General features: G+C 64.5%; 109 protein-coding genes, 2 tRNA genes and 1 other RNA gene (1 of these 112 cut by a window edge). 62 read left to right on the forward strand and 50 right to left on the reverse strand.

Annotation, left to right across the window (positions count from 1 at the left end; translation table 11 throughout):
* Nucleotides 1–503: 503 nt before the first annotated feature.
* The 5 genes from AB4Y32_RS23340 (at nt 504) to lepB (ending at nt 4,546) form a co-directional block, all read left to right on the forward strand.
* The gene (locus AB4Y32_RS23340; protein ID WP_368723617.1) at nt 504–1,262 is read left to right on the forward strand and encodes a hypothetical protein; all 759 of its coding nucleotides are present in this window, start codon (nt 504–506) and stop codon (nt 1,260–1,262) included.
* 74 nt (nt 1,263–1,336) lie between these two features.
* The gene (locus AB4Y32_RS23345) at nt 1,337–1,621 is read left to right on the forward strand and encodes a hypothetical protein (RefSeq protein WP_368723757.1); all 285 of its coding nucleotides are present in this window, start codon (nt 1,337–1,339) and stop codon (nt 1,619–1,621) included.
* Between the two features lie 307 nt (nt 1,622–1,928).
* The gene (locus tag AB4Y32_RS23350) at nt 1,929–2,642 is read left to right on the forward strand and encodes a FadR/GntR family transcriptional regulator (protein WP_368723748.1); all 714 of its coding nucleotides are present in this window, start codon (nt 1,929–1,931) and stop codon (nt 2,640–2,642) included.
* A gap of 108 nt (nt 2,643–2,750) precedes the next feature.
* On the forward strand, nt 2,751–3,755 hold the full coding sequence (locus tag AB4Y32_RS23355; RefSeq protein WP_368723618.1) for a Gfo/Idh/MocA family protein: 1,005 nt from the start codon (nt 2,751–2,753) through the stop codon (nt 3,753–3,755).
* Nucleotides 3,756–3,853: 98 nt separating this feature from the next.
* Complete coding sequence (lepB, locus tag AB4Y32_RS23360; RefSeq protein ID WP_368723619.1) at nt 3,854–4,546, forward strand: signal peptidase I; 693 nt, start codon at nt 3,854–3,856, stop codon at nt 4,544–4,546.
* A gap of 80 nt (nt 4,547–4,626) precedes the next feature.
* Here lepB and AB4Y32_RS23365 read toward each other — a convergent pair whose 3' ends face one another.
* From AB4Y32_RS23365 to AB4Y32_RS23385, 5 genes are all read right to left on the reverse strand, one after another.
* Entirely contained in the window at nt 4,627–5,661 is a 1,035-nt protein-coding gene (locus AB4Y32_RS23365) for a quinone-dependent dihydroorotate dehydrogenase (RefSeq protein WP_368723620.1), read from the reverse strand.
* Between the two features lie 207 nt (nt 5,662–5,868).
* Nucleotides 5,869–6,708 (reverse strand): arginyltransferase, encoded by an 840-nt coding sequence (locus tag AB4Y32_RS23370; RefSeq protein ID WP_368723621.1) that lies wholly within the window; start codon nt 6,706–6,708, stop codon nt 5,869–5,871.
* Between the two features lie 141 nt (nt 6,709–6,849).
* A complete protein-coding gene (gene aat, locus AB4Y32_RS23375) occupies nt 6,850–7,596 on the reverse strand; it encodes a leucyl/phenylalanyl-tRNA--protein transferase (RefSeq protein ID WP_368723622.1) in 747 nt (248 codons plus the stop codon).
* Between the two features lie 21 nt (nt 7,597–7,617).
* The gene (locus tag AB4Y32_RS23380) at nt 7,618–8,163 is read right to left on the reverse strand and encodes an NUDIX hydrolase (RefSeq protein ID WP_368723623.1); all 546 of its coding nucleotides are present in this window, start codon (nt 8,161–8,163) and stop codon (nt 7,618–7,620) included.
* A 185-nt stretch (nt 8,164–8,348) separates the two neighbouring features.
* A tRNA-Met gene (locus AB4Y32_RS23385) sits at nt 8,349–8,425 on the reverse strand.
* A gap of 248 nt (nt 8,426–8,673) precedes the next feature.
* On the opposite strand from AB4Y32_RS23385, the gene AB4Y32_RS23390 reads away from it, so the two are divergent.
* Nucleotides 8,674–9,171 carry a heme-degrading domain-containing protein gene (locus AB4Y32_RS23390; protein ID WP_368723624.1) on the forward strand — a complete coding sequence of 166 codons (498 nt, stop codon included), beginning with the start codon at nt 8,674–8,676 and terminating at the stop codon, nt 9,169–9,171.
* 9 nt (nt 9,172–9,180) lie between these two features.
* Nucleotides 9,181–9,513 carry a DMT family transporter gene (locus AB4Y32_RS23395; protein WP_439899832.1) on the forward strand — a complete coding sequence of 111 codons (333 nt, stop codon included), beginning with the start codon at nt 9,181–9,183 and terminating at the stop codon, nt 9,511–9,513.
* Between the two features lie 95 nt (nt 9,514–9,608).
* Here AB4Y32_RS23395 and AB4Y32_RS23400 read toward each other — a convergent pair whose 3' ends face one another.
* Nucleotides 9,609–9,968 carry a hypothetical protein gene (locus AB4Y32_RS23400; protein ID WP_368723626.1) on the reverse strand — a complete coding sequence of 120 codons (360 nt, stop codon included), beginning with the start codon at nt 9,966–9,968 and terminating at the stop codon, nt 9,609–9,611.
* A gap of 171 nt (nt 9,969–10,139) precedes the next feature.
* Nucleotides 10,140–10,364, reverse strand: a complete 225-nt coding sequence (locus AB4Y32_RS23405; RefSeq protein ID WP_368723627.1) for a hypothetical protein — start codon at nt 10,362–10,364, stop codon at nt 10,140–10,142.
* Between the two features lie 264 nt (nt 10,365–10,628).
* Here AB4Y32_RS23405 and AB4Y32_RS23410 point away from each other — a divergent pair, with 264 nt between their 5' ends.
* Entirely contained in the window at nt 10,629–10,904 is a 276-nt protein-coding gene (locus AB4Y32_RS23410) for a hypothetical protein (protein WP_368723628.1), read from the forward strand.
* Nucleotides 10,905–11,221: 317 nt separating this feature from the next.
* Nucleotides 11,222–11,509, forward strand: a complete 288-nt coding sequence (locus tag AB4Y32_RS23415) for a DUF1488 domain-containing protein (RefSeq protein ID WP_368723629.1) — start codon at nt 11,222–11,224, stop codon at nt 11,507–11,509.
* A 103-nt stretch (nt 11,510–11,612) separates the two neighbouring features.
* Here AB4Y32_RS23415 and AB4Y32_RS23420 read toward each other — a convergent pair whose 3' ends face one another.
* Nucleotides 11,613–12,596, reverse strand: coding sequence for an NAD-dependent epimerase/dehydratase family protein (locus AB4Y32_RS23420; protein WP_368723630.1), 984 nt, complete (start codon nt 12,594–12,596; stop codon nt 11,613–11,615).
* A gap of 144 nt (nt 12,597–12,740) precedes the next feature.
* Between AB4Y32_RS23420 and AB4Y32_RS23425 the strand changes: the two genes are divergently transcribed.
* Complete coding sequence (locus tag AB4Y32_RS23425; protein ID WP_368723631.1) at nt 12,741–13,475, forward strand: TetR/AcrR family transcriptional regulator; 735 nt, start codon at nt 12,741–12,743, stop codon at nt 13,473–13,475.
* A gap of 137 nt (nt 13,476–13,612) precedes the next feature.
* Nucleotides 13,613–14,743: an enoyl-CoA hydratase/isomerase family protein gene (locus tag AB4Y32_RS23430; protein WP_368723632.1), complete on the forward strand. Its 1,131-nt coding sequence runs from the start codon at nt 13,613–13,615 to the stop codon at nt 14,741–14,743.
* Nucleotides 14,744–14,793: 50 nt separating this feature from the next.
* Here the strand turns inward: AB4Y32_RS23430 and AB4Y32_RS23435 are convergent, their stop codons facing one another.
* Nucleotides 14,794–15,213: a hypothetical protein gene (locus AB4Y32_RS23435; protein WP_090861871.1), complete on the reverse strand. Its 420-nt coding sequence runs from the start codon at nt 15,211–15,213 to the stop codon at nt 14,794–14,796.
* 664 nt (nt 15,214–15,877) lie between these two features.
* Here AB4Y32_RS23435 and ssuD point away from each other — a divergent pair.
* From ssuD to AB4Y32_RS23455, 4 genes are all read left to right on the forward strand, one after another.
* On the forward strand, nt 15,878–17,035 hold the full coding sequence (ssuD, locus tag AB4Y32_RS23440; protein ID WP_368723633.1) for an FMNH2-dependent alkanesulfonate monooxygenase: 1,158 nt from the start codon (nt 15,878–15,880) through the stop codon (nt 17,033–17,035).
* 63 nt (nt 17,036–17,098) lie between these two features.
* Nucleotides 17,099–17,923: an aliphatic sulfonate ABC transporter permease SsuC gene (gene ssuC / locus AB4Y32_RS23445; protein WP_368723634.1), complete on the forward strand. Its 825-nt coding sequence runs from the start codon at nt 17,099–17,101 to the stop codon at nt 17,921–17,923.
* Nucleotides 17,920–18,930 carry an ATP-binding cassette domain-containing protein gene (locus AB4Y32_RS23450; protein ID WP_368723635.1) on the forward strand — a complete coding sequence of 337 codons (1,011 nt, stop codon included), beginning with the start codon at nt 17,920–17,922 and terminating at the stop codon, nt 18,928–18,930. The genes ssuC and AB4Y32_RS23450 overlap by 4 nt, the downstream gene beginning before the upstream one ends.
* A gap of 46 nt (nt 18,931–18,976) precedes the next feature.
* Nucleotides 18,977–19,192: a TOBE domain-containing protein gene (locus AB4Y32_RS23455; protein ID WP_087739191.1), complete on the forward strand. Its 216-nt coding sequence runs from the start codon at nt 18,977–18,979 to the stop codon at nt 19,190–19,192.
* 106 nt (nt 19,193–19,298) lie between these two features.
* On the opposite strand, the gene AB4Y32_RS23460 is transcribed toward AB4Y32_RS23455, so the two are convergent.
* Entirely contained in the window at nt 19,299–19,580 is a 282-nt protein-coding gene (locus AB4Y32_RS23460) for a hypothetical protein (protein WP_368723636.1), read from the reverse strand.
* A gap of 267 nt (nt 19,581–19,847) precedes the next feature.
* On the opposite strand from AB4Y32_RS23460, the gene AB4Y32_RS23465 reads away from it, so the two are divergent.
* On the forward strand, nt 19,848–20,048 hold the full coding sequence (locus tag AB4Y32_RS23465) for a hypothetical protein (protein ID WP_368723637.1): 201 nt from the start codon (nt 19,848–19,850) through the stop codon (nt 20,046–20,048).
* A 99-nt stretch (nt 20,049–20,147) separates the two neighbouring features.
* Nucleotides 20,148–20,399 (forward strand): hypothetical protein, encoded by a 252-nt coding sequence (locus AB4Y32_RS23470; RefSeq protein WP_368723638.1) that lies wholly within the window; start codon nt 20,148–20,150, stop codon nt 20,397–20,399.
* Between the two features lie 283 nt (nt 20,400–20,682).
* On the opposite strand, the gene AB4Y32_RS23475 is transcribed toward AB4Y32_RS23470, so the two are convergent.
* The gene (locus AB4Y32_RS23475) at nt 20,683–20,949 is read right to left on the reverse strand and encodes a hypothetical protein (RefSeq protein WP_087739188.1); all 267 of its coding nucleotides are present in this window, start codon (nt 20,947–20,949) and stop codon (nt 20,683–20,685) included.
* 371 nt (nt 20,950–21,320) lie between these two features.
* Between AB4Y32_RS23475 and dusA the strand changes: the two genes are divergently transcribed.
* On the forward strand, nt 21,321–22,322 hold the full coding sequence (gene dusA, locus AB4Y32_RS23480) for a tRNA dihydrouridine(20/20a) synthase DusA (RefSeq protein ID WP_368723639.1): 1,002 nt from the start codon (nt 21,321–21,323) through the stop codon (nt 22,320–22,322).
* A gap of 92 nt (nt 22,323–22,414) precedes the next feature.
* Nucleotides 22,415–22,490 (forward strand) — tRNA-His (locus tag AB4Y32_RS23485).
* 139 nt (nt 22,491–22,629) lie between these two features.
* Here AB4Y32_RS23485 and AB4Y32_RS23490 read toward each other — a convergent pair.
* On the reverse strand, nt 22,630–22,842 hold the full coding sequence (locus tag AB4Y32_RS23490) for a DUF3820 family protein (RefSeq protein WP_368723640.1): 213 nt from the start codon (nt 22,840–22,842) through the stop codon (nt 22,630–22,632).
* A gap of 55 nt (nt 22,843–22,897) precedes the next feature.
* Nucleotides 22,898–24,340, reverse strand: a complete 1,443-nt coding sequence (locus tag AB4Y32_RS23495; protein WP_368723641.1) for an MFS transporter — start codon at nt 24,338–24,340, stop codon at nt 22,898–22,900.
* Between the two features lie 159 nt (nt 24,341–24,499).
* On the opposite strand from AB4Y32_RS23495, the gene AB4Y32_RS23500 reads away from it, so the two are divergent.
* From AB4Y32_RS23500 to AB4Y32_RS23510, 3 genes are all read left to right on the forward strand, one after another.
* Nucleotides 24,500–25,552 (forward strand): NADP(H)-dependent aldo-keto reductase, encoded by a 1,053-nt coding sequence (locus AB4Y32_RS23500; RefSeq protein ID WP_368723642.1) that lies wholly within the window; start codon nt 24,500–24,502, stop codon nt 25,550–25,552.
* Nucleotides 25,553–25,959: 407 nt separating this feature from the next.
* Entirely contained in the window at nt 25,960–27,018 is a 1,059-nt protein-coding gene (locus AB4Y32_RS23505; protein ID WP_368723643.1) for a permease, read from the forward strand.
* Nucleotides 27,019–27,343: 325 nt separating this feature from the next.
* Nucleotides 27,344–27,766, forward strand: a complete 423-nt coding sequence (locus AB4Y32_RS23510; RefSeq protein ID WP_152759728.1) for a hypothetical protein — start codon at nt 27,344–27,346, stop codon at nt 27,764–27,766.
* Nucleotides 27,767–27,823: 57 nt separating this feature from the next.
* Here the strand turns inward: AB4Y32_RS23510 and AB4Y32_RS23515 are convergent, their stop codons facing one another.
* Together AB4Y32_RS23515 and nodI are read right to left on the reverse strand one after the other, a co-directional pair.
* Nucleotides 27,824–28,651, reverse strand: coding sequence for an ABC transporter permease (locus AB4Y32_RS23515; RefSeq protein WP_368723644.1), 828 nt, complete (start codon nt 28,649–28,651; stop codon nt 27,824–27,826).
* Nucleotides 28,652–28,701: 50 nt separating this feature from the next.
* Nucleotides 28,702–29,688: a nodulation factor ABC transporter ATP-binding protein NodI gene (gene nodI / locus AB4Y32_RS23520; RefSeq protein WP_368723749.1), complete on the reverse strand. Its 987-nt coding sequence runs from the start codon at nt 29,686–29,688 to the stop codon at nt 28,702–28,704.
* A gap of 187 nt (nt 29,689–29,875) precedes the next feature.
* Here nodI and AB4Y32_RS23525 point away from each other — a divergent pair, with 187 nt between their 5' ends.
* A complete protein-coding gene (locus tag AB4Y32_RS23525; RefSeq protein ID WP_368723645.1) occupies nt 29,876–30,340 on the forward strand; it encodes a universal stress protein in 465 nt (154 codons plus the stop codon).
* Nucleotides 30,341–30,358: 18 nt separating this feature from the next.
* On the opposite strand, the gene AB4Y32_RS23530 is transcribed toward AB4Y32_RS23525, so the two are convergent.
* From AB4Y32_RS23530 to lexA, 3 genes are all read right to left on the reverse strand, one after another.
* Nucleotides 30,359–31,018 (reverse strand): DUF2939 domain-containing protein, encoded by a 660-nt coding sequence (locus tag AB4Y32_RS23530; protein WP_368723646.1) that lies wholly within the window; start codon nt 31,016–31,018, stop codon nt 30,359–30,361.
* A 184-nt stretch (nt 31,019–31,202) separates the two neighbouring features.
* Nucleotides 31,203–31,559: a hypothetical protein gene (locus tag AB4Y32_RS23535; protein ID WP_368723647.1), complete on the reverse strand. Its 357-nt coding sequence runs from the start codon at nt 31,557–31,559 to the stop codon at nt 31,203–31,205.
* A gap of 27 nt (nt 31,560–31,586) precedes the next feature.
* Nucleotides 31,587–32,237, reverse strand: coding sequence for a transcriptional repressor LexA (gene lexA / locus AB4Y32_RS23540; protein ID WP_087735852.1), 651 nt, complete (start codon nt 32,235–32,237; stop codon nt 31,587–31,589).
* Nucleotides 32,238–32,590: 353 nt separating this feature from the next.
* Between lexA and AB4Y32_RS23545 the strand changes: the two genes are divergently transcribed.
* The 7 genes from AB4Y32_RS23545 (at nt 32,591) to AB4Y32_RS23575 (ending at nt 40,490) form a co-directional block, all read left to right on the forward strand.
* Nucleotides 32,591–33,682 (forward strand): sulfate ABC transporter substrate-binding protein, encoded by a 1,092-nt coding sequence (locus AB4Y32_RS23545; RefSeq protein ID WP_368723648.1) that lies wholly within the window; start codon nt 32,591–32,593, stop codon nt 33,680–33,682.
* Between the two features lie 144 nt (nt 33,683–33,826).
* The gene (cysT, locus tag AB4Y32_RS23550; RefSeq protein WP_368723649.1) at nt 33,827–34,729 is read left to right on the forward strand and encodes a sulfate ABC transporter permease subunit CysT; all 903 of its coding nucleotides are present in this window, start codon (nt 33,827–33,829) and stop codon (nt 34,727–34,729) included.
* Entirely contained in the window at nt 34,726–35,694 is a 969-nt protein-coding gene (gene cysW / locus AB4Y32_RS23555) for a sulfate ABC transporter permease subunit CysW (RefSeq protein WP_368723650.1), read from the forward strand. The genes cysT and cysW overlap by 4 nt, the downstream gene beginning before the upstream one ends.
* A gap of 15 nt (nt 35,695–35,709) precedes the next feature.
* On the forward strand, nt 35,710–36,768 hold the full coding sequence (locus AB4Y32_RS23560; protein WP_368723651.1) for a sulfate/molybdate ABC transporter ATP-binding protein: 1,059 nt from the start codon (nt 35,710–35,712) through the stop codon (nt 36,766–36,768).
* A gap of 67 nt (nt 36,769–36,835) precedes the next feature.
* Nucleotides 36,836–37,762, forward strand: a complete 927-nt coding sequence (locus AB4Y32_RS23565; RefSeq protein ID WP_368723652.1) for a CysB family HTH-type transcriptional regulator — start codon at nt 36,836–36,838, stop codon at nt 37,760–37,762.
* 103 nt (nt 37,763–37,865) lie between these two features.
* A complete protein-coding gene (locus AB4Y32_RS23570; RefSeq protein ID WP_439899828.1) occupies nt 37,866–38,897 on the forward strand; it encodes an asparaginase in 1,032 nt (343 codons plus the stop codon).
* A gap of 330 nt (nt 38,898–39,227) precedes the next feature.
* Nucleotides 39,228–40,490, forward strand: a complete 1,263-nt coding sequence (locus tag AB4Y32_RS23575; protein ID WP_368723654.1) for a sorbosone dehydrogenase family protein — start codon at nt 39,228–39,230, stop codon at nt 40,488–40,490.
* A 397-nt stretch (nt 40,491–40,887) separates the two neighbouring features.
* Here the strand turns inward: AB4Y32_RS23575 and AB4Y32_RS23580 are convergent, their stop codons facing one another.
* The 3 genes from AB4Y32_RS23580 to gcl all read right to left on the reverse strand — a co-directional run bounded on the left by AB4Y32_RS23580 (nt 40,888) and on the right by gcl (nt 44,567).
* The gene (locus AB4Y32_RS23580; RefSeq protein ID WP_368723655.1) at nt 40,888–41,796 is read right to left on the reverse strand and encodes a 2-hydroxy-3-oxopropionate reductase; all 909 of its coding nucleotides are present in this window, start codon (nt 41,794–41,796) and stop codon (nt 40,888–40,890) included.
* Between the two features lie 79 nt (nt 41,797–41,875).
* The gene (gene hyi, locus AB4Y32_RS23585) at nt 41,876–42,676 is read right to left on the reverse strand and encodes a hydroxypyruvate isomerase (protein WP_368723656.1); all 801 of its coding nucleotides are present in this window, start codon (nt 42,674–42,676) and stop codon (nt 41,876–41,878) included.
* A gap of 115 nt (nt 42,677–42,791) precedes the next feature.
* On the reverse strand, nt 42,792–44,567 hold the full coding sequence (gene gcl, locus AB4Y32_RS23590; protein WP_368723657.1) for a glyoxylate carboligase: 1,776 nt from the start codon (nt 44,565–44,567) through the stop codon (nt 42,792–42,794).
* Between the two features lie 186 nt (nt 44,568–44,753).
* On the opposite strand from gcl, the gene AB4Y32_RS23595 reads away from it, so the two are divergent.
* On the forward strand, nt 44,754–45,662 hold the full coding sequence (locus tag AB4Y32_RS23595; RefSeq protein WP_368723658.1) for a LysR family transcriptional regulator: 909 nt from the start codon (nt 44,754–44,756) through the stop codon (nt 45,660–45,662).
* Nucleotides 45,663–45,692: 30 nt separating this feature from the next.
* On the opposite strand, the gene AB4Y32_RS23600 is transcribed toward AB4Y32_RS23595, so the two are convergent.
* The gene (locus tag AB4Y32_RS23600) at nt 45,693–46,016 is read right to left on the reverse strand and encodes a cupredoxin domain-containing protein (protein WP_368723750.1); all 324 of its coding nucleotides are present in this window, start codon (nt 46,014–46,016) and stop codon (nt 45,693–45,695) included.
* 67 nt (nt 46,017–46,083) lie between these two features.
* Nucleotides 46,084–46,995, reverse strand: coding sequence for a metallophosphoesterase (locus AB4Y32_RS23605; RefSeq protein ID WP_368723659.1), 912 nt, complete (start codon nt 46,993–46,995; stop codon nt 46,084–46,086).
* Nucleotides 46,996–47,151: 156 nt separating this feature from the next.
* Between AB4Y32_RS23605 and AB4Y32_RS23610 the strand changes: the two genes are divergently transcribed.
* The 9 genes from AB4Y32_RS23610 (at nt 47,152) to AB4Y32_RS23650 (ending at nt 54,112) form a co-directional block, all read left to right on the forward strand.
* Nucleotides 47,152–47,988 carry an RNA polymerase sigma factor gene (locus AB4Y32_RS23610; RefSeq protein WP_368723660.1) on the forward strand — a complete coding sequence of 279 codons (837 nt, stop codon included), beginning with the start codon at nt 47,152–47,154 and terminating at the stop codon, nt 47,986–47,988.
* Nucleotides 47,978–48,925: an anti-sigma factor gene (locus AB4Y32_RS23615; RefSeq protein WP_368723661.1), complete on the forward strand. Its 948-nt coding sequence runs from the start codon at nt 47,978–47,980 to the stop codon at nt 48,923–48,925. Before AB4Y32_RS23610 ends, AB4Y32_RS23615 begins: the two co-directional genes overlap by 11 nt.
* A 341-nt stretch (nt 48,926–49,266) precedes the next feature.
* Complete coding sequence (gene rpsF, locus AB4Y32_RS23620; protein ID WP_087735835.1) at nt 49,267–49,641, forward strand: 30S ribosomal protein S6; 375 nt, start codon at nt 49,267–49,269, stop codon at nt 49,639–49,641.
* Nucleotides 49,642–49,706: 65 nt separating this feature from the next.
* Complete coding sequence (gene priB / locus AB4Y32_RS23625; protein WP_152759767.1) at nt 49,707–50,006, forward strand: primosomal replication protein N; 300 nt, start codon at nt 49,707–49,709, stop codon at nt 50,004–50,006.
* A 2-nt stretch (nt 50,007–50,008) separates the two neighbouring features.
* On the forward strand, nt 50,009–50,284 hold the full coding sequence (gene rpsR / locus AB4Y32_RS23630) for a 30S ribosomal protein S18 (protein ID WP_087735833.1): 276 nt from the start codon (nt 50,009–50,011) through the stop codon (nt 50,282–50,284).
* Nucleotides 50,285–50,311: 27 nt separating this feature from the next.
* Nucleotides 50,312–50,764: a 50S ribosomal protein L9 gene (gene rplI, locus AB4Y32_RS23635; protein ID WP_087735832.1), complete on the forward strand. Its 453-nt coding sequence runs from the start codon at nt 50,312–50,314 to the stop codon at nt 50,762–50,764.
* 173 nt (nt 50,765–50,937) lie between these two features.
* Entirely contained in the window at nt 50,938–52,326 is a 1,389-nt protein-coding gene (locus tag AB4Y32_RS23640; protein ID WP_368723662.1) for a replicative DNA helicase, read from the forward strand.
* Nucleotides 52,327–52,475: 149 nt separating this feature from the next.
* The gene (locus AB4Y32_RS23645; protein ID WP_087735830.1) at nt 52,476–53,102 is read left to right on the forward strand and encodes a DUF47 domain-containing protein; all 627 of its coding nucleotides are present in this window, start codon (nt 52,476–52,478) and stop codon (nt 53,100–53,102) included.
* Complete coding sequence (locus tag AB4Y32_RS23650; protein WP_368723663.1) at nt 53,102–54,112, forward strand: anion permease; 1,011 nt, start codon at nt 53,102–53,104, stop codon at nt 54,110–54,112. Before AB4Y32_RS23645 ends, AB4Y32_RS23650 begins: the two co-directional genes overlap by 1 nt.
* A gap of 41 nt (nt 54,113–54,153) precedes the next feature.
* On the opposite strand, the gene AB4Y32_RS23655 is transcribed toward AB4Y32_RS23650, so the two are convergent.
* From AB4Y32_RS23655 to AB4Y32_RS23710, 12 genes are all read right to left on the reverse strand, one after another.
* The gene (locus tag AB4Y32_RS23655) at nt 54,154–54,960 is read right to left on the reverse strand and encodes an SDR family NAD(P)-dependent oxidoreductase (protein ID WP_368723664.1); all 807 of its coding nucleotides are present in this window, start codon (nt 54,958–54,960) and stop codon (nt 54,154–54,156) included.
* 161 nt (nt 54,961–55,121) lie between these two features.
* The gene (locus tag AB4Y32_RS23660) at nt 55,122–56,255 is read right to left on the reverse strand and encodes a C40 family peptidase (RefSeq protein ID WP_368723665.1); all 1,134 of its coding nucleotides are present in this window, start codon (nt 56,253–56,255) and stop codon (nt 55,122–55,124) included.
* 290 nt (nt 56,256–56,545) lie between these two features.
* The gene (locus AB4Y32_RS23665; protein ID WP_368723666.1) at nt 56,546–58,378 is read right to left on the reverse strand and encodes a PhoH family protein; all 1,833 of its coding nucleotides are present in this window, start codon (nt 58,376–58,378) and stop codon (nt 56,546–56,548) included.
* Between the two features lie 353 nt (nt 58,379–58,731).
* Complete coding sequence (locus tag AB4Y32_RS23670; RefSeq protein WP_368723667.1) at nt 58,732–59,193, reverse strand: peroxiredoxin; 462 nt, start codon at nt 59,191–59,193, stop codon at nt 58,732–58,734.
* Between the two features lie 212 nt (nt 59,194–59,405).
* Entirely contained in the window at nt 59,406–60,302 is an 897-nt protein-coding gene (locus AB4Y32_RS23675; RefSeq protein WP_368723668.1) for a polysaccharide deacetylase family protein, read from the reverse strand.
* Between the two features lie 12 nt (nt 60,303–60,314).
* Nucleotides 60,315–61,361 (reverse strand): bifunctional UDP-4-keto-pentose/UDP-xylose synthase, encoded by a 1,047-nt coding sequence (locus AB4Y32_RS23680; RefSeq protein ID WP_368723669.1) that lies wholly within the window; start codon nt 61,359–61,361, stop codon nt 60,315–60,317.
* Entirely contained in the window at nt 61,358–62,293 is a 936-nt protein-coding gene (locus AB4Y32_RS23685; RefSeq protein WP_368723670.1) for a formyltransferase, read from the reverse strand. The genes AB4Y32_RS23680 and AB4Y32_RS23685 overlap by 4 nt, the downstream gene beginning before the upstream one ends.
* Nucleotides 62,290–63,366 (reverse strand): glycosyltransferase, encoded by a 1,077-nt coding sequence (locus AB4Y32_RS23690; protein ID WP_368723671.1) that lies wholly within the window; start codon nt 63,364–63,366, stop codon nt 62,290–62,292. The genes AB4Y32_RS23685 and AB4Y32_RS23690 overlap by 4 nt, the downstream gene beginning before the upstream one ends.
* An 18-nt stretch (nt 63,367–63,384) precedes the next feature.
* The gene (locus AB4Y32_RS23695) at nt 63,385–64,536 is read right to left on the reverse strand and encodes a DegT/DnrJ/EryC1/StrS family aminotransferase (protein ID WP_368723672.1); all 1,152 of its coding nucleotides are present in this window, start codon (nt 64,534–64,536) and stop codon (nt 63,385–63,387) included.
* A gap of 310 nt (nt 64,537–64,846) precedes the next feature.
* On the reverse strand, nt 64,847–65,218 hold the full coding sequence (locus AB4Y32_RS23700) for an SMR family transporter (protein ID WP_368723751.1): 372 nt from the start codon (nt 65,216–65,218) through the stop codon (nt 64,847–64,849).
* Nucleotides 65,219–65,271: 53 nt separating this feature from the next.
* Entirely contained in the window at nt 65,272–67,113 is a 1,842-nt protein-coding gene (locus AB4Y32_RS23705; RefSeq protein WP_368723673.1) for a glycosyltransferase family 39 protein, read from the reverse strand.
* Nucleotides 67,114–67,543: 430 nt separating this feature from the next.
* Nucleotides 67,544–67,918 carry an Mth938-like domain-containing protein gene (locus tag AB4Y32_RS23710; RefSeq protein ID WP_087735818.1) on the reverse strand — a complete coding sequence of 125 codons (375 nt, stop codon included), beginning with the start codon at nt 67,916–67,918 and terminating at the stop codon, nt 67,544–67,546.
* A 660-nt stretch (nt 67,919–68,578) separates the two neighbouring features.
* On the opposite strand from AB4Y32_RS23710, the gene AB4Y32_RS23715 reads away from it, so the two are divergent.
* The 6 genes from AB4Y32_RS23715 (at nt 68,579) to moaE (ending at nt 75,017) form a co-directional block, all read left to right on the forward strand.
* Nucleotides 68,579–69,826, forward strand: a complete 1,248-nt coding sequence (locus AB4Y32_RS23715) for a pyridoxal phosphate-dependent aminotransferase (RefSeq protein ID WP_368723752.1) — start codon at nt 68,579–68,581, stop codon at nt 69,824–69,826.
* Between the two features lie 57 nt (nt 69,827–69,883).
* Entirely contained in the window at nt 69,884–71,215 is a 1,332-nt protein-coding gene (locus AB4Y32_RS23720) for a homoserine dehydrogenase (protein ID WP_368723674.1), read from the forward strand.
* A 50-nt stretch (nt 71,216–71,265) separates the two neighbouring features.
* Entirely contained in the window at nt 71,266–72,717 is a 1,452-nt protein-coding gene (thrC, locus tag AB4Y32_RS23725) for a threonine synthase (protein ID WP_368723675.1), read from the forward strand.
* Nucleotides 72,718–72,954: 237 nt separating this feature from the next.
* On the forward strand, nt 72,955–74,211 hold the full coding sequence (locus tag AB4Y32_RS23730) for a molybdopterin-binding protein (RefSeq protein ID WP_368723753.1): 1,257 nt from the start codon (nt 72,955–72,957) through the stop codon (nt 74,209–74,211).
* 29 nt (nt 74,212–74,240) lie between these two features.
* Nucleotides 74,241–74,498, forward strand: coding sequence for a molybdopterin converting factor subunit 1 (gene moaD, locus AB4Y32_RS23735; protein WP_368723676.1), 258 nt, complete (start codon nt 74,241–74,243; stop codon nt 74,496–74,498).
* 42 nt (nt 74,499–74,540) lie between these two features.
* Complete coding sequence (moaE, locus tag AB4Y32_RS23740; RefSeq protein WP_368723677.1) at nt 74,541–75,017, forward strand: molybdopterin synthase catalytic subunit MoaE; 477 nt, start codon at nt 74,541–74,543, stop codon at nt 75,015–75,017.
* 12 nt (nt 75,018–75,029) lie between these two features.
* Here the strand turns inward: moaE and AB4Y32_RS23745 are convergent, their stop codons facing one another.
* The gene (locus AB4Y32_RS23745; RefSeq protein ID WP_368723678.1) at nt 75,030–75,590 is read right to left on the reverse strand and encodes a group III truncated hemoglobin; all 561 of its coding nucleotides are present in this window, start codon (nt 75,588–75,590) and stop codon (nt 75,030–75,032) included.
* A gap of 258 nt (nt 75,591–75,848) precedes the next feature.
* Between AB4Y32_RS23745 and AB4Y32_RS23750 the strand changes: the two genes are divergently transcribed.
* Both AB4Y32_RS23750 and clpB read left to right on the forward strand, forming a co-directional pair.
* Entirely contained in the window at nt 75,849–76,352 is a 504-nt protein-coding gene (locus AB4Y32_RS23750) for an Rrf2 family transcriptional regulator (RefSeq protein ID WP_368723679.1), read from the forward strand.
* A 291-nt stretch (nt 76,353–76,643) separates the two neighbouring features.
* Complete coding sequence (clpB, locus tag AB4Y32_RS23755; RefSeq protein ID WP_368723680.1) at nt 76,644–79,241, forward strand: ATP-dependent chaperone ClpB; 2,598 nt, start codon at nt 76,644–76,646, stop codon at nt 79,239–79,241.
* A 164-nt stretch (nt 79,242–79,405) separates the two neighbouring features.
* Here the strand turns inward: clpB and AB4Y32_RS23760 are convergent, their stop codons facing one another.
* From AB4Y32_RS23760 to AB4Y32_RS23775, 4 genes are all read right to left on the reverse strand, one after another.
* Nucleotides 79,406–79,852, reverse strand: coding sequence for a YidB family protein (locus tag AB4Y32_RS23760; protein WP_368723681.1), 447 nt, complete (start codon nt 79,850–79,852; stop codon nt 79,406–79,408).
* A gap of 176 nt (nt 79,853–80,028) precedes the next feature.
* Nucleotides 80,029–80,577, reverse strand: a complete 549-nt coding sequence (locus AB4Y32_RS23765) for a ComEA family DNA-binding protein (protein WP_368723682.1) — start codon at nt 80,575–80,577, stop codon at nt 80,029–80,031.
* 180 nt (nt 80,578–80,757) lie between these two features.
* Entirely contained in the window at nt 80,758–83,223 is a 2,466-nt protein-coding gene (gene pbpC / locus AB4Y32_RS23770; RefSeq protein ID WP_439899833.1) for a penicillin-binding protein 1C, read from the reverse strand.
* 16 nt (nt 83,224–83,239) lie between these two features.
* Nucleotides 83,240–89,317, reverse strand: coding sequence for an alpha-2-macroglobulin (locus tag AB4Y32_RS23775; RefSeq protein WP_368723684.1), 6,078 nt, complete (start codon nt 89,315–89,317; stop codon nt 83,240–83,242).
* Between AB4Y32_RS23775 and AB4Y32_RS23780 the strand changes: the two genes are divergently transcribed.
* Together AB4Y32_RS23780 and AB4Y32_RS23785 are read left to right on the forward strand one after the other, a co-directional pair.
* Complete coding sequence (locus AB4Y32_RS23780; protein ID WP_439899834.1) at nt 89,301–89,891, forward strand: MerR family transcriptional regulator; 591 nt, start codon at nt 89,301–89,303, stop codon at nt 89,889–89,891. The two genes, AB4Y32_RS23775 and AB4Y32_RS23780, sit on opposite strands and share 17 nt — an antisense overlap.
* Before the next feature lie 9 nt (nt 89,892–89,900).
* A complete protein-coding gene (locus tag AB4Y32_RS23785) occupies nt 89,901–90,344 on the forward strand; it encodes a carboxymuconolactone decarboxylase family protein (protein WP_368723685.1) in 444 nt (147 codons plus the stop codon).
* A 267-nt stretch (nt 90,345–90,611) separates the two neighbouring features.
* On the opposite strand, the gene AB4Y32_RS23790 is transcribed toward AB4Y32_RS23785, so the two are convergent.
* The 9 genes from AB4Y32_RS23790 to trxA form a co-directional block, all read right to left on the reverse strand.
* Nucleotides 90,612–91,991 (reverse strand): MATE family efflux transporter, encoded by a 1,380-nt coding sequence (locus tag AB4Y32_RS23790; RefSeq protein WP_368723755.1) that lies wholly within the window; start codon nt 91,989–91,991, stop codon nt 90,612–90,614.
* A 2-nt stretch (nt 91,992–91,993) separates the two neighbouring features.
* Nucleotides 91,994–93,751, reverse strand: coding sequence for an ArnT family glycosyltransferase (locus tag AB4Y32_RS23795; RefSeq protein ID WP_368723686.1), 1,758 nt, complete (start codon nt 93,749–93,751; stop codon nt 91,994–91,996).
* Nucleotides 93,752–93,859: 108 nt separating this feature from the next.
* On the reverse strand, nt 93,860–94,165 hold the full coding sequence (locus AB4Y32_RS23800) for a hypothetical protein (RefSeq protein WP_368723687.1): 306 nt from the start codon (nt 94,163–94,165) through the stop codon (nt 93,860–93,862).
* Between the two features lie 58 nt (nt 94,166–94,223).
* Nucleotides 94,224–94,487, reverse strand: coding sequence for a type B 50S ribosomal protein L31 (locus AB4Y32_RS23805; RefSeq protein WP_008921611.1), 264 nt, complete (start codon nt 94,485–94,487; stop codon nt 94,224–94,226).
* Nucleotides 94,488–94,657: 170 nt separating this feature from the next.
* Nucleotides 94,658–95,494, reverse strand: coding sequence for a M90 family metallopeptidase (locus AB4Y32_RS23810; protein ID WP_368723688.1), 837 nt, complete (start codon nt 95,492–95,494; stop codon nt 94,658–94,660).
* A 51-nt stretch (nt 95,495–95,545) separates the two neighbouring features.
* Nucleotides 95,546–97,102: an MFS transporter gene (locus AB4Y32_RS23815; protein ID WP_368723689.1), complete on the reverse strand. Its 1,557-nt coding sequence runs from the start codon at nt 97,100–97,102 to the stop codon at nt 95,546–95,548.
* Entirely contained in the window at nt 97,099–97,605 is a 507-nt protein-coding gene (locus AB4Y32_RS23820) for a MerR family transcriptional regulator (protein WP_368723690.1), read from the reverse strand. Before AB4Y32_RS23820 ends, AB4Y32_RS23815 begins: the two co-directional genes overlap by 4 nt.
* Nucleotides 97,606–97,766: 161 nt before the next feature.
* On the reverse strand, nt 97,767–99,029 hold the full coding sequence (gene rho / locus AB4Y32_RS23825; protein WP_012400357.1) for a transcription termination factor Rho: 1,263 nt from the start codon (nt 99,027–99,029) through the stop codon (nt 97,767–97,769).
* 277 nt (nt 99,030–99,306) lie between these two features.
* A complete protein-coding gene (trxA, locus tag AB4Y32_RS23830; RefSeq protein ID WP_007586494.1) occupies nt 99,307–99,633 on the reverse strand; it encodes a thioredoxin TrxA in 327 nt (108 codons plus the stop codon).
* Between the two features lie 455 nt (nt 99,634–100,088).
* Between trxA and ffs the strand changes: the two genes are divergently transcribed.
* The 8 genes from ffs to AB4Y32_RS23870 all read left to right on the forward strand — a co-directional run bounded on the left by ffs (nt 100,089) and on the right by AB4Y32_RS23870 (nt 108,040).
* Nucleotides 100,089–100,187: signal recognition particle sRNA small type (gene ffs, locus AB4Y32_RS23835), an RNA gene on the forward strand.
* Nucleotides 100,188–100,370: 183 nt separating this feature from the next.
* Nucleotides 100,371–102,728: a DNA polymerase III subunit gamma/tau gene (dnaX, locus tag AB4Y32_RS23840; protein ID WP_368723691.1), complete on the forward strand. Its 2,358-nt coding sequence runs from the start codon at nt 100,371–100,373 to the stop codon at nt 102,726–102,728.
* A 62-nt stretch (nt 102,729–102,790) separates the two neighbouring features.
* Nucleotides 102,791–103,117: a YbaB/EbfC family nucleoid-associated protein gene (locus AB4Y32_RS23845; protein WP_006048866.1), complete on the forward strand. Its 327-nt coding sequence runs from the start codon at nt 102,791–102,793 to the stop codon at nt 103,115–103,117.
* A gap of 91 nt (nt 103,118–103,208) precedes the next feature.
* Nucleotides 103,209–103,805: a recombination mediator RecR gene (gene recR, locus AB4Y32_RS23850; RefSeq protein ID WP_087735801.1), complete on the forward strand. Its 597-nt coding sequence runs from the start codon at nt 103,209–103,211 to the stop codon at nt 103,803–103,805.
* An 87-nt stretch (nt 103,806–103,892) separates the two neighbouring features.
* Complete coding sequence (locus tag AB4Y32_RS23855; protein WP_368723692.1) at nt 103,893–105,134, forward strand: CaiB/BaiF CoA transferase family protein; 1,242 nt, start codon at nt 103,893–103,895, stop codon at nt 105,132–105,134.
* Between the two features lie 89 nt (nt 105,135–105,223).
* Complete coding sequence (locus tag AB4Y32_RS23860) at nt 105,224–106,261, forward strand: ABC transporter substrate-binding protein (RefSeq protein WP_368723693.1); 1,038 nt, start codon at nt 105,224–105,226, stop codon at nt 106,259–106,261.
* A gap of 128 nt (nt 106,262–106,389) precedes the next feature.
* Nucleotides 106,390–107,214 carry an ABC transporter ATP-binding protein gene (locus tag AB4Y32_RS23865; protein WP_368723694.1) on the forward strand — a complete coding sequence of 275 codons (825 nt, stop codon included), beginning with the start codon at nt 106,390–106,392 and terminating at the stop codon, nt 107,212–107,214.
* A 1-nt stretch (nt 107,215) separates the two neighbouring features.
* A complete protein-coding gene (locus tag AB4Y32_RS23870) occupies nt 107,216–108,040 on the forward strand; it encodes an ABC transporter permease (RefSeq protein ID WP_152759829.1) in 825 nt (274 codons plus the stop codon).
* Nucleotides 108,041–108,126: 86 nt separating this feature from the next.
* Here the strand turns inward: AB4Y32_RS23870 and AB4Y32_RS23875 are convergent, their stop codons facing one another.
* Nucleotides 108,127–109,101, reverse strand: a complete 975-nt coding sequence (locus AB4Y32_RS23875; RefSeq protein WP_368723695.1) for an NADPH:quinone oxidoreductase family protein — start codon at nt 109,099–109,101, stop codon at nt 108,127–108,129.
* A gap of 284 nt (nt 109,102–109,385) precedes the next feature.
* Here AB4Y32_RS23875 and surE point away from each other — a divergent pair, with 284 nt between their 5' ends.
* The 4 genes in view from surE to rpoS are tightly spaced (at most 16 nt apart) and all read left to right on the forward strand, a layout consistent with a single transcriptional unit that may run on beyond the window.
* Nucleotides 109,386–110,144: a 5'/3'-nucleotidase SurE gene (gene surE, locus AB4Y32_RS23880; protein WP_368723696.1), complete on the forward strand. Its 759-nt coding sequence runs from the start codon at nt 109,386–109,388 to the stop codon at nt 110,142–110,144.
* Entirely contained in the window at nt 110,141–111,238 is a 1,098-nt protein-coding gene (locus AB4Y32_RS23885; RefSeq protein WP_368723697.1) for a protein-L-isoaspartate(D-aspartate) O-methyltransferase, read from the forward strand. Before surE ends, AB4Y32_RS23885 begins: the two co-directional genes overlap by 4 nt.
* Before the next feature lie 5 nt (nt 111,239–111,243).
* A complete protein-coding gene (locus AB4Y32_RS23890) occupies nt 111,244–112,176 on the forward strand; it encodes a peptidoglycan DD-metalloendopeptidase family protein (RefSeq protein ID WP_368723698.1) in 933 nt (310 codons plus the stop codon).
* A gap of 16 nt (nt 112,177–112,192) precedes the next feature.
* A protein-coding gene (rpoS, locus tag AB4Y32_RS23895) for an RNA polymerase sigma factor RpoS (RefSeq protein WP_368723699.1) crosses the window boundary here: on the forward strand, nt 112,193–113,215 show its 5' portion. Its footprint extends 75 nt past the window's final position; the window shows 1,023 of its 1,098 coding nt (coding positions 1–1,023); the start codon lies at nt 112,193–112,195; the stop codon falls past the right edge of the window.

The raw sequence follows: 113,215 nt of genomic DNA on the forward strand, positions 1-113,215 counted from the left end.
GGGCGCCGGGTGGGGGGGGCGGGCTGCGGGCAAGCGCGGCAGCGTGTGGCTTGGTGCGGCACCGCACGGTGTGCCTGGGGCGGGCGGGGTTTGAGCGGGGATTTGCGGCGCGGCGCTGCCGTGCGGCGGCGCCGCGCCACAGATTTGTATCCGGACTGAACACACGAAGGGCAAGAGCGGCGAATCGCTGACAAGCGGCGCCAAGCCAAAACGAGGGGCCAAGCCGAAAGCGAGCTCGTGTCGTTGCGTCGATTGACGCTCTTGCCTTGCTTCAACCGCGTCGCCGGCATGCACCGGCGAACAATGTCATGGTCCAGCCACGCCTCGCTTGCCGGGAACCGACTCGCGCCCCCGGCTCCGTCGACGTCGCTCGACGCGAGAGACGGTACTCTGCTGTGTGATCTACCGAACAGCTATACCTTCCGTTCGCTGCGACTATCGTCATACATCGCGCGCTGCGCGCTCGCATCTGCGCAATCGACATGACGTAGTGGGGCAACAGCATGAAGGGCATCAAAAAGGTATCTCCGTACCTGATCCTGCCGGTCGTCGCTGCGTCGGTCATATGTGTGCGGGCGGTAATGCTGTCGCATCCGGCCGACCTCGACTGGAACGCGTGGGCCTATCCCGTGATCCGCGCGATTTCATCGTCCGGCTGGGGCGCGATCGCGCATGTCGCGGACGCGTTGCAGACCTTCGGCAGCGCGCAATCGTGGATAGGAACGTGCGCTGCAGCGGCCGTTGCGCGCGTGCTCCTTCTGAAGAAGGTCGTCAAGCGTTCGACGCCTGCATCGCCGATGGCAATGAAGGCGCGCGATACGCCGACGTGGCGGCAAAACCTGGCGGCGTCGTGGGTCCTGTCCGTTGCGACGTCACCGGCGTACCTGCTCGCTACCGACTGCGGACGTTGGACGCCCGCCGACGAAGATTTCCTGGCTCTTCCTGCCGTTGCGGGATCGCGGCGTCCAGCTTGTGCTGTTGGTGTTGCAGCGGCGCGCGACGTCCAGGCGGGCGTTTTCCCACGGCTCGGTGCGCGAGTCGCGGCGCGTCGTCGCGGGTCGCGTCATGCCTCCGGGATTCGCGCTCGTGCTCAGCATGACTCTCCGGTTGCCGGAATCCTGAAAGAGGGCGTCAGCTTCGATCTGTTCGATGAGTTGACGCCGGCTCGACCTGACACATCGGCTCGAACGCGCGGCAAGCGACACGGCGAACGGACTTTTTGTGTGTGCACGCACAGAAGGGGGCGATATAAGTCTGATTGAATGGCTGCACCTGGCACAGCGCGCGGCATGTCCGATCAGCGACGCTCGCCCGCACTCTGCGTGGAGTACCTCAAATGAACGACTTCGTATCGCCTGGATCCTTTCACATGCCTGATCGGGAGCACGCCTGCATGATCCAGCCCGTCGTCTTGACAGGCGGCGCCGGCGCGCGGCTGTGGCCGCTGTCTCGCGAAGAGAAACGCCGCTCGAAATCATCGAAGTGCAATCGGGCTGCTATCCCGGCGAAGAAGACATCGCGCGTTCTGACGATCAGTATGGACGCATCCGGGGAAATGGAAATGCCTGAGCGCGCGGACACTCGTCGCCGAAGCGAAATTTGCATGCGGACTGCTAATTGATGCGATCGGAAACGGTGTAATCAAAGTAACGGATGGATGGCGGACAAATGCTTGCCGGTCTTTCTTCAGTGCAATTTTTCCCCGTTGCGCACGCTGTTGCGATGTGCTGCTCGACGTCGCTTCACGACGCGTTACACGAAAGAAACAATTCATCGGAGGGAATACCCTGTCAAGGTGATTCCCGACTGGCGTATCAAGATAAAGCGACGCAACGTACTATTGACTATCTATCAGAAGAAGATGACACGAGGGCCCGTGATCAACACTTATTGCAGGCGAGAAACGCCGCATCGGGGAGAAGAGCATGATGGAACAAACCAATAAGGAACGGTCCTTGGTCAGCAAGGTCATGGACGGGCTCGTGACCGGGATCGTCGAAGAGAAGTATGGTGCGGTGCTTCCACCGCAAGACGTATTGTCGAAGGAATTCGACGTGAGCCGCACGGTGATGCGCGAGGCGCTGTCGATGCTGCTCGCGCGGCACATGCTCGACGTGCGGCCGAAGATCGGCACGCGTATACGTCCGATGCACGACTGGCGCATGATCGACGAGGACGTCGTGAACTGGCGCTTTCGCGCGAAGCCCGATCCGATGTTTCTGCGCGACGTGATCGAATTCCGCGTGCTGATCGAGCCGCGCGCCGCGGCGCAGGCGGCGACGCGCGGCAACCCGTCGGACATCTCCGCGATCCGCGATGCGTTCGAGGCCTTCCGCGCGAGCCCGCCCGGCGAGCCCGGCCATCAGACGGCGGACGAAGCGCTGCATACGCGCATCGTCATCGCGAGCGGCAACCAGTTCTTCCAGCAGATGGCGGCCATCATTCGCGGCGCGCTGTCGGCGCTCAAGCCGCTCGTCGAGCAGCCGCCGGGCGCATGGGAAGAGACGGTGAAGCTGCATTCGCGCGTCGTCGAGGCGATCGAGGCGCACGATGCGAAGGAAGCGGAAGCGGCATCGATGGCGGTGATCGACTATTCGATGAGCCGCCTGAGCCTGGCGATGCCCGACGCGCAAACGGAATAGAGCCGCAAGCAGAATTCCGCCAGGCCGCAAGCGCCTGTCGGCGAAGTGGGAGACGACATCGGCGACAATGTCGGCTGTCACTCACCGATCAGGATTTTCTTGCGACCGATGAACAACGCAGCTACGCACGATCCGTCCTCACATCACGCGACGACACGTTGGGGCATCGTGGGCGCAGGCCGCATCGCCCACCGTTTTGCGCAGAGCCTCGCGCACGTCCCGAACACGCGCCTCGCGGCCGTATGGTCGCGCCGCCACGCACCCGCCGACGCGTTTGCACAGCAGCATGGCGGCGAAGCGCCCGAGAGCTTCGACGCGCTGCTTCAGAGCGGAATCGACGCGCTCTATATTGCAACGATGCAGGACAGCCACGCGCATTACGCGTGCGCCGCGCTCGAAGCGGGCATCCACGTGCTGTGCGAAAAGCCCGCGACGGTGAACGCGGCGCAACTCGCGCGCGTGATCGACAGCGCGCGCACTTCGCAGCGGCTCTTCATGGAAGCGATGAAGCCGCCTTTCTATCCGCTTTACCGGAAACTGCGCGAGCATCTCTGCGCCGATCCCATCGGCGATATCGGCCTCGTGCGAGCGGGCTGCTCGGTGCCCAGCGTGCCCGACGATCACCCGTCGCTGTCGTTCGAACAGGCGGGCGGCGCGCTGCTCGATATCGGTATCTACGAGATGTTTCTCGCCGTCGACTGGCTCGGCGCGCCGCTCGACGTGCAGACGCTGGGACGGCTCGGCGCGACGGGCGTCGATACGTTTGCGAGCCTCAACAGCCGGCACGAAAAGGGCATCGCGCAGCTCTTTTGCGGGCTCGACCTGTTCGGCAAGGGCGATGCGTTCATCGCGGGTACGCGCGGCAACGTGACGATTCACGAGAACTGGTGGAATCCGTCGCGCGCGACGGTGCGTTATGTCGACGGACGCGTCGTCGAACTCGACGCGCCATTCGAAGGCGGCGGCCTGAACTACGAGACGTTGCATTTCTGCGATCTGATTCGCGCCGGGCAGCTCGAAAGCCCGATCATGACGCACGCGAAGTCACACCAGATGATCTCGATGGCCGATGCAGCGCGAGCGGCGCTGGGGCTGAGATTTCCCTGCGAGTGAAACTGCCGGCATCGCATGCGTGGTGGTAGGATCAGCGCGGACCGGATTCCCCGGTCCGCTTTCGTTTTCCTTCAGGTGTCGTGGAAAGGAGCGCGATCATGCGCATGCTGGTCCGGCTGTGGCGCGAGAACAAGAGTCTCGTCGCGTTTATCGTCCTGATGGTGCTGTTTCGCAGCGCGATCGCCGACTGGAACGTCGTGCCGAGCGGCTCGATGCTGCCGACGATACGCGAGGGCGACCGCATTCTCGTCGACAAGATGGCCTACGATCTGCGCATTCCGCTCACGCATATCGCGCTTGTGCATCTGCACGATCCGCAGCGCGGCGACATCGTGACGATCGATTCGTCGGCCGCGCACGAACTGATCGTGAAGCGCCTGATCGGCCTGCCCGGCGATACCGTCGAGATGCGCGACAACGTGCTGTATGTGAACGGCGCGCGCGCGAGCTATCAGCCGCTCGCGCTCGCGCCGCTGCCCGGCGACGCCATATCGCCCGGCGATTATCTGACCGAGCGCTTCGCGGGCTTCTCGCACGTCGTGCGGCTCTCGGAATTCGCGCCGAGCCCGCGCCGCTCGTTCGGCCCGGTGACGGTGCCGCTGGGCGAGTATCTGATGCTCGGCGACAATCGCGACGACAGCGCGGACTCGCGCTACTTTGGTTTTTTTCCGCGCGACGAGCTGATGGGGCGCACGCGCCGCGTCGCGTACTCGCTCGACGCCGCCCATTACTACAAGCCGCGTTTCGATCGCTTCGGCGCGCGGCTCGATGCGTTGGCGGCAGTGCGGTGATGCTCCGTCAGACTTTCCGCTTCAGGGCGTGATGCCATTCGCGCGCGTGGATGCGCCCACGCGCGACGCGGCCTCGATGACTACGCCGGGCGCTTTGCCAGCGCCTGCGCGCATTCGGCGACGAGGGCAGGGCCGCGGTAGATGAAACCCGTATAGAGCTGCACGAGCGACGCGCCCGCGTCGAGCTTCGCCTGCGCGTCCGCGCCCGAAAAAATACCGCCCACGCCGATGATCGGCACGTCGTTGCCGACCTGCGTGCGCAGCTTGCGGATCACTTCATTCGACGCATCGAACACGGGCCGTCCCGACAGGCCGCCTGCTTCGTCGGCGTGCGGCAGGCCTTGCACGGCCGCGCGCGACAGCGTCGTATTGGTCGCGATCACGCCTTCGAACCTGTGACGCAACAGCGTGTCGGCGATTGCCTTGATCTGCTCGTCGTCGAGATCCGGCGCGATCTTCAGCGCGAGCGGCACGAGCTTGCCGTGCATGTCGGCGAGGCGCTGCTGCTTGTCCTTGAGCGCCGCGAGCAGCGCGTCGAGCTCGTCGGCGCCTTGCAGCTGGCGCAGATTCTTCGTGTTCGGCGACGAAATGTTGACGGTCACATAGCTCGCGAACGGATAGACGCGCTCGAGGCAGTACAGGTAGTCGTCGGCGGCGCGTTCGATAGGGGTGTCGGCGTTCTTGCCGATGTTCAGGCCGAGCACGCCGCGATAGCGCGCGGCCTGCACGTTCTTCACGAACTGCTCGACGCCCGCGTTGTTGAAGCCCATCCGGTTGATCACCGCGTTCGCCTGCGGCAGGCGGAACATGCGCGGGCGCGGATTGCCCGGCTGCGCGCGCGGCGTCACCGTGCCGACTTCGATAAAGCCGAAACCGAGCGCGGCCAGACCGTCGATGCACGCGCCATCCTTGTCCAGCCCGGCCGCGAGTCCGACGGGATTCCTGAACGTCAGGCCCATCACGGTGCGCGGCGAATCGGGCACGTGCGGCGCAAGCGCGCCCGCCACGCCGGCGCGTCCGGCAGCGCCGAGCATGCGCAAGGTCAGATGGTGGGCGTCTTCCGCGTCCATGCGAAAGAGTTGAGCGCGTACGAGCGGATAAAGGGAACTGAACACGGCGGGGCGCCTGGCGGCTGAGAAATGAGAACCCGCTATTTTAACGGTTCGGCGCTGCGGCTATCGGCGTTTCGGGTTTTGCGCCGTTGCGCTGTTGTGCGGACAGGCGAGTGGTCGGGCGACGTTGCCTCGTGACAGCCGATGTTGCGGGGACGGCATCGGGCTCGTGGATAGTCGTTGCAAGCCGCGTGGAACGAAGCGGGCTGCTCAACTGCGGCTGATGTGCAGCACGCGCGAGCCGGCCTTCGCTGCATCGACGGGCGAGAGGTCGGGTGCGACGGGATCGAGCACGTTCCATGCGCCGTCGAAAAGCCCTTCGAGCGGCGTGAAATTCGCCTTGTAGGCCATCTTTGGGCTCTCGCGTATCCAGTAGCCGAGATACACGTGCGGCAGCTTCAGGTTGCGCGCCTGCTCGATCTGCCAAAGGATGTTGTAGGTGCCGTAGCTCGTGTGCGGCTGGTCGGGATCGAAGAACGTGTACACCGACGACAGCCCGTCGCCGAGAATGTCGATCATGCTGACCATGCGCAGCGTGCCGGGCATGTCCGGATGACCCGCGTAGCCGGGATTGGCCGGTTCACGGAATTCGACGAGGCGTGAATTGATCCGGCTTTGCAGCAGGAACTGCTCGTACTGGTCGCGGCTGTCGCGGTCCATGCCGCCGCCTGCGTGCCGCGCCGACTGATAGCGCATGTAGAGCGCATAGTGCTCTTCGTCGTAATGCAGCGGGGCGACGGTGGCGATCAGGTCGCCGTGCTTTTTCCACACGCGGCGCTGTGTGCGGTTCGGCTTGAAGCGCTCGACGGGCACGCGCACGGGCACGCATGCGCGGCAGCCGTCGCAATAGGGACGGTACGTGAACACGCCCGAGCGGCGAAAGCCCGCGCGAACGAGCTCGGTGTAGACGTCGGAATTGATCAGATGGCTGGGCGTGGCGACCTGCGAGCGCGCGACGCGCCCTTCCAGATAGCTGCATGGGTAAGGCGCTGTTGCATAGAATTGCAGCGCCGAAAGCGGTGAAAGCGGCAGCTCATTCGGGTGAGTCACGTTAGCAGCTCTCGAAGCGTTTCTGGTTTTGCAAATCCGGCCGTCTGCTTGCAATGGCTGGTGATGGGTGGCAATTGGCCTGCAAAATGCCGGACGGACACGTCCATCGCGATTATCGCCTGCCGCGCGGCGGTGCTCACGTCATGCCGACGGCAGGGCCGGCATGATCAGATCGCGCAGCACGGTCTTGTCGAACGACCAGGGGATCGGCGCGGCGTCGACGGAAGCACGCACATGCGCGACAAACGCCTTGCGCGCGATCTCGCGGCCGCCCAGCGACGCCAGATGCGACGTGTTCTGCTGGCAGTCTATCATTTCTATTTCATGGCGTCGCAAATGGAAGACGAGCGCGGCGAGCGCGATTTTCGACGCATCCGTCACTTCCGCATACATCGATTCGCCGAAGAACATCTTGCCGAACGACACGCCATACAAACCGCCGACACGTTTGCCTTCATGCCAGGTCTCGACGCTGTGCGCGTCGCCGTGGCGATGGAGCGACGTATACGCTTCGATCACATCCGACGTGATCCACGTGCCGCGCTGGCCGTGACGCGGTGCGAGCGCGCAGGCGCGCATCACGGCGGGAAAGTCGGCGTCGACGCGGATTTCCCAGGCATCGTCGCGCAACACGCGCTTGAGCGTTTTCTTCAACGACGGCGAAACCTTGAATTCGCGCGGACGCAGGATCATGCGCGGATCGGGCGTCCACCAGAGCACGGGCTGACCGTCCGAATACCACGGGAAAATGCCGCGCCGGTACGCATCGATCAGCCGCGAAGGCAGCAGGTCGGCGCTTGCGGCGAGCAGGCCGGGCGCGCCGCTCGCCGGGGACAGCGCGCGTTCGACGGGCGGAAACGGATCGTCGGGGCCTAGCCAGGGAACCATGCTGCCTTGGTCGTCGTGACGTCAGCCGTCGCGCAGCGAGCGGAAGATGTCGCCCGTATGCAGGCCGTAGTTGCCGGATGCGCGGTCGGTGAAGAAGAAGCGCAGCGTCTGCGCGATGGTCGGGAACGCGATGTCGTTCCATGGAATGTCGCGCTCTTCGAAGAGCCGCACTTCGAGGCTCTCTTCGCCCGCTTCGATGTCGAGATCGAGCAGCCGCGCGAGATAGAACAGATGCACCTGATGCACGTGCGGCACGTTCAGCAGCGAAAACAGGTTCTGCACTTCGACGCGCGCGCCGGCTTCTTCCAGGGTCTCGCGCGCGGCGGCCTCCGACGTGGTCTCGCCCATTTCCATGAAGCCTGCGGGCAGCGTCCAGTAGCCGTAGCGCGGCTCGATTGCGCGGCGGCACAGCAGCACCTTGTCGTCCCACACGGGAACGGTGCCGACCACGTTGCGCGGATTCTGGTAGTGCACGGTGCCACAGCTCGCGCAGACGAAGCGCTCCCGGTTGTCGCCGGGCGGAATGCTCAGGCTCACTGCATGGCCGCAGACGGAACAGAATTTCATAGAGAGGGGACGGAGAATGGTGATGCGAGTGTATCACCGGCTCGCGCGTTCACGATGACGCTTCGGGGCGCGTGGTCGGTCGGTTCGACGCGAAGGGATTCGCGCAAATAATAATACCGACCCTAAAACAAAAAACCCGCCAATGGCGGGTTTGATGGTACGACGAACATTGCAGATGCTGAACTTGGTTGCGGGGGTAGGATTTGAACCTACGACCTTCGGGTTATGAGCCCGACGAGCTGCCAGACTGCTCCACCCCGCGTCCGTCGAAGAAAAGATTATATGGCAAACGCAGGGTCGATGCAATCGTTTTTTAAGAGTCGACTGGAAAGCTCGTGAAGCGACACGCAATTGGCTTGCAGCGACACCCGCCTCGAACGCGCGTCGCCGATGTGCGAGCATGGCAGGCGGCGCGCGCGATGCCTGCGCTAGAATCGCCGTTCCTCCGTGCCGCGCGAGCCTTGTGGCATGCGCGGCACGCACGCATTCACTTTGCCACCTCGACACGCCATGGACATCGCTCACGACTTGCAGTCGATCGCCGCGCAGGAACATGCGCTCGTCTTCCCTCATTTCGATGCCGACAGCGCGTGGCAACTCGGCGCGTATCTGCACGAGATCGCGAAAGCGCGCGGCCTCGCGCTCGCCATCGACATCCGCACGTTCGGCCAGCCGCTCTTCTTTTGCACGCTCGAAGGCGCCACGCCCGACAACGTCGACTGGGCGCGCCGCAAGGGCAACACCGTCGCGCATTTTCGCCGCAGCTCGTACGGCGTCGGCCTGAAGCTGCAGCAGTCGGGCGCGACGCTCGAGGGGAAGCACGGCCTCGCCGTATCCGACTATGCGTCGCATGGCGGCGCGTTTCCGCTGACCGTGAAGGGCGCGGGCGTGATCGGATCGGTGACGGTGTCGGGGCTGCCGCAACGCGCGGATCACGAACTCGTCGTCGAGGCGCTGTGCGCGCAATTCGGCCACGACTACAGCAAGCTCGCGCTTGCGAAGGCGTGACACATGCGCGTGCCGCCTTATGTGCTGCTCGCGATCGCGATCGTCGCCGAAGTGATCGCAACCTCTGCGCTGCGTGCGTCGGAAGGCTTTACGCGCGCGGTGCCCGCGCTCGTCGTGCTGCTCGGCTACGGCATTTCGTTTTACTGCCTGTCGCTGACGTTGAAGAGCCTGCCCGTTGGCATCGTCTATGCGATCTGGTCGGGCGTCGGCATCGTGCTGATCACGCTGGTGGCGATCGTGCTGTACCGGCAGGTGCCCGATCTCGCGGCCGTGGCGGGGCTCGGCCTGATCGTCGCGGGTGTCGTCGTGCTCAATCTCTTTTCGAATATGCAGGCGCACTGACGACGCGCGGACTGTGACGGACCGAACGATGCGTCAGGCGTCTTGCAATGGAGGAGACAGACGCATCGAGCCAACTCGCGCGAGCGCATCACGAATTACCTGCAGCGAATCACCATCGAGCGGTTCTTCACGTTCGCCGACACCACGTTCGTGATCCCGCCGCCCGCCATGCCGCCTTCGTCGGTGTCCTTCGACACGATGTCGTAGCCCGTCGCCCCGCACGCCTTGCCGGCCTGCACGTAGCACGATGCCCAACTCGACGCCGCGTCCGCGCCGCTGCAGTTGACCGCGAAGCCCGTTTCCCCGTTGGGCAGGCTGATCAGCGTCGTGTTGTTCGACGACGCGCATGCGCCGAGGCTCGCGATTCCAAGCGCGGCCAGTGCGGCAAGAGCGGCCGATGGCAGGGCGGCAAGTCGCTTCGCGCGGGGCGAAACAGCAGTCGACTTCGACTTCATTGTGTTTTCCTTCAAGAAATAGGGTGTGAGCGAAGAGCCGCAAGGCGGTCGCTGCAAAGCCACCACTGCTGTTGCAGGGCCGGCCGACGCGCAGGCGCAAACCGTCGTCGGGAGGAGGGCTGGCGCAGCAGATGAGCGCCGATGGCGGCAAGGCGTGCCCTTGCACGCGCATCAGGCTTCGGGTCTGAGGCTGGGGTGTCCCGTTTCGGACACGTCGATGCGAATGCCCGCCTGCTCGATGAGGCGCCGGCTCCCGGCGCCTTCCTCTGTCGCGGCGTCTTCCCAGATGCTGATCGCCTTCGGAATGTCGATGCCATGACTTTCCGCGTACGCAAACCACGCATTGGCTGCATCCGGTTCGGCGATTTCGCTGTCTCGAAGAAAATATTTTCCCATATCGTCGGTGCTCGTCCGGAAATTGCGGACGCCTTTCCTTGAATTCGCGTTGAGTGCGCGTCGGGTCGGCGTTATGTTCGCGGAGCGGTTCGACCGCTGGCGCGTCCGAAAGTGCGCGGCCGCGCGCACTGCCCGGGGCCGCTGGATATGCTTCAACCCGCCGTAGAACTTATCGCGCGTTGGAAGGACTTATTGGGTATCGCACGCGGCGTGCCCCGTGCTTTTGATCCAACGAAACCCTAACTGAGGGAACGAGAGGCGAGTATGGCTGAGAGGGTCAGCGGCCCTTACCGGGGCTATTTCATCAGCGCGTCGGCGCGTCTCGTGCCGCCGCACGAGCAGGCGCGGCGCGCGGGCGAGCGCGAAGGCGTGTACGTGGGGGCCGTCAGCCTGTCGGAGCGCGGGCCCGACGATCCGCACCGGATCGAGACGCTCGTCGAAATCGGCGACGAACATCGCTTCGCGACGGAAGACGAGGCGCTCGCTTTCGTCGAACAGGCCGGCCGCGCGTACGTCGACCGGCTACTCGACGGGGATTGAGCACGCGCGGGCGACGGCCGGATGCGCCGCATGCAGTGACTTCGCCGACGCGCGAAGGCCGCGATGCGCATTCACCGATGCGCAATTGCCGATGCGCATTCGCCGACGCGCTTTCGCCAATGCGCTTTCGCCAATGCGCTTTCGCCAATGCACAAACCCGAAGCCCCGCAGCCCACGGGGCGGCCGGCGCTGGACCGCCGTATGCCGCTACGAGTACCATAAAGCCCGCTGACCGGGCCAGCCGTGCGCATCTCGCGCCCTTCACGCGCTCATGCGGCCGCTGGCTTTTTCCGCCGGATTTTCCCGATGAGGTCACCATGGAGATTCGCTTCCCCGCGGACGCACCCGATTACCGCGACTTCAACCTGACGCTGGTGTTTCCGGCGCTCGTCGATGGTGAGCGGGTTCCTTGCGCGATTTCCGTCGAAGCGCTCGAAGATCATTTCGGCGCCGAATCGAACGACACGGAAGGATGGCGCCGCGCGTTCGACGCCGGCCGCGCGCATATCGAAGCCGTCGCCCGAGAGCATCTGCTGATCAGCAATGGCACGCCCGTTCTGCTCAAGAGCGGCCACTTTCCGCCTGGCAACCTGGCGGGCGCGTAAGCATGGTTCGTCAACGAAGCGCGCCAGGCGCGCAATCTTCCCCGCTTGTTCCGTTCCTCGTCCGTTCTTCGTCCGCTCGCCCGACGGGCATGGTCCGCGCCCGTTACGCGGGCTGTTGCGCGTCCGTGCGCTGCGCAGCCTGTTGTGCAGCCGCAAGCGACTGCGCAATGCCCGCTTCATACGACGTCTTTCTGACCGGGTCGATCAGCGTGGTCAGCGCCGTATCGTCGAGCACGACGGGGTCCGTCAGCAGGTAGTGCATTTCCACGAGTTCTCGCAGCATCGGGTTGAAAAGTCCCAGCACGCGGAGCATCGACTTGCCCGCGACCATCAGCCTGGGCTCGCGTTGCGCGAGTGCATACGCGCGTTCGGCGATTTCGCGCTGCGTGATCGTGCCCGCGCCCGCCAGATGCAGCACGCGGCCGAAAGCCTCCGGCGTGCGCGACAGCCGTTCGACCACAGGCCCGACGTCCGGCATGAATACGAATTCGTGCGGCACGTCGATGGGGCCGATCATCTGTGCGCGCTTGCCGAGCGCCGCGCCTTCGAATACGCCGTGAAGAAAGCTGCGTTCGACGCCCGGTCCGTAAAAATCGGGCAAGCGCAAGACGAGCGTTTCGAGCCCATCGCGTCCATGCGCATCGATGACGAGATTTTCCTGCGCGAGCCGCATCTTGCCCTTGAACGTGTGCGGCTCGCGCGGATGCGATTCCGTGACGGGCAGGCTGCGCGGCCGACCGTACGGATACACGGTGCCGATCAGGATCAGCCGCTGCACGCCTGCCGCGCGCAGGCCGTCGAGCGTCTTTTGCATCAGCACCGGATGCTTTTCGAACTGGTGATAGGGCACGCCGACGAGATACACGGCCGTCTGCAATCCGGCGGCCGCCGACGCGACGGAAGCGGGATCGTCGGGATTCCATGTGACGATTTCCGCGAGGGGATCGTGGCCGAACGACGCTTGCAGCGCTGCCCGCCCGCGTCCGATCGCGCGATAGCGGCGTCCCGCCGCGCTCAGCGCGTGCGCGATGCTTTGTCCGGCGGCGCCCGCCGCGCCGAACAGGCCGATCTGTGCTGCGTTGTCCATAACGACCTCCCGCAAACGCGCCCGCTGGTTGCCGCACCATCGAAACGGTGACGCACTGAGCGCAAAAAGTTTGATGAACAGTGTTCAGTGAACGGTGTTCAGTTTAATTTGACTTTTCAGTTTGTCAACCTGAAAATCGCCTGCATGGGAATCGCCGAAAGAAAGACACGTCAGAAGCTCGAACTGCGCGAGCGCATCCTCGATGCCGCGCGGCGCATCGTCATGCGTGAGGGGTTCGGCGCACTGTCGATGCGCAAGATCGCCGAGGCGATCGAATATTCGCCCGCCACGCTGTATCTGCACTTCGCAAGCCGCGACGCGATCGCGCATGCGCTATGCGCGGAAGGCTACGCGCAACTGCTGGCCACCTTCGAGCCGCTGATCCCGATCGCCGATCCCGCCGATCGGCTTCGAGCGATCGGGCGCGCGTATGTCGCGTTCGGCGTTGCGCATCCGCAGACGTACCGGCTGATCTTCATGGAAGATCCGTCGTACACGGGCGCTGCGCTGGTCGGCGACGCCGGCGCGTCCGAAGACGATGCCGGCGATACGGCGTTCCGTCTGATGGTCGAGTCGATCGATGCGCTCAAGGCGCAGGGGCGTCTGCCCGGCTCGCCCGACAGCCCGATCTGCGCGGAAGCGCTGTGGGCGACGATGCATGGCATCGTCGCGTTGCATCTGACTTGCCCCGTATTTCCGCGCGCGCCGCTCGATGCCGTGGTGGACGCGGCGCTCGTCGCGTGGTTCGGCGCGCAGCAGACGGACGCATCCGGCGAGACGGATGCGAGCGCGGCGGATGACCCAGCCGGCAGCGACGCGAATGCATCGAAAGCATCGAAAGCACGCCGCCGGGCTTCATCGAAATCAAAGGCCGCCTAGTAGGCAAATTCGACGCAAACTCGACGCAAATTCAGCGCTCGCTTGCCCCGGGCACGGCCGACCGCGTCACTGAAGAACTCACCCGCGCGTGCTAACGTGTGTGCCGCACATTCATTCCACCGCCTTACGTACGAACCATGTCGACACCCGAAACACGCAGCGCCTCCGACGAACTCATCGCCTATGTCGCCAACCGCATTGGCTTCATCGAACTGAACCGGCCGAAGGCGCTCAACGCGCTGTCGCCCGGCATGATGCGCGCGATGCACGCGGCGCTCGATCAATGGCGCGACGATCCCGGCGTGCTCGCTGTCGTCGTGCGCAGCACGAGCGAACGCGCATTCTGCGCGGGCGGCGACATCCGCTTCCTGTATGAGTCGTTCCGGCGCGGCGACCGCGAAGCCGTCGATACCTTCTTCATCGACGAATACCGGCTCGATCACGCGATCTTCGCGTACACGAAGCCTTATATCGCGTTCATGAACGGCGTCGTGATGGGCGGCGGGATGGGCATTTCGCAGGGCGCGCATCGCACGGGCGGTCTGCGCGTCGTGACGTCGTCGACGCGCATGGCGATGCCCGAGACGCGCATCGGCCTCTTTCCCGATGTCGGCGCAGGCTGGTTTCTCGCGCGCACGCCGGGTGCGATCGGCCGCTATCTGGCCGTGACGGGTGAGACGATCGGCGCGGCCGATGCGCTCTACGCGGGGCTCGCGGACGCGTACCTGCCCGACGATGCGATCCCCGCGCTGATCGAACGGCTCAAGACGCAGACGTTCGAGCAGGGCGCGGACGTCGTTGCGTGCGTCGAGCGCGAGGCGCAGTGCCACAAGGTCGTGCCGACGCCCGACATCTCGCCGCTCGCCGACGCGCGCGCGTTGATCGACAGGCACTTCGCGTTGGGGGACGTCGCGCAGATCGTCCGCTCGCTCGATCTCGAAGGCGATTGCGCGAGCGCCGACTGGGCCGAGCAGACGGCCGCCGTGCTGCGCGAGCGCTCGCCGCTGTCGATGGCCGTTTCGCTCGAAGTGGTGACGCGCGCCGAAGGCACGATGGCCGAATGTCTGCAGCGCGATCTCGATCTGACGCGCTCGTCGTTCGAACGGGGCGACGCGCCGGAAGGCATCCGCGCGCGCATCGTCGACAAGGACAACAAGCCGGACTGGCGCTTTGCGCGCATCGAAGACGTGACGCGTGCGGACGTCGAGCAGATGTTCGAAAGCCCGTGGCCCGCGCACGAGCATCCGTTGCGCGACCTGCAAGGCTAAAGCCAACACGGGTCGGAAGAGAACGCAGACCCGGAAAAAACGCGGCGGGCTCAGTCCTCGGCTGTCATGAAGGCGCGCATGAATACGAGCGCGCCCCAACCCCACATCGCATTCGACGCGAAACCGAGCGCGAGGCGCGGCAGCATGTTGCCCGTCGGCCAGATGCCGCGAATGGGATCGACGACGAACACGGACGCCGCCGTGAGCACGATCCCGCCGAACACGAATGCCGGAATCCACGGCGCGGGGCGCTCGGGCGACACGCGCAGCAGCCACGCCATCAGCACGGCCCACACGGAACTCCAGATCGCGTTCGCGATGAATTCGGGCAGGCCGATGGGAGCGAATGGCGCCGTCGAAAACCCTGTCGGGTCGATGAGGCCGGCCGCGTGCAGAAGCGCGAGCGTCGACTCGTGAAAGAACAGCGACGCGAGAAAGCCGGACACGAACGGCAGGATGATTTTTTGCATGCTTGACAGCGTCAGTCGCCGGGCGTCGATGACAAAGCGTTACGCCCGCACAGGTTGATCGGATCGAGCGCCATTATATCGGCGGCGCGCTGCCATTTTGGTGCGAGCACGCGCGGAACATGCAGTGACGACGCTCGCGCGCGACGTATGCTGCAGCGTCAGGTAAATCACGAGAGTGGAAAACCTAAGCTCAAAAAAATCGTTCAAAAGAAAGCGCACGATCCATAGACTCTTTTCCCATGCAGACGGCGGCGGCGTGCTCACCACGCATGCACTGCCGGCGGATTAACACGCTGCGTGTTGCGCGCGTTTCGTGTCGCGTGTCACGTCGCGTTTCACGTAATTCACATGAGAGAAGCTGTCGCGATGTCCTATCCGATGTCCATTTGCGCGTGCGCAGCCGCTTTGTGCGCGACATGCGATCCATGCGTCGCGCGCAGGCCGTCACGCTGTCGCCACTGACGCAATTTCGCGCGGTTTCGTTTCACGCGGTTTTATCCGTTTCCCCGTCCGGTTCGGTGCGCCGCCTCGCGCGCGGCAATGCGCGGTCACACCCGTTCGAAACGCGGCCACGCGGTCGCGCGAGCGCGAAAGCAGACGGCGATGCAACCGGCCAGATACCGGCATCGACCGACATCAACTCGAACAAACGCAGGAGCAGTCCATGAATGTGTTCTGGTTCATTCCGACTCACGGCGACAGCCGCTATCTCGGCACGTCGCAAGGCGCGCGCGCAGCCGACTACGACTACTTCCGGCAGATCGCCGTCGCCGCCGATACGCTCGGCTACGAGGGCGTGCTGCTGCCGACGGGCCGTTCGTGCGAAGACGCATGGGTCGTCGCGTCGAGCCTGATTCCCGTCACGCAACGGCTCAGGTTTCTGGTCGCGATCCGGCCGGGGATCGCGTCGCCGGGGCTGTCGGCGCGCATGGCGGCGACGTTCGACCGGCTGTCGGGCGGGCGTCTGCTGATCAACGTCGTGACGGGCGGCGATGCCGCGGAACTGGAAGGCGACGGGCTCTTCGTCGATCACGACACGCGCTACGAAATTACCGACGAATTCCTGCGCATCTGGCGCGGCCTGCTGACGAGCGCGCATGGCGGCGAAGCGATCGACTTCATCGGCAAGCATCTGAAGTCGAAGGGCGGCAAGCTGCTGTATCCGCCCGTGCAGAATCCGCATCCGCCGCTGTGGTTCGGTGGATCGTCGCCGGCTGCGCACGAGATGGCGGGCGAGCACATCGACACGTATCTGACCTGGGGCGAGCCGCCCGAAGCCGTCGCGAAGAAGATCGCGGACATTCGCGCGCGCGCCGCGCAGCATGGCCGCAAGATCAGGTTCGGCATTCGCCTGCATGTGATCGTGCGCGAGACGGAAGACGAAGCGTGGGCCGCCGCAGACAAGCTCATCAGCAAGCTCGACGACGACACGATCGCACGCGCGCAGGCCTCGTTCGCGAAGATGGATTCCGAAGGCCAGCGACGCATGGCCGCGTTGCACGGCGGCAAGCGCGGCACGCGCAAGGAGCTCGAGATCTATCCGAACCTGTGGGCGGGCGTGGGGCTCGTGCGCGGCGGCGCGGGCACGGCGCTCGTCGGCAGCCCGGAGCAGGTCGTCGCGCGCATGCAGGAATACGCGGACCTCGGCATCGAGACGTTCATCTTGTCCGGCTATCCGCATCTCGAAGAGTCGTATCGCTTCGCCGAACTCGTGTTCCCGCTGCTGCCGGGCCGCCAGCGCACGAACGCGAACGGTCCGCTGTCGGGCCCGTTCGGCGAGATCGTCGGCAACAACTATGTGCCGAAGGCGGCGCAAAGCTAAACCTGATCTAAAGCACACGGGCGATGCGTGATCGAACGCATCGCCCGCGCAAAGGAGTCGTTTATGCCGACTGTTTCCGGCAAAGACCGCACAAGCGTCACTTGCCTCACGTTCGCGCGGCTCGCGCATAAGGCTGCGCCGTGGATTGTGCCGCTCGTCATTCTCATCGCGTGGGAGCTCGCCGCGCGCAGCGGCGTGCTGTCGACGCGCGTATTGCCCGAGCCGCTCGCCGTCGTGAAGGCCGCATGGTCGCTGATCGAGTCGGGCGAAATGTGGGCCGACGTGAAGGTGAGCACGTGGCGGGCGGTGTCGGGCTTTGCGATCGGCGGCGGCATCGGCTTCGTGCTCGGGCTCGCGACGGGCCTCTTCAAGCCCGTCGATATCGCGCTCGACACGACCGTGCAGATGATCCGCAACATCCCCGCGCTCGCGATGATTCCGCTCGCGATCCTCTGGTTCGGCATCGAGGAAGAGGCGAAGGTGTTTCTCGTCGCGCTGGGCGTGTTCTTCCCGATCTACGTGAACACGTATCACGGCATTCGCTCCGTCGACGCCAATCTGATCGAAATGGCGCGCAGCTACGGCGTGAAGGGTTTTGCACTGTATCGCGACGTGATCCTGCCGGGCGCGCTGCCGTCGATTCTCGTCGGCGTGCGCTTCGCATTCGGGCTGATGTGGGTCACGCTGATCGTCGCGGAAACGATCTCCGCGCAATCGGGCATCGGCTATATGACGATGAACGCGCGCGAGTTTCTGCAAACGGATGTGGTCGTGGTCGGCATTCTGCTGTACGCGGCGCTCGGCAAGATCGCCGACATGCTCGCGAAAGGGCTCGAGCGCGCGTCGTTGCGGTGGCATCCCGCTTATCAGCAAGGAGCGAAGGCATGAGTGCAAGCACGATGACGACATCGTTCGGCAGCGCTGCGCGCGGCGATCTCGAAGCGCAACGCCCGCAGCCTCGCGCGCACGAGCACACTTCGACTGAAGCGGCGGCTGCCGCTGTCGACACTGCCGAACGCAATGCAGATGCGCTGCATGACGTGACGGACCGTTCGCGCGACGCCGAGAGGCTCGCGCTGCGCAAGACGGCGCGCGACGCGAGCGATGCGTCCGTCGAAGTGCGCGGCGTCGGCAAGCGCTACGGCGAGCGCGCGGTGCTCGCGGACTTCGATCTGTCGATCGAACGCGGCAGCTTCGTATCGATCGTCGGGCGCAGCGGCTGCGGCAAGTCCACTCTGCTGCGGCTCATTGCCGGTCTCGAAGCGCCGAGTGCGGGCACGCTCGACAAGCGCGCGCACGGCTCGCAGCCGTTCGACACGCGGATCATGTTCCAGGACGCGCGTCTCTTGCCATGGAAGACGGTGCTGCAGAACGTGATGCTCGGCCTCGGCCGTGCGTCGCGCGACGATGCGCGCGCGGTGCTCGCCGAAGTCGGTCTGCTCGAACGCGCTAACGATTGGCCCGCACAGCTGTCGGGCGGGCAGCGGCAGCGGGTCGCATTGGCGCGCGCGCTCGTGCATCGGCCGCAGCTGCTGTTGCTCGACGAACCGCTCGGCGCGCTCGATGCGTTGACCCGCATCGAAATGCACGCGCTGATCGAACGGCTGTGGCGCGAGCATCGCTTCACTGCGTTGCTCGTCACGCACGACGTGCAGGAGGCCGTCGCGCTCGGCGACCGCATTCTGCTGATCGAAGACGGCCGGATCGCGCTCGATCAGCCGGTGCCGCTCGCGCGTCCGCGCGAAAGAGCGTCGGCGGCATTCGCGAAGCTCGAAGAGCGCGTCTTGCAGCGCGTAATGAAAACGCGCGTGCCGCACGACTCCCCGGCAATCGATGCGGGCGCGACGGACGAACCCGTCAGCGTGCATCCGCGCGACGTCCGCTGGGCGGTGTGAGCGCTGGCCGCCGAAACCTCTTTATCCACTCACGGAGCCATCCGACATGAGCATTTCCGCCATCAACGTACGTAACCAGTTCAAAGGCAAAGTGAAGGAGATCATCCGGGGACCCGTCGTGTCGGAAGTCGACGTCGACACGCCGTTCGGCGTCGTCACGTCGGTGATCACGACGCGCTCGATCGACGAGCTCGAACTGAAAGTCGGTGCGGAAGTCGTCGCGCTCGTGAAGTCGACGGAGGTGTCGCTCGCCAGGTTGTGAACGCTCGAGCGTGTGATCGGCGTCGCCCGGCGAGCGCCTCGTGCGCGCCGGCGACGCGCGCCGTCCGCGCTTCCCGCGCCGGCGACGCGTGACGCGTGACGCTGCGCTATCTTGCGTTCGTCGCGCTGGCGGGCGGGTTGTGCATCATCTTGTCATTGGTCGGCTTGCGTGGCTTCTTGACGGGCATGTTGTCGGGATTGGTCGCGCTCGCGGTGCCCGACGCCGCCGGGGGCGGGGGCTTCACCATCGGCGCGCTGGATTCGGACGCCGGGTTCTGCGCGAGCGCCGTCGCCGCGACGCCTGCGGACGCCGCGAGCAAGACGGCCGCGCCGATTCTCGCCCATATCTTTCGCCCGAATGGCCTGAGCGTGTTGATCGTGTGAATCATCGTGTTCTCCATGCTGTTTCTTTTCGGCTCCGTGGCGACGCGCGTTCCAGCCTGCGCGCGGAGTGTGCCGTTCTCTTGTAGACCGCGCTCCTGCGTGGAAATTCTGCGTATTTGCGCGGGTTTCGGCCCCTTTGCATCCATTTCCGAACGCCACTTCGCATCCTGCAATCCCGGCTGGAAGTGCTAGCATGAATTCAGCGATGAATTGAGCGTCGAAGGGCGCGTCGCCAGTCGGGCGGTGCGCCGCCAGCGCGTGCGGAGGCTGCGATGACGAAGTCCCTGAGTGCGGATGCAATCGATACCTTGCGGCAACTGAACGATGTCGGGACGGGGCAGCCACCGCCTGCCGTCGAGCCCGTCGTCGAGAAGGAACTGCTGGGTGCGGGGCTGGTGGCGAAATCGTCGAAGGGCGCGGGCGTCGAAATCACTTGCGACGGCAGAAAGTACCTGTCCGGCGATTGCGACTGAGCGGCACACGGCGACGAAACAACACAGCGGACACAGCGGACAAAGCGGACAAAGCGGACAAAGCGGACAAAGCGGACAAAGCGGACAAAGGGAGGCGCGATGGAGCCGAAGGGCATCGACATGGGCGACTACCAGGAACGCTACAAGGATTTCGACATGGAGGTCGCCGTCGAGCAGGTGCTGACGGGCGTGAAGGCGCATTTTCGCGTGCTCAAGGACGATGTGGTGATGCTGGACTGGCGGCTCGTGCACATCGACCGCTTCTGGCCGACGGAGCACGCCGCCGCCGAAGCGGGCTTTCAGGCGGCGCGCGAAGCGATCAATACCGAGCTGCTTGCCGCGGGCGGATGAGCCTCAGGCATCGCATTCGAGCGCGCAAAAAGAAAGCCGGATGCTCCGTGGAGAACATCCGGCTCGACTGCACCTGCAACAACAGACTGCGTGGTACTTCCAGGGTACGGCAACTGCGTGGTACGTCCATCGATACCATCAACGGTACTTCTTGACTGCTTCGACTGCGGTACTGCCACTTCTGGAACTGCACTACAACACTACCGGGTACTGCCAGAACTGCGTACTACCTGTGCTGCGTGGTACTGCCTGCTACGAAACCAGTTGTCGACTCAGCTTCGGCTTAGTGGCCGAAGAACACCGAGCCCGGGCCCGTTTGCGGCTCATGCTTGCCGCCTTGCGACGAACCGTTTTGCACGCCGCCATAAGCGACGTTGGCTTGCTGTGCCTGTTCCGCTGCCAGCGTCTGTGCGCTCTGGCCTTGCTGCGAAGCGGGCGCGCCGGCCGTCGGGTTGTAATGCGGAGCCGGACCGTAGCCGCTTGCGAAAGCGGGGGCAGCCAGCGTGGCGGAAGCGGCGATCAGAACTGCGGCGATAAGCTTGGTCTTCATGGTGAACTCTCCGTCATATTTGATTCAGTAAGACGTTGCGTGGTGCCTGGGTCTGTTCGCAACGTCGATGGAAAGCAGTGTATACCCCTACTATCAATTCTTTGTGCCGATAATTTGAAATTACTATTCTTCGATCAGGAACAATGCTGAGACGCCCGTCCGGCGGGGATTTCGCGTGTATGCGCCCTGATAAACCAGCCTTACCGTTCAGGAAAACCTCATGTAAATCATGGGCTTCCGGGGTTGTTGCGACGCAGAACAAGGGGCGGGAGGGCGGCTTGCGGTAAAATGAGCGGTTTGCTTCTTGCGCGTTTGTCGTTCGTATTTTTTCTTCGCGTTTCCTTCGTCGTTTTCGTTCTGTCTTGCACTCCATGTCATCGAAGCCCACTGACAGTCCCCGCCGCGTGTCCGTCGCGCCGATGATGGACTGGACCGATCGCCACTGCCGCTCGTTTCACCGCACGCTGTCGCGGCACACCTGGCTGTATACGGAGATGGTGACGACGGGGGCGCTGATTCACGGCGACATCGAGCGCCATCTGGCGTTTACGGCCGACGAGGCGCCCGTCGCGTTACAGCTCGGCGGCAGCGAGCCTGACGATCTGGCGCGCTCGGCGAAGCTCGGCGAGCAATGGGGCTACGACGAGATCAATCTGAATTGCGGCTGCCCGTCGGAACGCGTGCAGCGCGGCGCATTCGGTGCGTGTCTGATGAACGAGCCGCAACTCGTCGCCGATTGCGTGAAAGCGATGCGCGATGTGGTGTCGGTGCCCGTGACGGTGAAGCACCGGATCGGCGTCGATGCGGTGGACGACTACGCGTTCGTGCGCGACTTCGTCGGCACGATTGCCGAGGCCGGCTGCGACGTGTTCATCGTGCACGCGCGCAATGCGATCCTCAAAGGGCTGAGCCCGAAAGAGAATCGTGAGATTCCGCCGCTCAAATATGACTACGCGCATCGGTTGAAGCGGGACTTTCCGCAACTCGAGATCATCATCAACGGCGGCATCAAGACGCTCGACGAAGTCGACGCGCATCTACAGCACGTCGATGGCGTGATGCTGGGGCGTGAGGCGTATCACAACCCGTACGTGCTCGCGGACGTCGACGCGCGTTTCTACGGCTCGACGCAACCTGCGCCGACACGCGAGGAAGCGGAAGCGAAGCTGATCGAATACTGCCGCGCCGAGCTTGCGCGCGGCACGTATCCCGGCGCGATCGTGCGTCACGCGCTGGGGCTGTATCGCGGCGTCGCGGGTTCGCGTGGATGGCGGCGCGTGTTATCGGACAGCAAAAAGCTGGCGGCGCGCGATCTTGCGATTTTTGACGAGGCGCGACAGCATTTGCGCGAGCCAAGCGAAATGTTTGAATAAAGGGCTTTGCAAATACGATTCGTGTTTGTATAATCTCGCTTCTTCGTTGCTGAGCGGCGTTCTTCGGCAAGCGACGGAGGTGTAGGGCAGTGGTGGCTGTAGCTCAGTTGGTAGAGTCCAGGATTGTGATTCCTGTCGTCGTGGGTTCGAGTCCCATCAGCCACCCCAGAGAATTCAGCGGCATCGAGAAACGGCACGGCGAAAATCGCGGTGCCGTTTTTGTTTTGGGGTTCATGGTTTTCGGGGCCCGTCGCATTCGATTCAGCGCATCGAACGATTCAGCGCTCTTCACAAGTGCGAGCGCAATTCACTTCTTCCTCAACGGCTCCAGCAAGCTCTTCAAGCCGTTGTGATCGATTTCATGCATCAACGCGAGTAGCCGCCCGATTTCGTCGGGCGGAAATCCTTCGCGTGCGAACCAGTTGAGGTAATGTCCCGGCAGATCGGCGATCACGCGCCCTTTGTATTTGCCATACGGCATCACACGCGTCACAAGCAATTCAAACTGTTCGACATTCATCGCCAAATCGCATTCAAACAAAGATAAAGATAAAGATAAAGATAAAGCACACCGCTTACGTCCGCTTCCGCCGATGCCCGCTGACATGCGCGCCCGCATCGCGCTCGAGACCGAACACATCGAGAATTGCGAACAGCCCGACGACGGCCACCAGCAGGAACGCGACGCTGAAATCGGCCGCCGTCACCGACCGTGTGTCGTGTCCATGCAGCCACGCGGCGAGCCGCATCGCGATCGCGCCGAGCGCGACGCCCATGCCCATCGTCATCTGCGTGAGCGTGCTCGATAGCGTCGACGCGCCGCTCATCTGCGGCTTCGGCACATCGGCGAAGCTGAGCGTATTGACGGCCGTGAACTGCAGCGAGCGTGACAGGCCGCTCGCGAACAGCACGATACCCGTCAGCACGAGAGGCGTCGAGGCCGTCAGCAAACTCATCGCCGCGATGCTCAGCGCCGCGAGCGCGCCATTGACGAGCAGCACCTGCCGAAAACCGAAGCGCCGCATCACGGGCGTCGTCACGAGCTTCATCGACAGATTTCCCGCGAATACCACGAGCGTCAGCAGGCCCGACTGGAACGCATTCATCCCGAAGCCCAACTGAAACATCAGCGGCAGCAGAAACGGCACCGCGCTGATCGACACGCGAAAGAGCGATCCGCCGCCCATCGCGACGGCGAACGTCTTCACGCGAAACGCCGACAGATCGACGACGGGATGCGGACTGCGGCGCAGATGAAGCAGTGCGGCCGCGCCCGCCGCGAGGCCGCCCGCGAGAAACGTGAGTGCTTCGCGCCACGGCCCGTCCGAGCGGCCGAGCAGTTCCATCGCGTACATGACGGCCGTGCCCGACGTGCCGCACAGCACGAAGCCGGCGCTGTCGAACGGGCGCTTCTGCGTGTCGCGCCGCGCGCCGATGAAGCGCCACGCGAGCACGATGCCGACGATGCCGAGCGGCAGATTCAGATAGAAGATCCAGCGCCACGACGAGTAAGTCGTGATGAAGCCGCCGAGCGGCGGTCCGATGACGGGCGCGACGAGCCCCGGCCACGTGATGATCGAAATCGCGCGCATCAGATCGTCTTTGGGCGTCGCGCGCAAAACGGCGAGACGTCCGACAGGCACCATCATCGCGCCGCCGATGCCTTGCACGATGCGCGCCCCCGTGAATTCGACGAGCCCGTTGGTCATCCCGCACACGACGGACGCCGCCGTGAACACCGCGAGCGCCGCCGTGAACACGTTGCGCACGCCGAAGCGGTCGGCGGCCCAGCCGCTGATCGGAATGAACACGGCGAGCGTCAGCAGATACGATGTGATGCCGATCGACAGATCGACGGCATGCACGCCAAACGAGCGCGCCATCTGCGGCAACGCGGTGGCGATGATCGTGCCGTCGAGGTTCTCCATGAAGAACGCCGCGGCGACGAGCGTGACGATCAGCGACTGCCGGCTATCCGCACGGCCGGATCGCGCAGTCGGCGCATCTGACATCGACATGACACTCCGAAGGTTGTAAGCGCATCGAAACCGGCCGCATCGCGCCGCGGCCAACCGACATTCTAGCCACGCACGCGTTTTGCGCGGACGTGGTAATTTCGCCCCTTGCCGTTTTGTCATCCGACAAGACCAGCATTAAAGGAAGAGGGGAACAGTTCGATGGAATACCGCAGACTCGGCGATACGGATGTGCAGGTCAGCCTGATCGGTCTCGGCACGATGACGTGGGGCGAGCAGAACACGGAACGCGACGCGCACGCGCAGATCGACTATGCGCTCGACCAGGGCATCACGCTGATCGACACCGCCGAAATGTACCCCGTGCCGCCGCGCGCTGAAACGCAGGGCTCGACGGAGCGCTACATCGGCACATGGATCGCGCAGCATCGCAGCGCGCGCGACAGGATCGTGCTCGCGACGAAGATCGCCGGCCCCGCGCGCCAGCCGCACAACCCGCGTCACATTCGCGGCGAGGGCAACCAGTTCGATCGCAAGAATCTCACCGAGGCGCTGCACGACAGCCTCAAGCGCCTGCAAACGGACTACGTCGACCTGTATCAGCTGCACTGGCCCGATCGCAGCACGATGACGTTCGGCCGCCCCGCGTATCCGTGGATCGACGATGCGTACACCGTGCCCATCGAAGAGACGCTTTCCGTGCTCGCCGACTTCGTGAAGGAAGGCAAGGTGCGTCACATCGGTGTGTCGAACGAAACGCCATGGGGCGTCGCGCAGTTCCTGCGCGCGTCGGAGAAGCTCGGCTTGCCGCGCATCGTATCGATCCAGAATCCGTACAGCCTGCTGAACCGCACGTTCGAGGCGGGGCTTTCGGAGTTCTCGCATCGCGAGCATGTCGGTCTGCTCGCGTATTCGCCACTCGCGTTCGGCTGGCTGTCGGGCAAGTACGAAGGCGGCGCGCGTCCTGCGGGCGCGCGCATCTCGCTGTTCGAGCGCTTCCAGCGCTATAGCAAGCCGCAAGCCATCCAGGCGACGTCGCGTTACGTCGAGCTGGCGAAGCGCCACGGCCTGTCGCCCGCGCAATTCGCGCTCGCGTTCGTCAACAGCCGGCCGTTCGTGACGAGCAATCTGATCGGCGCGACGTCGCTCGATCAGCTGAAGGAGAACATCGCGAGCGTCGATGTGAAGCTGTCGCCCGAAGCGCTCGCCGAGATCGACGCGCTGCACGAACTGCAGCCGAATCCGGCGCCCTGAGCGCTTCGCTTCGCTTCGTTTAGTGCACCGCGGCATGCGTGCCGCGGCGCGCTCATCGGGCGACCGCATGGCAAGTGCAAAGGGCAACGCGCGCGGCAATGTTTCCTGACAAGACACATGCGCCGGCACATCGCCGTGCAAACTCGCGTAGGATAGCGCGCTTACACATTTTCGAGCGCTTTCAGGCGCTTTCGCGACTCCGGCCGTCACACCGGCCGCCGCATCCGACCTCCGTTCGACAGCCAGTCAGCCACCTACGCGCTCCGCGTGACGTGCGCGACCCCGCGCACCCATTCCTGTGCATGGGCCGCGTGGGGCATACAATGCACGATGCTGACCTTGCATGCGCCGAACGGACAGGCAACGGCGCGACATTCAAGCGAAATCCAAGCGAACCGACCACGACGATGAATACCTCGCGCTCCACCACTTCGATCGCCACCTCGACCTGGCCGATTTTCGTGCTGCTCGCCATTGCCGGGCTTTTCTACGTCAAATGGTTTCCGTATTACAACCGCGCGTTCACCGCGGCTTCGACGCATTCGATCGGCGCGTCGATCCTGATGGGCAGCGCGACGAGCCCGCCCGCGCCGTCGTGGCACGCCGCGCTTGGCTACGCGCTCGCCTACGGCAAGGCGATCTGGCAGGCGATGGTGCTCGGCCTGTTGCTCGGCTCGGCCGTGCAGGCGTTGTTGCCCGCGCACTGGGTCGCGCGCCTGCTCGGCAAGACGGGGTTCGGCAGCGTCGCGGCAGGCGGCTTGCTCTCGTTGCCCGGCATGATGTGCACGTGCTGCGCGGCGCCCGTCGTCGCCGGATTGCGCGAGCGGCAGGCATCGCCGGGCGGCGCGATCGCGTTCTGGCTCGGCAACTCGGTGCTGAATCCGGCGACGCTCGTCTTCATGGGCTTCGTGCTCGGCTGGCAGTGGACAGGGCTGCGCATCGTGCTCGGCGCGGCGATGGTGTTCGGGCTCGGCTATCTGGTGAACCGCCTCGTCACGCCCGTCGAAGCGCAAGCGGCCGACGCGCGCCTCATCGAGCTCGTCGACGAGCAGCGCTCGGGCAGTCCGTTCGTCCGCTGGGTCACGATCTTCGTGCGGATGGCCGTGCGCCTCGTGCCGGAATACATCGTGCTCGTCCTGCTGCTCGGCGCGGCGCGTGCGTGGCTGTTCCCGCATGTCAGCCCGGAGATCGGCAACGACTTCGTGTGGATCGTCGCGCTGGCCGTCGCCGGCATGCTGTTCGTGATCCCGACGGCGGGCGAAGTACCCATCATTCAGGCGATGCTGTCGCTCGGCATGGGCGTCGGCCCCGCCGGCGCGCTGCTGATGACGCTGCCGCCCATCAGCGTGCCGTCGCTGGCGATGCTCGCGCGCTCGTTCCGTCCGCGCGTGCTGACGATCGTGGCCGTTTCGGTGGTCGGGTTCGGCATCGTCGGCGGGCTGCTGGCCGTGGCATTGCGGTTCTGACGAATCGCTTGCCGCCAAACCCGTCGTCGTAGTGCCGAATCTCGACCTAAACTGGGAAACAGGGACGAGCTGGCGCGCATTCTGCTGCACGGTAAAGCACGTAGGGCGCGCGCCGAGTGGTACGATGGCGTTCCTTGAAGCTGGCTAGCATGCCAATGCGCGTCAACGTGCGGCAACGGCGCGATAGTCGCGTGTCGATCGTGTGGCAAATCGCGTGGCAATTCGTGCGGCAGATCGCGTGGCAATTCGTGCGGCAGATCGCGCCGCATTGCAGCGCACCAGCAACGCGGTGAAGAACCGCCAATCAGCCAATCCAGGACATCGCATGGCCCAACAAAAGACCAATCCGAAACTCGAGCAGGCGCTGACGCGCGGGGATCTCGCCATCCGTCAGGCCAACTCGGCGCGCGCGACGGCAGTGCTGCGTGCACTGGGCAAGATGATCATCGACGCATCGGCGACGATCGGCGTCGAGGCGCACACGTCGATTCCCGACGGCGACCGGATTTACGATCCCGTCGACGGTCTGTGGCCGCAGGCGTTGCTGGTCTCGCTCGATGGCCCCGTCGAAGAAGCCGACCCCGAAGAGTTGCGCACGATCCGCCTGCGCTCCGATGATCCGGGCACGATGTTTCGCGTCGAGTGGCATCGCGCGGACGGCAAGATCGGACGTCAGGAAGGCGGCCCGTTCGCGACCGTCGAATTCATCTCCGACGTCGACGTGCCGTGGTCGGACGACGAAGAGTGATCTGATTCGATCTGCCGAGGGCGCCGCGCGCGGGTGAATATCTTGTGCGCGGCGCCCTCAGCGCATCATCCGTCGGCGGAACAGCACGGCCGACACGCAGAACGGCACCACCACATACGCGGCCAGCACGGCCACATGCAATGCGGCATCGTCGAGCGGACGCGCAAGCATCGCCGACCGGATCAGGGCCACCGCATGCTCGAGCGGCAGCAGTTGCGCCGCCAGTTGCGCGGCGGGCGGCAACTGCGAGAGCGGAAAGAACACGCCCGATAGCAGCAGCATCGGCGTCAACACCAGCGTCTGATAAAACATGAAGAAATCGTACGACGGCGCGAGCGCTGTCACGATCATCGCGGTGCTGGCGAACGCGAGACCCGCAAGCACGATGACGGGCAGCGCGAACAGCATCGACGGAAAGCTCGCGTAACCGAGCGCGCCCGCCACCAGCATGATCGCGACGCCGGACAGCACGGCCTTGCTGCCCGCCCAGACGACCTCGCCGAGCACGATGTCGCCGAGCGTGAGCGGCGTGTGCATGATCGCCTCCCACGTGCGCTGCACGTGCATCCGCGAAAAGCCCGAATACATCGATTCGAAGCTCGCCGACATCATCACGCTCGACGCGACCGTGCCCGCCGCGAGAAACGCGATGTACGACACGCCGTCGACATGCCCGACCATCAGCCCGAGCCCGAAGCCGAGCCCGAACAGATAGATCATCGGATCGGCGAGGTTGCCGAACATCGACGCGAGCGCGAGCTTGCGCCACACGAGATAATTGCGCCGCCACACGGCGATCCAGTTGACGGCGTTCGCCGGTAACGCGGGGAAGCGCCCGCGCGTCGGCTCGGTGTGTCCGGAGGTGTCGTACGTACGTGCGTCCATTGTCGTGGTGTCGCTTGCTTATGCGTTACGTTGCGATTGGTGCGTGAGCGTCAATCCTGCATCTCGCGGCCGGTGAGTCGCAAAAACACGTCTTCGAGATTCGCCGGCCGGTGCAGGTAACGCAGCCCCGCGCGCTGCTTCAGTCGCGCGTGGACCGGCTGCGGATCGTCGACATAGCAGAAGAGCGTCTCGCCGCTGATTTCCGTGCGCACCGAGAACGGCGCCAGTTCGTCGCGCAGTGCGATGGGATCGGGGCCGTACACCTCGATCACGTCGCAGCCTATTTCGGAAGCAATCAGTTCATTCGGCGCGCCTTCCGCGATCTTGCGTCCTTCTTCGATCACGCATAGCCGGTGACACAGACGCTCCGCCTCTTCCATGAAGTGCGTAGTGAGCAGAATCGTCTTGCCGCGTCCGAGCAGCGAACGCAGACGCTCCCAGATCAGATGGCGCGCTTGCGGATCGAGGCCTGTGGTCGGCTCGTCCATGATGAGCACATCGGGATCGTTGATGAGCGCGCGCGCGAGCGTGAGACGCCGCTTCATGCCGCCCGACAGTTCGCCGACGCGTGCATCCGCCTTGCTCTCCAGCCGCGCGAATTCGAGCAGCGGCGGCACCATCTTTCGGCACTTCGCGGAGGACAGACCGAAGTAGCGGCCGAAGACGAGCAGGTTTTCGCGGACCGTGAAGTCGGGATCGAGATTGTCGAATTGCGGCACGACGCCGACGCGTGCGCGCGCAAAACGCGAGCGGCCAGGAATCGGTTCGCCGCATAGCCGGATCGTGCCGGCGTCGGGCGCGGCGATGCCGAGCAGCATGCGCAGCGTCGTCGTCTTGCCTGCGCCATTGGGACCCAGCAGTCCGAAACATTCGCCGGCGCGTACGTGAAACGACAAGCCGTCGACGACGGCTTTGCCGCCATAGCGCTTCTCGACGCGAAGAAACTCGATTGCAGCTTCAGACATACGAAGACGAGTGCTCCATGTGTGTGCGCGAACGCCGCACGATGTGGTGCAAAGCGCAAGCTGGCTGCCTATTTTAGGGCATCGGGCTTTTCGCGTTTGGCGCGCGGATACGCATCGCTTGCGGCGCGTTGCCATCTTGCGGCGCGTCATGCCCGACTGCGCGCTGCCACGCACTTAGCGTTTTCCATCCCTTGCATGTCGAATTGCGGCGCACCATGATGCACGAGAGACCGCGATAGTCGCGGAAGGGGGAAGCGAAATGGCGAGCTACAAGAAGATTCTGCTGTGCTACGACGGCTCGCGCGAAGGCCGCAAGGCGCTGCGTTGCGGCGCGGATCTGGCGCTCGATCTGCAGGCGGAAACGCATCTGCTGTCGGTCGTGGACATGCGTTCGAGCATTGCGCAAAGCGCAGGCCTGCTGACGGATGTTGCATGCGGCAGCTTCGAGAAGACGGCACGCGAGATATTGCAGGAAGGCGTCGACTGGCTCACGGAGCGCGGCGTGCGGGCGACGGGACATTTCGCGTTCGGTCATCCCATCGACGAAATCGCGTCGCTCGCCGACGAGTTGCACGTCGATCTCGTCGTCGTCGGGCATCGCTGCCGCACGGGGTTGTCGCGCTGGTGGATGGGCGCGGGCAACACGCCGCTGCTCGATCGCGTGTCGTGCAGCATTCTCGTTGCGTGCTCGTCGCCTGCCGAAGAGGCGCAAGCGGCAGCCTGAAGCGCCGCTTGCAGCGCGTCAGCCGCTCAGATCGACGGCTGACAGCTTCCAGTTGATAAGTCCCTGGCGACGGAAGATCGCGGAATAGCGCGTATCGCCGACGCCATGCCGATACGTGACGACGAACTCGTTGATACCGCGATAGGTCGCGCTGGTTTCCGGTGGTTGAGGCGGGGGCGAGCCGTTGGCTGCATTGTTGGCTGCGTTATTGGCTGCGCTTGAGCCCGGCGCGGGATGCTGCGCTGAATGGTCGGGCGGCGCGGCGGACGACGCAGCGGGCGGCGGGGGCGGGCGCTCGCCCGGCTCGCCGCGCGGCGGTATGCCGTTGAGCAATGCCGCGACGCCATCGGGTGTCGCATACGCGTCGACGAGCGGACCGATCAGCGCCACGCCGATCATCGCGCCGATCGCGGCAAGCGGATTGCCGTTGTGCCGCACATCGAGCCGGCGCGTCAGTAGTCCCGTCACCTGCAGCTTCAGACTTTCACGCAGCGCCGGATAATCGACGTACTCGTTGACAGTTTCGACGTCGCGCGCATCGGCGGCACGTTTTAGTCGGTCGAGCGCGATATACGGCGACGCGTACGTGAAGCCCAACGCGGCGACGATGACGATCACGATCAGCGTGATCAGCAGCGGTCGGCTTACCCGGCCTTTCATGCGTACCAGACCAGCCATTGAGCGGGCTCTCCGTTTTCAGTGTCGATCTGATGTGGACCCGATCGGCGTCAAAACGATCCCGCAAGTTGAACGTTCGAGTGCGTGTTCTGCGGTTTTAGCGCCGTACGCTAGTGACGTTTCGACGAAGCTCGCGATGGTCATGCATCAGCGAGCGATTACCCGACAACGTCACTTGCGCGCATCAAGCCGCTTGCCTCGCCAGACGATTGTCTTCCTCGGCAATCGCGTGATCGATCATCCGGCACACGGCTTCCATCGTGCCGACCATGATCGTGCGCGACGGACCGTGATAGACCCGCACCGGCGCGCGCCTCGCGGGCTCCGCATTGAGCGCGGAGTTCAGCGACACGCGCGCGAACGCCGGTTGCGCGGACAGGAGCGGCTGAGGTTCTTCATCGAACAGCGATGCCGTGCGGCCCTTGATGCTCGATGCGGCATTCGACGCCAGCGTGGCGAGCGGCTCGCAAGGGACGAGGCTGCGCAGATGACGCAGACGGCCGAACTGGCGAAAAGGCAGCAAGCGGGCAAGACGGTCCATGAGTCTCTCCAGACAGTGTTCAGATAATTAGAATTCCGTCGGCCGGATCAGCCCGACCGCGATGCCTTCGAGCGCGAACTCCGCGCTGCCGGCCTGAACAAAAATATTTTCGTAATCGGGGTTCTCGGCGATCAATTCGATGCCGTTCGGACGACGTTTCAGGCGCTTCACGGTCACGTCGTCGCCCAGACGCGCGACGATGATCTGGCCATCTTTCGCTTCGCTCTTTTTCTGCACCGCGAGCAGGTCGCCGTCGAAGATGCCGGCGTCGCGCATCGACAGGCCGCGCACTTTCAGCAGGTAGTCGGGCTTGCTCGAGAAGAGCGCCGGGTCGCAGGTGAAGGTCTGCGAAATATGTTCTTGCGCGAGGATCGGGCTACCCGCCGCGACACGGCCGATCAGCGGCAGCGACAACTGCATGATGCTCGCGTGCGGCAGCGTGAATTGATGCGGCGAGTCGTCCGAGCCCGCGATGAGCCGGATGCCGCGCGACGCACCTGCCGCCAGTTCGATCACGCCTTTGCGCGCCAATGCCCTCAGATGCTCTTCCGCCGAGTTGGCAGAGCTGAAGCCGAGTTCCGCCGCGATTTCGGCGCGGGTGGGCGGAAAGCCCGTGCGCTCGATGGCGCGGCGGATCAGATCGAAAACCTGCTGCTGTCGTGCGGTGAGTTTGGTCATGGCGCCACTGTATGGATAGACAGGTGACTGTATTTTTATACAGTATTCGGCGCATTTCAAGCTTTACTTTAAGTTCGTCGCGACGGGTGACGTGCGAGCGCCGGAAATCGGCGTTTTGACAGCGCGCCTGTCGTCCGGGCGAACGGCAAGCGGTTCTTTACCACGTTTGCATATTAAAAAATGAAGAAACATTATTTTTAATGATGAAAGCCCTTCGATAGACTGGCCTCCACTGATGCAACAACAGCGCAGAAGTCGTGCCAAAGCCGCTTCCAGCTTGCGAAGCAGCGAATTTCGGCAGGCAGCGGAAGCGCCGGACGAGCGAAATCAAACCAACAAGACGGAGAAGGTCGATGGGCAATCGGAATACGGGGTTCGCGGATGCGGTGACGACGGTGCAGGCGCCACACGCGACGCCGCGCGTGGCGAAAGGCGGCGGCGCGAAGCGGTTCATCGCCGCGCTCGCGCTGGGTGCGGCGTCGGCTGTCGGCATGATTTCGCAGGCGCAGGCCGACACGACGCTGCTGAACGTGTCGTATGACCCGACCCGCGAGCTGTATCAGGACGTCAACCAGGCGTTCGGCAAGGAATGGAAGGCGAAGACGGGCGAATCGGTCACGTTCAAGCAGTCGCACGGCGGCTCGGGCGCGCAGGCGCGCTCAGTGCTCGACGGCCTGCAGGCGGATGTCGTCACGCTGGCGCTCGCCTACGACATCGACGCGCTCGCCACCAAGGGCATCGTGGACAAAAACTGGCAGAAGCGCCTGCCCGACAACGCGTCGCCGTACACGTCGACGATCGTGTTTCTCGTGCGCAAGGGCAACCCGAAGCACATCAAGGACTGGGACGATCTCGTGAAGCCGGGCGTGTCGATCGTGACGCCGAATCCGAAGACCTCGGGCGGCGCGCGCTGGAACTATCTGGCCGCGTGGGCGTATGCGGCGCATCAGCCGGGCGGCAACGATCAGAGGGCGAAAGAGTTCGTCACGAAGCTCTATAGGAACGCCGGCGTGCTCGACTCCGGCGCGCGCGGCGCGACGACGAGCTTCGTGCAACGTGGCATCGGCGATGTGCTGATCGCCTGGGAAAACGAAGCGTTCCTGTCGGTCAAGGAATTCGGCACGGACAAGTTCGAGATCGTGGTGCCGTCGGCGAGCATTCTGGCCGAGCCTCCCGTGGCCGTGGTCGACAAGGTGGTCGACAAGCACGGCACGCGCAAGCTCGCTGAGGCGTATCTGAACTTCCTGTACAGCGACGAAGGCCAGGAGATCGCCGCGAAGAACTTCTATCGTCCGCGTTCGAACAAGGTGCCCGCCGCGCTGACCGCGAAGTTTCCGAAGCTGAAGCTGTACACGGTCGACGACTCGTTCGGCGGCTGGGCGAATGCGCAGAAGACGCACTTTGCCGACGGCGGCGTGTTCGATTCGATTTACCAGCCGCAATGACGTAGTGCGCATCGACGTCCTGTAGCGATGTTGGAACGGGGCGCGTCCGCGAGGCGCGCTTTCGGCAATAGACGAGTAGCACATATGCGGGCGAGGCATGGGCCATCCACGCACCGCGACGCATAACCCTGAAGGGCATGGAGCATGACGACGTTCAACTTGCGCAAGCCGAGCGCGATTCCCGGCTTTGGCGTGACGCTCGGTATCACGGTGGCGTATCTGAGCCTCGTGGTGCTGATTCCGCTGGCGGCCACTTTTCTCAAGACGGCGACGCTCGACGGGAGCCACTTCGTGCGCGCGGTCACGTCGCCGCGCGTGCTTGCTTCGTACCGGCTGACATTTTTCGCAGCGCTCGGCGGCGCGCTGATCAACGCGGTGTTCGGCTTTCTCGTCGCGTGGGTGCTGGTGCGCTACCGGTTTCCGCTGAAGCGGATCGTCGATGCCGTCGTCGATCTGCCGTTCGCGCTGCCGACCTCCGTCGCCGGCATTTCGCTTGCGGCCATCTATTCGGGCAACGGCTGGATCGGCCAGTTTCTCGAACCGCTCGGCATCAAGATCGCGTTCACGCCCGCCGGCGTGCTCGTCGCGCTGACGTTCATCGGTTTGCCGTTCGTCGTGCGCACCGTGCAACCCGTGCTCGAAGAGTTCGAGCGCGAGCAGGAAGAGGCGGCCGCGTGCCTGGGCGCATCGCGCTGGCTGACGTTCTGGCGCATCGTGTTGCCCGCCGTGTTTCCCGCGCTGCTGACGGGCTTCGCGCTGGCATTCGCGCGCGCGCTCGGCGAATACGGCTCGGTGATCTTCATCGCGGGCAACGTGCCGATGAACTCGGAGATCACGTCGCTGCTGATCATCACGAAGCTCGAGCAATACGACTACGCAGGCGCAACGGCGCTCGCCGTCGTGATGCTGGTGGTGTCGTTCGTGATGCTGCTGCTGATCAACACGTTGCAATGGTATCTGCAGCGGCGCATGAGCCGCGCGCGCACGGCGCCTTCCGTGCCGGGCGCGGCGACGCATGCCGCTGCGCTGACGGGAGGTGCGCAATGAGCCGGAATCCCGCGGTGATTTCGCGCGCGGCCGTGGGCAATGCGAATGCCGCGCGCCGTCCCGATCCGGTGACGGAGCCGCGCGCCGTGCGATGGATACTGACGGGCATCGCGCTGCTGTTTCTCACGCTCTTTCTCGTGATGCCGCTCGTCGCGGTGTTCTATCAGGCGCTCGCCAAAGGCGTCGCGTTCTATTTCGAATCGCTCGCCGATCCCGATGCCGTGTCCGCGATCAAGCTCACGCTGCTGACGGCCGCGATCGCGGTGCCGCTCAATCTCGCGTTCGGTCTCGCGGCGTCGTGGTGCATCGCGAAGTTCGAGTTTCGCGGCAAGGCGCTGCTGACTACGCTGATCGATCTGCCGTTCTCGGTGTCGCCCGTGATCTCCGGTTTGATCTATGTGCTGATGTTCGGCGCGCAAGGCTGGTTCGGCCCGTGGCTCGCGAATCACGACGTGCAGATCATCTTCGCGGTGCCCGGCATCGTGCTCGCGACGATCTTCGTCACGTTCCCGTTCGTCGCGCGCGAGCTGATTCCGTTGATGCAGGCGCAAGGCAACGACGAGGAAGAGGCGGCACATGTGCTCGGCGCGTCGGGCTGGCAGATGTTCCGGCGCGTCACGCTGCCGAACGTCAAATGGGGCCTGCTGTATGGCGTGATCCTGTGCAACGCGCGGGCGATGGGCGAGTTCGGCGCGGTGTCGGTGGTGTCGGGCCACATTCGCGGGCAGACGGACACGATGCCGCTGCACGTCGAGATTCTCTACAACGAATACAACTTTTCGGCGGCGTTTGCCGTGGCGTCGCTGCTCGCATTGCTCGCGCTCGTGACGCTCGGACTCAAGCTGCTCGCCGAGCGTCATCTGTCGGCGGAACTGGCGAGCGCGCGCGACGTGCCCGCGCAGGCTGGTCCCGTTCAGTCCTCCGGCGCGGCGTCGCACGAGCGGGCGGCACATTCGGTTCAGTAAGGAGAGTGGTCGAAGATGGGCATCACCGTACGCAATCTGCAAAAACGCTTTGGCGACTTCACCGCGCTCGACAACGTCTCGCTCGACTTTCCGCCGGGCGAGCTTGTCGCGCTGCTTGGGCCGTCCGGTTGTGGCAAGACCACGCTGCTGCGCGTGATCGCAGGCCTCGAATACGCGGACGCGGGCGAGGTCCTGCTGCAAGGCCAGGACGTCGCGGAAGTGGGCGCGCGCGAGCGCAATGTCGGCTTCGTGTTCCAGCACTACGCGCTGTTTCGTCATATGACCGTGTTCGAGAACGTCGCTTTCGGTTTGCGCGTGAAGCCACGCAAGGAGCGCCCTTCGGAAGCCGCGCTTCGCGAGAAGGTGCACGAACTGCTGAAGCTCGTGCAGCTGGACTGGCTCGCGCAACGCTATCCGTCGGAGCTGTCGGGCGGGCAGCGGCAGCGGATCGCACTGGCGCGCGCGCTGGCCGTCGAGCCGAACGTGCTTTTGCTTGACGAACCGTTCGGCGCGCTCGATGCAAAGGTGCGCAAGGAACTGCGCAGCTGGCTGCGGCGCCTGCACGACGACCTGCATATCTCGACGATCTTCGTCACGCATGACCAGGAAGAGGCGCTCGAAGTCGCGGACCGCATCGTCGTGCTGAATCACGGACACGTCGAGCAGGTCGGCAGCCCGCAAGACGTGTACGATCATCCGCAGACGTCGTTCGTCTACGAGTTTCTCGGCGCGGCGAACCGTCTGCACGGCAGCGTCGACGGCAAGGGCTTCGTCGTCGATGGCGCCGCGCAGCCGATCGCGATCGACGCGCATTTTCAGGGCCCGGCCTTCGCGTATGTGCGTCCGCACGATCTCGCGCTGTATCCGCAGTCGGCGGGGCATCGCGAGGGCATCGTCGTCGGCGTGCGGCGCGTGGTGACGCTGGGCGGTTCGGTGCGCGTCGAGCTCGAAGCGCGCGAAGGCCATGTGCTCGAAGCGGAACTCGATCGCGAGGCATGGCGTGCCCTGCAACTGGCCGTCGGCGACCGCGCGACGGCCGTGCCGCGCGCGCTGCGCGTGTTTCCCGCGCAGTGATTCGTGCGTTTATTTCCCATGATGCAGCTAACAACACATTGACTCTGGCTGAACCGGAGACTTCAACATGAATTTCCAGCAATTGCGTTTCGTGCGCGAAGCCGTGCGGCAGAACATGAACCTGACGGAAGTGGCGAACGTGCTGTACACGTCGCAGTCGGGCGTATCGAAGCAGATCAAGGACCTCGAAGACGAACTGGGCGTCGACATTTTCATCCGGCGCGGCAAGCGCCTGACGGGCCTCACGGAACCCGGCAAGGCCGTGCATCAGCTGATCGAGCGGATGCTGCTCGATGCGGAGAACCTGCGCCGCGTCGCGCGTCAATACGCGGATCAGGACAACGGCCATCTCGTCGTCGCGACGACGCACACGCAGGCCCGCTACGCGCTGCCGAAAGTGGTGCGCCAGTTCACCGAGGTCTATCCGAAGGTGCATCTCGCGCTGCGCCAGGGCAGTCCGCAGCAGATCGCGCAGATGATCATCAACGGCGAAGCGGACATCGGCATTTCGACGGAAGCGCTCGACCGTTATCCGGACATCCTGACGTTCCCGTGCTATTCGTGGCATCACGTCGTAGTCGTGCCGAAGGATCATCCGCTCGTGGGCCGCGAGAACCTGACGCTCGAAGAGATCGCGGAGTACCCGATCGTCACGTATGACCAGGACTTCACGGGCCGCTCGCATATCGACCAGGCATTCGCTAAGGCGGGCGCGCTGCCCGACGTCGTGCTGACGGCCATCGACGCCGACGTGATCAAGACCTACGTCGAGCTCGGCATGGGCATCGGCATCGTCGCGGCGATGGCGTTCGATCCGAAGCGCGACACGGAACTCGTCGCGCTCGACACGCAGCATCTGTTCGAGGCGAGCACGACGCGTGTCGGCTTGCGCAAGGGCGCGTTTCTGCGCGGCTACGCGTACCGTCTGATCGAGATGTTCGCGCCGCAACTGCACGAAGCGGACATCGCGAGCCAGCTGCGCGAAGCGGCATGAGCGGCATGAGCGCGGCATAAGCGTCGCAGGCATCGCGGGCCTCACGCGAAGGCTTGCGTTTTCATCGATGGCGGCGACGAGCGCATCGCTTACAATCGCCGCCATGAATACTTCCACGACTACCTCTACATCGTCCGCGCTGCCGCGCATCGCCGTGCTCGCCACAGGCGGCACGATCGCGGGCGCGGCGCCCGATGCGACCAATACGTCGGGCTATCAGGCGGGCGTCGTCGGCGTCGGTCAACTGCTTGCGGCCGTGCCGGCGCTGGCGTCGGTGGCGAATGTGCAGGCCGAGCAGGTCGCGAGCGTCGACAGCAAGGACATGGCGCTGGCGCTGTGGACGAAGCTCGCGCAGCGCATCGACGAACTGCTGGCATCCGGCGAGATCGACGGCGTCGTCATCACGCATGGCACCGACACGCTCGAAGAAACCGCGTATCTGCTGCACCTCACTGTGAAGAGCGACAAGCCCGTCGTGCTGACGGCGGCGATGCGGCCGTCGTCGGCGTTGTCGGCCGATGGTCCGCTGAATCTGCTCAACGCGGTGACGGTGGCGGGCAGCCCGCATGCGAAAGGGCAAGGCGTGCTCGTTGCGTTCAACAACCGCATCCATAGCGCGCGCGATGTCGTGAAGACGAGCACCTATGCCGTCGATGCGTTTCACTCGCCGGAAATCGGCGCGCTCGGCTGGGTGCAGGACGGACGCGTCGAGTTTCAGCGTGCCGTCGTGCGGCCGCATACGACGGCGACGCCTTTCGCGATCGCTTCGATCGGCGCGCAATGGCCCGTCGTCGAAGTGGTGGCGAGCTATGCGGGCGCGTCGCGCATCGCCGTCGATGCGCTCGTGGCCGCGGGCGTGAAGGGCATCGTCGTGGCGGGCACGGGCAACGGCTCGATCCACGCGACCGTGCAGACGGCGCTTGCCGAGGCCGCGGCAAAGGGCGTGGCGATCGTGCGCTCGTCGCGCGTCGGCTCGGGACACGTGATGCGCAACGGCGCTGCGTCCGACGATGCGCTCGGTTTCGTGACGGCGGGCGCGCTCAATCCATACAAGGCGCGTGTGCTGCTGATGCTCGCGCTAGCGGGCGGACACGCGACGCCGGCTGCATTGCAGAACGTGTTCGACACTTACTGAGCCGTCTCGCGCGAAGGCAGCCGGCTACATTGCCTGTCGCTTTCCGTAAGCCTTGTTGCGTTCATCATTCGCATCTGCCGCGACGTCAGCGACGTCGCGCGCTTTCCCTTCACGCTCCCGCAAGCGGCGCAGCCTGCATCGACGATGACTCCCGTGACGTCGATGCAGACCGCCATTCATCTCTACGTTTGCTTCAACATCGCCTATAACAGTCAATAGCCCGACGATTGAGGTACGCAGACCCTCATCACCTGAAGCGCACGAAGCGTTCATGTCTTTCCAGTAGTTGCAAATCCAACAAACGGCACCACGATGAGTGGAGACATCACGATGAACGCAATTCCGAGGCTTCTGCCGTTCGCCGTCAGCGCAGCGCTCGTGGTTCTGCCTGCTGCGCACGCGGCTCAGGACAACGTGCAGGCTTTGTCGAACTTCAAGACGACGGGCAATACCAGGCCGGCCGAAGTCGTGCCGCAGACAGGCGCGCGCGCCGATGCGCTGCGCGGGAACCTGAAGGCGATCAGGCTGCCGCCCGGCTTCAGGATCGAGCTATATGCCGTCGTGCCCGAGGCGCGTGCGATGGCGGTCGAGCCGTCGACGGGCGTGGTCTTCGTCGGTACGTACAAGGATCACGTGTGGCAGGTGACGGACCGCACGAAGCGGCGGGTCGCCGACGACGTCGTGCAATTCGCGAGTTCCATCAACTTCAAGGTGCCCAACGGGGTGTGCTTTTCGGCAGACGGCGTGCTGTACATCGTCGAGCAGAACCGCGTGCTGGCGTTTCCCGCCGCGCAATTCTTCGGCGAACGTGGGCCCGACGTCGCGGCCGCCGTCGTCGTGCAGCAAGGCAAGCTGATTCCGACACAGTTCGAAAGTTTCAACCATGGCGCGCGCTACTGCCGCGTCGGGCCGGACAAGAAGCTGTATATCGCGCTGGGCCAGCCCTGGAACGTGCCGCCGAAGGACAAGCTCGCCGAGCTCGACAGGAACGGTCTGGCAGGCATCATCCGCATGGATCAGAACGGCAAGAACCGCGAGGTCTATGCGCACGGCGTGCGCAATTCGGTGGGCCTCGATTTCAGCCCTAAAGACAAGACGCTCTGGTTCACCGACAACCAGGTGGACGGCATGGGCGACGATATCCCGCCCGGCGAACTCAACCACGCGACGAAGGCAGGCGAAAACTTCGGCTTTCCGTGGTACGGCGGCGGCAAGGTGCGCACGGAAGAGTACAGGAAAGACACGCCGCCCGCCGGCGTCGTGTTCCCCGCGGTCGAATACGCGGCGCACGCGGCTGATCTCGGCATGACGTTCTATACGGGCAAGATGTTCCCGGCGAAGTACCAGGGCGGCATCTTCGACGCTGAGCATGGCTCATGGAATCGCACGAAGCCGATCGGCGCGCGCATCATGTTCACGCCTGTCAAGGATGATGGCACCGTCGGCGAGACCGAGGTGTTTGCGGAAGGTTGGCTCACGCCGAACGGCGAGTATATGGGGCGTCCCGTCGACGTGCAGCAGTTGCCGGACGGATCGCTGCTCGTATCCGACGATTACGCGGGCGCGATCTATCGGATCTCATACGCCAAATGAAGGCTTCGTCGTGCAGAAACAAGCGCTATCCGATCGAAGCGCTGCGGGATTTCAAACAGGGCGCGCGGCAGAACAGCATGATGTCGATAGTTGCGGATATCGCGAACGTGGCCGAGTTCTATCACAGCCTCAGCCAATGAGCAGCGTGTAGTGCGAGAACCGGTTCGACAATCCGACAGCAGGACACCCGACGATGACGTCTGACCGACCAAGGCTTCCCCGTCATCGCCGGGTGCCGCTGCGGACCCCACTTGCCGCCCTCAGCCCAGAGCGGCATGATTTGCCCGATCCGATGCGTGCCGCGCGCCGGACCGGGCGCCCCACCTGTGCGCTGCCGTGAACATCGATACGGCAGCTTGCGTTGCCTGCTTCTATTCGGTAAAGGAGGCCCTGAAACTCACGCCGCTTTCTGATCGGCAGCGGGTGCTTGCGCGACTTCGAAATTCGCCATGATTTCGAGCGCGCGGACCATCGCCGAGTGATCCCATGCCTTGCCGCCGTTCGCCGCGCACACGCTGAAGAGTTGCTGCGCGCTCGCCGTGTGCGGCAACGCGATGCCCAGCTTGCGCGCGCCGTCGAGCGCGAGGTTCAGGTCCTTCTGGTGCAGCTCGATGCGGAAGCCCGGATTGAACGTGCGCTTCGTCATGCGCTCGCCGTGCACTTCGAGAATGCGCGACGACGCGAAGCCGCCCATCAGCGCCTTGCGCACGCGCTCGGGATCGGCGCCCGAACGCGCGGCAAACAGCAGCGCTTCGGCGACGGCTTCGATGTTCAGCGCGACGATGATCTGGTTCGCGACCTTGCAGGTCTGGCCCGCGCCGTTGTCGCCGATCAGCGAAACGTTCTTGCCCATCAGGTCGAAGAGCGGCTTGGCGAGATCGAAGGCCTTTTGCGGGCCGCCGACCATGATCGTCAGCGTCGCATCGCGCGCGCCGATTTCGCCGCCGGAAACGGGTGCATCCAGATAGTCGCAGCCCAGTTCGTTGATCTTCTTCGCGAACGCCTGCGTGTCGAGCGGGGAGATCGAGCTCATGTCGATCACGAGCTTGCCGTTCGTCAGACCCTTCGCGACGCCGTCATCGGCGAACAGCACGTTCGCGACATCGGGCGTGTCCGGCACCATGACCACGACGATGTCGGCAGCCTGCGCGACAGCCGTCGAATCGGCGACGACCGTGGTCGTCCTGGCGAGATCTTCGGGCACCGGGTACGCGCCGTTGACGAACAGCGAATGGCCGCCCTTGATGAGGTTGCGCGCCATGTGCGAGCCCATGATGCCGAGGCCGATGAATCCGATCTTTGCCATTGAATAAGTCTCCAGAAAATGAGGTTCGAAAAATGTGCTCGTGTGCTGACGGGCCGGGCCGCGATTTCAGGCCGCGATTTCAGGCAGACGCATGCGCGCGATTCACGCCCGCGACGCTTTCCAGCCAGCCGAGGCCTTCCGTAGTCGTCGTGCGCGGCTTGTACTCGCAGCCGACGTAGCCCTGATAGCCGAGCGAATCGAGCAGATCGAACAGAAACCGATAGTTGATTTCGCCCGTGCCCGGCTCGTTGCGGCCCGGGTTGTCGGCGAGCTGGATGTGGGCGATGCGCGCGAACTGCTTCTTGATCGTCGCGGCGAGTTCGCCTTCCATCCGTTGCATGTGATAGATGTCGTATTGCAGGAACAGGTTGTCGGAGCCGACAGCGTCGATCACATCGAGCGTTTGCGCGGAGCGGTTCAGCGCGAAGCCCGGAATGTCGTATGAGTTGCACGGCTCGACGAGCAGCCTGATGCCTTCCTTCTTGAGTTCGGCAGCGGCGAAGCGCAGGTTGTCGACGATCGTTGCGCGCGCCTTGTCGGCGTCGACGCCCTTCGGAATGCCGACGAGGCAGTTCAGTTGCGGCACTTTCAGCGCCTTCGCGTATTCGATCGCGCGGCCCACGCCTTCCTGGAACTCGCCGACACGGTCCGGCAGCGATGCGATGCCACGCTCGCCTGCTTCCCAGTTGCCCGCGGGCAGGTTGTGCAGCACGAGCTTCAGCTTGTTCTGCTCGAGACGCTCCGACAGTTCGTTGGTCTGATACGGATAGGGGAACAGAAATTCGACAGCGTCGAAGCCCGCATCCGCGGCCGCGGCAAAGCGGTCGAGGAACGGCACTTCGTTGAACAGCATCGTGAGATTGGCGGCAAATTTCGGCATGTTGCTTTTTCTCTCTGGTCGGTCAAATTGAACAGCGTGAACTGCGTGGTAAGGATGGACGCGCTTCGTTCGAAGCGCATCCGTCCAGGTGAAGCGGATGCAGCCGGTACGGCGATCAGTCGAGCAGGCTGACGGCGCTCGGCGCATCGGCGCGCGTCACGGCGAGATCTTCGAACTCGTTGATCGCGTCGATCTCGGTGCCCATCGAGATGTTCGTCACGCGCTCGAGGATCACTTCGACGATCACGGGCACGTTGAACTCGGAGAGCATCGACTGCGCTTTTTCCAGTGCGGGCTTGATGTCTTCCGGCTTGAACACGCGGATCGCCTTGCAGCCGAGACCCTCTGCGACGGCCACGTGATCGACGCCATAGCCTTCGATTTCCGGCGCGTTGATGTTGTCGAATGCGAGCTGCACGCAGTAGTCCATGTCGAACGCGCGCTGCGCCTGGCGGATCAGGCCCAGATACGAGTTGTTCACGACGACATGCACGTACGGCAGCTTGAACTGCGCGCCCACGGCCAGCTCTTCGATCATGAACTGGAAGTCGTAGTCACCCGACAGCGCGACGATCGGGCGCTGCGGATCGGCGGCACGCACGCCGAGTGCAGCCGGAATCGTCCAGCCGAGCGGGCCGGCCTGGCCGCAGTTGATCCAGTTGCGCGCCTTGAACACATGCAGGAACTGCGCGGCGGCGATCTGCGACAGGCCGATCGTGCTCACGTAGCAGGTGTCGCGACCGAACACCTGGTTCATCTCTTCGTACACGCGCTGCGGCTTAATCGGCACGTTGTCGAAGTGCGTCTTGCGTTGCAGCGTGCGCTTGCGCGCCTGGCACTCCTCGACCCATGCGCTGCGGTCTTTCAGCTTGCCAGCGGCCTTCCACTCCTTCGCGACTTCGACGAACAGTTCGAGCGCGGCCTTCGCATCGGACACGATGCCGAGATCCGGGCCGAACACGCGGCCGATCTGCGTCGGTTCGATGTCAACGTGCACGAACTTGCGGCCCTTCGTGTAGACGTCGATGCTGCCCGTGTGACGGTTCGCCCAGCGGTTGCCGATGCCGAGCACGAAGTCGGACGCGAGCATCGTTGCGTTGCCGTAGCGATGCGACGTTTGCAGGCCGACCAAGCCCGCCATCAGCGGGTGATCGTCGGGAATCGCGCCCCATGACATCAGCGTCGGAATCACGGGCACGCCGATCGTTTCCGCGAACTGCACGAGCAGGTCTTCAGCGGCTGCATTGAGCACGCCGCCGCCCGAGACGATCAACGGCTTTGCGGAGTCGTTGAGCATCGTGAGCGCCGCTTCGATCTGCTTGCGCGTCGCAGCGGGCTTGTAGACGGGCAGCGGCTCGTACGTGTCGATGTCGAATTCGATTTCGGCGAGCTGCACGTCGATCGGGAGATCGACCAGCACCGGGCCCGGACGGCCCGAGCGCATCAGGTGAAAGGCCTGCTGGAACACGCGCGGCACGAGCGCCGGCTCGCGCACGGTGACGGCCCACTTCGTGACGGGCTTCGCGATCGATTCGATATCGACGGCCTGGAAGTCTTCCTTATACAGACGCGCGCGCGGCGCCTGGCCCGTGATCGCGAGGATGGGGATCGAGTCGGCGGAAGCGGAGTAGAGGCCCGTGATCATGTCGGTGCCCGCGGGGCCCGACGTGCCGATGCACACGCCGATATTGCCGGGCGCTGCGCGCGTGTAGCCTTCCGCCATGTGTGATGCGCCTTCGACGTGGCGCGCCAGTACGTGACTGATGTTGCCCGCCTTGCGCATGGCCGAGTACAACGGATTGATCGCGGCGCCCGGCACGCCGAAAGCCGTGTCGATGCCTTCTTTTTCGAGCACGAGCACTGCTGCGTCGACGGCTCTCATCTTGGCCATGTGTGTCTCCTGAAGTCTGTCTTGCCGATGTGTCAAAGGGTGTTGGGCACACTTTAAAACTGCATCCAAGGTTTGATAAGATCATTCACGGTCGTTTATTCCAAAACAAAAAGTATGGAATGTAGATGGGTGCCAATTGGATGGGGCGCCGGGGAATGGACGTGGCACGGGACAGGAGAAACGACAATGGACCGCTTCAAACAGATCGAAACGTTCGTGCGCGTCGCGGACGCGGGCAGCCTCGCGTCGGCCGCGCTCGAAGAGGGTGTGTCACCCGTGATTCTCGGGCGGCGCATCGACGCGCTCGAAAAGCGGCTCGGCGTGAAGCTGATGTACCGCTCGACGCGGCGGCTCGTCGTCAGCGAAGAGGGCGCCGCATTTCTCGAGCGGTGCCGCGGCCTGCTCAGCGAATGGGATCAGGCGGAAAACGAACTGATGGCGGGGCGGCGCTCGGTGAACGGGCATCTGATCGTGTCGGCGCCCGCCGCGTTCGGACGCAAGCACGTCGCACCGCTCGCGCCCGTATTCCTGAAGGACAAGCCGGAACTGCAGATCTCGTTCAATCTCACCGATCGTGTGGTGGATCTGGTGCGCGAGGGCTATGACCTGTCGATCCGCATCGGCGGCGCCGTCGATCCGAACTTCGTCGCCGTGAAGCTCGCGACGAACCGGCGCGTGGTGTGCGGTACGCCCGAATACTTCCGCAAGCACGGCAAGCCGAAGACGCTCGAAGACCTGCCGAAGCACAACTGCCTCGCGTTCAACCTGCAAGGCGGCCAGAACCGCGGCTGGTATTTCCGGCGCAACGGCAAGCTGACGACGGTGCGCGTCGGCGGCACGCTCGATTGCAACGATGGCGAATTGCTGCACCGCTGGGTGTCGGAAGGGCTCGGGCTCGGCTGGCGCTCGACGTGGGAAATCGATCAGCAACTCGCGCGCGGCGAACTCGAAACCGTGCTCGACGAATACGCGCTGCCCGATTACGACATCCTCGCCGTGTATCCGCAGCAGCGCTACGTGCCCGCGAAAGTGCGCTACTTCATCGACTATCTGAAAGAGGTGTACGCGCGCTCGGATTACTGGGCCAACGCGTAGAGCCAACGCGTAGAGCCGACGCATGGCTGGCTAGCCGACGACGATCATCCCGTTCATCGTCTCGTGTCCCGATCCGCAGAAGATATCGCACAGAAAATCGACGTTGCCCGCCGGCCCCGCCTGCGCCGGCACACGCACGACGGTGCCCGGCGGCACGTCGGCGCGCACGTTGTACTGCGGGATCGAGAAACCCATCACCGTGTCCTGCGCGGTCAGCTCGAACACGACCTTCTCATTGGGCGCGAGCTTGACCTGATTGGGCGTGAAGACAAACCTGCGCGCGTGAATCCTGATCACGCGCGGCTCGGCGGCCCGGGCGTCGAAACGGCCCGAGACGGCGAGCACCACGCCCATGCCGATCAGCGTGAAGAGGCGTCGTCGTTTTCCGTCGAAGGCAAGCGATTGCATGGTGGTCTCCCCTTTATGTCGTCCTGATGGGCATCTCGTTGAGCGCGAGCGCGCCGGATTGCGGCGCTACTTCGACGCGCCGCCAGCCCAGCCCGCGATACGGCTCCGACGCGTCCCACGGCACGGGCAGCTTCTTCGCTTGCGACATCGCAGGCGGCAGCGGGAACATCAGCGAGCGCGCCGCGTGATGCGCGATGCCGCCCGTCATCATGTGATGCTCCTGATGGATGTGCCCGTAGAACACGGTCACGTACTTGCGCCGGCTCAGCACGTCGATCACCTGCGCGCCGTCGCGCGTCGCCCAGTCCCATTGCGGCGCGAGATCGAAGAGCGGCCGGTGCGTGAAGAGAACGATGCGCGCGTCCTGCGGCTGGCGGTCGATATCGGCGGCGAGCCACGCGATCTGCTCCGCGCCGACGCGGCCCGCCGGGTCCGACACGTTGTCGAGGGTGATGAAGTGCACGCCCTTGTGATCGAACGTGTAGTGCGTCTGCCCGAAGTGCTCCTTGTACGCGGCGCCCGCATCGAGGCTCGCGTCGTGTTCGCCCGGCATCAGATAGAGCGGCTTCACTTTCAGTTGCGCGACGATCTGCTGGAACTGGCGCATGCGCTCGTGGCGCACGGCGGGGTCGTCGGTGGTGTGCGTGAGGTCGCCCGTGAAGATCACGAAATCGGGCGGTGAGGGCAGCGCGTTCACGGCGGCGATCGCCTTGGGGAGCGTGCCCTTCGGATCGGGGTTGACGCCGGGGCCTTCGAAACCCCAATGGGCGTCGGAAAGCTGGACAAAGTAGAAATCGTCGTCGCGTCCGTAGGTGAAGCCGGGCAGCCCCGACGCGAATGCTGCGCCGCCGACGGCCGACAGCCGCAGGAAGTCACGCCGGCTGAGGCCTTTCAGCTGGTTTGGGTCTTTCAGACTGTTTTTCATGGGAAACCTCGCGATTTAGGGACTCGTCTGCTGTACCGAGCGGCCACGTTTTCTATTCCCGGTTTCATTTTTTTCGGCGCGTGCGAAAGCTGGGAATAAACTGGATCGAGGGCCGGTATTGCAGCCATGAAGTCTGGGCGAGCCTGGAGGGGATCGGTGACTGAGACGGAAAAACCTGCTGCCGCAGGCGATGCCGGTGATACATGTGACGCAGGCGCCGAGGCGGCGCGCAGTCTGCGCTTTCAGCAGATGGCGCTGCCGCATCTCGATGCCGCATACAACCTGGCGCGCTGGCTATGCGGCAACCCGAATGACGCCGACGACGTCGTCCAGGAAGCGTTCATGCGCGCGTTCCGCTTCTTCGACACGTTCCACGGCGAGACGGCGCGGCCGTGGCTGCTCGCGATCGTGCGGCGCACCTGGTACACGGAATGGCGGCGGCGCTCGGGCGTGCACGCGACGGTCGAATTCGACGAGAACCTCGACGACGAGACGTTCGAAGGCTGGAGCGCAAGCTCGCCCGATCCGGAAACGCTGATGCTCCGCGACGAGGACACACGGCTCGTGCACGAAGCGCTGGGGCAATTGCCCGTCGAATATCGCGAGGTGCTGATTTTGCGCGAACTGGAGGAACTGAGTTACCGCGAGATCGCGACGATTGCGGACTTGCCCGTGGGCACCGTGATGTCGCGGCTCGCGCGAGGACGTCGAAAGCTCGCGACGGCGTTGACGTCGTTGTTGGCGCAGGGGAGCGCGCGGACGGCAAGCGGCGAGCGCGGTGGCGGCGGCGCGCGGCGGGTGCCGGATGGGGCAGGCGATGTGCCGGGGGCGCGGCCCGCTGTGCGCTCATCGGCTCAGCAGGCGGGTCCGGTGCAAGGCGGGACTCCCGGCGGTGTGCCCGACGGCCCACGCAAAACCGAAAGCGGCTGGTTGCCGCACACCCCCGGCACGTTGCCGGGCGGAATCGCAAAGGAGGCGCCAGATGGACTGTAATGAAGCGCGGCCGCTTCTCGATGCGAATGCGGACCATGAACTCACGCCGCCACAGTCGCTCGACGTGCAGCGGCATATCGAAAGCTGCGAGGCTTGCCGGAGGGAAAGCGAAATGGTGCGGGCGATGAAGGGCGCGGTGCGCACGGCGGCCTATCACCGCGCGCCTGACGCGTTGCGCGCCAGGATCATGGCAGCGCTGCCTCCCGTGGACGTCGCCGAGTCGCAATGGCGGGCGCGCGCGAGCGACGGGCAGACCGAGCCGCGCGCGAGGCGCCGCAAAGGCTGGCTCGACTGGCTGCGGCTGCCGCAGGGCGGCGGCTTCGGGACGCTGGCGGGCGAGGGCGGTGTGAGCGGATCAGGTAACGGTGCCGGAAGTGCAGCCGGGTGGCACGCGGGCACGGCTTGGCGCGGCGGTCTCGCGCTCGCGCTGTGCGCGCTCGTTGCAGCGGGGATCGCGGTGACGCTGCATCGCACGGGCGAGCCGGCGCCGTTCGTCGATCAACTGGTCGCGAGCCATGTGCGCGCGCAACTGTCGGGGCACGACATCGACGTCGTATCGTCGGATCAGCACACGGTGAAGCCGTGGTTCAACGGCAAGCTCGACTACGCGCCGCCCGTCGAGGATCTGACGGCGAGCGGGTTTCCGCTGGCGGGCGGACGGCTCGATTATGTCGGGCATCGGCGGGTGGCGGTGCTCACGTACCGGCATGCGAAGCACGTGATCGACGTCTACGTGTTTCCCGAGGACGACCCGGCCGCCGGCAAGCCCGGCCCGGCACTCGTGCGCGACGGGTATGCGCTCGCCCGCTGGCGCGACGACGGGATGATGTGGTGGGCCGTCACCGACGCTGCGCCCGAATCGCTGACGGCGCTGCAGGCCGCGCTGAGCGCGCGGCTGCACGGCGAAGCGCCCGGCGCGCCGTATCCGGGCAGTTGAGCGACGACCGAGCGTGCAGACGAGCGACGACTGAGGAGCGACGACTGAGCGACGACCCAACGACGACCCAGCGACGACCCAACGACGACACAACGACGACCCAACGACGACCCAACGACGACCCAACGACGACCCAACGACGACCCAACGACGACCCAACGACGACCGAATGGGCAGCCGAGGACTGCCCGATTTCCTAAGCCCTTGAAAATACGACCGAATCGGCCGTGCGGCGCACGTTTTATGTTGCAAGCAGTGTCGATTCAGGTTATAGTTTCCGGCTTCTCACTTGCCACACCGGTTCCGACGCCCGGGTGGCTTCAATCCACAAGGAGTGTGTAATGCGTCATTACGAAATCGTATTCATCGTGCACCCCGATCAGAGCGAGCAAGTGCCCGCAATGATCGAGCGCTACAAGTCCACGATCACGTCGCACGGTGGCCAGATCCACCGCATCGAAGACTGGGGCCGTCGCCAGCTGGCCTACATGATCGAGAAACTCGCGAAGGCTCACTACGTCTGCATGAACATCGAATGCGACCAGACCACGCTCGACGAGCTGGAACACGCGTTCAAGTTCAACGACGCCGTTCTGCGTCACCTCATCGTCAAAATGAAGAAGGCCGAAACCGGCCCGTCGCCGATGATGAAGGAAGTGCAGCGCGAAGAAGCCAAGAAGGCGGCTGCAGCGCAGTCGACCGAAGCGCAGGCTTAAAGCAGAACCGTTAAGCCATCAGAGTCACGCGCCGTTTTCGCAAACAAGGTTCGTAAAAGGAATCGATGAATCGGCTGCAACTCACGGCAAGCGTCGTCGAACGCGAACCGGTGCGGTACACCCCCGCCGGCGTTCCGATTGCAGGCTGTACGTTGCAACACCGCACGCAGGTCGTCGAAGCGGGCATTGCCCGAACCGTCGAGCTGACCATGCAGGCGGTAGCGGCCGGCGAGGCGAGCGGCAGGCTGGAGCGGGTTGAGATGGGCGTCGATACGCTCTTCACCGGCTTCCTGGCAAAGAAAAGCCGCAACGCGAGAACTCTGGTGTTTCACATCACAGAATTGCAGGACATTGGAAAGGACTGAACATGGCCCGCCCCACTGGTAAGAAATTCGACAAGCGTCGTCAGCAACAAAACCCGCTCTTCAAGCGCAAGAAGTTCTGCCGTTTCACGGCTGCTGGCGTCGAACAGATCGACTACAAGGACATCGATACGCTGAAGGACTTCATCGGCGAAAACGGCAAGATCACGCCGGCGCGTCTCACGGGTACCAAGGCCCATTATCAACGCCAGCTGGACACGGCTATCAAGCGCGCGCGTTTCCTCGCGCTGATGCCGTACACCGACCAGCACAAGGCCTAACCCGACGACGCCATAAGGAGCATCCGAATGCAAATCATTCTTCTCGAAAAAGTCGCGAACGTCGGCAACCTGGGCGACATCGTCAAGGTGAAGGACGGCTATGCACGTAACTTCCTGATCCCGAACAAGAAGGCCCGCCGCGCTACGAAGGAAGCGATCGCCGAATTCGAAGTTCGCCGCGCAGAACTGGAAAAGAGCGCTGCTGAAAAGCTGGCGGCTGCCCAGGCTCAAGGCGAAAAGCTGGCTGGCCTGACGCTGCAGATCGCGCAGAAGGCTGGCGTCGACGGTCGTCTGTTCGGCTCGGTGACGAACGCCGACATCGCCGACGCGCTGACCAAGCAAGGCTTCGTCGTGGAAAAGGCGCAAGTGCGTCTGCCGGAAGGCCCGCTGAAGCTGGTGGGCGACCACCCCGTGCACGTATCGCTGCACACGGACGTCACCGTCGACGTCACGGTGTCGGTGCTGGGCGAGCACGTCTAAGCTGCACGCGTAGACAGGATGTGGAATCGCCGGGAAGTTTCCGGCGACAAGGGCAGGGGCCGGGAAACCGGCCTCTGCCTTTTTTATTGTCCGCAATCGTTGTTTACGAGCCCAGGTGCGCGTGCTGCCTGAAGCTTTGCCGCTGTCCTCTATTTGCTTGATAATTCCACCCCATGAACGCACCGTCGAAAGATCCTCAACTCGAGTCGCTGAAAGTCCCGCCCCATTCCATCGAGGCCGAGCAATCGGTACTGGGCGGTCTGCTGCTCGACAACGGCGCATGGGACCGCATCGCCGACTTCCTCGCGCAAAGCGACTTTTACCGCTATGACCACCGCATCATCTTCGAGCACATCGGCAGGCTGATCGCGGCGACGCGTCCCGCCGACGTCGTGACCGTCTATGAAGCGCTGACGACATCGGGCAAGGCGGAAGAGGTCGGCGGGCTCGCCTATCTGAACGCGCTAGCGCAGAACACACCGAGTGCCGCGAACATCCGTCGCTATGCGGAAATCGTGCGCGACCGCGCGGTGCTGCGCCGGCTCGTGTCGGTGGCGGACGAGATTTCTGCCGACGCCTTCAACCCGCAAGGCAAGGAGGTCCGGCAACTACTGGACGAGGCGGAATCGAAGGTGTTCTCGATCGCGGAAGACGGCGCGCGCGGCACGCAGGGCTTCCTGGAAATCGGGCCGCTGCTCACGCAGGTCGTCGAGCGCATCGACACGCTGTACCACACGGCCAATCCGAGCGACGTGACGGGCACGCCGACGGGCTTCGTCGATCTCGACCGGATGACGTCCGGCATGCACGGCGGCGAGCTGATCATCGTGGCGGGGCGTCCGTCGATGGGTAAGACGGCGTTTTCGATGAACATCGGCGAATACGTGGCCGTCGAGTACGGACTGCCCGTTGCGGTGTTCTCGATGGAAATGCCGGGCACGCAGCTGATCATGCGTATGCTCGGCTCGGTCGGCCGGCTCGATCAGCACCGCATGCGAACCGGGCGCCTGACGGACGAAGACTGGCCGAAGCTCACGCACGCGGTACAGAAAATGAGCGAGGCGCAGATCTTCATCGACGAAACGGGCGGCCTCAACCCGATGGAACTGCGCTCGCGTGCGCGACGTCTGTCGCGACAGTGCGGCAAGCTCGGCCTGATCATCATCGACTATTTGCAGCTGATGAGCGGCTCGTCGACGGGCGAAAACCGCGCGACCGAAATCTCGGAAATCTCGCGTTCGCTGAAGAGCCTCGCGAAAGAGCTCGACGTGCCCGTGATCGCGCTGTCGCAGTTGAACCGAGGTCTGGAGCAGCGTCCGAACAAGCGCCCCGTGATGTCGGACCTGCGCGAATCGGGTGCAATCGAACAGGACGCGGACGTGATCCTCTTCATCTACCGCGACGAGGTGTACAACCCGGACAGCCCCGACAAGGGCACCGCCGAGATCATCATCGGCAAGCAGCGTAACGGTCCGATCGGCCCGGTTCGGCTCACGTTCCTCGGTCAATACACGAAGTTCGACAATTTTGCGGGTCCGCAGAACTTTTACGGCGGCGAGTAGCACAACTTCGCGCGGGCGGGAAAACCGGGTTGCACTTCCCGTTGCGCGCGCGTCTAAAACGCGGCGACGCGCCGCACTGAAAGTGGTCCCTAACGGTACAATATTGCCGTTTTATGACAGCCTCACCGTGACCACTTTCCGGGGACCCAATGTTTGGTCGATTCATGCCCACCGAGGGCAAATTTTTTGAAATTTTCAACGCTCACGCGAAGCACATTGTCTCGGGTAGCCGGGAACTCGAACTCCTGATCGATAACCTCGGCGACGCCGAGATCCACAAGCAAAACGTGCAGACGGCCGAGAAAGCGGCCGACAAGCTGACGCACGAATGCGTCGATCTGCTCCATAAGACTTTCATCACGCCGCTCGATCGCGATGAGATCCACAAGCTGATCACTACGATGGACGACATCCTCGACCTGATGGAGGACGTCGCCACAGCGATTTCGCTGTATGACGTGCAGGCCGTCACGTCGGAGGCGAGCCAGCTCGCGCACATCTCGACGGCGACCTGCGAGCGCGTGCAGGCGGCCGTCGGCATGCTGTCGGACATGAAGCAGGCGCGCGAAATCCTGAAGGCCTGCGAAGACATCGACCGTCTGGAATCGGAAGCCGACCGCGTGCTGCGCTCGGCGATGTCGAAGCTTTTCCGCGAAGAAGACGACGTCAAGACGCTGATCAAACTGAAGGCGATCTACGAGCTGCTCGAGTCGATCACCGACAAGTGCGAGGACGTGGCGAACATCATCGAAGGCATCGTGCTGGAAAACGCGTAATGCATTCGATACAACTCGCCATCTGGGCGGTCGCGACGCTCGTCGTCGTCGCGCTCGTCTTCGACTTCATGAACGGTTTTCACGACGCGGCGAACTCGATCGCCACTGTGGTTTCGACGGGCGTGCTGAAGCCGCAACAGGCCGTCGCGTTCGCGGCCGCGTTCAACGTCATCGCCTATTTCATCTTCCACCTGAAAGTCGCGCAGACGGTCGGCAAGGGCACGATCGATCCCGCAATCGTCGATCACTACGTCGTGTTCGGCGCGCTGGTCGGCGCGATCGGGTGGAACATCGTCACGTGGTACTACGGCATTCCGTCGAGTTCGTCGCACGCGCTGATCGGCGGGCTGGTCGGTTCGGCGCTTGCGAAATCGGGCTGGGGCGCGCTCAACTGGGACGGGCTGCTGAAGACCATCACGTTCATCATCGTGTCGCCGCTGCTCGGCTTCGTGCTCGGCTCGTTCTTCATGCTGATGGTGTCGTGGCTCTATTTCCGCACGCCGCCCAGCAAGGTCGACGGGCGCTTCCGCAGACTGCAGCTGCTGTCGGCGGGGCTGTATAGCCTCGGCCACGGCGGCAATGATGCGCAAAAGACCATCGGCATCATCTGGATGCTGCTGATCGCAACCGGCTACGCATCGGCGACGGGCGACGCGCCGCCGCTGTGGGTGATCGGCGCGTGCTATCTGTCGATGGGTCTCGGCACGTTGTTCGGCGGCTGGCGCATCGTGCGGACGATGGGCCAGAAGATCACAAAGCTCAAGCCCGTCGGTGGCTTTTGCGCGGAGGCGGGCGGCGCGATCACGCTGTTTCTCGCGTCGTTCCTCGGCATTCCCGTTTCAACCACGCATACGATCACGGGTGCGATCGTCGGCGTTGGCGCGACGCAGAAGCTGTCGGCCGTGCGCTGGGGCGTGGCGGGCAATATCGTCTGGGCGTGGGTGCTGACGATTCCGGCGTCGGCGGTGCTCGCGGCGGCCGGCTGGTGGCTCGGCCACCGCTTCCTGTAAGCCTTCAAACGAGCCTTCAAAAACGGCGGGGCGCGCCGCGTTCAGATCAGCGGCGCGCTGCCTCCATCCATCGGGACGATCGCGCCTGTCACATAGCTCGCGCGGCGGCTTGCCAGAAAGAGCGCGACGTCCGCAATTTCCTCCGGCTTCGCAAAGCGCCCGAGCGGCACACGCGCTTCGCCGCGCGACAGCGCCTCGGCGGGCTGGATGCCGTCGCGCGACGCTTCCAGTTTCAGCGCTTCCTCGACGCGATCCGTCAGCGTCGCGCCCGGATTGATCGCGTTGATGCGTATGCCGTAGCGCGCGTAGTAGTGCGCGAGGCCGACGGTGGCGAGCATGAGCGCTGCGTTCGCCGCGCCGCCGGCGATGTGAATGTCGCTCGCGATCTTGCCGCCCATGCCGATGATATTGACGATCGTGCCCGGCTCTTTCGCCGTGCCGGATTTCACGCGCTCGGCCATGCGCTTCAGCACTTCCTGCTGCGGGTAGATGTAGGGGAAGTATTTGGCGTCCATCGTCGCCTTGAACGCGTCGGCGTCGAGCGTTTCGGGATCGTAGCGGCGCGCGGCGCCCGCGCTGTTGATCAGGATGTCGATCGGGCCGACGGCGCCCGTCGCTTCATCGATGACATCGATGGCGCTGTGCGGTTCGTGCAGGTCGGCGCGCGTCAGATGGATGTGCAGCCCTTCGCTCGCAAGCTGCTCACGGGCGCGGGCAAGATTGGCCGGATCGCGCGATACGATCGCGACTTTCGCGCCTTCCATCGCGAACGCGCGCGCGCATGCGAGACCAATGCCCTTGCTGCCGCCCGTCACCAGGACCACTTTGTCGTTAAGTCCGAGATCCATCGTCGCCACCCGCCATCAGAGAAATATCGAAAAAGATAGCAGAGGTGCGGCCGGGCTGGTGGCGAATCGGCCGGCGGCGGCTTTGTCGCATGGTGGGATTCGCGATGAATCGTGCTTCCGCGGCGTGCGGTGGCTGGCTGCCAGACGCGCGTTCAAAGCGATCAGTAACTTCCGTTGGCGAAGCCCGCGATGGGGTCGTCGTTTGTGCGAGTCGGTGCGGGAATGGGACGCGAAGCCGTCGACGCGCGCATGATCCGCACGCCACCCGAATCCGTCGATGGCTGCATGTCGCTGGCCTGACGGGCCTGGCGCGCCGCGATGGCGGCGGGCGGAGGCGGCTCGTAGGCATCGGCGGCGGCGTCGATCGCGTCGGGAGCTTGCGCGTCGGCAGGCGCCGGCGAAGCGACGACAGCCGGCGATACCGCACCCGCCGCACGCGCCTGCATCCGCGCTGCGCTCAGCCCTGGAGGCGGCGGTTCGAATGGATCGGTGGACGCGGCGGCCGTCGGGGGCGGGGCGGCGGCCGTCGTGCTCACGGACGCCGACGGCTGCTGGACCGATCGCGCGGCATACGCGCTGCCTTGCCTGTATCCATTGGCAGCCGTGGCGTTGGCACTCGCTGCTTCGCGCTGCGTGCCCGCCGTGTCGTAAGCCGCCGCCGGCTTCGATGGCGCGACAGTCGCAACGGCGGGCGCAACGGGAGCAGGCGCTGCCGACTGATAGCTCGGCGTGTCGAACGGCGTCGTTGGCTTGCTCAACGCCGGTGCGACACGCCGTATGCCGTCGAAGCGTTTGGCCCAATACGGATTGGTCAGATAGTCGAGCCGCACGGTGCCGCCCGTCGACGGCGCGTTCACGAAGCGCAGTTTGCCGACATAGATCCCGACATGCGAATGCGGCCGCCCCGTCGTGTTGAAGTAAATCAGGTCGCCGGGCGCGATCTCATCCGGTTCGACGGATTCGCCACGCGAACTCATGTCCGCCGTCGTGCGCGGCAGATTCACGGATGCCGCGCGTTGCACCACGTAGTGGACGAGACCGCTGCAATCGAAGCCACTGTCGGGCGTATTGCCGCCCCAACGGTACGGCACGCCGACGAGGCCCATGGCCTGAATCGAGATTTCTTCGCGTCCGATGCTGTGATCGACGAAATGAGGGAGGCCCGGCGGCGTAGTCCGATATGCACCGCCCGATGACGCATACGACCCGCCCGACCCGCGCGCGGTCTTCTGCGGCGTGCCTGAGCAGGCGGCGAGCAGGGCGACGATGAGCAGGGACAGCGCGAGGCGGAGCATGAAAGCGAAGCCGGGCGACGACGCCCGGCAATGGCCGACGATGCCCGATGGTAGCCCTTGCTGCGGGCCTCTCGCAAGAATTCTTGAGAAATAACTTGAAGTTTACGCGCTAAATGTTGGGCCGCACGGACGGTACGCGCGCACATTGTCCAACGATCGGGGATGCAACGCGCGTAACCCGCGCAGGCGAAGCGTAAAGAACCGGCAATGAAAAAGCCGCTTCCGGCAGCAACCGGAAGCGGCTTCGAAAGCGGCGTTAAACCCGCGGCTTCGAAATCCGGTGAAGCGCGTCAGAGAATATCGGAGGCGTAGTCGGCAAGCCGCGAGCGCTCGCCGCGCGCGAGCGTCACGTGGCCGCTGTGCGCCCAGCCCTTGAAGCGATCGACGACATACGTAAGGCCCGAGCTGCCTTCCGTCAGATACGGCGTATCGATCTGCGCGATGTTGCCGAGGCAGATGATCTTCGTACCCGGACCCGCGCGCGTGACGAGCGTCTTCATCTGCTTGGGCGTCAGGTTCTGCGCCTCGTCGATGATCAGATACTTGTCGACGAACGTGCGTCCGCGCATGAAGTTCATGCTCTTGATCTTGAGGCGCGAGCGGATCAGCTCCTGCGTGGCCGCGCGGCCCCATTCGCCTGCCGCATCGTCGGTCTTTTGCAGCACTTCGAGGTTGTCGTCGAATGCGCCCATCCACGGCTGCATCTTTTCCTCTTCGGTGCCGGGCAGGAAACCGATGTCTTCGCCGACGGGCACCGTCGCGCGCGTCACGATGATCTCGTTGTAGCGTTTATCGTCGAGCACCTGCGCGAGACCCGCCGCCAGCGCGACCAGCGTCTTGCCCGTGCCGGCCTGGCCGAGCAGCGTGACGAAGTCGATTTCCGGGTTCATCAGCAGGTTCAGCGCGAAGTTCTGCTCGCGGTTGCGCGCCGTGATGCCCCACACGTTGTTCTTGTGGTGGCCGTAGTCGCGCAGCGTCTGCAGAAGCGCCGTCTTGCCGTTCAGCTCGCGCACGAGCGCATGGAACGCCGGCTCGCCGTTCTGCGGCTCCAGATAGACGAACTCGTTGACGAGCATCGACGCGCACAGCGGACCCGTCACGCGGTAGTACGTGGTGCCCGTCTTCGTGTCCTGCCAGCTTTCCATGCCCTTCGCGTGCTTCGTCCAGAAGTCCTGCGGCAGCTGACGGATACCCGAGTAGAGCAGGTCCTTGTCCTCGAGGACCTGGTCGTTGAAGTAGTCTTCAGCGGGCAGGCCGAGCGCGTGCGCCTTGATGCGCATGTTGATGTCTTTCGACACCAGCACGACCTGGCGGTCTTGCCGGTCGCGCTGCAGCGCGCGCACGACGCCGAGGATCTGATTGTCGGCCTTGCCTTGCGGCAGGCCTTCGACGGGCTCGATGTCCGTAAGCTTCGTCTGGAAATACAGGTGTCCCAACGCTTCGAGGCTGCCCAGGCGCGCGAGGGGGATGCCTTCTGCCATCTCTCCCGCGTTCGCGACGAGCGAATCCAGCGTGCGGCTCACCTGGCGTGCGTTGCGCGCGACTTCCGACATGCCCTTCTTGTGATTGTCGAGCTCTTCCAACGTCATCATGGGCAGATAGATGTCGTGTTCCTCGAAGCGGAAGAGGCACGTCGGGTCGTGCATCAGCACGTTGGTATCGAGCACGAACAGCTTGCGAACCTCGGCTTCCGCGCCACGCGTCGCGCGTTTTTTTGTGCCGGCGCGCGTCGACGCGGCGGGCGCGGCGGTTTCCGCTTCGGCTTCGGCGGAGCCCTTGCCGCGGCGCGCGACGGCGGGCGCGATCGCCTCGTCGTCTTCAGCGGACACGGACGGCACCGGCTGCAGCAAAGCGGCCGTCTGCTTCGCCTTGCGGCTGCGCGACGGGGCGGCCTCGGGCAACGCGGAGGCGGACGACGTGGCGATCGGCGGGACGGGACGCAGGGTGGTCGCCGCGTTGGCGGCGTGCGTCATCGGTGTGGCGACATTGGCGCGGCCGAATTCGGCCGATGCGGCTTGCTCCCCTTCATGCGCCTGTTTTCGAGCAGGTTTGGCAGGCTTGGCCTTATATTCATCAGGCGGCAACAGATTGCCGAGCTTGCTGGGTGGGGTAGGCAAAGGCATGGTTTCCCTCAAGTAGAGCGGGTAACAGTTCTTCGCCGCCTGCCGCAAACTGTCGTGCGTCGTGTGCTCGCAATTTGCGTCCGGTGGCGCGTGTCGGATTAGTAATGCCGGTTCGCCTGGTTTTCGATCGGCTCCTTGACGAAAGTGCGCTGCGAACGCCGCGAACTGCTGCGCGCAATTAAAAAAGCCGCCGCCCCGGCAAACGGGGCAAGCGGCTCGATTTGGGTGATCGCGTCACGCCTGATGACTCGCCTCCTTGCCGTGCCGTCAGCGACGGCAAAGACGCGATCTGCAGCGCAACTGCGCGAAAAATTAGATGAACAGGCACTCATTGCGGCCCAATATAACGCGCCTCAAAGCGCTTGTACAGCCTCCAGGATCTCGTCGACATGACCCGGCACCTTCACGCCGCGCCATTCGCAGCGCAACACGCCTTCACCGTCGACGACGAATGTGGAGCGCTCAATACCCCGTACTTCTTTGCCATACATTTTCTTCATTTTCATGACGCCGAAGAGCGTGCACAGCGTTTCGTCAGGGTCCGATACCAACGTAAACGGCAGTTCGAGCTTGGCCTTGAAGTTATCGTGCGACCGCACGCTGTCGCGCGACACCCCGACGATCTCCGCGCCCGCCTTCTTGAACTTCGGATAGAGGTCGCGGAACTGCAGGCCTTCCGTCGTGCAGCCCGGCGTGTTGTCTTTCGGATAGAAATACACGACGACCTTCTTTCCGCGCAGGCAGGACAGCGTGAAGTCGCCGCCCGTTGCCGGGGCGGTGAAGTCGGGAACGGGTTGATCGACTGCGATGGGCACGTGGTCCTCCGGTTGTTATCGTGATCGGCAGCCGCGATGGTGGTCTGCCTGAACGCTTTGTTCTGGGTTGCTTGGGTGCTTCGGGGCGGCTCCCGGACAGGAGCGCTGCGGCCTCGCGCGCCGGCCGGCTGCTGCTGGCTTGTAAAACAGGCTTGCAAAACAGGCGGGCGCGCAATCGGCAGACGACAATCGATGCGCACATCGTCGCATTGCTAGTCGGGCTGGACGATCAGCTCGCCGGAGCGGCCCGGAATCTCGCCCCACGTCACAGGGTACGACGGCAGTGTGTCACGGTCTAGCGCGGCGTGATAGTCGCCCATCGTCGCGAACGTGTGGCCTTGCGCGCGCCAGCCGGCGAGCAGTTGCTCGAACACGGGCGCAAGCTTCTGGCCTTCGAGTTCCGCGTGCAGCGTGAACACCTGGTCGTGCGGGTTGTTCTCGGTGCGCTTGAGCAGCCACGCGGCGACGTTGTCCGTGTCGATGCCGTCGATGCCCAGCACTTCGTCGAGTGTCGGCAGCGTGGTCGGCATCTGCACATGCGAGAGCGTGCGGCCGCCGACGACGGGGAAGTACGGCGTATGCCCGCGCCCATCGGACGCGTACTGCATGCCCCATGCGTCGATCTGCTCGAACGCGTGGCCGTTCATCTGCCAGCCGGCCGCGCCGTGCGTGACGGGCGGCATGCCGAAGATATCGACGAAACGGTCGTGGCTCTTCTGCATCTGCGCGACGGTCCAGTCGCGCGGACGCGAACGCACGTTGTCCTGCCAATAGACGTGATCCCACGTATGAATGCCGCATTCGAAGCCGGCTTCGTGGATCGCGCGCATCTCCGAGCGGGCGCGCGCGCCGATGTCCGGTCCTGGCAAGAGCACGCCGTACATCAGTTGCTTCACGCCGTAGTGCTCGACGACGGAAGTACGCGACACCTTCTTCAGAAAGCCCGGCCGCAGCACGCGCCGCATCGCCCAGCCGGTGTGGTCGGGACCGAGGCTGAAGAGGAAAGTGGCGCGCGCCTTGTAGCGGTCGAAGATGCGCGCGAGATTCGGCACGCCTTCACGCGTGCCGCGCAGCGTATCGACGTCGATCTTCAGGACGATCAAGGCCAAGAGCGCCAGCCCTTACTGTTGTTCGACGAGCGCGCGCGCCTCGGCGACATGGCCGCGGTACGCTTCGAAAATCTTGCGCAGTGCTTCGTCGAACGTCGACTGCGGCGCCCAGCCGAGTTCCTGCATCGTGTTGTCGATCTTCGGAACGCGGTTCTGAACGTCCTGATAGCCCGCGCCGTAGTACGCGCCCGATGAAGTCTCGACGAGCTGCACCTGCTTCGCCGAATCCGCGTACTCGGGGAATTCGGCCGCGAGCGCCAGCATCTTGTGCGCGAGCTCGCGCACCGAGAAGTTGTTCTTCGGATTGCCGATGTTATAGATCTTGCCCGTCGCGACGCCGCCCTTGTTCTCGATGATGTTCATCAGCGCGCTGATGCCGTCGTCGATATCGGTGAACGCGCGCTTCTGCGCGCCGCCGTCGACGAGGCTGATGTTCTCGCCCCGCACGATATGGCCGAGGAACTGCGTGACCACGCGCGAGCTGCCTTCCTTCGGCGTATAGATCGAGTCGAGGCCCGGGCCGATCCAGTTGAACGGACGGAACAGCGTGAAGTTGAGGCCTTCCATGCCGTAGCCCCAGATCACGCGGTCCATCAGCTGCTTCGAGCATGCGTAGATCCAGCGCGGCTTGTTGATCGGGCCGTAGGTGAGGGCGGACGCGTCCGGGTCGAACTGCTCGTCCGAGCACATGCCATAGACTTCGGACGTCGACGGGAACACGAGGTGCTTGCCGTACTTGACGGCCGAACGCACGATGGGCAGGTTCGCCTCGAAGTCGAGCTCGAACACGCGCAGCGGCTGCTGCACATAGGTTGCGGGCGTGGCAATGGCGACGAGCGGCAGGATCACGTCGCACTTCTTCACGTGATACTCGACCCACTCCTTGTTGATCGTGATGTCACCCTCGAAGAAGTGCATGCGCTCGTGGTTGACGAGATCGCCGAGGCGCTCCGTCTGCATGTCCATGCCGAACACTTCCCAGTCGGTCGTTTCGAGAATGCGCTTGGACAGGTGATGGCCGATGAAGCCGTTCACGCCCAGAATCAGGACTTTTTTCATGCGTTACGGGAAGATTGAGTGAGCTGGGTGAATTCGGCGGGGGAGACGACGCGCTCCTGGCCGTCGCGCTGATGCCGCAATTCGTGGATGGCGATGACGCGGCCGTCGCCGCATGTCGCAAAAAAGACATTATCGCCTACGTGGACGCCGGGCGGCAAATCCGCGCCGGCCGCGCCGGGCTGCGCCAGTCGCGCCCGCGCAATGACGAACCGCTCGCCGCCGATGTCCGTGAACGCGCCCGGATACGGCGGCGCGACGGCGCGAATCAGATTGTAGACCTGCTGGCCGCTCTGGCTGAAGTCGATGCGCCCGTCTTCGGGCTTGCGTCCGCCGAAGTAGCTGCCGTGCGCGAGGTCGTTCGGCAGATGCGGCGCTTCGCCCGCGAGCAGCGCGGGCAGCGCGCGCCACAGCGTTTGCTCGGCGGCGACCGTCACCTTGTCGAACACCTGCGCGGCCGTATCGTCGGGCAGGATAGGGACGGGCGTCTGCGCAATGATCGCGCCCGCGTCGGGCTTCGCGCCCATTTCGTGCAGCGTCGCGCCCGTTTCGGTTTCGCCGTTCAGCACGGCCCAGTTGGTTGGCACGCGTCCGCGATATTTCGGCAGCAGCGATCCGTGCACGTTGTACGCGCCGCGCGGCGCGACGGCGAGCAGATCGACGGGCAGCATGTGCCGGTAGTAGAACGAGAAGATGAAGTCGGGCTGCGCGTTGACGACGAGCGAGCGCAACGCCGGGCTTTTCGGATCGGCGGGCGTCACGACGGGAATGCCGTGCTCGGCGGCGACGGACGCCACGCTGCCGAACCAGATGTTTTCGGTCGGATTGTCTTCGTGCGTGACGACGAGCGCCACGTCGACGCCGCGCGCGAGCAGCACCTGCAGGCAGCGCACGCCGACGTTGTGGTAAGCGAATACGACGGCGCGCGGCTTCATTGGCTCGGCCCCTGATCGGCGCTGATGGCCTGCGCGGAGTGCGTCGACTGCCCGCCTTGCATGCCTTGCGCATCCTGTCCGGCCGGCTGGCGAGGCTGCGGCGGCATGGGGTCGCCTTCGCGCTGCTCGAGAATGGTCTGCACCAGATAGCGCGGACGCGCGCGCACCTGCTGATAGATTCGCCCGATGTATTCGCCGAGCAGGCCGAGCGCGAAAATGATCACGCCGAGCATGAAGAACGTGATCGCGAAGAGCGTGAACACGCCTTGCACTTCCGCGCCGATGATGAAGCGCCGAATCAGCAGCAGCACGAAGAGGCCCGCAGAGCCCATCGACAGGATCACGCCGATGAACGACAGCCATTGCAACGGCACGACCGAGAAGCCCGTCACGAGGTCGAAGTTCAGGCGGATCAGGCTGTAGAACGAATACTTCGATTCGCCCGCGAAGCGCTCTTCGTGCGCGACTTCGATCTCGACGGGATTCTGCGCGAACGTGTACGCGAGCGCGGGGATGAACGTGTTGATTTCGCCGCAGCGGTTGATCGTGTCGATGATATGGCGGCTGTACGCGCGAAGCATGCAGCCCTGGTCGGTCATCTTGATGCGCGTGATGCGCTCGCGCAGGCGGTTCATCGCGAGCGACGCCTTGCGCCGCCACAGGCTGTCCTGACGCTGCATGCGGATGGTGCCGACATAGTCGAAGCCTTCGCGCATCTTTGTGCACAGCTTGCCGATTTCTTCAGGCGGATTCTGCAGGTCCGCGTCGAGCGTGACCACGATGTCGCCGCGCGACTGCTCGAAGCCCGCGAGAATCGCCATGTGCTGCCCGTAGTTGCCGTTCAGCAGAATCACGCGCGTCGTGTCGGGACGGGCCCGGAACTGCTCCGCGAGCAGCGCCGCCGACCGGTCGCGGCTGCCGTCGTTGATGAAGATCACCTCGTAGCTCGTGCCGAGCGCGTCGAGCGCCGGGTACAGGCGCGAGAACAGGGCGCCGAGTCCCTCCTCCTCGTTGTACACGGGGATGATGACCGAGAGTTCGGGGACGACCGGGCGTGGGTCCGTGTGATTCATTTCCGCTAGGTTTCCGCTTTATTGACCGTATTGTTGGCAAATCTCGTTCACCGCGCGGCACACGCGCTCGACGTCGCCTTCCGTCATCTGCGTGAAGAGCGGCAGCGTGACCGTGCTCGCGCCATAGTGCTCCGCATGCGGGAACATGCCTTCCCTGAATCCGCGCGCCCGGTACAGCGAGAACAGGTGGATGGCCGGGTAGTGCACGCCGGAGCCGATGCCGCGCTCCTTCAGCTGCTCCATGAAGCCCGCGCGGCTGATCGACAGGCGCGCGAGCGGCAGCGTGACGAGAAACATGTGCCAGTTGCTGTTCTCGAAGTCGGCGAGCGGCAGGCCCATGCCGAGCCTCGCGGCCGCGCCACCTTCGAAGCCCGCGAAATAGGCGCGCGCGAGCGCGTGGCGCTGCGCGCGGAAGCGCTCGATGTGCGGCAGCTGGCCGAGGCCGACGCGCGCGGCGACGTCCGTCAGGTTGTACTTGCCGCCGAGCAGCTCGCAGTCCATGCCGTCGAAGCCCATGCGCACGATGCCTTGCAGGCGGTATTTCTGCGCGAGGACGGCTTCCTCCTCGTTGTTCAGAACGAGCGCGCCGCCTTCGATCGACGTGAGGTTCTTGTTCGCGTGGAAGCTGAACGACACGATGTCGCCGAGCTTGCCGATGCGCTCGCCTTTCCACGTCGAGCCGAACGCCTGCGCCGCGTCTTCGATCACGCGCAGCTTGTGTGCGCGGGCGATCGCGTAGAGGCGGTCCATGTCGACGGGCAGGCCCGACAGAAAGACGGGAATGATCGCCTTCGTGTGCGGCGTGATCGCCTTTTCCATCAGGTCCAGGTCGATGTTTCGCGTCTTCGGGTCGATATCGACGAACACGGGCGTCGCGCCGACCTCGATGATCACGTTGCTCGTCGCGACCCACGACGCCGGCGTCGTGATGACTTCGTCGCCGGCTCCGACGCCCGCGATCCGCAGGCCGATTTCCAGCGTCGCGGTGCCCGAGTTGAACGTGCGCACCGGGCGGCCGCCGCAGTATTCCGACAACGCCTTTTCGAACGCCTGGTTCTGCGGGCCCGTCGTGATCCAGCCGGAGCGGAGCACGTCGGCAACACCGCGGATCGTTTCTTCATCGATCTCGGGACGAACGAACGGCAGGAACGGAACGGATGACTCGGTCATGGAGGGCTTTGCTCGACAAAAAAAGGGGCACGGTCTGACACAATACTGGCAATCGGCTTAATTCAAGCTTAAACCGCGGCGCCTACGTTGATCGGTACTTCGATGCGGCGGCGATAATGTGCGACTTCTGCATCAATGTCCAGTAGTCGAAACAATTCAAGAGACATTAGCAGACGGGAACGTGCTTGCCAGGGATTATTCTGCGGCGGGGCAGCGCCGATAGCACAGATGCTCATAACGCGCATTCACGCCCGTAACGCGCGATCACACCGCCTCGCCGCGCCCCACGCCCGCCGCTTTCCCGTGTCCATCAACTGCGCGCGACGAGGAACACACCGACCAGGATCACGCCGATGCCGACGAGACGCTGCGCCGACAATACTTCGCCGAACAGATACCACGCGGCAAACGCGTTTACAACATAGCCCAGCGACAGCATCGGGTAGGCGATCGACACATCCACGCGCGACAGTCCGACGATCCATACGACGACGCTCAGCACATAGCAGGCAAGCCCGCCGATGATGGGCAGTTGCGTCGCGATCCTGAACCCGATGGGGATGATGTTGGCGAGGGTGAAATCGAAGTGGCCGACGGCGTTCGTGCCGGCCTTCAAAAGCAGCTGGGCCGTCGCGTTCAGCGCGACGCCCGCGAGGATGCAGAAGAGCGAAATCGGATTCATCGAATAGACGTTTGGGTGATGGGAGGCGGCCAGGGCTGCTGCGCTCGCGGCGTTCATTGCGTTTGCTGCGGCCCTGAGGCCGCCTGCGCGGCGCCGGATTGCGCAACGGCTGGCGCGGCCGTGCCCCGCTGCGCGCCCGCCTGTTCGGAGCCTGGCTTCTCGACGATCACACGCCGGGCGTCGCGCGCGACGACGGTCATCGGCAAGTGTTGCGCGCTGAGTTCCTCGTAGCGGGCCGGTGACATCAGCGCCATCGCGTAGCGGTCGGCTTTCCAGCGCTCGATCCATTGCGGGACCGTCGGCACCCATTTTTGCGGTTCGACCGTCACGCCGAAGGCCAGTTCGTCCGCGTGCTCGACCATGATCATCGTGTGGCCGATGTAGAACGGCACCGTGTGATCGAGCACGCCGACCGAGTAGAACGGCGTGTCGGCGGGCAGTTTCGCGAGTTCGGCCTTCACAGCGGGGGCGAGCGGCGCGCCCGACGACAGCCGGCCGAACGCGTCGTGACCTGTGCCCGCGATCACGGCGAGCAGCACCCACCCGAAGCCGAAGATCGTGGCGGCGCCGAAAAGGCGCGCGCCCGAAGTCCGCGCTGCGCCGTTCTGCGCGCCCGCCTGCGAGACAGCGGACGAGCCGTTCGCGGCGCGGCGCGTGCGCCAGTTGAGCCAGATCGCCGCGAGCGTGAGGACAAAGCCGACGGCGAGCGCCGCGAACACCCAGACGCGGAACTCGAGGTACAGCGCATTCGGGTTGCGTTTGTCGCCGAAATGACCGAGGAACACCGCGCCGAATTCCGCCGCGACGAGAAACACCGCGTAGCCCGTCAGATGCCGGTGGAACTGCTCGCGCGTGACGAGGGGCAGATACAGGCCGATCACGAGCGCAATCGGCGGCGCGATAGGCAGCGTGTACGAAATCAGCTTCGAATGTGACGCGCTGAAGAACAGAAAGATGAATACCGTCCACACGAACAGCATCGTCACGGGCGAGAAGCCGTTCGCCTGGCGCGGCATGCGCAGCGCGTTGCGCACGCTCTGCACGCTCACCGACAGCCACGGCAGGAAGCCGACGATCAGCACGGGCACGAAGTAGTAGAACGCGCCGGGGCGGTTCTGCTCGGGCGTCAGATAGCGCCTGAACTGCTGGACGATGAAGAAGAAGTTGAAGAATTCGGGGTTGCGATCCTGCACGATCACGAACCACGGCGTGACGATCGCGAAGAATACGATCAGGCCGCTCACGAGGTAGAGGCGCTTCCAGATCGCCCAGTCGCGCGAGATCAGCGTGTACAACACGAGCACGGCGCCCGGCAGGATCAGGCCGATGAGCCCCTTTGACAGCACGGCGAAAGCCATCGACGCCCACACGACCCACATCCAGAGCCGCTGCTCTCGCGACGCGAGGCCCGGGCGCTGCGCGAGCAGCAAGCCGAAGAGCGTCAGCTCCATCCAGAACGACAGGCCCATGTCGAGCGTGTTGAAGTGGCCCATCAGGTTCCAGTACGGCGCGCTCGCGAGCACGAGGGCGGCGAACAGGCCTGTCGCGGCGTTGAACACGCGGGCACCCGTGTAGCCGACCAGCAGCACGCCCGCGAAGCCGGTGAGCGCGGTATAGAGACGCGCTTGCCACTCGCCGATGCCGAACCACGCGAACGACAGCGCATTCGCCCAGGTTTGCAGCGGCGGCTTCTCGAAGTACTTGTAGCCGTTGTAGCGCGGCGTGATCCAGTCGCCGGTGACGAACATCTCGCGCGCCATTTCGGCGTAGCGGCCTTCGTCGCTCGGCAGCAAATGGCGCCAGCCCAGCGGCACGAACCAGATCACGGCCAGTGTGAGCACGAGCAGCAGGACCGTCGTGCGATTGAGCGTCAGCCCGGACGGCTTGTCGTTCATGTGTTGTTCAACCCTTCTCGGCGCCGCTCGCGCGGCTTCGTTCTTATCTCGACTGGACGGGGTCCGGTTGTTGCAGAGCGCCCAGCGGGCACACGGTGCGCATCGCCCGGCCGGTGCGCCGTCGGACGCCAGGTGGCGCGCGTTATCGGCCCGTTATCGGCCCGTTATCGGGCCCATGACGCGAAGCAGCCGCCGATTCTCCATCGGCGACGCTTACGACACGCTTATGCCGCAGCTTTGCGGCAAGCGCCCACTCCCATATGCGGGCAGGCCTTCGCGAGCGCGACAAGCAGCGCGGCGCGGCGCGGCTGCCATGACGCGCGCAGGCGCGCAGTGTACTTGATCTGCGTGACGCGTTCGCCAAAAGGTGCCGGGGTGCCACGCGAAAACGCCGATCCGCCCTCGGCCCAATGCGCCGCAAGCGCCGCTACTAGCCTTCGATCAGCAGCGCGGCGGCGACTTTGCGGCCTTCCGCCATCAGAATGTTGTAGGTCCGGCAGGCGGCTTTGAAGTCCATCGTTTCGACGCCGATCCGCTGGGCCACGAGGGCGGCCGTGAGCCGCGGATGCGGAAAGCGCAGACGCTCGCCGCTGCCGAAGATGACGACTTCCGGCGCCGGTTCGATCAAGAGCGCAAAGTGCTCGGGCGAGAGGGCCTCGAATGACGAAACGGGCCAACTCATGACGGGGCCCTCCGGCAGCACGATGATGCTGCCCGTATGACGTTCGAGATTGATTTCGACATAGTCGGCGCCGTAACCCGTGACGGTGTTCAGGGCGCCGCTTGCATCCTGGTGTAATTTCAAACTGGTTTTCCGTGGTCGTCGTAAGGTACGCACTGCGTGCGTCGTGTGTCGCGTTTCGACCGACAGGCGCGACAACGGGTTCAATGCGCGGATTCAATACGCGGGTTCAATGCGGGTTCGATGCCTTGTGCGCGGGCATCATGCCTTGCGTGGTGCATTGCGGAAGTCGGCCAATATCCGCTAAATTATAACTTTTTAGCCGCCCGGCGGCTCCCCTCGAGGTCCGCGCGCTGCCACAAGCCGCGCCCGCAAGGCTGGCGACTGCGCCCGCCGTCCGCAGTGGGGTGCCCGGAACGCGCCGGCACAGGCGTCAACGAGACGCCCGCCCGCGCGTCGACTGGGGTGTCGACCGAAGCGTCCGAAGTGTCGGCAGTGCGCGCGAATAGCCAGCGAAGCGGCCAGCAACATGCGAGCGACGCGCGAGCGAAATCCGCCAGCAACACGCCAGCAACACTCGCGCCGCGCGCATGCCGTACGCGACGACGCACCAGGCGGCATGCCCGCGCCCGCTCAGCGGCTCGATGGCCTCGCGCGCCGCGCCGCCCGCGTTCCGCACGATGCCCTGCGCCGGCCCGTCAGCCGGCAGCGCAAACCCCGTCCTCATGGCTTGCCCGCTGCATGGGCGCAGCCCCGTGGTCCCGCTCATTTACCCAGGATGAAGTGCCCGTCGTGAAACCGATACTGAAATCGAACAAGCTGTTGAACGTCTGCTACGACATTCGCGGGCCCGTTCTCGAACACGCGAAGCGCCTCGAAGAAGAAGGCCATCGCATCATCAAGCTGAACATCGGCAATCTCGCGCCGTTCGGTTTCGACGCCCCCGACGAAATCATCCAGGACATGATCCGCAATCTGCCCGACTCGTCGGGCTATTCGGACTCGAAGGGCGTGTTCGCGGCGCGCAAGGCGATCATGCATTACGCGCAGCAAAAGGGCGTCGTGGGCGTCGAGCTGGACGACATCTACATCGGCAACGGCGCGTCCGAGCTGATCGTGATGGCGATGCAGGCGCTCCTCAACGACGGCGACGAAGTGCTGCTGCCCGCGCCCGACTATCCGCTGTGGACGGCGGGCGTAAGCCTGTCGGGCGGCACGCCCGTGCACTACGTGTGCGACGAATCGAACGCGTGGATGCCCGATCTCGACGACATTCGCGCGAAGATCACGCCGAACACGAGGGCGATCGTCGTGATCAACCCGAACAACCCGACGGGCGCTTTGTACTCCGACGAACTGCTGCTCGCGCTGATCGAGATCGCGCGCCAGCACGGCCTCGTCATCTTCGCGGACGAGGTCTACGACAAGATCGTCTACGATGGCAAGGCGCACACGTCGATGGCGGCGCTGTCCGAGGACGTGCTGACGGTCACGTTCAACAGCCTGTCGAAGAGCTACCGTTCGTGCGGCTATCGCGCGGGCTGGATGTGGGTGTCGGGCCTGACGGGCGAAAACCGCCGCCGCGCGAAAGACTACTTCGAGGGCCTCGGCATTCTCGCGTCGATGCGCCTGTGCCCGAACGTGCCCGGCCAGTACGCGATCCAGACGGCGCTCGGCGGCTATCAGAGCATCAACGACCTGATCGCGCCGGGCGGGCGGCTCTACAAGCAGCGCCAGCTCGCATACGACATGCTGACGGCCATTCCGGGCGTGAGTTGCGTGAAGCCCGAGGCGGCGCTGTACATGTTCCCGCGCCTGGATCCGAAGCTGTATCCGATCGAGAACGACCAGCAGTTCATCCTCGATCTGCTGCTGGAAGAGCGCGTGCTGCTCGTGCAGGGCAGCGGTTTCAACTGGAAGGCGCCGGATCACTTCCGTGTCGTGTTCCTGCCGAACGTCGACGATCTCGCCGATTCGATCCACCGGATCGCGCGCTTCCTCGACGGTTATCGCAAACGCCACGCGGCCTGACGGCGCGCATCAGCGCCCGAACCGATTTTCCACTCTCTCACTAGACACACACGCTGCATGGAACCGATCAAAGTTGGACTGCTGGGCTTCGGCACGGTAGGCAGCGGCACCTTCACGGTACTGCGCCGCAACCAGGAAGAAATCAACCGACGCGCGGGCCGCGGCATCGAGATCGCGCGCATTGCCTTGCGCAATCCCGCGAAGGCCACGGCGGCGCTCGGCAGCGAGGCGGGCACGGTCGCGATCACCGACGACTTCGGTTCGGTGGTCGACGATCCGTCGATCGCCATCGTCGCCGAAATGATCGGCGGCACGGGCATCGCGCGCGATCTCGTGCTGCGCGCGATCAGGAACGGCAAGCACGTCGTGACGGCCAACAAGGCGCTGCTCGCGGTGCACGGCACGGAAATCTTCGAGGCGGCGCGCGCGAACGGCGTGATGGTCGCGTTCGAAGCGGCCGTCGCGGGCGGCATCCCGATCATCAAGGCGCTGCGCGAGGGCCTCACGGCCAATCGCATCCAGTACATCGCGGGCATCATCAACGGCACGACGAACTACATCCTGTCGGAGATGCGCGACCGCGGCCTCGACTTCGCGACGGCGCTGAAGGCCGCGCAGGAACTCGGCTACGCGGAAGCGGACCCGACCTTCGACATCGAAGGCGTCGACGCCGCGCACAAGGCAACCATCATGAGCGCGATCGCGTTCGGCGTGCCCGTGCAGTTCGACAAGGCATACGTCGAAGGCATCAGCAAGCTCGCCGCGATCGACATCCGGTACGCGGAAGAACTGGGCTACCGGATCAAGCTGCTCGGCATCACGCGGCGCAGCGACAAAGGCATCGAGCTGCGCGTGCATCCGACGCTGATCCCCGCGAAGCGCCTGCTCGCGAACGTCGAAGGCGCGATGAATGCCGTCGTCGTGCATGGCGACGCCGTCGGCACGACGCTGTACTACGGCAAGGGCGCGGGCGCGGAGCCGACGGCGTCCGCCGTGGTCGCCGATCTCGTCGATGTGACGCGCCTGCATACGGCCGACCCCGAACACCGCGTGCCGCATCTGGCGTTCCAGCCGGACCGTCTGTCGAGCACGCCGATCCTGCCCATCGACGAAGTGACGAGCGGCTATTACCTGCGTCTGCGCGTCGCCGACGTGACGGGCGTGCTGGCCGACATCACGCGCATCCTCGCTGACACGGGCATTTCGATCGACGCGCTGCTGCAGAAGGAATCGGAGCAGGTCGATGTGTCGAAGAAGGGTGAGACCGACATCATCCTGATCACGCACGAGACGGTCGAGAAGAACGTCAATGCAGCGATCGCGAATATCGAGGCGCTGAAGACGGTCGTGTCAAAGGTGACGAAGCTGCGCATGGAAGCGCTGAACTGACGCGCAAAGCACACGACGTACGACACGAACACTCGCAACGAGGCAAGCTCATGAACTACATTTCCACGCGCGGCGCCGGCATCGGCGAGCGCCACACGTTCTCCGACATCCTGCTCGGCGGTCTCGCGAAGGATGGCGGCCTGTATCTGCCGGGCGACTATCCGCAGGTGTCGGCGGATGAACTCGCGCGCTGGCGCGCGCTGCCGTATGCCGATCTCGCGTTCGAGATCCTGCGCAAGTTCAGCGACGACGTTCCCGCCGAAGACCTGCGCGAACTGACGCGCCGCACGTACACCGCGCAGGTGTACTGCAACGTCCGCGACGAAGAGAACGCCGCGCAGATCACGCCGCTGAAGACGCTCGGCGTCGAAGAGGGCACGCCGCTGTCGCTGCTCGAACTGTCGAACGGTCCGACGCTCGCGTTCAAGGACATGGCGATGCAGCTGCTCGGCAATCTGTTCGAGTACACGCTTGCAAAGCACGGCGAAACGCTGAACATTCTCGGCGCGACGTCGGGCGATACGGGCAGCGCCGCCGAATACGCGATGCGCGGCAAGAAGGGCATTCGCGTGTTCATGCTGTCGCCGCACAAGAAGATGAGCGCGTTCCAGACGGCGCAGATGTACAGCCTGCAAGATCCGAACATCTTCAACATCGCGATCGACGGCGTGTTCGACGATTGCCAGGACATCGTCAAGGCCGTGTCGAACGATCACGCGTTCAAGGCGCAGCAGAAGATCGGCACGGTCAATTCGATCAACTGGGCGCGTGTCGTCGCGCAGGTCGTGTACTACTTCAAGGGCTACTTCGCGGCAACGAAGCACAATGACGAACGCGTGTCGTTCACGGTGCCGTCGGGCAACTTCGGCAACGTGTGCGCGGGGCACATCGCGCGCATGATGGGCCTGCCCATCGAAAAGCTCGTCGTCGCGACGAACGAGAACGACGTGCTCGACGAATTCTTCCGCACGGGCATTTACCGCGTGCGCAAGTCGTCGGAGACGTATCACACGAGCAGCCCGAGCATGGACATCTCGAAGGCGTCGAATTTCGAGCGCTTCGTGTTCGATCTGCTCGGACGCGATCCGAAGCGCGTGCTGCAACTGTTCCGCGACGTCGAAGAAAAAGGCGGCTTCGATCTGCAGTCGAGCGGCGATTTCGCGCGCGTGCAGGAGTTCGGCTTCGTGTCGGGGCGCAGCAGTCACGACGACCGCGTCGAGACGATCCGCGACGTGTTCCAGCGTTACGACATCATGATCGACACGCACACGGCCGACGGCGTGAAGGTCGCGCGCGAGCACCTGCAGGCGGGCATTCCGATGATCGTGCTGGAGACGGCGCAGCCGATCAAGTTCGGCGAGACGATCCGCGAGGCGCTGGAGCGCGAGCCGGAGCGTCCGGCTGCGTTCAGCGGGCTCGAAGATTTGCCGCAGCGCTTCGAGGTGCTGCCGAACGACGCGCAGCGCGTGAAGGACTTCGTCGCGGCGCATACGAAGACTTGAACAAGCGGTCACTGCGATCACAGCAGAGCCGCGCAAACGGCGCACGTTCTCGGACGTGCGCCGTTTTGTTTTGCGGCGCGCGTCGATCTGCGCAACCATCGGTAGCGCCAGGATAAAAGCGCCCAGCAACGCGACGCGGCTGCGCCCGCTACAATGATTGTTTTCGAATCGCTTCATTTCCGATCGATGCCCACACCTACGCCTCCGACGCCTCCGCAATCCGCGCCGCGCGCGCCGATGCTGTCGACGGCCGACGCGCTCGCGACGCTGCTCGGCGCCGCCGTGCAGATCGACGGCACCGAAACGCTGCCGACACTCGACGCGATCAACCGCGTGCTGGCCGCCGACGTGATCTCGCCACTCGACGTTCCGCCGATGAACACGAGCGCGATGGACGGCTATGCGGTGCGTGTCGCTGAGTTGTCGCAAGGCGAGCGGCGCCTGCCCATCTCTCAGCGCATTCCGGCGGGCCATGCGCCGCAGCCGCTGGCGGAAGGCACGGCGGCGCGCATCTTCACGGGCGCGACGGTGCCGCGCGGCGCCGACGCGATCGTGATGCAGGAGCAAACCGAACCAACCGGCGACGAAGTGGCGATCCTGCACACGCCGAAAGCGGGCGAATGGATCACGCAGCAGGGCGCCGACATCCGCAAGGGCGCGACGATCCTGCCCGCCGGCACGCGGCTCACGCCGCAGGCGCTGGGTCTTGCGGCGTCCGTTGGATGCGCGAATCTCGAGGTCGTGCGCCGCGTGAAAGTCGCCGTGTTCTTCACGGGCGACGAACTGACGATGCCCGGCGAGCCGCTCAAGCCCGGCGCGATCTACAACTCGAACCGCTTCACGCTGACGGGCCTGCTGCAGAAGCTCGGCTGTGAAGTCACCGATTTCGGCATCGTTCCCGACAAGCTCGACGCGACGCGGAAAACGTTGCGCGAGGCAGCGCAGGCGCACGATCTGATCCTGACGTGCGGCGGCGTGTCGGTAGGCGAGGAAGATCACGTGAAGCCCGCCGTCGAGGCCGAAGGGCGCCTTTCCATGTGGCAGATCGCGATGAAGCCGGGCAAGCCGCTCGCGTTCGGCGCGATTCGCCGTGCGTCGACGCAGGGTGAAGGCGCGGCAGCGGGTGCATCGGGTGCACCGGGCGCGACGAACGAAACGTTCTTCATCGGCCTGCCGGGCAATCCCGTGTCGACGTTCGTCACGTTCCTGCTGTTCGTGCGCCCGTTCCTGCTGCGCCTCGCGGGCGTGCGGATCGTGACGCCGCGCGCACTGTCGCTGCGCGCCGACTTCACGCAGCAAAAGGGCGACCGCCGCAACGAGTTCCTGCGCGCGCGCGTGAACGCCGCGGGCGGCCTCGATCTGTTCCCGAACCAGAGTTCGGCGGTGCTGACGTCGACGGTCTGGGGCGACGGCCTGATCGACAATCCGCCGAATCATGTGATCAGCGCCGGCGAGACCGTGCGCTTCATCCCGTTTTCCGAACTGCTGAACTGAGCGCGGCCGTTATCGGGCCGCTACCGAGAATGAAGATCCAGTTGAAATATTTTGCGAGCGTGCGCGAAGCGCTCGGCCGGTCGGACGAATCCGTGGACGTGCCCGAAGGCATCGCGACGCTCGGCGACGTGCGCGCCTGGCTGCGCGTGCGCGGCGGCGTGTGGGCCGAGACGCTCGCGGAAGGCCGCGCGCTGCGCATGGCCTGCAACCACGTGATGACGGACGCGGGCACGCGCGTCACCGAAGGCTGCGAAGTCGCGTTCTTTCCGCCCGTCACGGGCGGCTGAATCGGGCCATGGAATCAGGCCAATGAGGCGGGAGGACGGACGATGACGGTCCGCGTTCAGACAGAAGACTTCGACCTGACGACGGAAGTCGCCGCGTTGCGCGCGCAGAACCCGAAGGTCGGCGCGGTGGCGTGCTTCGTCGGCACGGTGCGCGACATCAACGAGGGCGAAGCAGTCGAGACAATGGAGCTCGAACACTATCCGGGCATGACGGAGAAGTCGCTCGAAGCGATCGTCGACGCCGCTCGCGCGCGCTGGCCGGGCACCGATGTGCTGATCGTGCACCGCGTCGGCAAGCTGATGCCGCTCGATCAGATCGTGCTGGTCGCGACGACGTCGAAGCATCGCGCGAACGCATTCGCGTCGTGCGAATTCGTGATGGACTACCTTAAGACCCAGGCGCCGTTCTGGAAGAAGGAAAAGACGGAAAGCGGCGAGCGCTGGGTCGATGCGCGCGTGACCGACGACGAAGCGCTCGGGCGATGGGGGCTGAAGTCGGCTAACTCGAAGGCGGATTGAGCGAAGAACTGCTCAATCGTCGTCGCGCGATTTGCCGATGATTTTCGCCGGAAACGGCTCGCCGCGCGGCCGCGCATGTTCTGCCTCGTGCTCTTCGCGCGGGCGACGGCGCGGCGCGATGCGCTCCAGCAACGCCTGCTGTTCGGCGGGAATCTGATAGTCCCAGCCGAAGCGGCTCAACTGCAAGCTCTGTGCGATACGCAGCGCCGGCTCCATGAAGCGCACGGCGGCGGCCGGTTCATAGCGCGGCTCGACGGTATCGAGGAACAGATAAAGCCAGTGGCTGAAGTGCCGCGGCTCGACGCCGGCGAGCGGCATGTGCGCCTGCTGCACGTTGCCGCGATATTGCTTCGCGCCCAGTACGAGCGATCCCCAGAACACGCACATCTTCGGCAGATGCTCGTCCCAGCGGCCCGCCAGCTTCTCTTCGAACACGGGACCGAGCAGCGCGTCGGCGCGCACGCGATCATAGAACGCGTAGACCAGCTCGCGAACGTTCTCTTCGTCCGGTTCGGCGTAGCGCGTGGCGAGACGTTCGGCAGCGGAAATAGTGGAAGAAATTTCGGACTTCATGGCTGAAATAAGTGAGACGCGGCAAGCGCTCCGACACCAAAGCGGACGCGAGCCCCGTCGCAAACGTTGGGCGCGCTCATCTAAAGTCAGAAAAAGTGCGCTTCAAACGAAAGTTAGCGTTTATAGTTACGCGAAATAACGAGATAAACGCGCCAATAAGATGTGGTTTATACGCATGTTATTGCGCGCTGCAGTACCGGCGTTTATGGGTGTGTCGTGAACATTCCGCACGTCATCCCCGTTGCGACTTGCCTTTCAATGAGACTGACAGACTATACCGATTACTCGCTGCGCGTGCTGCTCTACCTCGCAGTTCGTCCCGAAGGACTGGCGACGATCCAGGATATTTCGGACGCGTACGGCATATCGAAGAATCATCTGATGAAGGTGGTTCAGCGGCTTGCGGAACTCGGCTGGGTTGAGACCGTGCGCGGGCGCAACGGCGGTCTGCGTCTGTTCGAGCATTCGTCGGCGCTGACCATCGGCGAAGTGGTGCGCGCAGCCGAGAGCGACTTCACGCTGGTCAGCTGCTTCAACGGCAGCGATCCGGGCGCCCATCGCGAATGTGTCATTCAGTCGCAATGCCGGCTGAAGGGCGTGCTCGAAGCGGCGCGCACAGCGTTTTTCCGCGAGCTCGATGGCTTTACGATCCGCGATATCGCCGAGCCGGCATCGCCGCTGATGTCGCTGCTCGGGCTCAAGCCATCGGCCACCGTCGTGCCGATCATGCCTATCACGCCCGTCGTCCCGACGGGGACCTGAGCGAGCCGCACGATCGGTCGCCTGTGCGGCCGTCGATCGTGGCCGCATTCTGCGCGTCTGAACGGCTTTCGGACATGCTCGCGCCCGTTCGCCGGTGCGTGCTGCGAGCCGTGCCTGCCATCTCCCGCCGTCGCTTTCCGCGTGTTGTACACGGGGCTAAACTGCGCTGTGTCCCGTGCCGGACGCGGCAACGCGCCCGTTGCGCGAATTCTCTCTCCCTGATGCAAAAAAGCGCTTGAAACCTGCCTAAAACGCCTCATTTTGGTGGTAATCGAAATTGGAGGTCTCTTGATGAGAATCGACAAACTCACCACTAAATTCCAGGAAGCGCTGGCCGATGCGCAAAGCCTTGCCGTCGGCCATGACAATCAGTACATCGAGCCCGTTCACCTCCTCGCCGCCCTCGTCGCGCAACAGGACGGCTCGGCGCGTTCACTGCTGTCGCGCGCCGGCGTCCACGTCCAGGCGCTGCAAACCGCGCTGAGCGACGCAATCACGCGTTTGCCGCAAGTGCGGGGCACGGACGGCAACGTGCAGATCGGCCGCGACCTCACGGGCCTGTTGAACCAGGCCGACAAGGAAGCGCAGAAGCTCAACGACACCTACATCGCGAGCGAAATGTTCCTGCTGGCCGTCGCCGACGACAAGGGCGATGCCGGGCGTCTCGCGCGCGAGCATGGCCTGTCGCGCAAGTCGCTGGAAGCGGCCATCGTCGCCGTGCGTGGCGGCTCGCAGGTGCACAGCCAGGATGCCGAAAGCCAGCGCGAAGCGTTGAAGAAATACACGATCGACCTGACCGAGCGCGCCCGCGCAGGCAAGCTCGATCCCGTCATCGGCCGTGACGACGAAATCCGCCGTTCGATTCAGATCCTCCAACGCCGGACCAAGAACAATCCGGTGCTGATCGGCGAGCCGGGCGTCGGCAAGACGGCGATCGTCGAAGGTCTCGCGCAGCGCATCGTCAACGGCGAAGTGCCGGAGACGCTCAAGGGCAAGCGCGTGCTGTCGCTCGACATGGCCGCGCTGCTCGCGGGCGCGAAATACCGCGGCGAATTCGAAGAGCGTCTGAAGGCCGTGCTGAACGACATCGCGAAGGACGAAGGGCAGACCATCGTCTTCATCGACGAGATTCACACGATGGTCGGCGCGGGCAAGGCCGAAGGCGCGATGGATGCGGGCAACATGCTGAAGCCGGCGCTTTCGCGCGGCGAGTTGCATTGCGTCGGCGCGACCACGCTCGACGAATATCGCAAGTACATCGAAAAGGATGCCGCGCTGGAGCGCCGCTTCCAGAAAGTGCTCGTCGACGAACCGACGGTCGAAGCGACCATCGCGATCCTGCGCGGCCTGCAGGAGCGCTATGAACTGCATCACGGCGTCGACATCACCGATCCGGCCATCGTCGCGGCGGCGGAACTGTCGCATCGCTACATCACGGACCGCTTCCTGCCGGACAAGGCGATCGACCTGATCGACGAAGCGGCGTCGAAGATCAAGATGGAAATCGACTCGAAGCCCGAGGAGATGGACAGGCTCGACCGCCGCCGCATCCAGTTGAAGATCGAGCGCGAAGCCGTCAAGAAGGAGAAGGACGAAGCGTCGCAGAAGCGCCTGCAACTGATCGAGGAAGAAATCGAGCGGCTCGACCGCGAATATTCGGACCTCGAAGAAATCTGGACAGCGGAAAAAGCGGCCGTGCAGGGCAGCGCGCAACTGAAGGAAGAGATCGAGAAGACGCGCGCGGAAATTACGCGTCTGCAACGCGAGGGCAAGCTCGAAAAGGTCGCCGAACTGCAGTACGGCAAGCTGCCGCAACTCGAAGCGCAACTGAAGCAGGTCACGCAGGCCGAGGCGCAGGAGCAGAACAATCCGACGCGTCCGCGGCTGCTGCGCACGCAGGTCGGCGCGGAAGAAATCGCGGAAGTCGTGTCGCGCGCGACGGGCATTCCCGTGTCGCGCATGATGCAGGGCGAGCGCGAGAAGCTGCTGCAGATCGAAACGAAGCTGCATGAGCGCGTGGTCGGCCAGAACGAAGCGATCAGCGCCGTCGCCGATGCGATCCGCCGTTCGCGCGCCGGGCTCTCGGACCCGAACCGTCCGTATGGCTCGTTCCTGTTTCTGGGACCGACGGGCGTCGGCAAGACGGAGCTGTGCAAGGCGCTCGCGGCCTTCCTGTTCGACGCGGAAGATCATCTGATCCGCATCGACATGAGCGAGTTCATGGAGAAGCACAGCGTCGCGCGTCTGATCGGCGCGCCGCCGGGCTATGTCGGCTACGAAGAAGGCGGGTATCTGACGGAAGCGGTGCGCCGCAAGCCGTACAGCGTGATCCTGCTGGACGAGATCGAGAAGGCGCACCCGGATGTGTTCAACGTGCTGCTGCAGGTGCTCGACGACGGCCGCATGACGGATGGCCAGGGCCGCACCGTGGACTTCAAGAACACGGTGATCGTGATGACGTCGAACCTCGGCTCGCAGGTGATCCAGGCGATGGTCGGCGAGTCGCAGGAAGCCGTGAAGGATGCCGTCTGGGAAGAAGTGAAGCTGCACTTCCGGCCGGAGTTCCTGAACCGGATCGACGACGTCGTCGTGTTCCATGCGCTTGGCCGCGACAACATCCAGTCGATCGCGAAGATCCAGCTGGAGCGCGTGCACGAGCGGCTCGCGAAGCTCGACATGCAACTGGTCGTGTCGGATGCGGCGCTGGAGTTGATCGGCAAGGTCGGCTACGACCCGCTGTTCGGCGCGCGGCCTTTGAAGCGCGCGATCCAGCAGGAGATCGAGAACCCGGTCGCGAAGCTGATTCTGGCCGGCAAGTTCGGGCCGAAGGACGTGATCCCCGTCGAGGTGGAGAACGGCAAGCTCGTGTTCGAGCGGGTGGTGCACTGAGCTGCACAGCGACGGATGCGCCGACAACCGGCGTATCCACTCGCGATCAGAAGCAAAAAAGCAAAAAGGCAACGAAGCGATTCGTTGCCTTTTTGTTTTTGTGCGCGGCGCTTCAGGCGCTACGCATATCGAAGCAATGCGGAAACAAAGATGAAGTAACGCGTTCAGGCGTTCTTGTTGCCGCCGAACAGACCCGCCAGCGCGCCCAGCGAGCCGAGTGCGCCCGCGAGGCCGCCCGCGTCGACCTTGCCGTCGGCGGGCACTTCGCCGTTCGGCGTCGCGGCGTTGACGACGTGCGGCAGCACTTGCGACAGCAGCCCCGTCACCGCCGACGGATCGACGCCGGCCTTCGATGCGATGTTCGTCACGGCTTCCGAGCCGAGCACATTATGCAGTGCGTCGGCGGCGATCGGCTGGTTCTCGCCGTTGCTGACCCATGAGTTGATGATGTCGCCCGCGCCGTTCTGCTGGAAGCGCTGGATCAGCCCGTTCAGGCCGCCCGGCTGGTTGTTGATGAATTCGAGTGCAGCGGCGATCAGCGCCTGCTGGCCGCCGCCTTCGGGCGTATTGCCGCCGCCGAGCATGGAACCGAGGGTGTCGAGTAGGCTCATGACGATCTCTCTCTGTAGAGGCCGGCGCGACGCCCGTGAAAGCGTGCGCCGACGGGTAACGAAACGCCGCGCGAGCGCGGCACCGACAGTCTTGACAGACGTAGACGTTTGACAGACGTAGACGTGAAGCAGTGAGGCCATTGGACGCGCAGCGAAGCGCGTCCCGATTCGAGCCCTTATACGCCCGACGCAGCGGACGCGGCCTTGCTCTTCTTCGATTTCTTCGACTTCGAGGCGGTCGTATCCGACGCCATTGCCGGCGCGGATGCTGCCGTAGCAGCAGGCGCCGATGACGCAGCGGCTTCCGCCTTGCTCTTCTTCTTCGACTTCGAGGCCTTCGTGCCCGATGCGGCTTCGGCAGGCGCGGAAGGCGGGGTTTGCGCAGTGGTTGCGGGCGCCGCCGCCGGCTTCGACGTCGTCGCTGCGGGCTTGGAGGTTGCGCCCGTCGGCGGCGTGGATGAGCCGTTGATCGTCAGGCCCGCGGCTTCGAGGTTCTTCACCGACTTCTCGCCGATGCCCTTGACGCGATTCGCGAGGTCGTCGGCATCCTTGAACGGGCCATTTTTCGTGCGTTCGTCGATGATCGCTTTCGCATGGACGGGGCCGATGCCCTTGACCGATTCGAGCGCCGCCTGGTCGGCGGTATTGACTTCGACGGCGGACGCGAATCCCGCCGACAACGACAGCATCAGCACGGCGCAAAGCATTAACAGCTTTTTCAACATGGCAATCACTCCATTGAGGGCAAACAGGTAGCCGGAACGGACGACGCTTTCACGCTAGCAAGCACTGCGTTCAAGCATAGAACATTTACTGTTCTCTTTCGCCGAACGGCGCGCGACGTTGCGTGAAACGGCCGATTTATACCGGTGTGTCCGTGACAACACAATCGGGCCGCACCAAATTTAAAGCTTTTGCCCAGTCGCGGGGCTGGCATCGTGTACGGATGTCAGGGGAGTTTGATGGGGGATCTGGCTGGACCGGGGGCTCGCGGTTTTCTGAGCCGTCGTGCCCGCTTTGGTCGTGCCCGCTTTCGTCGCGCCTGTTTTCGCCGGGCCATGCGCCGTCGCGCCGCGCACTTCGAAACGTACGGAGTCGGCGCTCGATCCATCCGCGTCGACGAGTTCCAGCACGTGACGCCCAGGCCAGGGCAGCCACAGCACGCGTTCGTCGTGGCCGAGCGACCGGCCGTCGAGACGCCACGTGCTGTTCGCGGACGAACCGCCCGCACGCTCGAACACGATGCGCTGTCGCGCGGCGGGGATGTCGGGGTCGAGCGCGAAGAGCGTGCCGTCTGTCGGCGAACCGATGCGCGGCGCTCCGTTCGATGGCGACACGCCGGCATCGTTCGACGCTCGCACGAGCGCCGCTGAACGCGGCGTCCGCGCCATGGCACGCGCGTTGTCCGCATTGCTCGCATTCGCCGCGAGTCCGATAACGGCCGTTTGCGTCCCGCTCACGAACCATTCGTTGCGCGCGGGCTCGATGTTCTGGTCGAAGGTCACGCGCGTCTGCACGACGCCCGCTGGCGCGCGCGGCTCGACGCTCGGCACGCGCCGATGCAGATAGCCAACGATGGCCGCCCAGATCGGCGCGGCGCCCGTCACGCCGGACACGTCCCACATCGGCTGTCCGTCGGCATTGCCGACCCACACGCCGACCGTATAGCGCGACGTGTAGCCGACCGTCCAGTTGTCGCGCATGTCCTTGCTGGTGCCCGTCTTGACGGCGGAAAAGAAGCGCGTCGCCAGCGGACTGTCGAAGCCGAACGTGCGCGTGCGCGCGTTGTTGTCCGACAGCACGGTCGTGATGATGTAGCTCGCATCGGCGGTGAAGACGCGTTGATTCGCGGCGGGCTCGCGCAGGGTCGAAGCGGGCGCATGGCGCGGCACGTCGTACGTCGGCGAGGCGACTCCGCCGTTGGCGAGCGCGCGATACGCATTGGTCAGCGACAGCAGCGTCACGTCGGCGCTGCCGAGCGCGAGCGAATAGCCGTAGTAGTCGCCGCTTTGCGAAAGCGGCAGGCCGAGCGCGGTGAGCGTTTTCGCGAAGCGATGCGGCGTGACCATCACGAGCGTGCGCACGGCGGGCACGTTCAGCGACGAGCCGAGCGCCGTGCGCACGCTCACCCAGCCCTTGAAGTCCTTGTCGTAGTTTTGCGGAATATAGAGTCCGCCGCCCGCCGCGAGATCGAGCGGCGCATCGTCGAGCAGCGAGGCAGTGGTGAGCCGCCGTTCGTCGATGGCCTGAGCGTAGAGAAACGGCTTGAGCGTCGAGCCCGCCTGGCGGCGCGCGAGCACGGCATCGACATCGCGCGCGCCCGACAGTCCACCCGACGATCCGACCCACGCGAGCACTTCGCCCGTCGCGTTATCGAGCACGACGACGGCGCCGTCGTGCACATTGCGCGGATGCGCGGGCGCGTTGAGCTCGACGAGCGTGCGCGTGAGCGTGTCGCTGGCGAAGCGCTGGAGCTTCGCATCGAGCGTGCTCGTGACGCGCGCGCCCGCCGCCGGATGCGTTTCACTCGCGATGCGTCGCGCGAAATGCGGCGCGAGCACGGGCGCATCGGGCGACACCGACAGCAGCGCGGGAGCAGGGCGCGCAAACGCGAGCTGCACGAAGCTAGCGAGATTCGCGCAGCGCTCGGGCGCCTTCATGTCGCGCAGAATGCGGCACGCACGATCGCTGACCTTCGTGTACGACGCATTCGGCGAGCGGACCAGCGCGGCGGCAACTGCGGCTTCGCGTTCGTCGAGGCCGGATGGCGCCTTGCCGAACAGCGTGATCGACAGCGCGGACAATCCGACCGTCTCGCCGCGCAACGGCACGAGATTCAGATACGCCTCGAGAATCTGGTCCTTGCGCCACGTGCGTTCGAGCCACAGCGCGCTCACGGCCTGGCTCGCCTTCTGCGTGATCGAGCGTTGTCCGGAGCGCTGCGGGTCGTCGTTGAGCAGACCCGTGAGCTGCATCGTGACCGTCGATGCGCCGCGCGTGCGCGTGTTCCACAGGTTCGCCCATGCGGCCGCCGCCGCGCCGCGCCAGTCGACGCCGCTGTGCTCGTAAAAGCGCTTGTCCTCCGATACGACGATCGCTTCGCGCAGCGCGGGCGACACATCCGCGAGCGCGACCCAGTCGCCGCGCCGCTCGGTGTTGTCGATGCGCGTGCGCTGCAACGGCTCGCCGTCGCGCGACAGCAGCAGCCAGTCGGAGCTGCGCCATTGCGTATGGACATCGTCGAACGTCGGCAGCGCACGCGCGGCGAGCGGCGTGGCGATCAGCAGCGCGCATAGCGCGATGTGCGCGGACGCTATGCGCCACCGCCCGTTCAGCGGGTGATTGCGGCTCATCGCGTTCGTGCCGTTCATCTTCATGCGCTCCTCGTCACTTCGCGGCCGACTCGGGCTTCACGACGACGGGCGCATTCGGCAGCACGCCGAACGTCGACGGCGCATAGAGCGCTTCGGCGCGCGTCGGCGGCAGGCCGAACGTGCCGACGTTGTTCAGCCGGATCGTGTACTCGACCGAGAATTTGCCCTTCGGCACATAGTCGTAGTACGCGCGATACCCGTCGAAGCCGCGCTCGACGAACGACGGCCACGCATAGCCCTTCGACTTTTCGCCTTGCGTCGCCGCTTCCGAATCGCGGCCCAGACCCGAGCCGAGGATCGTCGCGCCCGAGGGCACAGGGTCATTGACGACGACCCAGGTCATGTCCGTCTGCGCGTCGATGTCGAGATGCACGCGCACGATATCGCCGCGCGTGTTCACGCCCTTGACGGCGGGGTCGATCGGCGTGACCGTCTTCGTGATCCTGTAGCCCGCGGTGAACGGCGCTTTCAGTGCGACGGCGGCGAGGCTTTCGATCGTCGCCCACGGCTTGCCGTTGCCGTCGTGCGTGAGCGTCAGCGGGACGGGCGCGTTGCGAGCCCCGAGTGGCCACGGCAGCAACTGGCTGCGCACGTCAGTCGGCTTCATCACAGCCGTCTTTGTCACGGCCGTTGCGGACGCATCGTTCATAGCAGCGGAAGCGGGCTGGCTCCATGAGATGACCTTGTCCGTCGCGCCGAGTTGCAGCTTCGTCTGCCCCGTCACGGGCGCGCTCTCGAAGGCCTGCGAGAAACGCTGCACGGCAATCGAGCCCCACAGGTTCGCCGTCGTCGTCTGCCATGCGCCGTTCTTCTGCAACGCGAGCAGACCCGCCACGAGACGTGGCATCTCGTCCTTCCATGCGGGCGTCTCGACGAACATGAGAGCGGTGCGCGCGGCGTTCGTTTCGGTGCCCGTCATCAGCCACCAGAGGTCGTCGTTATCGGCTGTCGAGAAGGTGAGGCGCGTGCCCTGGTACGTGAGCCGCGAACGGATGATCTGCTCGGTTTGCGCGAGCTTTTCTTCACGTCGGGGAATGTCCTTCACGCGCGACAGCACCGCGTAGTAGTCGAGCACCGCCGACGTCGGCCACTGGTTCGGCGCGATCTCGATCGAGCCGAGCATGCCGGAGCGCGCCGCGCCATGACGCGACAAGGCTTCGAGCGCGGCGAGCTTGCGCAGGTCGAGATCCTTGCGCGGCGCCCAGACATCGCGCGCGAGCCGGCCTTCGACGAAATTCGCGAGCCCGCCTTCGAGCTTCGCGCGAATGTCGTCGGGCAACGCGAAACGCGGATCGAGCTTCGCGGCTTCGTCGGTGACGGAGAGCAGATAGGCAGTGAGCGCCGTGCTGCCCGTGTTGCCGCTGTCGTCGGCGGGCGGGAAGTAGTTCGCTAGGCCGTCCTTGTCCAGATAGACGGGCATGCGCGCGACGACGGCCTGCCAGCGCACCGGATCACGCAAGCCGAGTGCGACGGACGTCTGCTGTTCGAGGCAGCTATACGGATAGCGCTCGAACCAGCGGCGCACGCCGGGCATGCCGTCGGCGAGCTTCGATTGCAGTGACACCGCGATGCCGCCGCGCAGCGCGCCCGCTTGCGACATTGTCGCGTCGGGCGGCGCGGCGACGGGCAGCGAGAACGAGCCGTCGATTTGCGTGAGCGTGGCCTGCTGAACGGTGACAGGGATGGCTGCCGTCACGCGCTGCGTGGCTTTCAGCGCGTCCGCTGCGTACGGCGCGCCTTGCTCCGCAGCGCCGACGCTCCACGCGAGCGCAGCGGGCGATGCTTCGGACAGGCCATCGGGCGGCGTCACCGTCCACGCGACTTCGCGCGCCGAATCCGCTGGGACGTCGACGGTTTGCGGCTGCAACGACAGCCCCGGCACGTTCGGCGTCACGGCGACTTTCATTGCGCGCGTCGTCGTGTTGCGCACGGTGAATAGCGCTCGGAACTGATCGCCTTCGCGCACGAGGGGAGGCAGGCCGGAGATCAGCTGCAGATCCTGCGTGCTGCGAATCGACGTGCTGCCTGTGCCGAACTGGCCGTCGCCGACAGCCGCAATCGCGACGATGCGAAAGCTCGTCAGCGAATCGTTGAGCGGCACGTCGACGAAGGCTTCGCCGTTGGCGTCGAGCGTCACGCGCGGATTCCACAGCAGCAGCGTGTCGAACAGCTCGCGCTGTGCGCTGTGTCCGCCGCCGCCGCCCGCGGGCACCGCCTTGCGTCCGAAGTGACGGCGGCCGACGATCTCCATCTGCGCGGTCGCCGTTTCGACGCCGTAGGCGCGCCGTTGCAGCATCGCGTCGAGCACGTCCCAGCTGTTGTTCGACATCAGTTCGAGCAGCGCTTCATCGACGGCCGCGACGGCGATCCGCGTGCCTGCAGGCGCGGGCTTGCCGCCCGGCATCTGCACGCGCAGCTTCACGTGCGCCTTGCCGCGCACGGTGTACGACTTCGCGTTGGGGGTTACCGTCACAGCGAGCCTGTGCGCCGCCGTGCCGACCTTGATTTCGGCGAGACCATAGCGGAACGCGGGCTTCGACAGATCGACGAGCGGCGTCGGCGCTTCGTAGTAGCGGCCTTCGTACCAGAACGCGCGCGCCCATTCGAGGGGCGCCTTCCAGCCCCACGTGAAGAACGAATACCACGGCACTTCGCGAATGCGCCCGCGCAGCGCGAGCACGGACACATACACGTTGGGCCCCCACGTTTCGTTCACTTTCAGCTCGACGGTCGGGTCCTTGCCGTCCAGCTTCACGACATGTGTTTCGACGATGCCTTCGCGTTCGACGGCCACCAGCGCCGTCGCGAAACGGAACGGCATGCGCACCTGGAAGCGCGCCGTCTCACCCGGCTCGTAAGCCGTCTTTTCGGGCAGCACGTCGATGCGGTCGGTGTTTTCGCTGCCGAACCACAGGTCCTCTTCGCGCGTAACCCAGACGGAGGTCGCCGCCGTCGACAGATTGCCGTCGCCGTCCTTCGCCGTCACGACGAGATCGACGTTGCCCGCTTCCTTGAGCTTCGCGTCGCAGTTCATCAGTCCGTGGTCGTCGCTCTTGCCGCTGCACAGCGTGCCGAGGTCTTTTGTTTCCGTGTGGTTGTCGTAGGCGTAGAAGCCGCCGACCATGCGCTTTCTCGACGTGATCGTGATGCGCGCGATGCCGCGCACTTCGAGCGGCACGCCCGCGCGCGGCTTGCCTTGCAGATCGACGGCGAGCGCCTTCACAGGCACAGTGCTTCCCACCGACACCCATTGCCCCGATTTCACGCCCGCGACGACGGCGGCGGGCCACAACGTCGCATCGCCGCTGATCGTCTGCACTTCGCCGTTCGGATCGGCGAAGGTGGCTTCGAGCGCCAGGCGCTTCGGCGCATCGACATGCGGCAGGTTCTTCAGCGTCAGGCTGCCTGCACCGTTGCGGTCGAGTGTGACGGGTTCCTTGTCGGCGATCAGCTTCGATGTGTCGTCATCGGATTGCGGCTCGCTTCCTTCGTCATCCGAAGATGACGATTCGCTGCTCTCGTTGTGCTTCCTGTACGGCGCGAAGCTGAATTCCGGATACGTGCCGGCGAACGCGGGCGTCGTGTTCTTCATCAGCGCCGATACCTGCACGGGCAAACCCGACGCGCCGCCGCCCGACATATAGTCGATCTGCAATGCGAGCGGCGCTTCCTTCGCGGCGACGAGCGGATGAGTCTTTGCATCGCGCACGGCGATCGTGCCTTTGAACACGGGCAGGCGGAATTCCTCGACGCGAAAGCTGCCGGATGGATAGCTGTGGCGCGGCGAACCGGCGTCGTTGGCTTCGCTGTCGTCGTTGCCTTCAGCCGTGCTTTCGTCGGAGGTCGTGGCGGCATCGCCGTCGTCGAGCGATACGCTGTATTCGCCGAGCTTGGCCGCTGCGGGAATCGCGAACGTCGAATCGGCCGTGTGATCGGCGGTCCATTTGAGCGGCATGTGCCAAGTCTGTCCGCTGCCGAGATGACGGATCGTCACGCGCACCGGATACGCGTTCGGGAACGCGAGGCCGTGCATCGTCTCGACGCGGATCATGTGCTTCATCGATACCGTTTCGCCCGCGCGCAGCAGCGTCCGGTCGAACACGGTACGCGCGCGTACGGTCTGTTCGACGCTCGTATCCGTCGGCACGTTGAAGCGCCACGCTTCGATGCCCCGGTTCCAGTCGGAGCGAACGAACGCCATGTCGTGACCCGTCTTCGGATCGTCGATGCGCGCGGACACGAAGAAGCCTTCGAAACCCTCTTCCTTGCACTCGCGGCGCGAAGCCAGCGACTGGCTGATCGTCAGCACGCCGTGCGCATCGGTCTTGCCCGACGCGACTTCGTCGCCGTTGCAGTCGCTCACGTGCACGTCCGCGTTCGGCACGGGCTGGCCCTTGTCGAGCGTCGTCACCCACACGACGCTGTTCTCGCGGCCCTGCTTGAAGTGCACGCCGAGATTCGTGACGAGCACGGCCGTGCGCACGTACATCGGCGCGTGCTTGCCGAGCAGCGAAGCGCCCAGCGCGGGCGACGCGAGTTCGATCACATAGAAGCCGGGCTTCGTCACCGGCACGCCGACCACTTCGAACGGACGCAGCGTTTTCGGTTCGGCCTTCGGCAGCGCGAGTGTCTCGACCTTCGGCTGGCCGGCGAGCAACGATAGCGAGCGCACGTCGATCAGCGGATTCTTGCGGTCTTCGGCCGGGTCCGCGTCTTGGGCCTTGCGCGGCACGATCACGGGATGCGGATTGTGCGCGAGCAGTTGCGGCATCTGCTGATCGATCGACTGGCGATCCATCATGAAGCCGTCGAAGCGGTCGACGTTGCGCATCCAGCGCCGGATGTCGCTATCGGCATCGACGCGCAGCTTCGTGAATTGCGCGTTGCCCGCGTTGAGCCCGGCGATATGCAGACCGGCCTCGACGTTGCGCAGCGTGACGGGCACGAGCGCAGGCATGTCGGGTTCCGCGAAGCGCTCGATGATGCCGAACGTGCCCGACGAAAACTTCGCGAGCGGCGGCAGCGGGGCGGTGTTTGTCTTGAGCGGAAACAGGTCCGCGTTGGTCAGCGCGCGGCCGCTTGCGTCCTTCAGATTCGACGGAACCTCGATGGTCAGCTCGGCGCGCTCGGGCAGCGGCGCGGCGAATTCGACAGCGGTGGTTTGCGGGTCTTTGTCGTCGGCGGAGAACGATGGCTTGATCTCACCGTTCGGCCCCTTGAGGCGGATCTTTTCGGCATCGGCGCGCAGGATGGGCGCATTGAACTGCACGCGCAGCGGGCGCAACGGCGTGCAGGGCGCCTTCGCGTTCTCGCGCTCGCAGCTGAAGCTCGCGGCGAACGGCTCGCGCACGGTGAAGTCGAAGCGCCGCTCGACGTCGTTGACGATACCGCTCGGGCTCGCGACGCCCTTGCCGTAGACGAGCTGCGCTTTCACGCCCGACGGCAGCGTCTGCTGACATTGCAGCGTCAGCACGCGCGCCGCTTTTTTTTGCAGCCTGAAGCGCTTGAGCAGCGCCGTGCGCGTGGCGGCATCGACGTTCCGGACGGGAATGCGGTTGCCGAGTCCGCTCGATTCGCACCATACGTTCTGACTTACGGAGGCCTCCGTTGCCGGTCCATTCAGGCGGACGACAAAGGCCTGGTCTTCTTCGATTTCGCCGCCGTACGGCTCGATGCTCTTCACGAACGGGCCGCCCGTTTCGAACGCGTAATGTCGCGGACCCGTCAGCGCATGGCCCGCCGAAGATTTCAACCCGTCGTTCAGATCGACGGAACAAGCGACCCCTGGCGGCAGATCGGCGGCGAAATCCCAGGCCCAGGTCTTGTCGTCGATCCAGCGCGGCTGGCCGGCGCTCGCGGACGCGTCGCTGCACTTGATGCGCGCGGGCGCGGGCAGATTCGGCGCGCCGAATGGGACCATCGATTCGTCGAACTTGACGACGACCTGGCGCACCTGCGCGACCTTGCCTTGCGGCGAAACCTGCGTGATGCGGGCTGCATCGGCGCGCCATGCGAGCGTGGCCAGAAGACCGAGCGTCACAGCCGTCGCGGCTGCCCCTATCCATTGACGTTTGATGGTGCCGCTTTGCATCGACTGCGCTCCCGGTTTCATTTTTCTTTCGGACTACCGCCCGCCGATTCTAGCCGATGGACTCGTCGTCACAGCCGGGATGCGCTGTAGGATTTGGTTGAACTTTGTCGGTCAACAGTTCGTGCTTGACTTAGAGTTCACTCGAAGTACTAACCTGAGTTCCGTCATGTCGAAAGCTCTCACCATCGGTCAGGTCGCCGCGACGAGCGGCGTCTCCGCGCATACGCTGCGCTACTACGAGCAGGCGGGGTTGTTGCGCCCCGTCGGCCGAACGGACGCGGGTCATCGTCTTTATTCGCCCGCCGATCTCGATTGGCTGCGCTTCGTGATGCGCCTGAAAGCGACGGGGATGCCGATCGCGGGCATGCAGGCGTTCGCCGCGCTGCGCGCCGAAGGCGATGCGACGATCGGCGCGCGGCGTGAGATGCTGATCGAGCATCGCGAAGCCGTGCTGGCGCGCATCGTGGAGCTGCAGACCAATCTCGCCGCGATCACCGACAAGATCGCGGTCTATGAGGCGGCCGAGCGTGAGGCGGGATCGGCAGGACAAATCGGAAACGCACGACTTGATTGAGGACTTGCAATGAACCACACACATGCAAACGCACAAGAGCAAACGCAAGAACAGGAGGGCGCACGCGACGATCGTTATGCGCGCGGCTGGGACAAGCTGAAGGAAATCGACGGAACGGCGGGAGAGAAGGTGATCGCGTCGCTCGCACCGATTGCGCCGGATTTCGCGCGGCTGCTGATCGAGTTTCCGTTCGGCGATGTGTACAGCCGTCCGCAACTGGACCTGCGCGCGAGAGAGATCGCGACGATCGCCGCATTGGCCGCGCTCGGCAATGCGCAGCCGCAACTGAAGGTGCACATCGAGGCGGCGCTCAATGTCGGATGCACGCGCGACGAGATCGTCGAGGTGTTCATGCAGATGGCCGTGTATGCGGGCTTTCCGGCGGCGTTGAATGCGTTGTTCGCGGCACGTGAAGTGTTCGCGCAGCGCGACGAGGAAGAGGTGGCTGAGTAGACGATATCTGTGACGAACGCGGGTTCAAGGAGGGGTTAAGGTGCAACTAACGGTCTGATTCGCCCGTTCACTCCCCCACGGCGCGCGCGGCGCGCGCTCGAGGCGTTGTCTTTAGAGGGATGTCGTCGCTTCCGGTGCAGGCGCTTATTGCTTTGCGGACGGAGGGGTTTTGCCGAAACGGAGGGGCGTACGAGCAAGCGGATCGCACGAGCGCATCTGAAACACCGATCGATGCGCATGCGGCCCGCACGAAAAGCGCCCATGCGTTCAGGCCGCGCTATCCGCCTGCATCTGCGCGCCCATCCGCACCGACCGCCTGCTGATCCAGCGCAGATAGAACGCGAGACCGACGCCGGCAATCGCCAGGCTCGCCGTATTCGCGAGCCAGAAGCCGCGTGCGCCCGTGAACGATGCGGGCACCCATCCGCCGACGTCGAAGCCGAGCGCATAGCCGCCGCCGAGTCCGACGCCCCACAACGCGACCGCGTAGATCACGGTCGGCACGACAGCGACGCGATACGCACGCAGCACGAACGCCGACGTGATTTGCAGTGCATCGCAGAGATGGTAGAAGACGACGATCAGCACCAGCGGCATCGCGGCCGCCGCGACCCGCGCATCCGGCGTATAGCCCGCGATGATCAGCGGACGCAGCGCGAGCACGATCACGCCGTAGCCGCACGCAATCGCGACGGCCATCGCGATGCCGTGCCGCGCGAGCGCGCGCGCCGCATCGTAGCGATGCGCGCCGAGCGCCTGGGCGACGAGCGTCGACGTCGCGATGCCGATCGATAGCGGCGTCATGTACAGCACGGCGCCGATGTTGCCCGCGATCTGATGCCCCGCCAGCGTCGTCGTGCCGAAACGCGCGATGAAGAGCGCCATGAAGGTGTACGACGTGACTTCGATCAGATACGAGAGCCCCATCGGAATGCCGAGCTTCAGCTGTGCGGCCTGACGGCGCCATACGGGCCAGCAGAAATGCGCGAAGATCGCGAACGGCCGGAACACGTCGAGCTTCGTCATTGCCAGCATGCCGACGATGGCGAGCGTCCAGTTGATCAACGTGCTGGCGAGCGCGCAGCCCGGGCCGCCGAGCGCCGGCACGCCAGTTCCGCCGAAGATCAGCCATGTGTTGAGCGGCAGCTTCAGCATCAGCGCGCCGATCTGCAGGATCATCACGAGCCGCGGCTGGCCGACGGCATTCGTCAGCGAGCTGTAGACGCGAAACGCAAGGCTCGCCGGCAGGCCGAACGCGACTATCTGCAGGTACGACACGGTGCGCTCGCGCAGCGCCTCGGGCGCGCGCGCAAGCTGCAGTAGCGGGTGAGGGAAGTAGAGAACCAGAAAGCCGATGACAGCGAGCGCGAACGCAAGCCACAGCGCCTGGCGCACTTCCTCGCCGATCTCGTCGTAACGGGCAGCGCCGTACAGCTGGCCCGCGATCGGCTGCAACGCGGTCAGAATGCCCGTCAGGCCGATATACACGGAGATGTAGATCGACGAGCCGAGGGCGAGCGCGGCCAGATCCGTCGCCGAGTAGCGGCCGACCATCGCCGTGTCGATCACGCCGAACGCGATGATTGCCAGCTGACCGATCAGCACGGGCCATGCGAGCCCGGCGATTTTCCGCACATCGGCGAACATCGTCAGCCGTGTTTCTTCGGGCGCCACGGGTGGCGTTTGACGGGCGGCTGCGGGCGGTCGATGCGCACGTACAGCCGGAAGCGTTCATCGCGGTCGGCGGCGCGGCGGCCTTCCCACACGAGCTTCCACACGAAGTTCGACATCGAGCTGGGCTCGCCGAAGTCCTGCGTGTCCTGGCGCAGGATCACGTCGCAGTCTTCATCGAACGAAAAATGCATGTCGCCGAAATAGGCAAACGTCGCGATTTGCGCATCGCCGAGACGCACGGGCGCAATGCAGTTGTAGTCGGACGGCAGATTCGCGGAAATCTGCTCGGCCACGTCCTTGTAGGTCCGGCTGTAGTTGACGACGGGCAGCCAGAGCGTCATCAGCAGCACCCACATCAGCGTCGTGCCCGCGCTCGACAGCACGACGCTGCGCCACAGCACTTTCGGATGGCGCGCGACGCGCCATTGCACGAGCGCGAACCAGCAGAGCGTCACGGCCACCGCGCACAGGAACGACAGGATCTTGAACTGCGGCGTGAAGCCCGGCGCGAGCCGCGCGAGATTGCGCGCAAGCTGATGCGGAAAGCCCGTCATGCCCGCAAGCCACACGAGCCACACGAACGTGCCGAGCACCGTGAAGCTCAGTACCGCGAACCAGTCGATTGCGTTGATCGCGCCGCGCTTGAGCGTCGGCAACGCGAACGCGGCGATCACCGAGAGCGCGGGCATCAGCAGCGTGAAAAGGCGGTTCGTTCCCTGGCTTTGCAGCACGACGAGAATCAGCAGCGGTGCGATCACCGACAGCGGAATCGCGATGTGTGGCGCGCGCCGCAGTCCCGCCCAGCTGAACCACGCCCAGATCGCGAGCGGCCACGCAGGCCACGCGAAGAGCGGCAGGTTCTTGACGGCGTACAGCAGCGTCGAGCCGTACGGACCGGCGAACGCGTGCAGGCTGGTGCGCATCCACTGGTGAAGGAACCAGACCGCGTCGCCGGGGAAGAGTGCGATCGCCGTGAGCGGCCACACGACCGAGAGCACGAGCGCGACGGGCAGCCCCGCGAGCATCAGCGTGCGCCAGTGCGTTTCGTGCACGATGATCAGCATCGCAAACGTGCCGACGAGCAGCGCGCCGACCAGCACGGGATTGCTCGTCAGCGCGACGAGGCCGATCGCGCAACCCCAGATCAGCGCGCCCTGGACGGGCTTGTCGATCATCCGCACGAGGCCGTAGACGAGCATCGCGATGCAGACGAATTGCGCGATCTGCGGCGTCGTTTCGTGGCCGCGCTCGGCGAGGCCGAAGATCGCGAGCAGGATCAGCAGCGCGCCGTCGCCGAGCGTGCGGCCGTAGTCGCGCGGCTCGGGCTCGCCGCCGAATGCGTACTTGAACGGCTGCACTTCGGGCCGGCGGCCGAGCAGATAGGCCGCGTACCAGACGAACGCGCAAGCGGCGCAGAACAGCAGGCCCGTGAACACGCGCGACGCGTTGCTCGCGTCGACGAGCGGGTCCAGCACGCGGATCGCGCTCGCGCCGAGCCAGTAGCCGAGCGGCGCATCCGACGTGATGTACTTGCCGACGAGATTGGGCAGCATCCAGTCGTGCAGCGTGCCGTTGGCCATCGTCCACATGACGCCGAAGCCGGCTGCGTCTTCCGTCTTCCACGGGTCGCGGCCGAACAGGCCAAACGACGCGTACACGACGCAGATAGTGAGCAGCAGCCAGCGCGGCAGCGCGCTGGTGGCGGAAGCGGTGAGGCGAACGACAGATCTCATGCGGTGTTCGTGTGAGGCCGACCGGGCGGCAGCCGTGAGTTATTGATGGAGCGCAGGAGGCGTCTCTGAATGAGCATGCGGCATTGTAGACGCGCGGCACGGTGCCCGTCACAAACGCACGCCGATGCCGCGGATGGAAGCAGGGCGGCGAAGCGGGCTTTCAGGCCGGCGTTCGGCGTGGACCAGGCGGGTGTTGCGGCGGGCTTCAGGCGGACTTTGCTTCGACGCCAGCCGTCGCACCGACAGTTGTTGTCGCACGCAGGCATCAATAGCAATGGATATGGATGCAACCCGCATGCAACGCGGCGCAATGCTGTATCGCGCGAAGCGGAGGCATGCGGCAAGCGAGCCGACTCTGCCCAACAAAAACCTTCCGCCGACAAAAAAGGGCAGCTTGCGCTGCCCTTCTTGCATCGTGGCGGCCCGGACGGGAGTCGGGGCCTGCAACGTGTACTGCCGGTTACTTCGCCGGTTACTTCGCGGCCTTGCCCGAAGCGCGGGCGCCGAACTTCTTGTTGAACTTCTCGACGCGGCCGGCCGTGTCCATGATCTTCTGCTGGCCCGTGTAGAACGGGTGCGATTCCGACGAAACTTCGATCTTCGCCAGCGGGTAGGTCTTGCCGTTGAATTCGGCCGTTTCACGCGTCTGGATGGTCGAGCGCGTCACGAACTTGAAGTCGTTCGACATATCGACGAACAGGACTTCGCGGTAATTCGGGTGGATGCCTTCTTTCATGGTCTTTCCTTTAATCTGGCGGTAGCCAACCCGGGAGCCGGAAAATTCCGCAACCGCGAGCCACTTGCCTAAGGTCGAAAAAGCGAGATTATGCCAGAAAATCAGTCGTTTGACGAGGTTCGTGCGGGTTTTTTCGCAAGCTTCGGCGGCTGTCCGCTTCGTGCGACGCGCTACGCGTCCGTCTGTCCGGGCGCGCCCATATGCGCCGGGTCCTGCCGGTAGTAGCGGGCGAGCAGCCGGTAAAGCTCCGGATATTCCGCTTCGAACTCCCGCGGCTTCACGAACAGCGCCTCGCTGCACACGGCAAAAAATTCCGACGGATGGTCGGCGGCGTACGGATCGATCAGCGATTCGCGTTCGAAGCGCGCCCAGCGTCGCTCCGGCACGGCATCCACCTTCGCGCAGAACTGGTCGTACGCGTGATCGAATACGTCCGCCCACTGCGCGGAATCGAGCGGCGCATGCAGCTTGCGAAAGAGGGGCGGGTGGCCGTCGGCTTCGCCCGTCACCATGTCGATCTTGTGGGCGAACTCGTGAATCACGACGTTGTACGCGTCCGAGCCGTCCGTCATCTGCGCGTCTTCCCATGACAGGATCACGGGCCCGCCTTCCCACGCTTCGCCGCTTGCATCGTGTTCGACTTCATGGACGACGCCGTCCTCGTCCTCGACGGTTTTGCGGATCACGAACTCGCCAGGATAGACGATCACGCCGACCCAGCCGCGATACAGATCGAGCCCGAGATTCAGCACGGGCAGGCACGCCTGCACGGCGATCGCGACGGTGATCTGATTTGTCAGCTCGAGATCGTGCGCGGTCGAGAACTCCTTTTGCGCGATGAAGAGGCTCGTCATGTCGCGCAGGCGCGCGAGGTCGGCTGCGCCGAGGCGCGTTAGAAACGGCAGGCCGTCGAGCGTGGCCTGCCAGAGCGCGTCGTCGATCGCGTGCGTGCGCAGCGCGCGATCGCGGCGGCGCGTGTCGAGCCATTGAGTGAATTTCGAAAGCATCGCGCAGTTGCCTCGCAGTTGCCCGTTTTCGCTAGCGTTACCGATACGAATCTAGTCGATCTGCTTTTGCCATGCTGCGAAAATGCCGCCGCATACGGCCACGCCGATCAGAAAGTAAAACCCGTCGAGCGAGGCGAGAAAGCTCGCCTGTTGCGCGACCATCCGGCTCACCTCGACGACAGCCAGCGCATGCGCGTCGGCGGTCGAGCGGCCCGCCGCCGCGAGGCCGCGCGTAAGCGCCGCGATCGTATTCTCGAAAGCCGGATTGTACGGATTCGCGAACTCGGCGAGCCGTGTCTGATGCAGCGCCTGACGATGCTGCTCGACGATGATCACCGATGCCGTCGCGAACGAAATCGTCAGTTGCCGGACGATGTTCTTCAGGCGGTAGCCATGCGAGAACTCCTCGATGGCAAAGATTCTAAACGTCAGGTTCGCGACGGGCAGCACGATGAAAAGCAGCAGCAAGCCACGCAGCAGGAGCGGTGCGATCAACGCTGCTTCGCCGACGGCGGGCGACATGCGCGTCATCCACGCGGCCGCGGACGCCGCCACGGCGAAGCCGGGCACGATGATCCATTTCTTGCGCGGCAGCAGTTTCGCGTAGCGCAGATACGCGAAGAGGGCCGTCGCCGAAATCAGCGACGTAACGCCGACCAGTTGCCCCGTGTTCTCGACGGGATAGCCGAGGCCGGTTTCGAGAAAGCGCGAGATGAGATAGCTGAACGCCGTCGATTCGTAATAGTAGAACATGTACAGCACGAGCCCGACCTGGAAGGTCTTTTCGCGCAACGCGTGCAGCCGCACGAGCGGCGACGGATGATGCCACTGATGCCAGACGAACCACGCAAGCGCCGCGATGCCCGCTGCGGTCAGAATGAGCAAATTCGGCGATGTGATGAAGAGCTGGAAGCGCACCTGCTGCATCACGATTTGCAGCGCACCTTGCGCGAACGCGAAGATGATGTATGGCCAGAAGTGCGTCGCGCCGCGTTCTTCCGGCGTGCGGCCGCCGGAGTCGGGCAGCGCGAGCATCGCGAGCACGGCGAACAGCACGCCGAACGGCGCGGTGCACGCAAAGAGCGCGCGCCACGTGAAATGCGCGACCAGTTGTCCGCCGACGAGCGGCGCGAGCGCGCTGCACAGCACGATCAGGATCAGGAAGGCGCGCGTTGCAGCCGGCCGCCGCTGCGCCGTGAAGCTCAGCTGGATGAGGATGCGGCACGTCCCCATCATCGGGCCGATGAAGTAGCCCTGAAAGCCGCGCGCGAACAGCAGGCCGAACGTCGTATCGCACAGCGCGGCGGCGACGGCGCCCGCCGCATAGAGCAGCATGCAGCCGGCCACGTAACGCCGGTAGCCGACGCGGTCGACCCACCATTGCTGTTGCAGAATGCCGAGCACGGCCGCGACGGCATACGCACTCGACGACCACACCAGTTCGTCCGGCGACGCGTTGACGCCGCCCGCGATGTAGCTGGCGAAGAACGAGAAGATCGCGTTGTCGAAGTAGTCGAGGCCGGTGACGACGGCCAGCACCCATGGGAAGAAATCGCCGCGCAGTTTCTCCGCGCTGAAGATCTGCGCGCGCGGTAAGCCTGCGTTCATGCTTTCGTGCCCTTGCTCCCGGCACGTCTGGTGGCGGCCGCGGCGCGGCGCTGACTGATCAGCTCATCGGCGCTTTCGCCGGCAAGACGCCGCTCGACGTAATTCAGGTCGTCGGCGAGTTCGGACTTGAGCTTCTGCACTTCTTTCAGTTCGCGCCGCACGGATTCGATGCGCGCATCGAGCGATTCGATCTGTTGCGCGAGGCCGTCGCGAATCTGCTGCAGCGAGTCCATCGAGTAGCGGTTGCGTCCGCCTTCCGTCGTTTCGAGCGGGCGTTTCAGCATTTCCGTGATGCCCGCCAGCGAGAAGCCCAGCGCGCGCAAACGCAAGATGCGCGAAAAGCGTTCGAGGTCGTCTTCGTCGTACAGGCGATAGCGGCCTTCGCTGCGGCTGGGCGTGACGAGGCCGCGTTCTTCGTAATACTTGAGCGTGCGCGGCGTGACGTTCAGACGTTCGGCGGCGTCGCGCACGGTCAGCAGAGTGGGGGAGGCGTCGTTCGGCATGGCGATGCTTCACATGTCGGTCGTGATGTGAGCGCATTATAGATCAACGTGTACGTTCACGTACAGGATGGGGTGTTGACCACAGGATGTACGGACGAAAAAAAACGCCTGCGCGGCGGCAGGCGTTCTTGTGTTCGAAGGTTCGAAGCGCTGGGTGGCGATCAACCGCCGCGGCGCATCATGTCGAAGAACTCGGCGTTGTTCTTTGTCTGGCGGATCTTGTCGAGCAGGAATTCCATCGCTTCGACTTCGTCCATGTCGTGGATGAACTTGCGCAGCACCCAGATCTTTTGCAGGATCTCGGGCTTGATCAGCAGCTCTTCGCGGCGCGTGCCCGACTTGTTCAGATTGATAGACGGATAGACGCGCTTCTCCGCGAGGCGGCGCTCGAGGTGCACTTCCATGTTGCCCGTGCCCTTGAACTCTTCATAGATCACGTCGTCCATGCGGCTGCCCGTTTCGATCAGTGCCGTGCCGATGATGGTCAACGAACCGCCTTCCTCGATGTTGCGCGCCGCGCCGAAGAAGCGCTTCGGACGCTGCAACGCGTTCGCATCGACACCGCCCGTCAGCACCTTGCCCGATGCCGGCACGACCGTGTTGTACGCGCGTGCGAGACGCGTGATCGAGTCGAGCAGAATCACGACGTCGTTCTTCATTTCGACGAGGCGCTTTGCCTTTTCGATCACCATTTCGGCGACCTGCACGTGACGCGCGGCCGGTTCGTCGAACGTCGACGCGATCACTTCGCCCGCCACCGAGCGCTGCATTTCCGTCACCTCTTCCGGACGCTCGTCGATGAGCAGCACGAACAGGATCACGTCGGGGTGGTTCTGCTTGATCGCGTGCGCGATGTGCTGAAGCATCACCGTCTTGCCCGACTTCGGCGACGCGACGAGCAGGCCGCGCTGGCCCTTGCCGATGGGCGCGATCATGTCGATGATGCGGCCCGTGACGTTCTCTTCGCCGCGCATCTCACGTTCGAGCAGCAGCACCTTGTTCGGGTGCAGCGGCGTCAGGTTCTCGAACATGATCTTGTGCTTCGAGGCCTCGGGCGGCTGGCCGTTGACCTTGTCGACCTTCACCAGGGCGAAATAGCGCTCGCCGTCCTTCGGCGTGCGGACTTCGCCTTCGATGGTGTCGCCCGTATGCAGGTTGAACCGGCGGATCTGCGACGGGCTGATGTAGATGTCATCCGTGCTTGCGAGATACGAGGTTTCCGGCGAGCGCAGGAAGCCAAAGCCGTCAGGCAGCACTTCGAGCGTGCCGTCACCGAAGATCGTTTCGCCCGTTTTGGCGCGTTTTTTTAGAATGGCGAACATCAGTTCCTGCTTGCGCAGGCGGTTCGCACTTTCGATCTCGAGACCATTGGCCATCTCGATCAATTGGGACACGTGTAGCGTCTTAAGCTCGGATAAATGCATACGGAGAACCCGCAGAGAAGGTGCGACCTGAAATGAAATCTGGGAGGAGAGGTGAGCGGAACCGCTCAAGGACCTACTCGTCTTTTAGACGTTTTATAGATTCTAGCATAGCACACGCCAATTCCAGCCTGCGCGGCCGGTTGGACTTGACGCATGATTCTTGTTGTCACGGGACAACAAGAATCATGCGGCTCGCTCGATGCATCAACTCACTGCAAGTTTTGCGAGCCGAGCGGCGCGCATGCGATGCATGCGTGCCGTGTCTGCGTGTGGCGGATTAAAGATTGCCGTCGAGGAACGCAGTGAGCTGCGACTTCGACAGTGCGCCTACCTTCTGTGCAGCAACTGCGCCGTTCTTGAACAGGATCAGCGTGGGGATGCCGCGCACGCCGAACTTGACGGGCGTGGACTGATGTTCGTCGACGTTGATCTTGGCGATCTGCAGGCGATCAGCGTAGTCCTTCGCAACTTCGTCGAGGATCGGCGCGATCATCTTGCACGGGCCGCACCATTCCGCCCAGAAGTCGAGCAGCACGGGTTTATCGGATTTGACGACGTCCTGTTCAAACGATGCGTCGCTGATATGCTTGATGTGTTCGCTCATTGTGTGAATACCTCTTTCGGTTCGAGGCCTGCTTTGAATGCCCGCCACGATACAACAAAATCAGAAAACTTTCCGTTCGCTTTACCACAGGACAAACCATGAAAGCCGACGCGCGAAGCACTGTGGGGACAGTTTCGGGAAGGCGACCTGGCTTGGCTTTGCGGGTCACTTGAACGTCAGTTTAGCCTAAATTGCTATGCGTTGCCCGCCGTGATAGTACGCCTTCGGGCGGTAGGGTCTCGCACCGCTCGCGGCTGCACTGGCAAGGCTTCGGCGCATATTCCGAATGCCTCGTGCGCTTGGCGCGCACGCTGCAACGCGTCGTGACAAACCGTATCTGGAGATCATGCGGGCGAACACAAGAGGGGGAAGGTGTCGACGTTGCTGTTCCGTTATGGCGGCTTTTGTCCCGATGCCTCTCGCGCAGCGCAGCAGGCGATGTTACAATACGACGTGACGGGCCTCCTCGCATGGAGGGGCGGTCAACCTGGTCAGGTCGGGAACGAAGCAGCCACAGCCGTTTTCCGCCAGTGCCGAGGGTCGGGCTCGTCACCTTCCTTTCTTCCCATCTGCGTCACCTTTCCCCCAGCATTTCTCGTCATCTGCGTTGGTCGAAGCGCGGCATGTTCTGGCGCTTGCCTCACGAAATTCAATGAGCCGTCAGAGCGTTGACACGGCTTGCGCGAGCGCGCGATCGATTCGTCTTTTCGCGTCAGCGTTGCTGATACAATTTCCCGATGACCTATCAAGTTCTCGCACGCAAGTGGCGGCCGAAGGATTTCGCTTCGCTCGTCGGACAGGAGCACGTGGTGCGCGCGCTCACGCACGCGCTCGACGGTGGCCGTCTGCACCACGCCTATCTGTTTACGGGCACGCGCGGTGTCGGCAAGACGACGCTCTCGCGTATCTTCGCGAAGGCGCTCAATTGTGAAACGGGCGTGACGGCCACGCCGTGTGGCGTCTGCCGTGCTTGCCGCGAGATCGACGAGGGGCGCTTCGTCGATTACCTCGAGATGGACGCGGCGAGCAATCGCGGCGTCGACGAAATGGCTGCGCTGCTCGAACGCGCCGTGTATGCGCCCGTCGATGCGCGCTTCAAGGTCTACATGATCGACGAAGTGCACATGCTCACGAACCACGCGTTCAACGCGATGTTGAAGACGCTGGAAGAGCCGCCGCCGCACGTCAAGTTCATCCTCGCGACGACCGACCCGCAGAAGATTCCCGTCACAGTGCTCTCGCGCTGCCTTCAGTTCAACCTGAAGCAGATGCCGGCAGGGCATATCGTGTCGCATCTCGAGCGCATCCTCGGCGAAGAGAACATTCCGCACGACGCACAGGCGTTGCGCCTGCTCGCGCGCGCCGCCGATGGCTCGATGCGCGATGCGTTGTCGCTGACCGACCAGGCGATCGCATACTCGGCCAATCAGGTCACTGAGGAAGCAGTGCGCGGCATGCTCGGCGCGCTCGATCAGAGCTATCTGATTCGTCTCCTCGATGCTCTCGTCGCGGGCGACGGTGCCGCAGTGCTGTCCGTCGCCGACGAGATGGCGTTGCGAAGCCTGTCGTTCTCGACTGCGCTGCAAGATCTCGCGGGTCTTTTGCACAAGATCGCGTGGGCGCATTTCGCGCCGTCGTCGGTGCTGGAAGAGTGGCCGGAGGCCGCCGACCTGCGCCGTTTCGCCGATGCGCTGAGTCCCGAGCAGGTTCAGCTGTTCTATCAGATCGCGACGATCGGCCGAAGCGAGCTGGGACTCGCGCCCGATGAATACGCCGGTTTCACGATGACGCTGTTGCGGATGCTCGCCTTCGAACCGGCGCCGAATGGCGGCGGCGGTGGCGTGGCGCCTGCGGGACGCTCGACGGTTCCGGCTGCGGCTGGAGCGAAGCGCGCAGGCGCGCCCGTCGCGGCGGCGGCTGTGAGCGAGGCACAGGCTCGTCCAATCGTGACGACTGCTTCCGCACCGAAGCCCGAATCCGTGCCCGCTCAGCCGAAAGCGGTCAGCGAAGCACCTGAAATCGCAGCAGCCGCAACTGTCGATGCCGGCGCGACATCGACCACCGGCGGGGCCGAGGAAATCGACGAAGCACCTGCCGCCTCAAACACCGCGGAAGCTTCGCCAGTTGACCCAGCCACGCCGGACGACTACCCGCCCTCAGAAGCCGCAGCCGCGCCACAACTGCAGCCCGAAGCCGCGCCGCGCCGCGCGGGCGGTGCGAGCGCCGCGCTCGACGTGCTGCGCAACGCGGGCATGAAAGTATCGACGGAGCGCGGCGCTTCGGCCCGTTCGGTTTCCGCTGCGCCGGCCGCAGCCGCGTCTCCCGCGCCGACGAAGCCTGCCGCGCCCCGCGTCGCCGTTCGCGTGACGACGCCCGATCCGGCCCGCCGCGCCGCAGCCGCCGCGGACCGGGAGACGTCCGCTCGCGCGCAGCCGTCGCGTGGCGCGCAACAGCAAGGCGGCTCGTCCGTTCCGCCGTGGGAAGACATTCCGCCTGACGACTACATTCCCGCGCAGTCGGACGATGCGTTCTTCGCGCCTTCCGACGACAACTTCATTCCCGTTTTCGACAGCGGTCCCGATGACGTGGTCGTCGCGCGAGGCAGCGCGTCCTCCGCGGTGCCCGCACCCGCGCCCGTCGTCGACATCCGCACGCTGCCGCCCGCCGTGCCGCTCAATCCGATCGGTTTCGACGGCGACTGGCCGGCGCTCGCCGTCACGCTCCCGCTCAAGGGCATCTCGTACCAGCTTGCGTTCAACAGCGAGTTGATGGCCGTCGAGGGCAAGACGCTGAAGCTCAACGTCGCGGTCCAGCTTTACGCCGAGCCTGCGCAGATCGCGAAGCTGAAAGCGGCGCTCGCCGAACGGCTCGGCGGCGAGATCGACGTGCAGGTCGAAGTCGGTCCCGTGCAGCGCACGGCCGCAGTGCTCGATGCGATCGAGCGCGCGAAGCGCCAACAGGATGCCGAGCGCGAAATCGGCGCCGATCCGTTCGTGCAATCCCTGATCCGCGAGTTCGGCGCGAGCATCGTGCCGGGCTCGGTGCGTCCCCTCACGCCGGGCGCCGACGGCGGCCACAACGCCGCCAGCCACTGACTCCCGCGCGCGCCGGATGAACGCGCGTCAACCGGAATTCACCATTACGAAGGAGCAAGTCCATGATGAAAGGTCAACTCGCCGGGCTGATGAAGCAAGCCCAGCAGATGCAAGAGAACATGAAGAAGATGCAGGAGCAACTCGCGCAGATCGAAGTCGAGGGGCAGTCGGGCGCGGGCCTCGTCAAGGTGACGATGACCTGCAAGAACGACGTGCGCCGCGTGTCGATCGACCCGAGCCTGCTCGCCGACGACAAGGACATGCTCGAAGATCTCGTGGCGGCCGCGTTCAACGACGCCGTGCGCAAGGCGGAAGCCACCGCGCAGGAGAAGATGGGCGGCATGACCTCGGGCCTGCCGCTGCCGCCGGGCTTCAAGCTGCCATTCTGATCGCACGGGGAGTTCGCGCGCGGGCATCGGGCGCTCTGCCCGCAGCCCGTGTGCGACTCGCCGAACTCACTATCGACGCCGCCGTTCCAGCATGAAACAACCTTCCGCCTTGTCGGCGCTCGTCGAAGCGCTGCGCGTTCTGCCCGGCGTCGGGCCGAAGTCTGCGCAACGCATGGCGTACCACCTGATGCAGCACGATCGGGACGGCGCCGAAAAGCTCGGCCGCTCGTTGCTGTTCGCGACCGAGCATCTGCAGCACTGCGAGAAGTGCAACACCTTCACGGAAGCGCAGATCTGCGAAGTCTGCAGCGATACCGAACGCGATCCGACGCTACTGTGCGTCGTCGAAACACCCGCCGATCAGATCATGCTCGAACAGACGATGACCTATCGCGGGCTCTATTTCGTGCTGATGGGGCGGCTGAGTCCGCTCGACGGCATCGGCCCGAAAGAGATTCATTTCGACCGTCTCGTCAAGCGTGCGTCGGATGGCGTCGTCAAGGAAGTCGTGCTCGCAACCAACTTCACGAACGAAGGCGAGGCGACGGCGCATTACCTCGGGCAAACGCTGAAGGCGCGCGGCCTGTCGGTGACACGTCTCGCGCGCGGCGTCCCTGTCGGCGGCGAGCTCGAGTATGTCGATGCTGGCACCATCGCGCGCGCGATGCTCGACAGGCGCTCGATGTAGCAGCTAATGAGCATCGAGCGCGCATCGAACGCGTTGCGAACCGACGCATCGACGGCGTCTGGCAAGTACAAGAAGATCGGGAGACACATGAGCACATCGACTGCAACGCCAGCAGAACCGCACAAAGGACCGACCCAGGGCCCGCTCGCGGGCGTCAAGGTGCTCGAACTCGGCACGCTGATCGCCGGGCCGTTCGCCGCGCGCTTTCTCGGCGAGTTCGGCGCGGACGTGATCAAGATCGAAGACCCGAAGGGCGGCGACCCGCTGCGCAAATGGCGCAAGCTCTATCCCGAAGTGGGCGGCACGTCGCTGTGGTGGGCCGTGCAGGCGCGCAACAAGAAGTCGGTGACGATCAACCTCAAGGCCGACGAAGGCAAGGAAATCGTCCGCGAGCTCGCGAAAGAAGCCGATATCGTCGTCGAGAATTTCCGCCCGGGGCAGCTCGAAAAGCTCGGGCTCGGCTATGACGTGCTGTCGAAGGAGAACCCCGGCCTCGTGATGGTGCGCCTGTCCGGCTACGGGCAGACGGGGCCGTACCGCGACCGTCCGGGTTTCGGCGCGATCGCCGAATCGATGGGCGGTCTGCGCCATATCACCGGGTATCCGGATCTGCCGCCGCCGCGCATCGGCATTTCGATCGGCGATTCGATCGCGGCGCTGCATGGCGTGATCGGCGCGCTGATGGCGCTGCATCACCGTGAGGTGAACGGCGGCAAAGGGCAGGTCGTCGATGTGGCGCTGTACGAAGCCGTCTTCAACATGATGGAAAGCGTGGTGCCCGAGTACGGTGTGTACGGCATGGTGCGCGAGCGCACGGGCGCTTCGCTGCCGGGCATCGTGCCGTCGAATACGTATCCGTGCCGCGACGGCAGTATCGTGATCGGTGGCAACAGCGATCCGATTTTCAAGCGGCTGATGATCGCGATCGACCGCGAAGACCTCGCTGACGATCCGGCGCTCGCGCACAACGACGGCCGCGTGCCGCGCACGCAGGAGATCGACGGCGCGATCGCGGCGTGGCTTGCGAATCGCACGATCGACGAGGCGCTCGACGTGCTGAACGCCGCCGACGTGCCCGTGGGCCGCATCTACAGCGTCGCCGACATGTTCACCGATCCGCAATACGCCGCGCGCCAGATGATCCAGAGCTTCAAATGGCAGGACGGCCGCGACATCGCGCTGCCGGGTGTCACGCCCAAGCTCTCCGAAACGCCCGGCGAAACGCGCTGGCTCGGGCCCGAACTGGGTGAACATACGGATGAAGTTCTGCAAACGCTGGGTTATGATGCGGACCACATCGCAAGGTTGCACGCGCAACAGATCGTTTGAGCGTTGAAGAGACGGACGCGAGCGAAGTTCGCAAAGCCGGCCGACGGGACCGGCGACAGAACAACGCAAGAAGAAACGGAGACAGGACCATGCAACGAAGAAGCTTTCTCGCAGGCACCGCGGCGCTCGCGGGCGCATCGCTTGTCGGCTCGCCACTCGCATTCGGGCAAGGCAAGCCGGAGACGTCGAAAGTCGCGATCGCCGTCGGCGGCAAGAATCTTTTCTACTATCTGCCTCTGACGATTGCCGAGCGCCGTAATTTCTTCAAGGACGAAGGGCTCGACGTCGAGATCTCCGACTTCGCGGGCGGCTCGCAGGCGTTGAAGGCGGCTGTCGGCGGTAGCGCCGATGTCGTCTCCGGCGCGTTCGAACACACGCTGCTGCTGCAGGCGAAGAACCAGTACTTCCGCGAATTCGTGCTGCAAGGGCGCGCGCCGCAGATCGTGCTCGCCGTCTCGAAGAAGACGATGGCGAGCTACAAGTCGATCGCGGACCTGAAGGGCAAGAAGATCGGCGTGACGGCGCCGGGTTCGTCGACGTCGATCATGGCGAGCTTCGTGCTCGCGAAAGCCGGGCTGACCGCGAAAGACGTGTCGTTCATCGGCGTCGGCGCGGGCGCGGGGGCCATCGCCGCGCTGCAATCGGGGCAGATCGACGCGCTCGCCAATCTCGATCCGGTGATGACGAAGCTCGAACGCTCGAGCGAGATTCGCGTCGTGTCCGACACGCGCACGCTCAACGATACGCACACGGTGTTCGGCGGCAACATGCCTGCCGGCTGCCTGTACGCGTCGCAAGCGTTCATCAGCAAGAATCCGAACACGACGCAGGCGCTCGCCAACGCGATGGTGCGCGCGCTGAAGTGGCTGCAGACGGCGACGGGCACCGAGCTGATCAACACCGTGCCAGAGTCGTATCTGCTCGGCGACCGCGCGCTGTATCTGGATGCGTGGCAGCACGTGAAGGAAGCGATGTCGCCCGATGGGCTGATGCCCGCCGACGGCCCCGCGACGTCGCTCAAGACGCTGCAGGCTTTCGACGACACCGTGAAGGGCAAGCCGATCGATCTGTCGAAGAGCTGGACGAACGACTTCGTGAAGAAGGCGCTCACGACCGTCAAGGCGTAACGCACTGACGCAAGGACAAGGGCGAGCGCCCGGGTCGCGCTCGCCTTTTACGCAGCACGCGCAGTCACGCGGGTCGCACCTTGTCCAAAACCTCGAACCATCAAAGCATCGAAGAAGTGAGCCGAACGATGACCGTTGCCGCCCTGGCGCTCGAAAACATCACCTGCACGTTCGCGTCGCGCGAGAATCGCAGCCAGCGATACACCGCCGTCAAGGACACGACCTTGCGCATCGCGCCGGGCGAATTCGTATCGGTCGTCGGGCCGACGGGCTGCGGCAAGTCGACATTGCTGAACGTCGGCGCGGGGCTGCTTGAGCCGTCGTCGGGTGCGGTGACGGTGTTCGGCGAGAAGCTGTCGGGCATCAACCGGCGCGCGGGCTACATGTTCCAGGCCGATGCGCTGATGCCGTGGCGCTCGGCGCTCGATAACGTGACGGCAGGCCTGTCGTTCCATGACGTGCCGCGTGCCGAAGCCCGCTCGCGTGCCGAAGAGTGGCTCAAGCGCGTCGGCCTCGGCGGCTTCGAGGACCGTTATCCGCATCAGTTGTCGGGCGGCATGAGAAAGCGGGTTGCGATGGCGCAGACGCTGATCCTCGATCCCGACATCATCCTGATGGACGAGCCGTTCTCCGCGCTCGACATCCAGACGCGCCAGCTGATGGAAAACGAGCTGCTCGATCTGTGGGCCGCGAAGCGCAAAGCCGTGCTGTTCATCACGCACGATCTCGACGAAGCGATCGCGATGTCGGATCGCGTCGTCGTGCTGTCTGCAGGCCCAGGCACGCGACCTATCGGCGAGTTCACGATCGATCTGCCGCGTCCGCGCGACGTCGCCGAGGTGCGCTCGCATCCTCGCTTCGTCGAACTGCATGCGCAGATCTGGAGCGTGCTGCGCGATGAAGTACTGAAGGGTTATCAGCAGCAACTGACGGCTGTGCAGGAGAGCAACTGAGATGTGGAAAGTCTTGCGTCCGAACCGCGCCAACCTCGTGATCTGGCAGTGGCTGCTGCTCGTGCTGAGCTTCGTGCTCTGGTATGTGCTGACGAGCCCGACGCTGTTGCCCGCGTTCTATTTCGACGACCCGAACAAGGCCGCGTTCTTCTTCGGCGAGCCGCAAAAAGTACTCGTGCGGATCTGGGAGTGGTTTGCGTCCGGCGAGATCTATCTGCATTTGTGGATCACGCTGATCGAGACGGTGCTCGCGTTCGCGCTCGGCACGGTGCTGGGGCTCGGCGTCGGCTTGTGGCTCGCGCTGTCGCCGCTCGCCAGTGCGCTGTTCGATCCGTACATCAAGGCGGCGAACTCGATGCCGCGCGTGATTCTTGCGCCGATCTTCGGCGTATGGTTCGGTCTCGGCATCTGGTCGAAGGTCGCGCTCGGCGTGACGCTGGTGTTCTTCATCGTGTTCTTCAACGTTTATCAGGGCGTGAAGGAAGTGAGCCCCGTCGTGCTCGCGAACGCGCGCATGCTCGGCGCGAACCGCAAGCAGCTCTTGCGCGCCGTCTATCTGCCGAGCGCGATGAGCTGGGTGTTTTCGAGCCTGCACACGTCGGTGGGGCTTGCGTTCGTCGGGTCGGTGGTCGGCGAGTATCTGGGCTCGGCGCGCGGCGTCGGCTATCTGATCCTGCAGGCGGAAGGCACCTTCGATATCAACACCGTGTTCGCCGGCATTCTCGTGCTGACAGCCTTCGCGCTGATACTGGATGCGATCGTCGGCATGCTGGAGCGGCGCCTGATGAAATGGCAGCCGAAGAGCGGCGAGACGGAAAAGATCTGATCGCCGGTGCATCGACGGAAGAACGGCGCGTGACCTGCAAAGGCCACGCGCCGTTTGTCGTTCGTCGTTGAGCAGCCCGTTCGTGCTTACGGCGTGATCACGATCTTGCCGAGCACGCGCCGCTGCGCCATGTCGTTGAGCGCGCGCGGCGTGTCTTCGAGCGGATAGCGCGCCGACACGAGCGGCTTGAGCTTGCCCTCGCGAATCCAGCCGAGCATTTCCTGGAACGCGGCCGCGTTGCGCTGCGGTTCGCGGCGCGCGAAATCGCCCCAGAACACGCCGACGATGCTAGCGCCTTTCAGCAACGCCAGATTGAGCGGCAGCTTCGGAATTTCGCCGTTCGCGAAGCCGACGACGAGATAGCGCCCACGCCAGCCGATGCTGCGAAATGCGGGCTCCGCATAACTGCCGCCGACGGGGTCATAGATCACGTCGGGACCCTTGCCGTCCGTCAGCGCGTTGATGCGTTCGCGCAGGTCTTCCGTCGCGTAGTTGATGGTTGCGTCGGCGCCATGCGTGACACAGGTCGCGAGCTTCTCGTCGCTCGACGCCGCCGCGATCACGCGCGCGCCGAGCGCCTTGCCGATTTCGACGGCCGCGAGCCCGACGCCGCCCGCCGCGCCCAGCACGAGCATCGTTTCGCCCGCTTTCAACGCCGCGCGATCGACGACGGCATGATGCGACGTGCCATATGCGAGCGTGAAGACGGCGGCCGTCTCCATATCGGCGTCGCCGGGCAGCGCCACGCATGCGCTGGCATCGGCGAGCGCCTGCTCGGCGAAGCCGCCTTGCTGCGTATAGGCGACCACGCGCATGCCGGGCTTGAACTGCGTGACGCCTTCGCCGACGGTTCGCACGATGCCCGCGACTTCCGCGCCGGGCGTGAAGGGCAGGGGCGGCTTGAACTGATACTTGTTCTGGATGATCAGCACGTCAGGAAAATTGACGCTCGCGGCTTTCACGTCGATCACGATCTGGCCGGCTTGCGGCTGAAGATCGGGCAGTTCCTCGATGCTGAGTGTCTCGGGCGGACCATACTGGTTGCAGCGGATTGCGCGCATCGTGTCTCCAATCGATAAGTGTTCATTGCAAGCTTGACGGGTTCGTAAGCGTGCTGTCGATCAGCGTGCTGCGGCGATCTTCACGCACTGTTCAGGCAACCAGGCGTCGACAACAAAACGCCGGCAACGATATGAACCCTCGTAGCGAAGCAGTGTAAATCAAGTGCGAACGACCGTGCGCTTCCAGTACGGCGCGAAGCCCGTGAAGACATGCATTCAGACATAGGCATGCGGCGGGCCAGCGTGTCGTTCGCGTGCCTTGTTTCCTCGGTTACAATCGCCGCATGCGAATCCTACTCAGCAATGACGACGGTTATCTGGCGCCCGGCCTTGCCGCGCTTTACGAAGCGCTCAAGCCGCTCGCGGATGTCACCGTGATGGCACCCGAACAGAATTGCAGCGGCGCGTCGAACTCGCTGACGCTCTCGCGGCCGCTGTCGGTGCTGCGCTCGGCCAACGGCTTCTACTACGTGAACGGCACGCCGACCGATTCCGTACACATCGCGCTGACGGGCATGCTCGACCATACGCCGGACCTCGTCGTATCGGGCATCAACAACGGCCAGAACATGGGCGAGGACACGCTGTACTCGGGCACGGTCGCCGCCGCGACGGAAGGCATCATGTTCGGCGTGCCCGCGATCGCGTTTTCGCTCGTCGACAAAGACTGGGTGCACCTCGAGGACGCCACGCGCGTCGCCGCCGAAATCGTCGCGCATTATCTCGAACGTCCGCTGCCGGGCCATCCGTTGCTGAACGTCAACATACCGAACCTGCCTTACGAGCAGTTGCGCGACTGGCGCATCACGCGTCTCGGCAAGCGGCATCCGTCGCAGCCGGTGATCCGGCAGACCAATCCGCGCGGCGAGCCGATCTACTGGATCGGTCCGTCGGGCGGCGCGCGCGATGCCAGCGAAGGCACCGACTTTCATGCAGTCGCGAATGGCCTCGTGTCGATCACGCCGCTGCAACTCGATCTGACCGACACGGCCATGCTGCCCACGGCGTGCGACTGGGTGCGCGCCGGGAGCGGCACTTCATGACTGGCGAGCGCGCAAAGCGCTTCCCGCTTGGACTCGAAGACCTGGTGCGCGAGCCGCGCCGGGCCGACGTTCGCGCGGGCGATGCGCGCGGCGCGAAGACGCCCGTCAAGCCGGCGGCATCGAATGCGAACTCGCAGGCGAGCCGCACGCGCAGCGGCGTGAGCGGCACTGCGGGCGTCAAGTCGCCGGCGGCCGCGAAGGGCGCTGTCGGCGTGCTCAATGCGGGTGCGAAGAACGCGAATGCCGGCGCATCCACGCGAACGACTTCGATTGCAAAAAACGCAGCGGGAATCGTCAATACAAAGAGCGCGAAGAGCACAACCGGCACCACCGGCACAACCGGCACGACCGCAATCCGCAACGACGGCGCGCGCAACCAGTTGCCCCGACCCGTGACGACATCGTCGGATCGCACGGGCGCGCCGAACGTTGCGCTCAGCAGCGCGTTGACGCTGACCTCCGAACGTGTGCGCGAGCGGATGGTCGAACGGCTGCGAGCGAACGGCGTGTCGGACCCGCGCGTGCTCAACGCGATGGCGATGGTGCCGCGCCACATGTTCGTGGACCCCGGTCTCGCGACGCAGGCGTATGAAGATGCTGCGCTGCCCATCGGCCATCACCAGACGATCTCGAAGCCGTCCGTGGTCGCGCGGATGATCGAGTTGGCCGCGCAGGGCCGCACGCTCGCGAACGTGCTCGAAATCGGCACCGGCTGCGGCTACCAGGCTGCCGTGCTGAGCCAGGTCGCGCGCGACGTGTATTCGATTGAACGCATCAAACCGCTTTACGAGCGCGCGAAGACGAATCTGCGTCCGCTGCGCATCCCGAACATCCGTCTGCATTACGGCGATGGACGCGTCGGTTTGCCATCGGCGGCGCCGTTCGATGCGATCGTGATCGCGGCGGCGGGACTCGATGTGCCGCAGGCGCTGCTCGAGCAGCTCGCCATCGGCGCGCGGCTCGTAGCACCCGTCGGATCGCAGGACGGACAGTCGCAGGTGCTCACGCTCGTCGAGCGCACGGGGCCCGCGCAATGGCGCGAATCGCGGCTTGATCGCGTTTTCTTTGTCCCCTTAAAATCCGGAGTGATTTGAACCTGATGAGTATGTTTCGCGCGATGCAAAGAACCAGCCAGAATGTCCCGTTGACCATCGTTCAGCGCACCGTTTGCGTGGCCATGCTTTCCGTGTTGGCGGCATGTGCCACGCGCCTCGATCAGGCGCCCGTCGTCGATCGCTCCGGCACCATAGGCACCGTCACGCAAGCGGGTGGTGCGCCCGGCGCGCAGCCTGCCGGGCCGCTCGGTCCGCCGCCTCCGGGCTACTACCGAGTGAAGCCAGGCGACACGTTGTATAGGATCGCGCTCGAAAACGGTCAAAATTATCGCGACATCGCCACGTGGAACAACCTGACGAACCCGAACCAGATCGAGGTCGACCAGTTGCTGCGCGTGGCGCCGCCGGGCGCGAACGGCGCGCCTGTCGTGCCGGGTGTCGCGACGGCGCCGATCGGCGGTGGTGCGGTGCAGAGCGCGCCGCTGAACGGCGCACCGCAGGCAGCGCCGGCGAACCAGCCGCCGCTCTTCGGTGCGGCGCCGGGCGCGTCGGGCACGCAGGCGACGACGATCCCGCCGCAGGCTGCCAGCGATACGACGGCGTCGAACGGAAACGTGTCGTTTGTATGGCCAGTTCGAGGGCCGCTGCTCAACGGCTTTGACGATTCGAAGAACAAAGGCGTGAACATCGGGGGATCGGCGGGCGAACCGGTAAAGGCTTCCGCTGATGGCCGGGTGGTTTATGCAGGAAATGGGCTGCGCGGTTACGGCAATCTCATTATCATCAAGCATGACGCGACGTATCTCACAGCGTATGCACATAATCGTGCTTTGATGGTAAAAGAGGGTGACGCGGTAACCAAAGGTCAGAAGATCGCCGAAATGGGCAACAGTGATTCGGACCGCGTGATGTTGCATTTCGAAGTTCGCCGCCAGGGTAAGCCTGTCGACCCATTGAAGTATTTGCCGCCGCAATAAGCGAAGCGATACGACCATGCCGAAATCGAAGCGCCGCACACCGCAAGCAGAGACTGAGTCACTCAGCCGTGCCACGCATGTTTCGGTGGACGACGCTGGCGCTTCCGACGTCGAGGACGACGCGGTCGACGATCTCGAAAGCGCCAACGGTCTCGACGAACGCGCATCGGGTTCGGATGAAGAATCATCCGAGTCGCGCGAAGGCGCAAACGATTCCGCACCCGACGCCGACGATTTCCGTGCGCTGCTGCAGGCCGAGCTCACCGCCGACACGATCCAGCACTACCTGAACCGGATCAGCGTGAAGCCGCTGCTCACCGTCGAGGAAGAGCAGCGGTACTCGCGTCTTGCGAAAGCGGGCGAGTTCGAAGCGCGTCAGGTGATGATCGAGCGCAATCTGCGGCTGGTGGTCAGCATCGCGAAGGGTTATCTGAATCGCGGCGTGCCGCTGCTCGATCTGATCGAAGAGGGCAACCTCGGCCTGATGCACGCGATCGAAAAATTCGACCCGACGCGCGGCTTCCGTTTCTCGACTTACGCGACGTGGTGGATCCGCCAGAGCATCGAGCGCGCGATCATGAATCAGGCGCGCACGGTGCGGCTGCCCGTGCATGTGATCCGCGAGCTGAATCAGGTGCTGCGCGCGAAGCGCCACCTCGAAAAGAATTCGATGAACTCGGGCGAGGCGGCCGACCGCCGCGACGCGAGCATCGACGATATCGCGTACCTGACGGGCAAGACAACGGACGAAGTGACCGACATCCTCGCGTTGAACGAGCACACGGCGTCGCTCGACGCGCCGCTCGATCTCGATCCCGCGAGCAGCCTGCTCGACCTGCTGTCGGACGACCAGAGCCAGTCGCCGGACGCGGAAGTGCAGCATCGCGAACTCGAAACGCTCACGCGCGCATGGCTCGCGCGGCTGTCGGACAAGCATCGGCATGTGATCGAGCGCCGCTTCGGACTCAATCACATCGAGCCGGCCACACTCGAAGAACTCGCCGACGAAATGGGCCTCACGCGGGAGCGTGTGCGCCAG

Origin of the sequence: Paraburkholderia phymatum (genome assembly GCF_040965635.1) — a bacterium.
Lineage (GTDB): Bacteria > Pseudomonadota > Gammaproteobacteria > Burkholderiales > Burkholderiaceae > Paraburkholderia > Paraburkholderia phymatum_B.

Coding starts and splice junctions, on each gene's coding strand:
- surE (WP_368723696.1), top strand. CDS start 109,386: ATGCGAATCCTACTCAGCAATGACGACGGTTATCTGGCGCCCGGCCTT.
- AB4Y32_RS23380 (WP_368723623.1), bottom strand. CDS start 8,163: ATGAAATTCTGTTCCGTCTGCGGCCATGCAGTGAGCCTGAGCATTCCG.
- AB4Y32_RS23355 (WP_368723618.1), top strand. CDS start 2,751: ATGAACAACGCAGCTACGCACGATCCGTCCTCACATCACGCGACGACA.
- rho (WP_012400357.1), bottom strand. CDS start 99,029: ATGCATTTATCCGAGCTTAAGACGCTACACGTGTCCCAATTGATCGAG.
- rpsR (WP_087735833.1), top strand. CDS start 50,009: ATGGCCCGCCCCACTGGTAAGAAATTCGACAAGCGTCGTCAGCAACAA.
- AB4Y32_RS23645 (WP_087735830.1), top strand. CDS start 52,476: ATGTTTGGTCGATTCATGCCCACCGAGGGCAAATTTTTTGAAATTTTC.
- AB4Y32_RS23515 (WP_368723644.1), bottom strand. CDS start 28,651: ATGGACGCACGTACGTACGACACCTCCGGACACACCGAGCCGACGCGC.
- moaD (WP_368723676.1), top strand. CDS start 74,241: ATGAAGATCCAGTTGAAATATTTTGCGAGCGTGCGCGAAGCGCTCGGC.
- AB4Y32_RS23460 (WP_368723636.1), bottom strand. CDS start 19,580: ATGATTCACACGATCAACACGCTCAGGCCATTCGGGCGAAAGATATGG.
- AB4Y32_RS23575 (WP_368723654.1), top strand. CDS start 39,228: ATGAACGCAATTCCGAGGCTTCTGCCGTTCGCCGTCAGCGCAGCGCTC.
- AB4Y32_RS23465 (WP_368723637.1), top strand. CDS start 19,848: ATGACGAAGTCCCTGAGTGCGGATGCAATCGATACCTTGCGGCAACTG.
- dnaX (WP_368723691.1), top strand. CDS start 100,371: ATGACCTATCAAGTTCTCGCACGCAAGTGGCGGCCGAAGGATTTCGCT.
- AB4Y32_RS23535 (WP_368723647.1), bottom strand. CDS start 31,559: ATGGACCGTCTTGCCCGCTTGCTGCCTTTTCGCCAGTTCGGCCGTCTG.
- AB4Y32_RS23745 (WP_368723678.1), bottom strand. CDS start 75,590: ATGAAGTCCGAAATTTCTTCCACTATTTCCGCTGCCGAACGTCTCGCC.
- AB4Y32_RS23640 (WP_368723662.1), top strand. CDS start 50,938: ATGAACGCACCGTCGAAAGATCCTCAACTCGAGTCGCTGAAAGTCCCG.
- AB4Y32_RS23890 (WP_368723698.1), top strand. CDS start 111,244: ATGAGTATGTTTCGCGCGATGCAAAGAACCAGCCAGAATGTCCCGTTG.
- AB4Y32_RS23665 (WP_368723666.1), bottom strand. CDS start 58,378: ATGCCTTTGCCTACCCCACCCAGCAAGCTCGGCAATCTGTTGCCGCCT.
- AB4Y32_RS23800 (WP_368723687.1), bottom strand. CDS start 94,165: ATGCAAGAAGGGCAGCGCAAGCTGCCCTTTTTTGTCGGCGGAAGGTTT.
- AB4Y32_RS23505 (WP_368723643.1), top strand. CDS start 25,960: ATGAATACCTCGCGCTCCACCACTTCGATCGCCACCTCGACCTGGCCG.
- recR (WP_087735801.1), top strand. CDS start 103,209: ATGAAACAACCTTCCGCCTTGTCGGCGCTCGTCGAAGCGCTGCGCGTT.
- AB4Y32_RS23885 (WP_368723697.1), top strand. CDS start 110,141: ATGACTGGCGAGCGCGCAAAGCGCTTCCCGCTTGGACTCGAAGACCTG.
- AB4Y32_RS23570 (WP_439899828.1), top strand. CDS start 37,866: ATGAATACTTCCACGACTACCTCTACATCGTCCGCGCTGCCGCGCATC.
- lexA (WP_087735852.1), bottom strand. CDS start 32,237: ATGACCAAACTCACCGCACGACAGCAGCAGGTTTTCGATCTGATCCGC.
- AB4Y32_RS23410 (WP_368723628.1), top strand. CDS start 10,629: ATGGCTGAGAGGGTCAGCGGCCCTTACCGGGGCTATTTCATCAGCGCG.
- AB4Y32_RS23470 (WP_368723638.1), top strand. CDS start 20,148: ATGGAGCCGAAGGGCATCGACATGGGCGACTACCAGGAACGCTACAAG.
- AB4Y32_RS23765 (WP_368723682.1), bottom strand. CDS start 80,577: ATGTTGAAAAAGCTGTTAATGCTTTGCGCCGTGCTGATGCTGTCGTTG.
- hyi (WP_368723656.1), bottom strand. CDS start 42,676: ATGCCGAAATTTGCCGCCAATCTCACGATGCTGTTCAACGAAGTGCCG.
- aat (WP_368723622.1), bottom strand. CDS start 7,596: ATGGTTCCCTGGCTAGGCCCCGACGATCCGTTTCCGCCCGTCGAACGC.
- ssuD (WP_368723633.1), top strand. CDS start 15,878: ATGAATGTGTTCTGGTTCATTCCGACTCACGGCGACAGCCGCTATCTC.
- AB4Y32_RS23655 (WP_368723664.1), bottom strand. CDS start 54,960: ATGGATCTCGGACTTAACGACAAAGTGGTCCTGGTGACGGGCGGCAGC.
- AB4Y32_RS23720 (WP_368723674.1), top strand. CDS start 69,884: ATGGAACCGATCAAAGTTGGACTGCTGGGCTTCGGCACGGTAGGCAGC.
- thrC (WP_368723675.1), top strand. CDS start 71,266: ATGAACTACATTTCCACGCGCGGCGCCGGCATCGGCGAGCGCCACACG.
- AB4Y32_RS23390 (WP_368723624.1), top strand. CDS start 8,674: ATGGACATCGCTCACGACTTGCAGTCGATCGCCGCGCAGGAACATGCG.
- AB4Y32_RS23790 (WP_368723755.1), bottom strand. CDS start 91,991: ATGTTCGCCGATGTGCGGAAAATCGCCGGGCTCGCATGGCCCGTGCTG.
- AB4Y32_RS23805 (WP_008921611.1), bottom strand. CDS start 94,487: ATGAAAGAAGGCATCCACCCGAATTACCGCGAAGTCCTGTTCGTCGAT.
- AB4Y32_RS23775 (WP_368723684.1), bottom strand. CDS start 89,317: ATGCAAAGCGGCACCATCAAACGTCAATGGATAGGGGCAGCCGCGACG.
- AB4Y32_RS23875 (WP_368723695.1), bottom strand. CDS start 109,101: ATGCGCGCAATCCGCTGCAACCAGTATGGTCCGCCCGAGACACTCAGC.
- AB4Y32_RS23845 (WP_006048866.1), top strand. CDS start 102,791: ATGATGAAAGGTCAACTCGCCGGGCTGATGAAGCAAGCCCAGCAGATG.
- AB4Y32_RS23750 (WP_368723679.1), top strand. CDS start 75,849: ATGAGACTGACAGACTATACCGATTACTCGCTGCGCGTGCTGCTCTAC.
- AB4Y32_RS23475 (WP_087739188.1), bottom strand. CDS start 20,949: ATGAAGACCAAGCTTATCGCCGCAGTTCTGATCGCCGCTTCCGCCACG.
- AB4Y32_RS23525 (WP_368723645.1), top strand. CDS start 29,876: ATGGCGAGCTACAAGAAGATTCTGCTGTGCTACGACGGCTCGCGCGAA.
- AB4Y32_RS23340 (WP_368723617.1), top strand. CDS start 504: ATGAAGGGCATCAAAAAGGTATCTCCGTACCTGATCCTGCCGGTCGTC.
- AB4Y32_RS23705 (WP_368723673.1), bottom strand. CDS start 67,113: ATGAACGACAAGCCGTCCGGGCTGACGCTCAATCGCACGACGGTCCTG.
- trxA (WP_007586494.1), bottom strand. CDS start 99,633: ATGAGCGAACACATCAAGCATATCAGCGACGCATCGTTTGAACAGGAC.
- AB4Y32_RS23605 (WP_368723659.1), bottom strand. CDS start 46,995: ATGAAAAACAGTCTGAAAGACCCAAACCAGCTGAAAGGCCTCAGCCGG.
- AB4Y32_RS23425 (WP_368723631.1), top strand. CDS start 12,741: ATGGGAATCGCCGAAAGAAAGACACGTCAGAAGCTCGAACTGCGCGAG.
- AB4Y32_RS23780 (WP_439899834.1), top strand. CDS start 89,301: ATGGTGCCGCTTTGCATCGACTGCGCTCCCGGTTTCATTTTTCTTTCG.
- AB4Y32_RS23545 (WP_368723648.1), top strand. CDS start 32,591: ATGGGCAATCGGAATACGGGGTTCGCGGATGCGGTGACGACGGTGCAG.
- AB4Y32_RS23405 (WP_368723627.1), bottom strand. CDS start 10,364: ATGGGAAAATATTTTCTTCGAGACAGCGAAATCGCCGAACCGGATGCA.
- lepB (WP_368723619.1), top strand. CDS start 3,854: ATGCGCATGCTGGTCCGGCTGTGGCGCGAGAACAAGAGTCTCGTCGCG.
- moaE (WP_368723677.1), top strand. CDS start 74,541: ATGACGGTCCGCGTTCAGACAGAAGACTTCGACCTGACGACGGAAGTC.
- rpsF (WP_087735835.1), top strand. CDS start 49,267: ATGCGTCATTACGAAATCGTATTCATCGTGCACCCCGATCAGAGCGAG.
- AB4Y32_RS23795 (WP_368723686.1), bottom strand. CDS start 93,751: ATGAGATCTGTCGTTCGCCTCACCGCTTCCGCCACCAGCGCGCTGCCG.
- AB4Y32_RS23455 (WP_087739191.1), top strand. CDS start 18,977: ATGAGCATTTCCGCCATCAACGTACGTAACCAGTTCAAAGGCAAAGTG.
- AB4Y32_RS23400 (WP_368723626.1), bottom strand. CDS start 9,968: ATGAAGTCGAAGTCGACTGCTGTTTCGCCCCGCGCGAAGCGACTTGCC.
- AB4Y32_RS23730 (WP_368723753.1), top strand. CDS start 72,955: ATGCTGTCGACGGCCGACGCGCTCGCGACGCTGCTCGGCGCCGCCGTG.
- AB4Y32_RS23450 (WP_368723635.1), top strand. CDS start 17,920: ATGAGTGCAAGCACGATGACGACATCGTTCGGCAGCGCTGCGCGCGGC.
- ssuC (WP_368723634.1), top strand. CDS start 17,099: ATGCCGACTGTTTCCGGCAAAGACCGCACAAGCGTCACTTGCCTCACG.
- AB4Y32_RS23760 (WP_368723681.1), bottom strand. CDS start 79,852: ATGAGCCTACTCGACACCCTCGGTTCCATGCTCGGCGGCGGCAATACG.
- clpB (WP_368723680.1), top strand. CDS start 76,644: ATGAGAATCGACAAACTCACCACTAAATTCCAGGAAGCGCTGGCCGAT.
- AB4Y32_RS23565 (WP_368723652.1), top strand. CDS start 36,836: ATGAATTTCCAGCAATTGCGTTTCGTGCGCGAAGCCGTGCGGCAGAAC.
- AB4Y32_RS23530 (WP_368723646.1), bottom strand. CDS start 31,018: ATGGCTGGTCTGGTACGCATGAAAGGCCGGGTAAGCCGACCGCTGCTG.
- AB4Y32_RS23865 (WP_368723694.1), top strand. CDS start 106,390: ATGACCGTTGCCGCCCTGGCGCTCGAAAACATCACCTGCACGTTCGCG.
- AB4Y32_RS23860 (WP_368723693.1), top strand. CDS start 105,224: ATGCAACGAAGAAGCTTTCTCGCAGGCACCGCGGCGCTCGCGGGCGCA.
- AB4Y32_RS23820 (WP_368723690.1), bottom strand. CDS start 97,605: ATGCCGAACGACGCCTCCCCCACTCTGCTGACCGTGCGCGACGCCGCC.
- AB4Y32_RS23580 (WP_368723655.1), bottom strand. CDS start 41,796: ATGGCAAAGATCGGATTCATCGGCCTCGGCATCATGGGCTCGCACATG.
- AB4Y32_RS23495 (WP_368723641.1), bottom strand. CDS start 24,340: ATGTCGATGTCAGATGCGCCGACTGCGCGATCCGGCCGTGCGGATAGC.
- AB4Y32_RS23500 (WP_368723642.1), top strand. CDS start 24,500: ATGGAATACCGCAGACTCGGCGATACGGATGTGCAGGTCAGCCTGATC.
- AB4Y32_RS23510 (WP_152759728.1), top strand. CDS start 27,344: ATGGCCCAACAAAAGACCAATCCGAAACTCGAGCAGGCGCTGACGCGC.
- AB4Y32_RS23345 (WP_368723757.1), top strand. CDS start 1,337: ATGAACGACTTCGTATCGCCTGGATCCTTTCACATGCCTGATCGGGAG.
- AB4Y32_RS23650 (WP_368723663.1), top strand. CDS start 53,102: ATGCATTCGATACAACTCGCCATCTGGGCGGTCGCGACGCTCGTCGTC.
- gcl (WP_368723657.1), bottom strand. CDS start 44,567: ATGGCCAAGATGAGAGCCGTCGACGCAGCAGTGCTCGTGCTCGAAAAA.
- AB4Y32_RS23870 (WP_152759829.1), top strand. CDS start 107,216: ATGTGGAAAGTCTTGCGTCCGAACCGCGCCAACCTCGTGATCTGGCAG.
- AB4Y32_RS23785 (WP_368723685.1), top strand. CDS start 89,901: ATGAACCACACACATGCAAACGCACAAGAGCAAACGCAAGAACAGGAG.
- cysT (WP_368723649.1), top strand. CDS start 33,827: ATGACGACGTTCAACTTGCGCAAGCCGAGCGCGATTCCCGGCTTTGGC.
- AB4Y32_RS23560 (WP_368723651.1), top strand. CDS start 35,710: ATGGGCATCACCGTACGCAATCTGCAAAAACGCTTTGGCGACTTCACC.
- AB4Y32_RS23615 (WP_368723661.1), top strand. CDS start 47,978: ATGGACTGTAATGAAGCGCGGCCGCTTCTCGATGCGAATGCGGACCAT.
- AB4Y32_RS23430 (WP_368723632.1), top strand. CDS start 13,613: ATGTCGACACCCGAAACACGCAGCGCCTCCGACGAACTCATCGCCTAT.
- AB4Y32_RS23855 (WP_368723692.1), top strand. CDS start 103,893: ATGAGCACATCGACTGCAACGCCAGCAGAACCGCACAAAGGACCGACC.
- AB4Y32_RS23695 (WP_368723672.1), bottom strand. CDS start 64,536: ATGACCGAGTCATCCGTTCCGTTCCTGCCGTTCGTTCGTCCCGAGATC.
- AB4Y32_RS23415 (WP_368723629.1), top strand. CDS start 11,222: ATGGAGATTCGCTTCCCCGCGGACGCACCCGATTACCGCGACTTCAAC.
- AB4Y32_RS23700 (WP_368723751.1), bottom strand. CDS start 65,218: ATGAATCCGATTTCGCTCTTCTGCATCCTCGCGGGCGTCGCGCTGAAC.
- AB4Y32_RS23690 (WP_368723671.1), bottom strand. CDS start 63,366: ATGAATCACACGGACCCACGCCCGGTCGTCCCCGAACTCTCGGTCATC.
- AB4Y32_RS23600 (WP_368723750.1), bottom strand. CDS start 46,016: ATGGGCGTGGTGCTCGCCGTCTCGGGCCGTTTCGACGCCCGGGCCGCC.
- priB (WP_152759767.1), top strand. CDS start 49,707: ATGAATCGGCTGCAACTCACGGCAAGCGTCGTCGAACGCGAACCGGTG.
- AB4Y32_RS23350 (WP_368723748.1), top strand. CDS start 1,929: ATGGAACAAACCAATAAGGAACGGTCCTTGGTCAGCAAGGTCATGGAC.
- AB4Y32_RS23680 (WP_368723669.1), bottom strand. CDS start 61,361: ATGAAAAAAGTCCTGATTCTGGGCGTGAACGGCTTCATCGGCCATCAC.
- AB4Y32_RS23595 (WP_368723658.1), top strand. CDS start 44,754: ATGGACCGCTTCAAACAGATCGAAACGTTCGTGCGCGTCGCGGACGCG.
- AB4Y32_RS23435 (WP_090861871.1), bottom strand. CDS start 15,213: ATGCAAAAAATCATCCTGCCGTTCGTGTCCGGCTTTCTCGCGTCGCTG.
- cysW (WP_368723650.1), top strand. CDS start 34,726: ATGAGCCGGAATCCCGCGGTGATTTCGCGCGCGGCCGTGGGCAATGCG.
- dusA (WP_368723639.1), top strand. CDS start 21,321: ATGTCATCGAAGCCCACTGACAGTCCCCGCCGCGTGTCCGTCGCGCCG.
- AB4Y32_RS23685 (WP_368723670.1), bottom strand. CDS start 62,293: ATGAAGCCGCGCGCCGTCGTATTCGCTTACCACAACGTCGGCGTGCGC.
- rplI (WP_087735832.1), top strand. CDS start 50,312: ATGCAAATCATTCTTCTCGAAAAAGTCGCGAACGTCGGCAACCTGGGC.
- AB4Y32_RS23660 (WP_368723665.1), bottom strand. CDS start 56,255: ATGCTCCGCCTCGCGCTGTCCCTGCTCATCGTCGCCCTGCTCGCCGCC.
- AB4Y32_RS23490 (WP_368723640.1), bottom strand. CDS start 22,842: ATGAATGTCGAACAGTTTGAATTGCTTGTGACGCGTGTGATGCCGTAT.
- AB4Y32_RS23815 (WP_368723689.1), bottom strand. CDS start 97,102: ATGAACGCAGGCTTACCGCGCGCGCAGATCTTCAGCGCGGAGAAACTG.
- pbpC (WP_439899833.1), bottom strand. CDS start 83,223: ATGAACGGCACGAACGCGATGAGCCGCAATCACCCGCTGAACGGGCGG.
- AB4Y32_RS23810 (WP_368723688.1), bottom strand. CDS start 95,494: ATGCTTTCGAAATTCACTCAATGGCTCGACACGCGCCGCCGCGATCGC.
- AB4Y32_RS23420 (WP_368723630.1), bottom strand. CDS start 12,596: ATGGACAACGCAGCACAGATCGGCCTGTTCGGCGCGGCGGGCGCCGCC.